At 71.7% G+C, this 109,417-nt stretch carries 111 protein-coding genes, 1 tRNA gene and 3 pseudogenes (1 of these 115 cut by a window edge); 59 read left to right on the top strand and 56 right to left on the bottom strand.

Annotated elements, in window-relative coordinates; translation table 11 throughout:
* Positions 1 to 240: 240 nt before the first annotated feature.
* Positions 241 to 420 carry a hypothetical protein gene (locus ACH4UK_RS31695; protein ID WP_398361876.1) on the bottom strand — a complete coding sequence of 60 codons (180 nt, stop codon included), beginning with the start codon at positions 418 to 420 and terminating at the stop codon, positions 241 to 243.
* Positions 421 to 599: 179 nt separating this feature from the next.
* Between ACH4UK_RS31695 and ACH4UK_RS31700 the strand changes: the two genes are divergently transcribed.
* The 3 genes from ACH4UK_RS31700 to ACH4UK_RS31710 all read left to right on the top strand — a co-directional run bounded on the left by ACH4UK_RS31700 (position 600) and on the right by ACH4UK_RS31710 (position 2,762).
* Positions 600 to 1,127, top strand: coding sequence for a helix-turn-helix domain-containing protein (locus tag ACH4UK_RS31700; RefSeq protein ID WP_398361877.1), 528 nt, complete (start codon positions 600 to 602; stop codon positions 1,125 to 1,127).
* Positions 1,120 to 1,518, top strand: coding sequence for a DUF4180 domain-containing protein (locus tag ACH4UK_RS31705; RefSeq protein ID WP_398361879.1), 399 nt, complete (start codon positions 1,120 to 1,122; stop codon positions 1,516 to 1,518). The genes ACH4UK_RS31700 and ACH4UK_RS31705 overlap by 8 nt, the downstream gene beginning before the upstream one ends.
* 263 nt (positions 1,519 to 1,781) lie before the next feature.
* Positions 1,782 to 2,762, top strand: coding sequence for a CehA/McbA family metallohydrolase (locus ACH4UK_RS31710; protein WP_398362293.1), 981 nt, complete (start codon positions 1,782 to 1,784; stop codon positions 2,760 to 2,762).
* 9 nt (positions 2,763 to 2,771) lie between these two features.
* On the opposite strand, the pseudogene ACH4UK_RS31715 reads toward ACH4UK_RS31710, so the two are convergent.
* Positions 2,772 to 2,951, bottom strand: a pseudogene (locus ACH4UK_RS31715) (transposase); the annotation flags it as partial.
* A 158-nt stretch (positions 2,952 to 3,109) separates the two neighbouring features.
* The gene (locus ACH4UK_RS31720; RefSeq protein ID WP_398361881.1) at positions 3,110 to 4,090 is read right to left on the bottom strand and encodes a sporulation protein; all 981 of its coding nucleotides are present in this window, start codon (positions 4,088 to 4,090) and stop codon (positions 3,110 to 3,112) included.
* Positions 4,091 to 4,473: 383 nt separating this feature from the next.
* Here ACH4UK_RS31720 and ACH4UK_RS31725 point away from each other — a divergent pair, with 383 nt between their 5' ends.
* From ACH4UK_RS31725 to ACH4UK_RS31745, 5 genes are all read left to right on the top strand, one after another.
* Positions 4,474 to 5,811, top strand: a complete 1,338-nt coding sequence (locus tag ACH4UK_RS31725) for a hemolysin family protein (RefSeq protein ID WP_398361883.1) — start codon at positions 4,474 to 4,476, stop codon at positions 5,809 to 5,811.
* Entirely contained in the window at positions 5,808 to 6,824 is a 1,017-nt protein-coding gene (locus ACH4UK_RS31730; protein ID WP_398361885.1) for a hemolysin family protein, read from the top strand. Before ACH4UK_RS31725 ends, ACH4UK_RS31730 begins: the two co-directional genes overlap by 4 nt.
* Positions 6,825 to 6,949: 125 nt before the next feature.
* Positions 6,950 to 7,570 (top strand): L-threonylcarbamoyladenylate synthase, encoded by a 621-nt coding sequence (locus ACH4UK_RS31735; RefSeq protein WP_398361887.1) that lies wholly within the window; start codon positions 6,950 to 6,952, stop codon positions 7,568 to 7,570.
* Positions 7,571 to 7,635: 65 nt separating this feature from the next.
* Complete coding sequence (locus ACH4UK_RS31740) at positions 7,636 to 8,256, top strand: hypothetical protein (protein WP_398361889.1); 621 nt, start codon at positions 7,636 to 7,638, stop codon at positions 8,254 to 8,256.
* A 115-nt stretch (positions 8,257 to 8,371) separates the two neighbouring features.
* Positions 8,372 to 8,596 carry a hypothetical protein gene (locus tag ACH4UK_RS31745; RefSeq protein ID WP_018512798.1) on the top strand — a complete coding sequence of 75 codons (225 nt, stop codon included), beginning with the start codon at positions 8,372 to 8,374 and terminating at the stop codon, positions 8,594 to 8,596.
* Here ACH4UK_RS31745 and ACH4UK_RS31750 read toward each other — a convergent pair.
* From ACH4UK_RS31750 to ACH4UK_RS31775, 6 genes and pseudogenes are all read right to left on the bottom strand, one after another.
* Positions 8,581 to 9,141: an AAA family ATPase gene (locus ACH4UK_RS31750; protein ID WP_398362295.1), complete on the bottom strand. Its 561-nt coding sequence runs from the start codon at positions 9,139 to 9,141 to the stop codon at positions 8,581 to 8,583. The genes ACH4UK_RS31745 and ACH4UK_RS31750 overlap by 16 nt on opposite strands.
* A 42-nt stretch (positions 9,142 to 9,183) precedes the next feature.
* Positions 9,184 to 10,125: an ATP-binding cassette domain-containing protein gene (locus ACH4UK_RS31755; protein WP_398362297.1), complete on the bottom strand. Its 942-nt coding sequence runs from the start codon at positions 10,123 to 10,125 to the stop codon at positions 9,184 to 9,186.
* A 135-nt stretch (positions 10,126 to 10,260) separates the two neighbouring features.
* A pseudogene (locus tag ACH4UK_RS31760) lies at positions 10,261 to 11,025 on the bottom strand (ATP-binding cassette domain-containing protein); the annotation flags it as partial.
* A 161-nt stretch (positions 11,026 to 11,186) separates the two neighbouring features.
* Positions 11,187 to 12,692: a polyprenol phosphomannose-dependent alpha 1,6 mannosyltransferase MptB gene (gene mptB, locus ACH4UK_RS31765; protein ID WP_398361891.1), complete on the bottom strand. Its 1,506-nt coding sequence runs from the start codon at positions 12,690 to 12,692 to the stop codon at positions 11,187 to 11,189.
* A 90-nt stretch (positions 12,693 to 12,782) separates the two neighbouring features.
* The gene (locus ACH4UK_RS31770) at positions 12,783 to 13,199 is read right to left on the bottom strand and encodes an SRPBCC family protein (protein WP_398361893.1); all 417 of its coding nucleotides are present in this window, start codon (positions 13,197 to 13,199) and stop codon (positions 12,783 to 12,785) included.
* 57 nt (positions 13,200 to 13,256) lie between these two features.
* Positions 13,257 to 14,267 carry an aldo/keto reductase gene (locus ACH4UK_RS31775; RefSeq protein WP_398361895.1) on the bottom strand — a complete coding sequence of 337 codons (1,011 nt, stop codon included), beginning with the start codon at positions 14,265 to 14,267 and terminating at the stop codon, positions 13,257 to 13,259.
* 173 nt (positions 14,268 to 14,440) lie between these two features.
* Here ACH4UK_RS31775 and ACH4UK_RS31780 point away from each other — a divergent pair, with 173 nt between their 5' ends.
* The gene (locus ACH4UK_RS31780) at positions 14,441 to 15,337 is read left to right on the top strand and encodes a LysR substrate-binding domain-containing protein (protein ID WP_398361897.1); all 897 of its coding nucleotides are present in this window, start codon (positions 14,441 to 14,443) and stop codon (positions 15,335 to 15,337) included.
* 47 nt (positions 15,338 to 15,384) lie between these two features.
* Positions 15,385 to 15,460, top strand: a tRNA-Trp gene (locus tag ACH4UK_RS31785).
* An 18-nt stretch (positions 15,461 to 15,478) separates the two neighbouring features.
* On the opposite strand, the gene ACH4UK_RS31790 is transcribed toward ACH4UK_RS31785, so the two are convergent.
* The gene (locus ACH4UK_RS31790; protein WP_398361899.1) at positions 15,479 to 15,748 is read right to left on the bottom strand and encodes a hypothetical protein; all 270 of its coding nucleotides are present in this window, start codon (positions 15,746 to 15,748) and stop codon (positions 15,479 to 15,481) included.
* 149 nt (positions 15,749 to 15,897) lie between these two features.
* On the opposite strand from ACH4UK_RS31790, the gene ACH4UK_RS31795 reads away from it, so the two are divergent.
* From ACH4UK_RS31795 to ACH4UK_RS31825, 7 genes are all read left to right on the top strand, one after another.
* The gene (locus ACH4UK_RS31795; RefSeq protein ID WP_398361900.1) at positions 15,898 to 16,518 is read left to right on the top strand and encodes a DinB family protein; all 621 of its coding nucleotides are present in this window, start codon (positions 15,898 to 15,900) and stop codon (positions 16,516 to 16,518) included.
* A gap of 100 nt (positions 16,519 to 16,618) precedes the next feature.
* Positions 16,619 to 17,452, top strand: a complete 834-nt coding sequence (locus tag ACH4UK_RS31800) for a PP2C family protein-serine/threonine phosphatase (protein WP_398361902.1) — start codon at positions 16,619 to 16,621, stop codon at positions 17,450 to 17,452.
* Positions 17,453 to 17,515: 63 nt separating this feature from the next.
* Positions 17,516 to 18,541 carry an MASE1 domain-containing protein gene (locus tag ACH4UK_RS31805; RefSeq protein ID WP_398362299.1) on the top strand — a complete coding sequence of 342 codons (1,026 nt, stop codon included), beginning with the start codon at positions 17,516 to 17,518 and terminating at the stop codon, positions 18,539 to 18,541.
* 316 nt (positions 18,542 to 18,857) lie between these two features.
* Positions 18,858 to 19,055, top strand: a complete 198-nt coding sequence (locus ACH4UK_RS31810) for an antitoxin (RefSeq protein WP_398361903.1) — start codon at positions 18,858 to 18,860, stop codon at positions 19,053 to 19,055.
* 268 nt (positions 19,056 to 19,323) lie between these two features.
* The gene (locus ACH4UK_RS31815) at positions 19,324 to 20,928 is read left to right on the top strand and encodes a sigma-70 family RNA polymerase sigma factor (protein WP_398361905.1); all 1,605 of its coding nucleotides are present in this window, start codon (positions 19,324 to 19,326) and stop codon (positions 20,926 to 20,928) included.
* Between the two features lie 290 nt (positions 20,929 to 21,218).
* Positions 21,219 to 23,000 carry an FUSC family protein gene (locus tag ACH4UK_RS31820; RefSeq protein ID WP_398362301.1) on the top strand — a complete coding sequence of 594 codons (1,782 nt, stop codon included), beginning with the start codon at positions 21,219 to 21,221 and terminating at the stop codon, positions 22,998 to 23,000.
* A gap of 9 nt (positions 23,001 to 23,009) precedes the next feature.
* On the top strand, positions 23,010 to 23,387 hold the full coding sequence (locus tag ACH4UK_RS31825) for a VOC family protein (RefSeq protein ID WP_398361906.1): 378 nt from the start codon (positions 23,010 to 23,012) through the stop codon (positions 23,385 to 23,387).
* A 72-nt stretch (positions 23,388 to 23,459) separates the two neighbouring features.
* Here the strand turns inward: ACH4UK_RS31825 and ACH4UK_RS31830 are convergent, their stop codons facing one another.
* Positions 23,460 to 23,801, bottom strand: coding sequence for a hypothetical protein (locus tag ACH4UK_RS31830; RefSeq protein ID WP_398361908.1), 342 nt, complete (start codon positions 23,799 to 23,801; stop codon positions 23,460 to 23,462).
* A 42-nt stretch (positions 23,802 to 23,843) separates the two neighbouring features.
* Positions 23,844 to 25,517, bottom strand: a complete 1,674-nt coding sequence (gene ctaD, locus ACH4UK_RS31835) for a cytochrome c oxidase subunit I (RefSeq protein ID WP_398362303.1) — start codon at positions 25,515 to 25,517, stop codon at positions 23,844 to 23,846.
* Between the two features lie 356 nt (positions 25,518 to 25,873).
* On the opposite strand from ctaD, the pseudogene ACH4UK_RS31840 reads away from it, so the two are divergent.
* Positions 25,874 to 26,536: pseudogene (locus tag ACH4UK_RS31840) on the top strand (NADPH-dependent F420 reductase); the annotation flags it as partial.
* A 90-nt stretch (positions 26,537 to 26,626) separates the two neighbouring features.
* Here the strand turns inward: ACH4UK_RS31840 and ACH4UK_RS31845 are convergent.
* From ACH4UK_RS31845 to ACH4UK_RS31855, 3 genes are read right to left on the bottom strand one after another with little or no spacing between them, the layout of a single operon-like run.
* Complete coding sequence (locus ACH4UK_RS31845; protein WP_398361909.1) at positions 26,627 to 26,965, bottom strand: Asp23/Gls24 family envelope stress response protein; 339 nt, start codon at positions 26,963 to 26,965, stop codon at positions 26,627 to 26,629.
* Positions 26,962 to 27,687, bottom strand: a complete 726-nt coding sequence (locus ACH4UK_RS31850) for a hypothetical protein (protein ID WP_398361911.1) — start codon at positions 27,685 to 27,687, stop codon at positions 26,962 to 26,964. The genes ACH4UK_RS31845 and ACH4UK_RS31850 overlap by 4 nt, the downstream gene beginning before the upstream one ends.
* Complete coding sequence (locus tag ACH4UK_RS31855; RefSeq protein WP_398361912.1) at positions 27,678 to 28,265, bottom strand: RNA polymerase sigma factor; 588 nt, start codon at positions 28,263 to 28,265, stop codon at positions 27,678 to 27,680. Before ACH4UK_RS31855 ends, ACH4UK_RS31850 begins: the two co-directional genes overlap by 10 nt.
* 292 nt (positions 28,266 to 28,557) lie before the next feature.
* Here ACH4UK_RS31855 and ACH4UK_RS31860 point away from each other — a divergent pair, with 292 nt between their 5' ends.
* From ACH4UK_RS31860 to ACH4UK_RS31880, 5 genes are all read left to right on the top strand, one after another.
* Positions 28,558 to 29,088, top strand: coding sequence for an Asp23/Gls24 family envelope stress response protein (locus tag ACH4UK_RS31860; RefSeq protein WP_398361913.1), 531 nt, complete (start codon positions 28,558 to 28,560; stop codon positions 29,086 to 29,088).
* Between the two features lies 1 nt (position 29,089).
* On the top strand, positions 29,090 to 29,317 hold the full coding sequence (locus ACH4UK_RS31865; protein ID WP_398361915.1) for a hypothetical protein: 228 nt from the start codon (positions 29,090 to 29,092) through the stop codon (positions 29,315 to 29,317).
* Positions 29,314 to 30,384, top strand: coding sequence for a DUF6286 domain-containing protein (locus ACH4UK_RS31870; protein WP_398361917.1), 1,071 nt, complete (start codon positions 29,314 to 29,316; stop codon positions 30,382 to 30,384). The genes ACH4UK_RS31865 and ACH4UK_RS31870 overlap by 4 nt, the downstream gene beginning before the upstream one ends.
* 4 nt (positions 30,385 to 30,388) lie before the next feature.
* The gene (locus ACH4UK_RS31875; RefSeq protein WP_398361919.1) at positions 30,389 to 30,979 is read left to right on the top strand and encodes a hypothetical protein; all 591 of its coding nucleotides are present in this window, start codon (positions 30,389 to 30,391) and stop codon (positions 30,977 to 30,979) included.
* 212 nt (positions 30,980 to 31,191) lie between these two features.
* Entirely contained in the window at positions 31,192 to 31,731 is a 540-nt protein-coding gene (locus ACH4UK_RS31880) for an SRPBCC family protein (protein WP_398361921.1), read from the top strand.
* 486 nt (positions 31,732 to 32,217) lie between these two features.
* Here the strand turns inward: ACH4UK_RS31880 and ACH4UK_RS31885 are convergent, their stop codons facing one another.
* Entirely contained in the window at positions 32,218 to 33,060 is an 843-nt protein-coding gene (locus ACH4UK_RS31885) for a pentapeptide repeat-containing protein (protein WP_398361923.1), read from the bottom strand.
* 175 nt (positions 33,061 to 33,235) lie between these two features.
* Between ACH4UK_RS31885 and ACH4UK_RS31890 the strand changes: the two genes are divergently transcribed.
* Together ACH4UK_RS31890 and ACH4UK_RS31895 are read left to right on the top strand one after the other, a co-directional pair.
* Entirely contained in the window at positions 33,236 to 33,730 is a 495-nt protein-coding gene (locus ACH4UK_RS31890) for a hypothetical protein (RefSeq protein ID WP_398361925.1), read from the top strand.
* 65 nt (positions 33,731 to 33,795) lie between these two features.
* Positions 33,796 to 34,023 (top strand): hypothetical protein, encoded by a 228-nt coding sequence (locus ACH4UK_RS31895; RefSeq protein WP_398361927.1) that lies wholly within the window; start codon positions 33,796 to 33,798, stop codon positions 34,021 to 34,023.
* A 123-nt stretch (positions 34,024 to 34,146) separates the two neighbouring features.
* Here the strand turns inward: ACH4UK_RS31895 and ACH4UK_RS31900 are convergent, their stop codons facing one another.
* The gene (locus ACH4UK_RS31900) at positions 34,147 to 35,286 is read right to left on the bottom strand and encodes an enoyl-CoA hydratase/isomerase family protein (protein WP_398361928.1); all 1,140 of its coding nucleotides are present in this window, start codon (positions 35,284 to 35,286) and stop codon (positions 34,147 to 34,149) included.
* Between the two features lie 278 nt (positions 35,287 to 35,564).
* On the opposite strand from ACH4UK_RS31900, the gene ACH4UK_RS31905 reads away from it, so the two are divergent.
* Entirely contained in the window at positions 35,565 to 37,694 is a 2,130-nt protein-coding gene (locus tag ACH4UK_RS31905) for a SpoIIE family protein phosphatase (RefSeq protein WP_398361930.1), read from the top strand.
* A gap of 169 nt (positions 37,695 to 37,863) precedes the next feature.
* Here ACH4UK_RS31905 and ACH4UK_RS31910 read toward each other — a convergent pair whose 3' ends face one another.
* A complete protein-coding gene (locus ACH4UK_RS31910) occupies positions 37,864 to 38,499 on the bottom strand; it encodes an LAETG motif-containing sortase-dependent surface protein (RefSeq protein WP_398361932.1) in 636 nt (211 codons plus the stop codon).
* A 270-nt stretch (positions 38,500 to 38,769) separates the two neighbouring features.
* Between ACH4UK_RS31910 and ACH4UK_RS31915 the strand changes: the two genes are divergently transcribed.
* Positions 38,770 to 39,492, top strand: a complete 723-nt coding sequence (locus ACH4UK_RS31915) for a histidine phosphatase family protein (RefSeq protein WP_398361934.1) — start codon at positions 38,770 to 38,772, stop codon at positions 39,490 to 39,492.
* A gap of 57 nt (positions 39,493 to 39,549) precedes the next feature.
* On the opposite strand, the gene ACH4UK_RS31920 is transcribed toward ACH4UK_RS31915, so the two are convergent.
* The 3 genes from ACH4UK_RS31920 to ACH4UK_RS31930 all read right to left on the bottom strand — a co-directional run bounded on the left by ACH4UK_RS31920 (position 39,550) and on the right by ACH4UK_RS31930 (position 41,659).
* Complete coding sequence (locus ACH4UK_RS31920; RefSeq protein WP_398361935.1) at positions 39,550 to 40,038, bottom strand: GNAT family N-acetyltransferase; 489 nt, start codon at positions 40,036 to 40,038, stop codon at positions 39,550 to 39,552.
* Positions 40,039 to 40,077: 39 nt separating this feature from the next.
* Positions 40,078 to 41,136, bottom strand: a complete 1,059-nt coding sequence (locus ACH4UK_RS31925; protein ID WP_398361937.1) for a DUF6397 family protein — start codon at positions 41,134 to 41,136, stop codon at positions 40,078 to 40,080.
* Positions 41,137 to 41,245: 109 nt separating this feature from the next.
* Positions 41,246 to 41,659, bottom strand: a complete 414-nt coding sequence (locus tag ACH4UK_RS31930; RefSeq protein WP_398361939.1) for a roadblock/LC7 domain-containing protein — start codon at positions 41,657 to 41,659, stop codon at positions 41,246 to 41,248.
* A 138-nt stretch (positions 41,660 to 41,797) separates the two neighbouring features.
* Here ACH4UK_RS31930 and ACH4UK_RS31935 point away from each other — a divergent pair, with 138 nt between their 5' ends.
* Positions 41,798 to 42,226, top strand: coding sequence for a PPOX class F420-dependent oxidoreductase (locus tag ACH4UK_RS31935; RefSeq protein ID WP_398361940.1), 429 nt, complete (start codon positions 41,798 to 41,800; stop codon positions 42,224 to 42,226).
* Between the two features lie 24 nt (positions 42,227 to 42,250).
* Here the strand turns inward: ACH4UK_RS31935 and ACH4UK_RS31940 are convergent, their stop codons facing one another.
* Positions 42,251 to 42,925 carry a GTP-binding protein gene (locus tag ACH4UK_RS31940; RefSeq protein ID WP_398361942.1) on the bottom strand — a complete coding sequence of 225 codons (675 nt, stop codon included), beginning with the start codon at positions 42,923 to 42,925 and terminating at the stop codon, positions 42,251 to 42,253.
* A 325-nt stretch (positions 42,926 to 43,250) separates the two neighbouring features.
* Here ACH4UK_RS31940 and ACH4UK_RS31945 point away from each other — a divergent pair, with 325 nt between their 5' ends.
* The 5 genes from ACH4UK_RS31945 to ACH4UK_RS31965 all read left to right on the top strand — a co-directional run bounded on the left by ACH4UK_RS31945 (position 43,251) and on the right by ACH4UK_RS31965 (position 48,345).
* Entirely contained in the window at positions 43,251 to 43,616 is a 366-nt protein-coding gene (locus ACH4UK_RS31945; RefSeq protein ID WP_398361944.1) for an ArsR/SmtB family transcription factor, read from the top strand.
* Positions 43,609 to 46,470 carry a magnesium-translocating P-type ATPase gene (gene mgtA / locus ACH4UK_RS31950; RefSeq protein ID WP_398361946.1) on the top strand — a complete coding sequence of 954 codons (2,862 nt, stop codon included), beginning with the start codon at positions 43,609 to 43,611 and terminating at the stop codon, positions 46,468 to 46,470. The genes ACH4UK_RS31945 and mgtA overlap by 8 nt, the downstream gene beginning before the upstream one ends.
* Positions 46,471 to 46,531: 61 nt before the next feature.
* Entirely contained in the window at positions 46,532 to 46,696 is a 165-nt protein-coding gene (gene tatA, locus ACH4UK_RS31955; RefSeq protein WP_398361947.1) for a Sec-independent protein translocase subunit TatA, read from the top strand.
* Positions 46,697 to 46,909: 213 nt separating this feature from the next.
* Positions 46,910 to 47,485: a TerD family protein gene (locus ACH4UK_RS31960; protein ID WP_398361949.1), complete on the top strand. Its 576-nt coding sequence runs from the start codon at positions 46,910 to 46,912 to the stop codon at positions 47,483 to 47,485.
* Between the two features lie 239 nt (positions 47,486 to 47,724).
* Entirely contained in the window at positions 47,725 to 48,345 is a 621-nt protein-coding gene (locus ACH4UK_RS31965; RefSeq protein ID WP_398361951.1) for a class I SAM-dependent methyltransferase, read from the top strand.
* Between the two features lie 85 nt (positions 48,346 to 48,430).
* Here ACH4UK_RS31965 and ACH4UK_RS31970 read toward each other — a convergent pair whose 3' ends face one another.
* Positions 48,431 to 49,336: an oxygenase MpaB family protein gene (locus ACH4UK_RS31970; protein ID WP_398361953.1), complete on the bottom strand. Its 906-nt coding sequence runs from the start codon at positions 49,334 to 49,336 to the stop codon at positions 48,431 to 48,433.
* A gap of 192 nt (positions 49,337 to 49,528) precedes the next feature.
* Here ACH4UK_RS31970 and ACH4UK_RS31975 point away from each other — a divergent pair, with 192 nt between their 5' ends.
* Positions 49,529 to 50,365 (top strand): hypothetical protein, encoded by an 837-nt coding sequence (locus ACH4UK_RS31975; protein ID WP_398361955.1) that lies wholly within the window; start codon positions 49,529 to 49,531, stop codon positions 50,363 to 50,365.
* Positions 50,366 to 50,473: 108 nt separating this feature from the next.
* Here the strand turns inward: ACH4UK_RS31975 and ACH4UK_RS31980 are convergent, their stop codons facing one another.
* Positions 50,474 to 50,656: a hypothetical protein gene (locus ACH4UK_RS31980; protein WP_398361957.1), complete on the bottom strand. Its 183-nt coding sequence runs from the start codon at positions 50,654 to 50,656 to the stop codon at positions 50,474 to 50,476.
* A gap of 83 nt (positions 50,657 to 50,739) precedes the next feature.
* Positions 50,740 to 51,813 (bottom strand): fatty acid desaturase family protein, encoded by a 1,074-nt coding sequence (locus ACH4UK_RS31985; RefSeq protein WP_398361958.1) that lies wholly within the window; start codon positions 51,811 to 51,813, stop codon positions 50,740 to 50,742.
* 257 nt (positions 51,814 to 52,070) lie between these two features.
* Here ACH4UK_RS31985 and ACH4UK_RS31990 point away from each other — a divergent pair, with 257 nt between their 5' ends.
* The 5 genes from ACH4UK_RS31990 to ACH4UK_RS32010 all read left to right on the top strand — a co-directional run bounded on the left by ACH4UK_RS31990 (position 52,071) and on the right by ACH4UK_RS32010 (position 60,578).
* Entirely contained in the window at positions 52,071 to 55,037 is a 2,967-nt protein-coding gene (locus ACH4UK_RS31990) for a DEAD/DEAH box helicase (RefSeq protein WP_398361960.1), read from the top strand.
* The gene (locus ACH4UK_RS31995) at positions 55,034 to 56,467 is read left to right on the top strand and encodes an SWF or SNF family helicase (protein ID WP_398361962.1); all 1,434 of its coding nucleotides are present in this window, start codon (positions 55,034 to 55,036) and stop codon (positions 56,465 to 56,467) included. Before ACH4UK_RS31990 ends, ACH4UK_RS31995 begins: the two co-directional genes overlap by 4 nt.
* Positions 56,468 to 56,914: 447 nt before the next feature.
* Positions 56,915 to 57,499: an N-acetylmuramoyl-L-alanine amidase gene (locus tag ACH4UK_RS32000; RefSeq protein WP_398361963.1), complete on the top strand. Its 585-nt coding sequence runs from the start codon at positions 56,915 to 56,917 to the stop codon at positions 57,497 to 57,499.
* Between the two features lie 140 nt (positions 57,500 to 57,639).
* Positions 57,640 to 58,893, top strand: coding sequence for a GAF domain-containing protein (locus ACH4UK_RS32005; protein ID WP_398361965.1), 1,254 nt, complete (start codon positions 57,640 to 57,642; stop codon positions 58,891 to 58,893).
* 161 nt (positions 58,894 to 59,054) lie between these two features.
* Positions 59,055 to 60,578: an aldehyde dehydrogenase family protein gene (locus ACH4UK_RS32010; protein WP_398361967.1), complete on the top strand. Its 1,524-nt coding sequence runs from the start codon at positions 59,055 to 59,057 to the stop codon at positions 60,576 to 60,578.
* A 140-nt stretch (positions 60,579 to 60,718) separates the two neighbouring features.
* Here the strand turns inward: ACH4UK_RS32010 and ACH4UK_RS32015 are convergent, their stop codons facing one another.
* A complete protein-coding gene (locus tag ACH4UK_RS32015; RefSeq protein WP_398361969.1) occupies positions 60,719 to 61,609 on the bottom strand; it encodes a S1 family peptidase in 891 nt (296 codons plus the stop codon).
* Between the two features lie 507 nt (positions 61,610 to 62,116).
* Between ACH4UK_RS32015 and ACH4UK_RS32020 the strand changes: the two genes are divergently transcribed.
* Positions 62,117 to 62,908: a class I SAM-dependent methyltransferase gene (locus ACH4UK_RS32020; protein WP_398362305.1), complete on the top strand. Its 792-nt coding sequence runs from the start codon at positions 62,117 to 62,119 to the stop codon at positions 62,906 to 62,908.
* 189 nt (positions 62,909 to 63,097) lie between these two features.
* Here ACH4UK_RS32020 and ACH4UK_RS32025 read toward each other — a convergent pair whose 3' ends face one another.
* The 3 genes from ACH4UK_RS32025 to ACH4UK_RS32035 form a co-directional block, all read right to left on the bottom strand.
* Entirely contained in the window at positions 63,098 to 63,616 is a 519-nt protein-coding gene (locus tag ACH4UK_RS32025) for a pyridoxamine 5'-phosphate oxidase family protein (RefSeq protein WP_398361970.1), read from the bottom strand.
* Positions 63,617 to 63,759: 143 nt separating this feature from the next.
* Complete coding sequence (locus tag ACH4UK_RS32030) at positions 63,760 to 64,218, bottom strand: SRPBCC family protein (RefSeq protein WP_398361972.1); 459 nt, start codon at positions 64,216 to 64,218, stop codon at positions 63,760 to 63,762.
* Entirely contained in the window at positions 64,218 to 64,568 is a 351-nt protein-coding gene (locus ACH4UK_RS32035) for an ArsR/SmtB family transcription factor (protein WP_398361974.1), read from the bottom strand. Before ACH4UK_RS32035 ends, ACH4UK_RS32030 begins: the two co-directional genes overlap by 1 nt.
* A 470-nt stretch (positions 64,569 to 65,038) precedes the next feature.
* Here ACH4UK_RS32035 and ACH4UK_RS32040 point away from each other — a divergent pair, with 470 nt between their 5' ends.
* The gene (locus tag ACH4UK_RS32040) at positions 65,039 to 68,008 is read left to right on the top strand and encodes a family 16 glycoside hydrolase (protein WP_398361976.1); all 2,970 of its coding nucleotides are present in this window, start codon (positions 65,039 to 65,041) and stop codon (positions 68,006 to 68,008) included.
* 111 nt (positions 68,009 to 68,119) lie between these two features.
* Here the strand turns inward: ACH4UK_RS32040 and ACH4UK_RS32045 are convergent, their stop codons facing one another.
* The gene (locus ACH4UK_RS32045; protein ID WP_398361977.1) at positions 68,120 to 68,467 is read right to left on the bottom strand and encodes a PRC-barrel domain containing protein; all 348 of its coding nucleotides are present in this window, start codon (positions 68,465 to 68,467) and stop codon (positions 68,120 to 68,122) included.
* Between the two features lie 288 nt (positions 68,468 to 68,755).
* On the opposite strand from ACH4UK_RS32045, the gene recA reads away from it, so the two are divergent.
* Entirely contained in the window at positions 68,756 to 69,832 is a 1,077-nt protein-coding gene (gene recA / locus ACH4UK_RS32050; protein ID WP_398361978.1) for a recombinase RecA, read from the top strand.
* A 167-nt stretch (positions 69,833 to 69,999) separates the two neighbouring features.
* On the opposite strand, the gene ACH4UK_RS32055 is transcribed toward recA, so the two are convergent.
* Positions 70,000 to 71,250 carry a pyroglutamyl peptidase gene (locus tag ACH4UK_RS32055; RefSeq protein ID WP_398361979.1) on the bottom strand — a complete coding sequence of 417 codons (1,251 nt, stop codon included), beginning with the start codon at positions 71,248 to 71,250 and terminating at the stop codon, positions 70,000 to 70,002.
* 182 nt (positions 71,251 to 71,432) lie between these two features.
* Entirely contained in the window at positions 71,433 to 72,377 is a 945-nt protein-coding gene (locus ACH4UK_RS32060) for an oxygenase MpaB family protein (protein ID WP_398361980.1), read from the bottom strand.
* A gap of 179 nt (positions 72,378 to 72,556) precedes the next feature.
* Between ACH4UK_RS32060 and ACH4UK_RS32065 the strand changes: the two genes are divergently transcribed.
* From ACH4UK_RS32065 to ACH4UK_RS32090, 6 genes are all read left to right on the top strand, one after another.
* Positions 72,557 to 73,162, top strand: coding sequence for a TetR/AcrR family transcriptional regulator (locus ACH4UK_RS32065; protein WP_398361981.1), 606 nt, complete (start codon positions 72,557 to 72,559; stop codon positions 73,160 to 73,162).
* A 464-nt stretch (positions 73,163 to 73,626) separates the two neighbouring features.
* Positions 73,627 to 75,108, top strand: a complete 1,482-nt coding sequence (locus ACH4UK_RS32070) for an NCS1 family nucleobase:cation symporter-1 (RefSeq protein WP_398361982.1) — start codon at positions 73,627 to 73,629, stop codon at positions 75,106 to 75,108.
* Between the two features lie 23 nt (positions 75,109 to 75,131).
* Positions 75,132 to 75,857: an aspartate/glutamate racemase family protein gene (locus tag ACH4UK_RS32075; RefSeq protein WP_398361984.1), complete on the top strand. Its 726-nt coding sequence runs from the start codon at positions 75,132 to 75,134 to the stop codon at positions 75,855 to 75,857.
* Positions 75,858 to 75,925: 68 nt separating this feature from the next.
* Positions 75,926 to 77,263, top strand: a complete 1,338-nt coding sequence (allB, locus tag ACH4UK_RS32080) for an allantoinase AllB (protein WP_398361985.1) — start codon at positions 75,926 to 75,928, stop codon at positions 77,261 to 77,263.
* A gap of 81 nt (positions 77,264 to 77,344) precedes the next feature.
* The gene (locus ACH4UK_RS32085; protein ID WP_398361987.1) at positions 77,345 to 78,691 is read left to right on the top strand and encodes an OFA family MFS transporter; all 1,347 of its coding nucleotides are present in this window, start codon (positions 77,345 to 77,347) and stop codon (positions 78,689 to 78,691) included.
* Positions 78,660 to 78,803 carry a hypothetical protein gene (locus ACH4UK_RS32090; protein ID WP_398361989.1) on the top strand — a complete coding sequence of 48 codons (144 nt, stop codon included), beginning with the start codon at positions 78,660 to 78,662 and terminating at the stop codon, positions 78,801 to 78,803. The genes ACH4UK_RS32085 and ACH4UK_RS32090 overlap by 32 nt, the downstream gene beginning before the upstream one ends.
* Here ACH4UK_RS32090 and ACH4UK_RS32095 read toward each other — a convergent pair.
* From ACH4UK_RS32095 to ACH4UK_RS32105, 3 genes are all read right to left on the bottom strand, one after another.
* A complete protein-coding gene (locus ACH4UK_RS32095) occupies positions 78,800 to 79,468 on the bottom strand; it encodes a 2-phosphosulfolactate phosphatase (RefSeq protein WP_398361991.1) in 669 nt (222 codons plus the stop codon). The two genes, ACH4UK_RS32090 and ACH4UK_RS32095, sit on opposite strands and share 4 nt — an antisense overlap.
* 129 nt (positions 79,469 to 79,597) lie before the next feature.
* Positions 79,598 to 82,207, bottom strand: a complete 2,610-nt coding sequence (gene rph / locus ACH4UK_RS32100) for a rifamycin-inactivating phosphotransferase (protein WP_398361993.1) — start codon at positions 82,205 to 82,207, stop codon at positions 79,598 to 79,600.
* A gap of 281 nt (positions 82,208 to 82,488) precedes the next feature.
* On the bottom strand, positions 82,489 to 83,232 hold the full coding sequence (locus ACH4UK_RS32105; RefSeq protein WP_398361995.1) for a TioE family transcriptional regulator: 744 nt from the start codon (positions 83,230 to 83,232) through the stop codon (positions 82,489 to 82,491).
* 58 nt (positions 83,233 to 83,290) lie between these two features.
* On the opposite strand from ACH4UK_RS32105, the gene ACH4UK_RS32110 reads away from it, so the two are divergent.
* The 9 genes from ACH4UK_RS32110 (at position 83,291) to ACH4UK_RS32150 (ending at position 93,106) form a co-directional block, all read left to right on the top strand.
* Positions 83,291 to 84,568 (top strand): erythromycin esterase family protein, encoded by a 1,278-nt coding sequence (locus ACH4UK_RS32110; RefSeq protein ID WP_398361997.1) that lies wholly within the window; start codon positions 83,291 to 83,293, stop codon positions 84,566 to 84,568.
* Positions 84,569 to 84,595: 27 nt separating this feature from the next.
* Positions 84,596 to 85,495 carry a TIGR03620 family F420-dependent LLM class oxidoreductase gene (locus ACH4UK_RS32115; RefSeq protein WP_398361999.1) on the top strand — a complete coding sequence of 300 codons (900 nt, stop codon included), beginning with the start codon at positions 84,596 to 84,598 and terminating at the stop codon, positions 85,493 to 85,495.
* A gap of 173 nt (positions 85,496 to 85,668) precedes the next feature.
* On the top strand, positions 85,669 to 86,763 hold the full coding sequence (locus tag ACH4UK_RS32120) for a Rieske 2Fe-2S domain-containing protein (RefSeq protein ID WP_398362001.1): 1,095 nt from the start codon (positions 85,669 to 85,671) through the stop codon (positions 86,761 to 86,763).
* 314 nt (positions 86,764 to 87,077) lie between these two features.
* A complete protein-coding gene (locus tag ACH4UK_RS32125) occupies positions 87,078 to 87,839 on the top strand; it encodes a DeoR/GlpR family DNA-binding transcription regulator (protein ID WP_398362003.1) in 762 nt (253 codons plus the stop codon).
* 138 nt (positions 87,840 to 87,977) lie between these two features.
* Positions 87,978 to 89,345 (top strand): ABC transporter substrate-binding protein, encoded by a 1,368-nt coding sequence (locus ACH4UK_RS32130; protein ID WP_398362005.1) that lies wholly within the window; start codon positions 87,978 to 87,980, stop codon positions 89,343 to 89,345.
* A complete protein-coding gene (locus tag ACH4UK_RS32135; protein WP_398362007.1) occupies positions 89,342 to 90,304 on the top strand; it encodes a carbohydrate ABC transporter permease in 963 nt (320 codons plus the stop codon). The genes ACH4UK_RS32130 and ACH4UK_RS32135 overlap by 4 nt, the downstream gene beginning before the upstream one ends.
* Positions 90,301 to 91,185, top strand: coding sequence for a carbohydrate ABC transporter permease (locus ACH4UK_RS32140; RefSeq protein WP_398362009.1), 885 nt, complete (start codon positions 90,301 to 90,303; stop codon positions 91,183 to 91,185). The genes ACH4UK_RS32135 and ACH4UK_RS32140 overlap by 4 nt, the downstream gene beginning before the upstream one ends.
* Positions 91,182 to 92,171: a zinc-dependent alcohol dehydrogenase family protein gene (locus tag ACH4UK_RS32145; protein WP_398362011.1), complete on the top strand. Its 990-nt coding sequence runs from the start codon at positions 91,182 to 91,184 to the stop codon at positions 92,169 to 92,171. The genes ACH4UK_RS32140 and ACH4UK_RS32145 overlap by 4 nt, the downstream gene beginning before the upstream one ends.
* Positions 92,168 to 93,106, top strand: a complete 939-nt coding sequence (locus ACH4UK_RS32150; RefSeq protein WP_398362013.1) for a PfkB family carbohydrate kinase — start codon at positions 92,168 to 92,170, stop codon at positions 93,104 to 93,106. Before ACH4UK_RS32145 ends, ACH4UK_RS32150 begins: the two co-directional genes overlap by 4 nt.
* Before the next feature lie 362 nt (positions 93,107 to 93,468).
* Here the strand turns inward: ACH4UK_RS32150 and ACH4UK_RS32155 are convergent, their stop codons facing one another.
* A complete protein-coding gene (locus tag ACH4UK_RS32155; protein ID WP_398362015.1) occupies positions 93,469 to 94,062 on the bottom strand; it encodes a TetR family transcriptional regulator in 594 nt (197 codons plus the stop codon).
* 91 nt (positions 94,063 to 94,153) lie between these two features.
* Between ACH4UK_RS32155 and ACH4UK_RS32160 the strand changes: the two genes are divergently transcribed.
* Positions 94,154 to 95,086 carry an NmrA family NAD(P)-binding protein gene (locus ACH4UK_RS32160; protein ID WP_398362016.1) on the top strand — a complete coding sequence of 311 codons (933 nt, stop codon included), beginning with the start codon at positions 94,154 to 94,156 and terminating at the stop codon, positions 95,084 to 95,086.
* Here the strand turns inward: ACH4UK_RS32160 and ACH4UK_RS32165 are convergent.
* The 8 genes from ACH4UK_RS32165 to ACH4UK_RS32200 all read right to left on the bottom strand — a co-directional run bounded on the left by ACH4UK_RS32165 (position 95,074) and on the right by ACH4UK_RS32200 (position 100,586).
* Positions 95,074 to 95,460, bottom strand: a complete 387-nt coding sequence (locus tag ACH4UK_RS32165) for a VOC family protein (RefSeq protein WP_398362018.1) — start codon at positions 95,458 to 95,460, stop codon at positions 95,074 to 95,076. The two genes, ACH4UK_RS32160 and ACH4UK_RS32165, sit on opposite strands and share 13 nt — an antisense overlap.
* Positions 95,461 to 95,509: 49 nt before the next feature.
* Positions 95,510 to 95,941 carry a DUF4190 domain-containing protein gene (locus ACH4UK_RS32170; protein WP_398362020.1) on the bottom strand — a complete coding sequence of 144 codons (432 nt, stop codon included), beginning with the start codon at positions 95,939 to 95,941 and terminating at the stop codon, positions 95,510 to 95,512.
* A gap of 86 nt (positions 95,942 to 96,027) precedes the next feature.
* Positions 96,028 to 96,582, bottom strand: a complete 555-nt coding sequence (locus ACH4UK_RS32175) for an FABP family protein (protein WP_398362022.1) — start codon at positions 96,580 to 96,582, stop codon at positions 96,028 to 96,030.
* Between the two features lie 543 nt (positions 96,583 to 97,125).
* Positions 97,126 to 97,344 (bottom strand): MbtH family protein, encoded by a 219-nt coding sequence (locus ACH4UK_RS32180; protein WP_398362307.1) that lies wholly within the window; start codon positions 97,342 to 97,344, stop codon positions 97,126 to 97,128.
* Between the two features lie 232 nt (positions 97,345 to 97,576).
* A complete protein-coding gene (locus ACH4UK_RS32185; protein WP_398362024.1) occupies positions 97,577 to 98,470 on the bottom strand; it encodes a siderophore-interacting protein in 894 nt (297 codons plus the stop codon).
* Between the two features lie 170 nt (positions 98,471 to 98,640).
* On the bottom strand, positions 98,641 to 99,204 hold the full coding sequence (locus ACH4UK_RS32190) for a DJ-1/PfpI/YhbO family deglycase/protease (protein WP_398362026.1): 564 nt from the start codon (positions 99,202 to 99,204) through the stop codon (positions 98,641 to 98,643).
* A gap of 89 nt (positions 99,205 to 99,293) precedes the next feature.
* Positions 99,294 to 100,385: a glutamate--cysteine ligase gene (locus ACH4UK_RS32195; RefSeq protein WP_398362028.1), complete on the bottom strand. Its 1,092-nt coding sequence runs from the start codon at positions 100,383 to 100,385 to the stop codon at positions 99,294 to 99,296.
* 30 nt (positions 100,386 to 100,415) lie between these two features.
* A complete protein-coding gene (locus ACH4UK_RS32200) occupies positions 100,416 to 100,586 on the bottom strand; it encodes a DUF5133 domain-containing protein (RefSeq protein WP_398362030.1) in 171 nt (56 codons plus the stop codon).
* A 330-nt stretch (positions 100,587 to 100,916) separates the two neighbouring features.
* On the opposite strand from ACH4UK_RS32200, the gene ACH4UK_RS32205 reads away from it, so the two are divergent.
* On the top strand, positions 100,917 to 101,165 hold the full coding sequence (locus ACH4UK_RS32205) for a hypothetical protein (RefSeq protein ID WP_398362032.1): 249 nt from the start codon (positions 100,917 to 100,919) through the stop codon (positions 101,163 to 101,165).
* Positions 101,166 to 101,278: 113 nt separating this feature from the next.
* On the opposite strand, the gene ACH4UK_RS32210 is transcribed toward ACH4UK_RS32205, so the two are convergent.
* The 12 genes from ACH4UK_RS32210 to ACH4UK_RS32265 all read right to left on the bottom strand — a co-directional run.
* A complete protein-coding gene (locus tag ACH4UK_RS32210) occupies positions 101,279 to 101,407 on the bottom strand; it encodes an LPFR motif small protein (RefSeq protein WP_398362034.1) in 129 nt (42 codons plus the stop codon).
* A gap of 172 nt (positions 101,408 to 101,579) precedes the next feature.
* Entirely contained in the window at positions 101,580 to 101,783 is a 204-nt protein-coding gene (locus tag ACH4UK_RS32215; RefSeq protein ID WP_032791721.1) for a cold-shock protein, read from the bottom strand.
* A 233-nt stretch (positions 101,784 to 102,016) separates the two neighbouring features.
* On the bottom strand, positions 102,017 to 102,382 hold the full coding sequence (locus tag ACH4UK_RS32220) for a hypothetical protein (RefSeq protein WP_398362035.1): 366 nt from the start codon (positions 102,380 to 102,382) through the stop codon (positions 102,017 to 102,019).
* Between the two features lie 66 nt (positions 102,383 to 102,448).
* Positions 102,449 to 102,766, bottom strand: coding sequence for a hypothetical protein (locus tag ACH4UK_RS32225; RefSeq protein ID WP_398362037.1), 318 nt, complete (start codon positions 102,764 to 102,766; stop codon positions 102,449 to 102,451).
* A complete protein-coding gene (locus tag ACH4UK_RS32230; RefSeq protein WP_398362039.1) occupies positions 102,763 to 103,203 on the bottom strand; it encodes a hypothetical protein in 441 nt (146 codons plus the stop codon). Before ACH4UK_RS32230 ends, ACH4UK_RS32225 begins: the two co-directional genes overlap by 4 nt.
* Before the next feature lies 1 nt (position 103,204).
* Complete coding sequence (locus ACH4UK_RS32235) at positions 103,205 to 104,071, bottom strand: hypothetical protein (RefSeq protein ID WP_398362040.1); 867 nt, start codon at positions 104,069 to 104,071, stop codon at positions 103,205 to 103,207.
* A 103-nt stretch (positions 104,072 to 104,174) separates the two neighbouring features.
* A complete protein-coding gene (locus ACH4UK_RS32240; RefSeq protein WP_398362042.1) occupies positions 104,175 to 104,573 on the bottom strand; it encodes a DUF6221 family protein in 399 nt (132 codons plus the stop codon).
* Positions 104,574 to 104,667: 94 nt separating this feature from the next.
* Positions 104,668 to 105,123 carry a VOC family protein gene (locus tag ACH4UK_RS32245; protein WP_398362044.1) on the bottom strand — a complete coding sequence of 152 codons (456 nt, stop codon included), beginning with the start codon at positions 105,121 to 105,123 and terminating at the stop codon, positions 104,668 to 104,670.
* A gap of 41 nt (positions 105,124 to 105,164) precedes the next feature.
* Complete coding sequence (locus tag ACH4UK_RS32250) at positions 105,165 to 106,844, bottom strand: MFS transporter (protein WP_398362046.1); 1,680 nt, start codon at positions 106,842 to 106,844, stop codon at positions 105,165 to 105,167.
* Positions 106,845 to 107,000: 156 nt separating this feature from the next.
* Complete coding sequence (locus tag ACH4UK_RS32255) at positions 107,001 to 108,017, bottom strand: NAD(P)/FAD-dependent oxidoreductase (protein ID WP_398362048.1); 1,017 nt, start codon at positions 108,015 to 108,017, stop codon at positions 107,001 to 107,003.
* Positions 108,014 to 108,541 carry an isoprenylcysteine carboxyl methyltransferase family protein gene (locus ACH4UK_RS32260; protein WP_398362050.1) on the bottom strand — a complete coding sequence of 176 codons (528 nt, stop codon included), beginning with the start codon at positions 108,539 to 108,541 and terminating at the stop codon, positions 108,014 to 108,016. Before ACH4UK_RS32260 ends, ACH4UK_RS32255 begins: the two co-directional genes overlap by 4 nt.
* Before the next feature lie 55 nt (positions 108,542 to 108,596).
* Positions 108,597 to 109,417, bottom strand: the 3' portion of a protein-coding gene (locus tag ACH4UK_RS32265; protein WP_398362052.1) for a type III polyketide synthase. Its footprint extends 232 nt past the window's final position; the window shows 821 of its 1,053 coding nt (coding positions 233-1,053); its start codon lies off the right edge, out of view — the gene reads right to left on this strand; the stop codon is at positions 108,597 to 108,599.

Here is a 109,417-nt window from a genome sequence, read left to right on the forward strand (position 1 = left end):
GTGTTGTTTTTTTTTTTTTTTTTTTTTTTTTTTTTTTTTTTTTTTTTTTTGTGGGGGGGGGGGGGGGGGGGGGGGGGTGGGGGGGGGGGGGGGGGGGGGGGGTTGGTTGTGGGGGGGGGGGGGGGGGGGGGGGGGGGGGGGCCCCCCGGGGGGGGGGGGGGGGGGGGGGGGGGGGGGGGGGGGGCCCCCCCCCCCCCCCCCCGGCCCGTGCGGCGGGCCGACGGGGCCGTGCGGCGTGCGTCAGCGCCTGCGCGAGCCGCCGATCCGGCTGCCGGCGCCCACGCCCGCGACCTGCAGGGCGAGGAGCATGAGGCCGAGCAGCATCACGTTGCCGGACGCGAAGACGTCGTTGGTGGAGATGTCGGCTGCGTTGATGAGGAATGCGATGAAGAACAGAACTGCGGCGGCTATACCGAGCATGGGAGGTGCTCCTTCCGAGCGATGGCCTCCGTGTGCCCGTGATCGGGCGAGGTAGGCCCCTGCCCGCTGTCGGCCGGGGATGACGATGAGGGGCCCTGGGGTTGATGAGACTCCTCATTCTTCCCTATCCTTCCTTTCCATAGAGAAGCTCAGCGCATTTTTGAGTAGGATACGTAACCATGGGGAACGACGAGCGTGAGCTGTACTCGATCGGCGAGGTGGCCGAACGCCTGGGCCTGCATGTGCGGACCGTCCGGAACTACGTCCGCGACGGCCGGCTCAAGGCCGTCCGGATCGGCAAGCAGTACCGGATCAGCAGGGAGGACTTCGAAGCCCTGACCGGCCGGCCCGCCGATGACACGGTCCCGGAGCCACCGCCGGTCGCTCCGGGACACGCCGAGGTGTCCAGCATCGTGCAGATCGACGGCGTCGATCCGGCCGCCGCGGACCGGCTGAGCACGTTCATCACGGCGGGCGCGCAGTCCGCGCGGGACACCCCGGACCCCCTGCGTATCCAGACGGTCTACGACAAGGAGCGAACCCGGATGAAGATCGTCATTCTCGGCGGCACTGCCGCCACCGCCGATCTGCTGCACATGATCGACGGTCTACTGGGCCCGGACAGCGGCCTGTTCACCTCCTCGGCCACCGCCACGTCCGTCTCCGCGCCCTCGACGACGGGTGAGCAGGGGGCCGACCGTGCCTGACGTCGTCGAGCGCCACGGCGTTCCGGTCCTGGTGTGCGACGCCGACGGAGCGACCATCACCACGGTCCAGGACGCCCTCGACCATCTGATCGGCGCCGCCTTCCAGGGCGCGGAGATCGTTGCGGTGCCGTCCACGCGGCTGGACGACCGCTTCTTCGATCTGAGCACCGGCGTGGCCGGAGACATCCTGCAGAAGTTCGCGAACTACCGGCTGCGCCTGGTCGTCGTCGGAGACATCGACCGCCACCTGGCGGCCAGTTCGGCCCTGCCCGACCTCGTCCGCGAGGCCAACCGGGGCCGGGACATCTGGTTCCTCCCGGACCTGGACGCCCTCTTCGACCGCCTGGCACCCGCCGGATCACCATCGACTGCGTCCTCGCCGCGGGAGTGACGACCAACCTGTCCGCCACGGCTGACGACCAGGTCCGGTGCGAGCTGCCCCTGGCGGGTCTGTCGCATGCAAGCTCCGCACCGGGGTGCGGTTGAACGTACGCTCCCTGGTCCGCCGCGACCCGTGGGCCCCCTTACTGATCGTTTCAGAGGGAGATCTTGGCCGGACGTCTCGACCGAGATCGTGCTCAGCGGGCGATGGAACGGGTTGCCCCGGTTGGCACGTTGGCTCAACAGGGCTCTGGGAGGAGAACCTTGTCGATTTTGAGCTTCCCGTCGGCACGGGCGGTCGGACGCGGGGCGGCCTGGTACCGCGGGGACTGCCACGTCCACTCCGTCCACTCGGACGGGGAACTCACCCCCGAAGAGTTGGCCGTCCGGGCGCGGGTGGCCAGGCTCGACTTCATCGCGACGACAGAGCACAACTCAGCCGCGGCCCCGGGGGTGTGGGGGCATCTGGCCGCCGATGACTTCTTGATCCTTCTCGGTGAAGAGGTGACCACGAAGACCGGGCACTGGCTCGCGCTCGGCCTCGATCCCGGCGAGGCCGTCGACTGGAACCACCAGGTCAGGGACGGAATGGTGGACAAGTGCCTGGAACAGGTCCACCGAGCAGGGGGCCTGTGCGTGGCCGCACACCCGCATGCGCTCTACCCCTCGGGCGACTTCATGTTCCCCTTCCCCGGCTTCGACGTAGTGGAGGTATGGAACGGACTGTGGACTTCGGACCGGCCCTGGAATGCCGACAACGAGGCAGCCCTGGCCGAATGGGGGCGGAGCCTCGCGGCGGACCTCCACACGGGCTCGTGGCGGCCGGCGATGGGCAACAGCGACACCCACTTGGAAGGGCAGATCGGGACCCCTCACACCGTGGTCTTCGCCGAGCAGCTGAGCACAGAGGCAGTCCTGGCCGGGATCAGTGCCGGCCGCAGCTGGATCGCCGAGTCGGCGGATGTGGACGTGTCGTTCACCGCCCATACGGCCGGCCGCGTCGCCGGGGTGGGCGAGCGGCTCGCGACTCATGGTGGGCAGGTGGAAGTGCGTGCGGCAGTACGAGGTGTGCCGGCGGGGACTGTCAGCTTCCACACCGGTCGAGGAAAGGCGCACCGGGCCACCCTCCCCGATGACGGGGCGGGAGCGGTGCAGTGGGACACGACAGCGGAGCAATCAGCATTCGTCCGCATCGAGGTCCGCCATCGCAGCGGGCACGTCGCCGCACTCACCAATCCGATCATTCTCAACTGACCGCTCGTTTCATCGTGCGGTCCGCAGGCGGCGAAGGCACATGAGGCTGCATGCCAGTTCGAGCAGGCCCTGATGAAGGTCGGCGCGTCTTTCGTAGCGAATTCGGAGTCGTTTGAACTGGTGCAGCCAGACGAAGGCCCGTTCCACCACCCAACGAACTTTGCCGAGCCCTGAGCCGTGGCGACGCCGCGTCGAGCAGCGGCAGCAGGTGGGTAACGTCGTGGTGGTTGCCGCCGGTGAGCGTGACTTGACGACCACCGCAGCACACGGTGAGGCCGGGCGCGCCCTGGCACCCCCGGCGGACCGCCGGCGTCGGTGCGCCCGCCGGTCCGCCCGGGGCTCACCGCTCAGCCCTCGTCGCCGCCCGCGTCCTCGTCGCCCTCCTCGTCCTCGAAGGCGTCGCCGATCTCGTCGACGACTTCGGCGGCGACCATGCCACCGACGACACCGACGGCCACTCCGGCCGCGACCCCGGCCACCACCGCGCCCGCCCCGGGGCCCGAACGGTGATCGTCACCGTGGTGTCCGCAGTACGAGGGCGGCGCGGCGTGGGCCTCGTGGCCGGCGATGACCTCCTTCAGCCAGGCGTCGACCCGGGCGTTCCAGTCGGTCTGCGGGACGGCGTGGTGGGAGGCGGTGAAGCGGTGGACCGTGTCGTGTCCCTCGGAGAGGAGTCCGGCGCGCTTGTCCGCCTCGATCACGACCTCCAGACCGCCCGGTGCGGCGAGGAAGGTCACCTCGATCTCGTTCACGGCGTGCGCGTGGCCGGGCGGCGGGAGAATCTCGATCTCCTGGTAACAGGGCAACTGCTGGCCGGTCCCCCGGATGTGGCCGAGCTCCAGGTCGGCGGACCTGAACACGTAGCCGAGCTGCCCGAAGGCCTCCAGGATCGCTTCCTGCGCGGGCAGCGGGCCCACCGGGAGCTCGTCGAGGTCGCCCTTGTCCCGGGCGCCCGCGATCTCCAGCTCCGTCCGGATGCCGAGCACCGGGCCCAGCGGCTGGCCGTGGAGTTCGGTGATCGGCGTCTCCCACGGCAGGGTGACGGAGAACGGCACGGTGTGCTCGGCCTCCTCCGCCAGCCGGAACCCACCGCCGACGGTGAACCGTTCGAGGACGACCGTGCCCTCGTGCTCCTCCTCCTGGTCCTCCCTCTCGACCCGAGCGACGAGGAGAAGGGCGATCCGGTCGACAGACACGTCCGTCCCGCCGCCACGCAGACGGACCTCTCCGGAGAGGAGGCCGCCGGGCAGGGCAGGGCCGGGCTCCAGAGCAGTGTCGACGGAGGGGCCGCCGACCCCCAGGGCTCCGAGTAGCTTCTTGAACACCATGTGCGGCGTCCGCTCCTTCTGTGGATGGGCGATCGAGGGTGCACGGGCCACCTCGCCGGGCAGAACGTCCCGGGAGGTAAAGGGTTTCCCAAGCCGGCGGCCGCTACGCACAGTTCCGGCCATCAAGATCACAGGGAACCGCCCCGCGTCCGCACTCCGTCGGCGCCGCCGGGCACTTCTCCCGGGGGCCCGCTGCGTGTGACACTCGCCACTCCCGTTTGCTTTGCGTTCCCTTTACTATCTATGGGGCGGGTTCGCACCCGTCCCCACCGTCGATCCCGACGACCCGAACAGAGAAGGAGCTGCGGCACCGCAATGGGTGAGCCTCCCAGTACGAACCGTGTCATCCCCGACCCCGCGCACCAGGGGACGGAGGTGACACGGTGAGCGAAGTGGTCCTGCTCCTCCTCGCCCTCGCGCTGACACTGGCCTGTGCGGTGTTCGTCGCGGCCGAGTTCTCGCTGACGACCATCGAGCGCAGCGAACTCGAACGCGCCGCGCGGGCCGGTGAACGCGGCGCGGAGAGCGCGCTCAAGGCCGCCAAGCGGCTCACGTTCCAGCTCTCCGGCGCACAGCTCGGCATCACCGTGACCTCCCTGGTCATCGGCATGCTGGCCGAGCCGTCCCTCGCGGTGCTGCTGCGCGGCCCGCTGGAGACCGTCGGGATTCCCGCCGGCGTCGTGTCCACGGTCGCCACCCTCCTCGGCGTGGCCGCCTCCACCGTGGTCCTCATGGTCGTCGGCGAGCTGGTCCCGAAGAACTGGGCGATCTCCAGTCCGCTCACGGTCGCCAAGGTCGTCGCGACCCCGCAGCGCGCGTTCACGGCCGCTTTCGCCCCGTTGATCCGGCACCTCAACAACACCGCGAACCGTGCCGTGCGACGGCTGGGCCTGGAGCCGGCCGAGGAGCTGGCCTCCGCCCGTACGCCGCAGGAACTGATCGCGCTCGCCCAGCACTCCGCCCGTGAGGGCGCCATCGAGCAGGACTCGGCCGAGCTGTTCGTCCGCACCCTGCACCTGGCGGAGCTGTCCGCCGAGAACGTGATGACGCCGCGCGTCGACGTCCGGGCGCTGGAAGCACACGCCACCGCCGCCGACGCCGCCAATCTCACGCTGGCCACCGGCCTGTCCCGCTTCCCTGTCTACCGCGACAGCCTGGACGAGGTGATCGGCACGGTCCACATCCGTGACGTCCTCGCCCTGGAGGAGTCCGAGCGGGACCGGACCCCGGTCACGACGCTGGCCACCGAGCCGCTCCTCGTCCCCGACTCGCTGCCCGTGGACCGGCTGCTCGCGCAGTTGCGCAAGCACCGGACGATGGCGGTGGTGATCGACGAGTACGGCGGTACGGCGGGGGTCGCCACCGTCGAGGACATCGTCGAGGAGGTCGTCGGCGAGGTCCGCGACGAGCACGACCCCCATGAGCGCCCCGACCTGGCACCGGCGGAGCCGCTCGGCGACGGGCGCCCGGTCTGGGAGGCCGAGGGCAGCATCCGGCTGGACCAGCTCGACCGGATCGGCTTCCGCGCGCCGGAGGGACCGTACGAGACGCTCGCCGGGCTGCTCGCCAACCAGCTGGCCCGCATCCCCGTCCGTGCGGACCGGGTGGAGGTCGACGGCTGGCAGTTCGACGTGCTGGACATCGAGCACCACCGGGCCGACCGGGTCCGGATCACCGCGCCCCTGCCGGCGCTGGCCCTCGTGGAGGAGGACGCCCGATGACCGCCATTCAGCTCGCCATCGGCGTGCTCACGCTCTTCACCAACGCGTTCTTCGTGGGCGCGGAGTTCGCCCTGATCTCGGTCCGCCGCAGCCAGATCGAGCCGGAGGCCATGCGGGGCAGCCGACGCGCCAAGAGCGCGCTGTGGGGCCTCGAGCACCTGTCGGCCGCCATGGCCACCGCGCAGCTCGGCATCACCATCTCCTCCCTGGTCCTGGGCGCCGTCGCGGAACCGGCCATCGCCCATCTGCTGGAGCCGCCGTTCGACGCGGTCGGTGTGCCGGAGGCGCTGGTCCACCCGATCGCGTTCGTGATCGCGCTGACCCTGGCGACGTATCTGCACATGCTCATCGGCGAGATGATCCCGAAGAACATCGCGCTGGCCGCTCCCGTCGCCACCGCGCTGGCGCTGGGCCCGTCCCTGGTGGGCCTGACCCGGGCGCTGCGGCCGGTCATCTTCGGCATCAACGCCTTCGCCAACATGCTGCTGCGGCTACTCAAGGTCGAACCCAAGGACGAGGTCGCCTCGGTGTTCACCGATGACGAGCTCGTGCGGCTGGTGAAGGACTCCAGCGACGCCGGGCTGCTCGCCCCGGCCGACGGGGAGCGGCTGCAGGACGCGCTGGAGCTCGGGACCCGTCCGGTCGGCGAGGTGATGGTCCCGCTGAACCGGACCGTCACCGTCGATCTGGGTATCACTCCGCAGGGCCTGGAGCGGGCCGCGGTCGCCTCGGGCTTCTCCCGGCTGCCGGTCACCGGACCCGACGACGGGCTGCTGGGCTACTTCCACATCAAGGACGCCCTCGGCGTCGCGGAGCGCACCGAGGCGCTGCCCACGAGCGCCCTCCACCCCGTCATCCGGGTCGAGATCGACACCCCGCTCGACGACACGCTCACCGCGATGCGCGCCGCCGGCACCCATCTCGCGGCGGTCGCCGGGGACAAGGGCACGGTCATCGGGTTCGTGACGATGGAGGACGTACTGGATGAGCTGGTGGGGGCCGCCGCGGTCTGACCGGCCCGGCGTTCGACGCCACCGCACGAAGCGGAAGGAGAGGCGGCCCGTCGCACGACGGGCCGCCTCTCACGCATCCCGGCGGACGGCCCTGCGCGCCGGGCCCGAACGCGTAAGCTCGGCGGATGGCCAAGTACTTCGACGTGCACCCCGAGAATCCCCAGCCCCGCACCATCAGCACGGTGGTCGACAGCATCCGGTCCGGTGCGCTCGTCGCGTACCCGACCGACTCGTGCTACGCACTGGGCTGCCAGTTGGGCAACCGTGACGCCATCGGCAGGATCCGCTCGATCCGGAACCTCGACGACCGCCACCACTTCACGCTGGTGTGCCACGACTTCGCGCAGCTGGCGCAGTTCGTCCGCGTGGACAACGACGTGTTCCGGGCGGTCAAGGCGGCGACACCCGGCAGCTACACCTTCATCCTCCCGGCGACGAAGGAGGTCCCCCGCCAGTTGCTGCACCCGAAGAAGAAGACCGTCGGTGTGCGCATCCCCGACCACGTCGTGACCCAGGCGCTGGTCGCCGAACTCGGCGAGCCGTTGCTCTCCAGCACGCTGCTGCTGCCGGACGAGGAGGAGCCTCTGACGCAGGGCTGGGAGATCAAGGAGCGGCTCGACCACGAGGTGGACGCCGTCATCGACTCGGGCGACTGCGGCACCGAGCCGACCACGGTCATCGACTTCTCCGGCGACGAGCCCGAGATCGTCCGCCGCGGAGCCGGCGACACGTCCCGCTTCGAGTAGCCCGTACGACAGGGGCGTCAGCCGTCGCCTCTCCCCCGCCGCCATCGGCGGGGGAGACTGGCGGCATGACAGGTGAGCGACTACGGTTCGACGGCTGGATCGCCGGTGTGGGGACCTCTTCGGGCACCCGGCTGGTGGTCGGGCACTGGCCGCGTTCGCCGTTCGGGTCGTTCAGCGACGTCATGGTCGAGCATCCCGACGGCGAACGGGTCCTGCTGGCCCCGTCCCGGCAGATCGCGGACTTCGTGGCCGCCACCTACCGCTTCGACCGGATCGAGGTGGTCCCCGTGGCGGTCACGGTCACCGGCGACGCCTGGCTCGTCGAGGCGGGGCCGCTGCGCCTGCGGCTGCGGACCGGCCGCCGGACCGCCCTGGGTCTGCTGCTGTCCGCCGTACCGGCCCGGCTCGCCCGCAGCCCGCTCTGGGCCGCGCTGTGCGACGTGCCGGCCCGGTTGCTGATGCCCGGCGTACGCACCCTGGGCCGCGCGGGTCCACGGCGGCGGGAGTGGTACGGGGCACGGGGGCTACGGCCGGTCGTGGCCGCCGACGCCGTGCTGGACGGGGTGGGGCTGGGGCGGCTCGCCCCGCTCGATCCGCCCGTCGCCTTCGGGTTCGGCTCCGCTCCGCGCAGGCCCTCCCTGGTGCGTGTCACCACAACGGTGGAACTCGCGGCCGCCGGGCGATGAGGGCGTCCGCGGCCCCCGGGAGCGCGCGGGAGCCTTTCGCGGACCGGCCGCGGCCCGCTCGCGGCGGGGGCGGGCCGGGGATGCGCGGGGGCGGGGCGCGCCGCAGGGTGGAGCCATGGCAAATCCCCCGATCGTCATCCACCGTCCGACCCCCTCGGGCGGCCGCCGGGTGACCGTGCACTACGAAGGCCGGGACGAGATACTCGGGCTGGCCCACAGCGACCACGACGTGATCGTGTTCCTGAGCGAGGCCGGCCTCGAGGAAGCGGACCGGATCCTCGACAACCCGGTCTGGGTGGAATGGCGGGGCGGACGGGCCCACCGCTACGAGGCGGCCTGAGAGGCCTCACCCCCCGCACCGCGCAGACCGTCGAGGATGGCCGAAACCGTCTCCTCGGGCGTCTGACCGGACGTGTCCAGCCACAGGCCGATGCGAGGCGTCCCGCTCCGCAGATAGGCGTCGAACGCCTCGACCGTCCACTCCCCGTACCCCGTCTTCCCCCGCGCTTCCTCCCTCGCGCGTACGGCCTTCGGCGAGGGGGCGAGCACGACGACGTGGAGGGGGCGGGTGCGCACTCGGCCGATGTAGCGGGGCAGGTCATCGCCGAGGACGATGTCCTGGACGACGGCCGTCCATCCGTCGTCCGCGTAGGCGTCGGCCACCTGCGCGGAGATCCGCTGGCGCAGGTCGAGCTGGCTCCGCGCCTCGGCCTCCTCGTCGGGTGTCATCTCCGCGCGACCGGAGACGATCATGCGTCGGAAGACGTCGCCGCGCACATGGACCGCCCGTGGCAGGCTCTCCGCCAGGAGCTGGGCGACGGTGGACTTCCCCGCGGCCATCACCCCGGTGATCAGTACGACGCAGGGGCCGAGGTCAGCACCCATCCGGATCTCCTCCTTCTTCTTCTCCGACACGGCCGGTCCGCCTCACGCGGTGACCGCCGGCGTGGGGCCCTGGCTCCCGAACATTTCGCGGACCTCCTCGGCGTCGGTCTCCCGCAGTTCGTCGTCCAGCAGGATCCAGCGGGTGATGCCCACGGATTCCAGGAACGGCAGGTCGTGGCTGGCGATGAGGAGGGCGCCCTCGTAGGACTCCAGGGCGCTCGTCAACTGCCGCACGCTGGCCAGGTCGAGGTTGTTCGTCGGCTCGTCCAGCAGGAGCAGCTGCGGGGCGGGCGCGGCGAGCATCGTCGCCGCGAGCGCGGCCCGGAAGCGTTCGCCGCCCGAGAGGGTGCCCGCCGGCTGCTCCGCGCGGGCCCCCTTGAAGAGGAACCGGGCGAGCTGGGAGCGGATCTGGTTGTCGGTGGTGCCCGGGGCGGTGCGGGCGACGTTGTCGGCGATGCTCAACGCGTCGTCGAGGACGTCCAGCCGCTGCGGCAGGAACCTCAGCGGCACCGCCGCCTTCGCCTCTCCGGCGCTCGGCGCGAGCTCCCCGGTGAGCGTGCGCAGCAGGGTCGTCTTGCCGGCCCCGTTGCGGCCGACCAGGGCGATGCGTTCGGGGCCCTTCACCTGGAGGCTTCCCTCGCGCAGCCGCCCGTAGGGCAGGCTCACGTCCCGTACGGTCAGGACGGTGCGGCCCGCCGGTACGGCGGTGTGGGGCAGGCTCACCTTGATCTCGGCGTCCCGGCGGACGGCTTCGGCGGCTTCCTCCCGGCGCTCGCGGGCCTCGTCGAGGCGGTCCTCGTGCAGCCCGCGCAGTCGGTCCCCGGACTCCTGGGCCGAGCGCTTGCGTTCCCCGGCGACGATGCGCGGGGCGCGCCGCTGGGCGTCCAGCTTCTTGTCGTGGCGCTGGCGGCGGGCGACCTTGATCCGGGTCTCCTCCAGCTCGCGCTGCTGTCGGCGTACGTCGGCGTCGGCGGCGCGCAGCATCCGCCCGGCGGCCTCCTGCTGGGTGGCGAGGGCTTCGGTGTAGGCGGACCAGCCGCCTCCGTACCAGCTCACCGAGCCCGATCGCAGTTCGGCGATGCGGTCGACCCGCTCCAGCAGGTCCCGGTCGTGGCTGACGACGATCAGGATCCCGGTGCGCCAGGCGTCGACGGCGTCGTAGAGGCGGCGGCGGGCGAACAGGTCCAGGTTGTTGGTCGGTTCGTCGAGGAGGAGGACGTCCGGGCGTTCCAGGAGCAGCGCGGCCAGGCGGAGCAGAACGGTCTCGCCGCCGGACAACTGCCCGACGGTGCGGTCCAGTTCGACGGCTCCGAGCCCGAGGGAGCCGAGGGTGGCCAGGGCGCGTTCCTCGACGTCCCAGTCGTCGCCGACCGTCTCGAAGTGCTCCTCCCGTACGTCTCCGGACTCGATGGCGCGCAGGGCGGCCCGCCGCTCGTCGATGCCGAGGGCCGCGTCGACGCGCAGGCCGGTGTCCAGGGTGATGTTCTGCGGCAGGTAGGCGAGGTTTCCGCCGACGGTGACGGAGCCCGCCGAGGGGCGCAGCTGCCCGGCGAACAGGCGCAGCAGGGTCGACTTGCCGGCCCCGTTGGCGCCGGCCAGACCGGTGCGGCCCCGGGGGACGGTGAGGGAGAGCCCGTCGAAGAGGTTCGTGCCGTCGGGCCACCGGAAGGTGAGGTGGGAGGCGGCCACGGAGGCGCTGGGCGCGGTGGGATGGCTCATGGGGTTCTCGCAGTCGGAAGCGTCGGGACGAGGGGGCTTCGTATGCGAACAGCACGCGGCGACCCGGCCGGGGGCCGGTAGAGGGTGGGGAGAACAGTCCTGCGAAGGTGAGGGACGGCTCAGCACCGAGGTCGCATCCACGCGGAAGTCACGGACGGCGGACATGCCGACAACGTCGTGACCGTGTACGGGCCAGGGCCGTACCGCGCGATGATCGCGGACCTCAGATGCGCAACGTCCACCTCTATCGGAGACAACAGGACCCGCTCAGCGTAGCGGAGGATCTTGCCGGGCGTCGAGGAGATTCGATCGTCGAGGGGATTCGTTTACGGAGCGTTCTGCGGGGCCGGGGCCGTGGGAGCGGTGGTCGCGGTGGTGTCCTGGTGCTGCGCCGGGTCCGACGGGCTGCGCCGGCCCGGCAGAAGGACGCCGGGCGGCACGACGGGGGTCCGGCGGATGGCGAGGGTGCCGAGGACGACGGCGAGGCCGGCGAGGGCGAATCCGTAGGGCGGGGTGGCGCCCATGGGGTGGGTCTCGTACACGAGCGCCGCCGAGAGCACGATCAGGACGGCGGAGAGGCGGCCGTACTGTTCGGTCGCGGCGACGACGGCCATGCCCCACAGCAGGTACCAGGGCTGGACCATGGGTGAGAGGGCGACCAGGGCGAGCAGCGCGAGGCCCAGGGCGTGGGCGGGCGTCATGCTGCCCCGCATCGCGCGCCGGGCCAGCACGAGGATCAGCCCGAGCGCGACCGCCAGGCCCAGCGTCTGGACGGCGGACTTGACCGGCTCGGCGTCGGTGCCGAGAACCAGGTGGGCCAGCTCTCCCAGTCCGAGGCCGAGGTCGCTGGTGACGGAGAGCGCGGTGTGGATGTTGGCGGCCACGCCCTGGGTGTGGAGCCAGCCGAATCCGGTGCCGCTGATCAGCGTCGCGCCTCCGGCGACCGCACCGGCGATCAGGCCGGGTGCGAGCAGCCCCTTGGCCCAGCGGCGCAGGTGGGGGCCGGTCGCGGACGCGTGCACGAGGACCCCGATGAACAGGAGCGCCACGGCGGCCGGCGACTTCACCATGATGGCGAGGCCGACCAGGGCGCTGCCCGCGACCCATCTGCCGCGCAGGGCGAGTACCAGGCCGGCGAGCATCAGGCCGATCATCAGCCCGTCGTTGTGCACGCCGCCGACCACGTGGATCAGCAGCAGCGGGTTGAGGGCTCCCAGCCACAGGGCGCGGCTCTCGCTGTGGCCGTGCTCGCGGGCCAGGCGGCGCAGGGCCCAGACGATCAGGGCCAGGGAGACGAGCGCGATGAGCCGCATCGCCAGGACGGCGGGCACGATCGTGCCGCCGGTGGTCCAGGCGACGGCGGCCGAGAGCAGCAGGAAGAGAGGGCCGTAGGGGGCCGGGGTGTCGCGCCAGTGGTTGCCGACGCTCGCGGCGGCGTCGCCGCCGATTCCGCCGGGGTCCAGGGCGGAGGGGCCGACGGTGTAGACGTCGTGCCCTTCGACGACCATCGAGCCCTGGGCGATGTAGCTGTAGACGTCGGCGCTGTAGAGCGGCGGCGCGAGCAGGAACGGGGCCGTCCACCAGGCGAGGGTGACGAGGGTGTCGCGGGCGGTGGCGGCGGTCTTGCCGTACTGCCACCAGGCCACGACGAGCACGGTCAGTCCGACGTAGGCGAGGGCGGCCGCTGCCGCCTTCGCGGCGGATCCGTGGTCGGTCCACAGGCCCCAGGGGTCGTGGACCGGCAGTTTTCCGGCGAACCAGCCGCCGGCGACGACCGCCAGGGATCCTGCCGCACCCAGTCGACGGTGTCCGACCGCACTCAAAGCCCACATGACCGGCCAACCTATCGGACGGACGGGTCCGCCCGACCACCGCTCCCCCGCTCGCCGGACGCCCGGAGGGAGTTCGGGCGTCCGCGGCGTTCAGCGGGCGAGCGTCTGCGCGAGGGCGGCGAGGCCGTCGGCGTAGATGCCGTGGAAGAGGGCGGCGGCCTCGTCGTCGTCGATCCCGTCCGGGGTGAAGGCGCCGGACCACTCGACGCGCGCCCGGTCCGGCGCGGAGCCCTCGCGCACGGCGATGGTGGAGAGGTAGCCCGTGACCGGGAACGGGGCCCGGAGGATGGAGTAGCTGTAGCTGCGCGCCGCGTTGTCGAAGGCTTCGAGGCGCTCGACGATGACGCCTCCCTCCTCGTTGACGAGGGTGCGGACGCGGCCGCCCTCGCTCAGTTCGCTGGTCGGGATGTACGGGAGCCAGTCGGGGAGGGAGTCGAAGCCGCCGATGAGCTGCCAGACGCGGTCGGCGGGTACGGGGAGTTCGGTGGAGGCGGTGGTGCTGGTCATGAGAGGGCGTCCTTCGCGTGGCCGGCACCCGGTGCGGTGCCGGAGGAGGTGGGTGGTTCAGGCGGTGGGGACGGGGGCGTCGGCGGAGATCAGCTTCTCCTCGCGCAGGGACTCCCAGAAGGCCGCGGGGATCGTCTCGTCGAGGGCGGCGAGGTCCTCGGCGATGCGGCTGGGCCGGGTGGCGCCGGGGATCGCCGCCGCCGTGGCCGGGTGGGCCAGGGCGAACTGGAGCGCGGCGGACTTGATGCCGATGCCGTGCTGCCCGGCGAGGGCCTTGACGCGCTCCACCTTGGCGACGATGTGCGCGGGCGCCTTCTGGTATTCGAAGTGCGCGCCGCCCGCGAGGATGCCGGAGCTGTACGGTCCGCCGACGACGAGGTCGACGTCGTGCTCGGCGGCGGCCGGCAGGAGCCGTTGCAGGGCGCGGTCGTGGTCCAGGAGGGTGTAGCGCCCGGCGAGGAGGAACGCGTCGGGGCGCGGTTCGTCGAGGTCGAGGGTGAGTTCGAGCGGCTCGACCTTGTTGACGCCGAGGCCCCAGGCCTTGATGACGCCTTCCTCGCGCAGCCGGGTCAGGACCCGGAAGGCTCCGGTACGGGCGGTTTCGTAGGCCGCGAGCCACGCGTCACCGTAGAAGTCCTGGGCGACGTCGTGGACCCAGACGATGTCCAGGCGGTCGGTGCGCAGTCGCTTCAGGCTGTCCTCGATGGAGCGGAGGGTGGCGTCCGCGCTGTAGTCGTTGATCATCTTGTTGGGGCGGCCGTGCTCGAAGAGCCCGCCCTTCTCGCCGAGGTCGCGAGCGGCGGGGTCCTCGGTCTCGTCCAGGATGACCCGGCCGATCTTCGTGCTGAGGACGTAGGCGTCGCGCGGGTGGCCGGCGAGGACGTCGCCGAGCCGGATCTCGGAGAGGCCTGCGCCGTAGAAGGGGGCGGTGTCGAAGTAGCGGATGCCCTGGTCCCAGGCGGCCTGCACGGTGGCGGCGGCCTCGTCGTCGGGGATCGCCCGGAACATGTTGCCGAGCGGTGCGGTGCCGAAGCCGAGGCGGCCGGGGAGGAGGTCGGTGATGCTCACGTGTGCGTCCTTTTGCTGCGAAGGAGCCGACCCTTGGCGCGTCTTTGATCAGGATATATCCGGTTTCATACGCTCTGTCGGCCTTACTCGTTCGAGGTTAGGATCGAGTGTTGAGACTGTCCAAGACTTGTTTGGGCTGACTTGAGTCTCCGAAGGTCTTATAAGGACGTGACATGCTCGACCTCCGCCAGCTCCGCTATTTCGTCGCCGTCGCCGAGACAGAACACGTCGGCCGCGCCGCCGAACAGCTCCACATCTCCCAGTCGCCGCTCAGCCGGCAGATCGCCCAGCTGGAGAAGGAGCTCGGTCTGGTCCTGTTCGAGCGGGACCGGCAGCGGATCCGCCTGACCTCCGACGGCCGCGTCTTCCTGACCGAGACCCGGGCCCTGCTGACCCACGCCGGCCGGCTGGAGAACCTGGGCCGCCGGCTCGGGCGGGGCGAAGAGGGCGGACTCTGCGTCGGCTACGTGCCGGACGCCATGCACACGGGGCTTCTGCCCGCCGCCCTGCGTGCGCTGCGCCTGGAACGGCCGGGGATCCATGTGGCGCTGTACGGGCAGCAGAGCGCCGAGCAGTTCGAGGGGTTGCGGCAGCGCAGCCTGGACATCGCCCTGGTCCAGGAACCCCCGGACGAGGAGGACCCGGATCTGCGCTCGGCGCTGCTGCTGGAGGACCCGCTGCTGCTCGTGCTGCCCGCCGGTCATCCACTGGCGGACACGGCGGACCTCCTGCCGGAGGACCTGGACGGACAGCCGTGGATCGCGGTGGAGAGCAGCCGCGAGTCCGGTCGGCGCGACGCGTTCGTCGCCTCGTGCGTGGCGGCGGGCTTCACCCCGGACATCACGCTGGACGCCGCCGAGCCGCTCACCGCGCTGGGGCTCGTCGCCTCCGGGTTCGGCCTGGCGCTGGTGCAGCGGAGCATGGTGCGGGCCACGGCTTCCGGTGTGGCCGTACGCGAACTGCCCTGGCACAGCGGGTCCGCACGGCTGTGGGCGGCCTGGCACCGCGTCGATCTGCGGCCGGTGGTGGGGGCCTTCCGCGCCACGGTGCTCAACGCCGCGCCCGGGTAAACCTGTTGGCGGGAGCCCCGGGCCGTGTCAGTCTTCACCCGTAACCAAGGGGCGTAGCTCAGCGGCCAGAGCGGCGGTCTCCAAAACCGTATGTCGCAGGTTCGATTCCTGCCGCCCTTGCCATCACCGGCCGGCCTTCGGTCACCGCACGTCGCCGCGCCAGTCCCACTGGTGCCCGTCCGGCGACCGGGGCCCGTACTCGGCACGTCCGCCGGGCCCGTAGGCGCCGATCTCCGTGACCAGGCCGACGCCGTCGCGCAGGTCCGCGTCGCCCCAGCCGGTGACGTCCAGCAGGAGCCCGTCGAGCGGGCCGCCGACCAGTTCACGGTAGTCGTGACCCGGCCTCGGCCCCGGGTGGGGGTCGTCGTGATCGGTGCCGTACACCCGTCGCAGCCTCATCAGCTCGTCCATGCGGGCAGCATCCCACCGGGCACTGACAACGGCTCGGCACGAGGGTCCATCCGGCCACCGTACCCCGGTCCCCGCCGCCCGTCCGGACCGGCGGCGGGGACCGGGGAAATCGGCGCGCGCCCGCCCGCCGACTGTGGCACGCTCCCCCGATGACCCTCCCACCGCGCCTGATCCCCCTGCTGGAGCAGTTCGACTTCGCCTGTGAGCGGCTCCTCGGCCGTCTGGCCGGTCCCGTCATGGACAGCGGCAACGGCGTCGACGTCGGCGTCACCCCGCTCGGCGACGACGAGTACCTCTGGGAACCCGTGCCCGACTGCTGGTCCGTACGCCGTCGCGGCGACGGCCCGGGGGCGCGGGCCACCGATCTGGTGGGAGCCGGGGACTGGGGGCGGGACTCTGCGGACTCCCCGCATCCGTTTCCCCCGCCGTTCACCACCATCGCGTGGCGACTGAGCCATCTGACGGAGATGCTCGCCCTGCGCGCCGCGTACACAGGCGGCGGCAGCGCGCTCACGCGTGACGACCACCGCACCCCGGGGGACGCCGGCGGGGCCGTGGCCGCCTTCGAGACCGCGTCCGCCGCCTGGCGCGAGGCCCTGATCGGCGCGGACGACACGGCCCTGGACACCATCGGCTACAGCACCTACCCGAACGGCAGCGACGCCGAGGACCCGTTCGTCGACATCGTCTGGTGGGTCAACCAGGAGGTCCTGCACCACGGCGCCGAAATCGCCCTGATCCGGGATCTGTACCGCGCCCGGCCGTCCTGAGCGACGCCCCCGCGGCCAGGGGTCCGCGGGCGGCCCCGCAGTCGCCGCCCGGGGGCGCCCGCCATATGATTCAGGGACATAACGCACCGCGGAGCGGCACATGAACCGGCGTCGGAGTTCCCGCTCAGCCAGCTCCGAAGACCTGCTCACCACCTTGCAGAACCTCACGGCCCGCGCCCGGCGCGAAGTGGAGTTCCACCAGGCCAGGGTGGAACTCGCGCAGGCGCTGCAACGCGACATGCTGCCGGCCACCCTGCCCACGCTCCCCGGCCTCCAGGCCGCGGCGCGCTACGCGCCCGCCCGCCACGGTCTGGACATCGGCGGCGACTGGTACGACGGTTTCCCGCTCGCCGACGGTGCCCTCGGCTTCGCGATCGGCGATGTACAGGGTCATGACGTCGAGGCCGCCGCCTTCATGGGGCAGGTCCGTATCGCGATGCGGGCCATCGCGGGCACCGCGTCCGATCCGGGCGAGGTCCTGGGCCGGACGAACGATCTGCTGCTGTCCGTGGACTCGGGTCTCTTCGCCACCTGCACCTTCATGCGGCTGGACCCGGCGACCTGGGAGCTGCACAGTGCGCGGGCCGGACACGTGGCGTGCGTGTGGGCCACCACCGAGGGCCGGTCCGGCATCACGGAGGACCCCGGCGGCCTCCCGCTGGGCATCGAGCCCGGCGAGGGTTACCCCGTCACCCGGCGCACCCTGGACTCCGACGGGGCGATCGTGCTGCTCACCGACGGGGTCGTCGAAGGACCGTCGCTGCTGATCGAGGACGGTCTCGAGCGGGTCCGGCAGCTGGTCGCCGCGCACGCCGGGGCGAGCGCGGCGCTCCTGGCCGACGAGGTCCTGGGTGCGGCCGAGGTGACGGGGCACGAGGACGACGCCGCCGTACTGGTCCTGCGGCACGCCGCCGCCCGGCGCGGACCGCGGTGACGCAGGAGCGTACCGCGCGTGTCACCTGCCGACTCCCGCCACGGTCGGTGTCTGATGAGCGGTGTGATCCGCAGCAAGGAAGCCAGACGTCGGGCCGTGTACGTGGCGCAGGTCCTGGGCGTGGCCGGCGCCTACTACCTGTCGGGACGACTCGGACTGATCCGCCAGGTGGTCGTGGACGGCGCGGTCGTCACACCGCTGTGGCCGCCGACCGGCATCGCCGTGGCCGCGCTGCTGTGCCTGGGCGTCCGGGTCTGGCCGGGCATCGCGCTGGGGACGCTGGTCACGGTCTCCGAGATCGGCGACGCGTTCACCCTGAGCCGTCTGGTCATCACGTTCGGCAACACGATCGCGCCGCTCGCCTCGTACGCCCTGCTGCGGCGGGTGGGTTTCCGCAGTGACCTGGCCCGGCTGCGGGACGGGATCTGTCTGGTCTTCCTCGGCGCGTTCGCGGGGATGCTGATCAGCGCCACCATCGGCAGTTGCGCGCTGCTGCTCGACGACAAGATTCCGCCGGGACGGTTCTGGCTGGTCTGGTCGTCCTGGTGGGCGGGGGACGCGATGGGGGTCCTGGTGGTCACCCCCGTGCTGCTGGTCCTGCGCCGGGTGCGGCTGCCCCGGCCCGGCGACCGGTGGCTGGAGGCCGCGGTCCTCACGGTCGTCGTGGTGGTGTCCTCACTGATCGCGACACGCAGCTCGCTGTCGATGATCTATCTGGTGTTCCCGGTGATCATCTGGGCGGCTCTGCGCTTCCAGCTGCCCGGCAGCGCGCCGTGCGCCCTGGTCGTGTCGGTGCTCGCCATCCTCGCGGGTACGGATTCCCTGGGGCCGTTCGCGGGACACAGCCTGATGGAGATCATGGCCAACCTCTCGGTCCTCAACGGTTGCGTCGCGCTCACCGCGCTGCTGCTCGGGGCCATCGTCGCGGAGCACAGGAACATCCGCCGCGAGACGGAACACGCCGTCGAGGAGCTGGAGGTCCTGGTGGAGCAGCTCGCCCCGCTGTCGGGGCCGGCCGAGGCGCGGTACAAGGACAGACCGCGGCGGCACGGCCCGCTCGACGGCGGTCTCCACCCGGATCACCCGTAACGCCCAAGGGTGCACCGGCGCCAGGCACGGGCCGGGGCGGAGGCGGTCAGTACGGCAGGGGGCGGCCGGACGGGGTGCGCAGATCGAGCGGCGGCGGCCCCGAGGGGGGCGGGGGACGACGGACGACGACTCGGATGCGGCCCATTGCCACCACCTCCTCCTGGTCAACCGGTATGTGCCCAGCCAGCGCGGCTTCACACCTCCCGCCCGCCCCGGGGCGGCCCTTGCCCCGTCCTCGCCGCCTCCCGGCGCGGATGCGGGCCGGGCCCTCTGCGGTGACCCTTGGTGTGTGGGGGCGCAGAACCAAGGAGGCCGCATGTCCGCACTGGACAAGATCAAGAAGATGCTCAAGGGCCACGAGGACCAGGCCGGCAAGGGCATCGACAAGGTCGGCGACATGGTCGACGACCGTACTCAGGGCAAGTACAAGAAGCACGTCGACACCGCCCAGGACAAGCTCAAGCAGCAGCTCGGGACGGACCGCCGCGACCAGGACGGACCGCCCCGCACCTGAACCGCCCCGGAGACCGGGCGGCCGCCCGTCGGCCGCCACCCCGCACACCGGTCCGTGCCACGGATCACATCCCGTGGCACGGACCGGTGTGCGGGTGCGCCGGGGCCCCTGTGGAGAGCGCCGCGTCCGGTCCGGCGGGGGCACGGCGGCCGGGGCCGGGGCGAAGGTTTCCGGGGTTGCCCGCCCGATTCTTGTTATTGTCCCGCCCGCACCCCATCTCCCGAGTGTGGGAAGTGACAGCACCGGACCCCGGAAGAGTGAGCACAGCATGGGCAAGGATCACCCGACGGTCTTGATCGCGGCGGCTCAAAACGGCGACCAGCAGGCCAAGGACCGGCTCGTGTCGGCGTACCTGCCGCTGCTGTACAACGTCGTGGGACGTGCGCTGGACGGTCATGCGGACGTCGACGACGTGGTGCAGGAGACGGTGCTGCGCATGCTCCGCGGCCTGCCCGAGCTGCGTGATCCGGAGCGTTTCCGTTCCTGGCTGGTGGCGATAGCCATGAACGAGATACGCACGCACTGGCGCGAGAGGCAGTCGGGTGCGATCCCGGCGGACCGGCTGGACGCCGCGTACGACCTGCCGGATCCGCGCGCGGACTTCGTCGAGGTGACGATCCTGGAACTCGGCCTGACCGGCCAGCGGCGGCAGGTGGCGGAGGCGACGCGCTGGCTGGACGAGGACGACCGCACCCTGCTGTCGCTGTGGTGGCTGGAGACCGCCGGGCATCTGTCCCGGACCGAGGTCGCCGCCGCTCTCGAACTCTCCCCGCAGCACACCGCCGTACGGGTGCAGCGGATGAAGGCCCAGCTGGAGGCGGCGAGGGTCGTGGTGGGCGCGCTGGCCGCCGACCCGCCGTGCGTGCTCCTGGAGGACATCGTCGCCGGCTGGGACGGCGTGCCGTCCGCCCTGTGGCGCAAGCGGCTGGCCCGCCACGCCCGTGAGTGCACGGTGTGCTCGGGGCACGGCTCGGGGCTTGTGCCCGCCGAGGGGCTGCTCGTGGGTCTGGCGCTCGTTCCGGTGGCAGCGGCGGCGGGGGTATCGGCGGCTCCCGAACTGCTCACCACCGCGGCGCTTCTCCAGGTGCCCGGTCCCGGCACGGACAGCGCGGGGGCGGGACGCGCCGAGCGCAGACGGGTGCAGGCCCGCCGCCGCCGTCGCAACTCGGCCGTCGCCGCCGTCGTCGCGGTCGCGGCGCTGGGCACGGGCGGTGCGGCGGTGCATCTCTACACCGACGGCGACGAGCGGGACGCGACGACCGTCACGGCCGACGCTCCAGCCCCCCGTACGGAGGGCCCCGCATCGGCCTCACCGACGTCGTCCCCGTCTCCTTCGGCGTCCGCGTCGGCGTCGCCCACCGCGTCCCCGTCGGCGAGTCCCTCGCGCAAGCCCAAGCCGAAGCCGAAGAAGAGCACTCCCCCGCCGCCCGCGCCCAGCTCCGCCGCCCCTGTCCCGAAGCCGGCCCCGCCCGCGCCCGCGCCGCCCGCCCCGGCGGGGACCGCCGGGCAGGTCACCGAGCTGGTCAACGCGGAACGGGCCAAGGAGGGCTGCGGTCCGGTGACCGTCAACGACCAGCTCAACACGGCAGCGCAGCGGCACTCCGCCGACATGGAGGCCAACGACTACTTCTCGCACACCTCGCAGGACGGCCGGGATCCGGGCGCCCGGATCACCGCTGCCGGATACCGCTGGTCCACCTACGGCGAGAACATCGCCAAGGGCCAGCGGACGCCGGCCGATGTGATGCGGTCCTGGATGGACAGCCCGGGGCACCGCGCGAACATCCTCAACTGCTCCTTCAAGGAGATCGGGGTGGGGAAGCAGGATTCCGGCGGCGGTCCGGTGTGGACGCAGGTGTTCGGGGCCCGCTGAGGTCGCGCGGGGCGTCCGCCCGGCGGCGAGGTGTCATCCGGTGGAAGGCTGAGGTGTCATCCGGTGGAAATACGCCGGAAGCACCTCATCCACCTCGGTGGTCCAGGCTGAGGGCAGCGCCAGGCCGATGGAGTCCCCCGGCGGATTTCCCTTCCCCTCGAGGACCGGAGCCTGGTGTGCCGCCCGCCCTTCCCGTCGCTGCCCACCCCCTGCCCCTCTGGCTGCGTCATGTCCTGCGGACGCAGCGCGGGCCGGTCGACGCCGGAGCGGTGCTGCGCGGCGCGCTCGCCATGGCCCCGCTGTTCGCCGCCGTGCTCGCCGACCGGCCGACCGCCGCCGTGCCGGCCGCCCTGGGGGCGATGTTCGCCGGGATCAACGACCGTCCCGGCGGGCGGCGGGCCTCGCTCTCGCGGATGGGGATTCCGGCGCTGGCCGGCGCGTCGGGGCTGGTCATCGGATCCCTGCTGACGGCCGGGGGCACACCGGGCGGGGCGGTGTTCGTACTGCCGCTCGTGCTCGGCGTCCTCGGCCTGGTCGCCGGGGCGGTCAGCTCGATGGGAACGGTCGCCTCCGCATGCGGTACGCAGTTTCTGGTCGCGGTCGTCATCGGGGCCGGGATGCCGTTGCCGGAACCCGGCTGGCAGCGGAGCCTGTTGTTCCTGGCCGGTGCGGGCTGGGCGCTGTGCCTGCGACTGACCCTGCGCGCGCCGAGGCTCGGCGGCAGGGGGCGGCCCCGGTCGGGCCCCGGCCTCCACGACGGCGAACGCGCGGCGGTTGCCGGGGTGTACGCGGCGGTGGCCGACCTGCTGGACGCCGCGGGCAGCACGCGGGCCCCGGCCCGGCGGGCGGCGCTGACGGCCGCCCTCGACCATGCCCAGGACGCGCTGTCCGGCTTCCGGCTGCGACGACACGCGAGCTCCACGGCGGAACGGCGACTGCACGCCAGGTACGCGGCGGCACTGCCCCTGGCGGAGGCGGCGACGGCCCTGGCATGGGCGTCCGAGCCGCTGCCCGCCCGGGTCGCGGAGGGCCCCCGGCGCCTGGCCCGTGCCGTGCGGACGGATGAGCCCTGCGGTCCACTGCCCGCGCCGGTGCGCTCGGACGCGGGGCTGCGGGCCCTGGACGGCGCGCTGTTGGCGGCGGCGGGCGCCTTCGACAGCCGGGACGGGCAGCCGTTGCGCACCCGGCGGGGCCGGCCGAACCTCGTCCCGGTGCCGCGGAGGCTCTTCGGGCCCGCCGGGCGGGAGTACGGGACCCGGGTGGCGCTGTGCTGCGCGGTGAGTACGGCGGTGGCCCTCGGCCTGGATCACGAGCACTGGTACTGGATGCCCGCCACCGCGGTGTTCCTGGTGAAGCCGGATCTCGGACCGCTCGCCTCCCGGGTGCTGTGCCGGGCGGCGGGGACCGTGGTGGGCGCAGCCGTGTTCGCCGGGTGCTTCGCGGTGGTGGCCGGACCGTGGGCCGCCGTCGTGGCGGTCTCGCTGTGCGGGGCACTGATCCCGGTCGCCACCCGCCACTTCGCGGCCCAGACCGCCGTGGTCACCGTGCTCGTCCTGTCCCTCGTGCTGCTGGCCGGGGAGCCGCACGCGGCGTGGGGCCGGATCGTGGAGTCCCTGCTGGCGTGCGCGGTGGTGCTCCTGGTGGGGCACCTGCCGCTGTCGGGCCGGCGGGAGCACCGGGTGCGGTGTGCGCTGGACACGGCGGTGGCCGCGGCGCACCGGTATCTGCGACATGTGCTGGCGCGGCCCGGGGACGGTGCGGAACGCGGTGCGCTGCGGCGTGACGCCTACCGGTCGCTCGCCGTGGCACGGGCGGCTCTGGAACTGTCGGCGGCCGAGCTTCCGCCGCTCGCCCGGCGGACGGCCGCCTCGCAGGAGGTGGCCGGTGCGCTGGAACGTCTGGTGGACACGACGACGGCCTGCGCGGTGCAGTTGCACGACCGGTCGACGTCCCTCCCGCCGTCCCACGCCGAGCGGTTGGCGACGCAGCTCGCGGCACTCGATGAGGCGCGCCGTTCGTCCGAGCGGCCCGGGACCCCGGTGCGAGGGACCGCCGCTCCGGCGAGATCCTAGGATGCGGTCATGATCGCTGAAGTGGAGTGCGTGGTACTGGACTGCCGCGACCCGAGGGAACTGGCCGGCTTCTACGCGTCGCTGCTCGGGGGCGAGGTCGACCGCCCCGACCGGCGGTGGGGGTGCGACACGGACTGGTCCACGCTGCACACGCCCGGTGGGCTCGTCCTCGCCTTTCAGCGGGTGGCCGACCATCGGCCGCCGCGCTGGCCCGACCAGGACCCGCCCCAGCAGTTCCATCTGGACTTCGCCGTCGCCGACCAGGAGCGGGCGCATGATGAGGTCCTGGCGATCGGGGCGTCCCTGCTCGACGCCGGGAGCGGGGGGCGGAGCTGGCGGGTGTACGCCGATCCCGCCGGACACCCCTTCTGCCTGGTACGGCACTGACCGTCCCGGCTCCGCTCCCGCGCCCGGGTTCTTCGCGTGCGGCCGGTGGGTGGCCGCACCGGAGGCCCCGGGTCAGCGCAGGAGCAGCGTCAGTGCCGTGCCGAGGCAGGTCGCCGCACCCACTGCGCCGGCCGAGACGGCGACGCAGCGGGCCCGGAGCCGGGCGTAGCGCCCGGTGTACTCCTCGCGCAGTTCGTCCGCGCGGTCGCGGATGCGGGTGAGCGACTCGCGGGAGGCCGCGACGCGTTCGGTGATGAACACCCGCTCCACGTCCTCACGCTGTGCCGTGGTCAGCCAGGGCAACTGGTCGGTGAAGCGGCGCGCCTGCCGTCGCGCCCGTTCGACCTCGGCGTTCCACAGCAGAAAGCCCTCCAGTTGGGCCAGGCCCCGGGCGCTGTCCTTGTCGGGTTTCACCCGTCCTCCTCTCCGTCGGGTCGTCCGGGCCGGGGCCCGCCTTCACTTCTGCTTGTCCCCCGGAGCGACGATGGTGGAGTTCCCCGGACGGTTGGTGACTTCCTCCAGGGAGCGGACCGTCGGGTGGTGCAGGTCGAACGCCGGGGATTCGGAGCGGATCCGCGGCAGGGTGACGAAGTTGTGCCGGGGCGGCGGGCAGGAGGTGGCCCACTCCAGCGAACGGCCGTAGCCCCACGGGTCGTCGACCTCGACCTTCTTGCCGTACTTCGCGGTCTTCCAGATGTTGTAGAAGAACGGCAGCAGCGACAGGCCGAGCAGGAAGGAGGCGATGGTGGAGATGGTGTTGAGCGCGGTGAAGCCGTCGGCGTCGAGATAGTCCGCATAACGGCGCGGCATGCCCTCGGCGCCGAGCCAGTGCTGCACCAGGAACGTCCCGTGGAAGCCCACGAACAGCGTCCAGAACGTCATCTTCCCGAGCCGCTCGTCCAGCATTTTCCCGGTGAACTTCGGCCACCAGAAATGGAATCCGGCGAACATCGCGAACACCACGGTGCCGAACACCACGTAATGGAAGTGGGCGACGACGAAGTACGAGTCGGAGACATGGAAGTCCATGGGCGGTGAGGCGAGGATGATCCCGGTCAGACCGCCGAACAGGAAGGTGACCAGAAATCCGACCGCCCACAGCATCGGGGTCTCCAGGGAGAGGGACCCCTTCCACATCGTGCCGATCCAGTTGAAGAACTTCACCCCTGTCGGCACGGCGATGAGGAACGTCATGAACGAGAAGAACGGCAGCAGCACACCGCCCGTGACGAACATGTGGTGCGCCCATACGGTCGCGGACAGTCCCGCGATGGCGATGGTGGCCGCGACCAGACCGATGTATCCGAAGACGGGTTTGCGGCTGAACACCGGGAAGATCTCGGTGACGATGCCGAAGAACGGCAGGGCGATGATGTAGACCTCGGGGTGGCCGAAGAACCAGAAGAGGTGCTGCCACAGCAGTGCGCCACCATTGGACGCGTCGAAGATGTGCGCGCCGAATTTACGGTCGGCCTCCAGCGCCAGCAGGGCCGCGGCGAGGACCGGGAAGGCCAGCAGGACCAGGACACCGGTCAGCAGGACGTTCCAGACGAAGATCGGCATGCGGAACATCGTCATGCCGGGTGCCCGCATGCAGATGATCGTGGTGATGAAGTTGACCGAGCCGAGGATCGTGCCGAAGCCGGAGAACGCGAGGCCCATGATCCACATGTCGGCGCCGATGCCCGGCGAGCGGACCGCGTCGTTGAGCGGGGCGTAGGCGAACCAGCCGAAGTCCGCGGCGCCCTGCGGGGTGAGGAATCCGGCCACCGCGATGAGCGAGCCGAAGAGGTACAGCCAGTACGCGAACATGTTCAGCCGCGGGAACGCCACGTCGGGCGCGCCGATCTGGAGCGGCATGATCCAGTTCGCGAATCCGGCGAACAGCGGCGTCGCGAACATCAGCAGCATGATCGTGCCGTGCATCGTGAACGCCTGGTTGAACTGCTCGTTCGAGAGCAACTGAATACCGGGCCGGGCCAGTTCGGCGCGCATCACCAGGGCCATGAGCCCTCCCACGCAGAAGAACGCGAAGGAGGTGACGAGGTAGAGCGTGCCGATCGTCTTGTGGTCCGTCGTGGTCATCCACTTGATGATGACGTTGCCGGGCTCGCCGCGCCGTACCGGCATTTCGTTCTCTTCGGCGGTATCGGTCGCCACCGGTTTCGAGATGCCCCTCGTCGTCACTACGACGCTCCTTCGATCGACGGCCCGTGTGGACTCGGCGACCAGAATGGACCCACGGCGAACGGTGCGGTGGGACATCCTTCCCCGTCCGGCGCGAGCAGCCGACAAGGACACTCAAATGGCCTACGGCGAACGCTCCATCCTCGCTCCGCGGCCATCGAAAGCGCATGTCAACGTCCGGAAGCCGATCGGATATTCCCTCGCGGCGAACGGAATAGCGCCCCCGTCGCCGGAGTTGGTGAAGCGACAGAACCACTGCTCTTCGCTCCTCTCCACTCGGCAAGCTTCGGAAGGTCGGATCCATGAAGATCGGCATCATCGGCGCGGGCAACATCGGCGGCAATCTGACACGACGTCTGACCGCCCTCGGACACGAGGTCTCGGTCGCCAACTCCCGCGGCCCCCACACGCTGACCGCCCTCGCCGAAGAGACCGGGGCGAAGCCGGTGACCGCTGCGGAGGCCGCGAAGGACGCTCAGGTCGTCGTGGTGACGGTCCCGCTCAAGGCCGTGCCCGACCTGCCCGCCGGATTCCTCGACGGAGCGGCGGAGGGCGCGGCGGTCATCGACACGGGCAACTACTACCCGCAGCAGCGCGACGGCCGCATCGCCGCCATCGAGGACGGGCTGCCCGAGAGCCGGTGGACGGAGCAGCGGATCGGCCACCCCGTGATCAAGGCGTTCAACGGCACCTACGCCCAGGACATCCTGGACCGGGGTCGGCCGCAGGGCACGCCGGACCGGCAGGCGCTCCCGGTGGCCGGCGACGACCCGACGGCCAAGCAGGCGGTGCGCGACCTCATCGACGAGCTGGGCTTCGACACGGTCGACAGCGGCGGCCTGGACGAATCGTGGCGTCAGCAGCCCGGCACGCCGGTGTACGGCCACCGGGGCGACGTCGACGCCATCGTGAAGGCGCTCGCGGAAGCATCGCCGGAGCGCACGGCGGAGTGGCGCGCCTGACCCCGGACGCCACGCGGGTGGGACGGCCGGGCGACGACCCCGGCCGGGCGGGAAACGGGGGTACCCGCCCGGTCGGATCGTCGACCGTCCTCAGACCACGCCCGTCACGGTGATCCGCACCGAGAGGGCCCGCTCGTCGGGCAGCGCGGCGAGGACCGCGGTCCGCACGGCCCTGGTCACGTCGAGCGGCCGGTGACCACGGTGCAGGACGAGCCGGATGTCGAGGTGCCAGCCGTCGTCCTCGTCCCGGCCGACCCGCACGCCGGGCGCCCTGTTGCCGGCGGGCAGGGCGATGAGCGGGGTGCGCTCGGCGATCCGGATGCGCAGCAGGTCCGCCACGCCGGGGCGCAGCAGGGCGACGCCCGGCACGCCCCGAGCGGCCTCGGCGGCCGCCCCGGCCATCCGGTCCCGGCGTGTGTCCGCGGTCATCGCGCTGCTCCCTTCCCGTGTCCGTCGGCCCGGCCGTCCGTGTGATCGCCGGTGGCCGCACCGACACCGTCGTCCTCGTCCCCGTGCTCACCGCCGTGTCCGATGTCCTCGTAGAAGATGTCGAGGGTGTCGAGCACGTCGACGACGAAGACGTCGGTGGTGGCGAGGCGGATGCCGATGTCGCGGTCGGCGACCTCGGCGATGTGTTCGCGCACGTCGTCGGCCAGATCCTGCAGGGGTAGGCCGAGGCTCGCCGTGACCTCGACCCGGACGTGCAGCTCTCCGGTGGGATCCGTCGGGTCGAGGGGGGCGATGCGGCAGCTCCCCGCCTGCACCCCGGGCAGCCTGTCGACCGCCGCCCGCAGCATCCGCGCGACCGCTGCCTCGACCATCCAGTGGTCCTCCCCCGGTTCCCCGAGCGGCAGTGGGCGTCCCGGGCGCAGCTCCAGTCGCACGAGGTCCATGACCCGGGCCGTGACGGCCGAGGCGTCCGGTGTTCCCGGCTCCTGTGCGCAGGTGCGGCGTACCGCGTCGCCAAGGCCGGTGAGGTCGGCCAGGGCGGCCGAGCAGAAGGGGCAGTCGGTGAAGTGGGGGTCGTCCGCCGAGCGGCCGGTGTCCCAGGCCTCCCAGACGTCGGTGAGCAGCCGCCCGCAGGCGAGCCGCTCGTCCTCCTCCTCGTACCGGCTCTCCTCCGGCCGGTCCGGATTGGCGCTCATCGCCATGCGCTCATCGCCTCCGTCAGGTAGCGGCGGGCCCGGAAGACCCGGCCACGGACCGCCTGCAGACTGATTCCGACCGTCTCCGCGATGCTCTCGTACGACAGTCCCTGCATCTCGCGCAGCACCCAGCACACGCGTTGTTCGGGTGAGAGGCCCGCCATCGCCTCGGCCAGCGCGTCGACGGCGGCCCTCGACTCCACGGCACGGGCCGGGGAGGCCTGGTACTCGGGGGCGGCCTGCTCGGGAACCGAGTCGAGATCCGCAGCCGGTCTGCGGGCTCTGAGCCGGTTGAGGCAGCGGTTGGTGACGATGCGGTAGAGCCACGTGTGAAACGAGGCGTCCCGGCGGAACTCGGGGAGTTTGCGCCAGGCGTTCACGAAGGCGTCCTGCACGGCGTCCTCGGCGTCCGCCCGTTCGCCGAGAAGCCGTGTCGCCAGTTGCAGCATCGCGGGGCCGTGCCTGCGCACCAGCACCTCGAAGGCCTCCTCGTCGCCCTCCCCGGCCCGCACGACGAGCAGCGCCTCGTCGGACGGCACGACGTCCGGCGCGCGCTCCGTCAGCTGATTCCCGTCGCCGGGCACGGACCAACTCCTTCCCTGCTCGATTCCACGACGCTCGCTCCTGTTCTGTACACGTCCCATACGTGTCACTCCACGCGCTTCTCCACACGTCCTCATGACCGCTTCTCGTTGTTGGACACACCCCGGGCCCGAACGTCACGCACCCGCGCACTTGTCTGCCCGGCGCGGCGTGTCGTGGCCTCCCGCCGTCCGGCTCCCAGGAAATTTTCGCGAACCCGCGTGACTAATCGGCGGACAGCGTGTCCAACGAAATGTCAGGCAGAACGAGCCGAGCGAGACGCGAGGAGTTTCCATGACCACCACCCAGGCAGCAGCAACCGTTCCCGCCGCGGGCGCCGCATCACGGACGGACGGGCCGAAGCCGAAGCAGAGCGGTTCCGCGGGCGGGACGACCACGGTCGGCAGCGGAGCCACCGGGGCGGCAGAGCCCGCGGCCACGCGGGGCCGCACCTCCATCGCGGACACCGTCGTCGTGAAGATCGCGGGGATGGCGGCCCGGGAGATCCCGGGCGTCCACGACATGGGCGGCGGCCTCTCCCGCACCCTCGGAGCGGTCCGCGACCGGGTGCCCGGCGGTCGGCCGAACGTCGGACGGGGCGTCAAGGTCGAGGTGGGCGAGCGCCAGACCGCCATCGACCTCGATCTCGTCGTCGAGTACGGGGTCGCGATCACCGATGTCGCCCACGACGTCCGCGAGAACGTCATCGCGGCGGTGGAACGCACCACGGGTCTCGAGGTCGTCGAGGTCAATGTGACGGTCAACGACGTGCACCTGCCCGAGGACGACGACGAGGCCGCCCCGTCCGAGACCCGCGTGGCGTGACGTGACACGGAATGTGGACGAATCCGGCCCGGCGGGCGGTGCGCCGGGCCGGGGCGTGATCGGAGCGGCGGCGGGCATGGCGCTGGGATTCGCGGGCTGGTTCGGCGGGTTCGGGGCATTCCTCGTGGTCGCGGCACTCGGCGCGGTGGGCTGGTTCGCCGGACACCTCGTCGACCGGGGCACCGGCCTACGGGAGTTCCTGGACGCGGTGGCGGGGCGGCGGCCGTGAAGGTCCCCGCCACCGGGCGTGGCACGACGACGGTGGCCCCTCGCGCCGTCCGGCGGATCGCCGAACGGGCGGCAGCCGAGGCGCTGCCCGACGGCGGCGCGGTGACACGCGGTTCGGCGTCGGTGCGCGGCGCCTCCGCGCAGGTCACGGTCGGCGTGCGACTGCCCTATCCGGTACGGGCCGATGAGGCGGCGCAGCGGATCCGGGAACGTGCGGAGACCCGGACGGCAGCCCTGACGGGCCTGTCCGTTCCGCACGCCGATGTTCGGATCGACGCGCTCACGGTGCGACCGGTGCCGTCGGTCCGGGGCCCCTCGGACGGCGAACCCCCTCCGTCGGCCGACGACACGGCGCTCGGGGCGGAACACACCGCCCCGAGCGGTGGCCGGGGCGGCCGGATCCGGGCGCAGCGCCGGATCCCCGCGGCGGTGACGGCGGCCGTGGGAGCCGCCGGCTGCACGCTGTTCCTGGTGGACCTCGTCGCGGTCCGGCTCGGCAGCGCGCCCGCCGCCTGGCGGACCTGGCTGGTCGACTGGGCGGCGACGCACGGCCCGGCGGACACCGCGGTCCGGGCGGGCGGGGTGCTGGCCGCGCTGATCGGCGTCTGGCTGCTGGGATGTGCCCTGCTGCCGGGACTGCGGCGCGGGCTGAATATGACCGTGCCCGCACCCCGCCTGCGGGCCGCTCTCGACCGTACGGCCGCTGCCCGGGTCGTCCAGGACCGGACCACTGCCGTGGCCGGGGTGGTTCGGGCCCGGGTGCGCGTTCGGCGGCGGCGCGTGAGGGTGCTGGCGGAGGTGGGGTTCGGCGACCTGGAGGAGGTGCGGGCCGAGGTGGCCCGGGTGGTCGGCGCGACGCTGCCCGAGCTGGGCCTGACGCGGACGCCCGCGCTGCGGGTCCGGGTGCGGAGCAGGGTCCGGAGCGAACCGCACGACCAGCCGCCGTGGGGCGAGGAGCAGGCGCCTGACACGGCTGCTCCCCCAGCGGCTTCGGCTTCGGCTTCGGCTTCGGCTTCGGCTTCGGCTTCGGCTTCGGCTTCGGCTTCGGCTGAACGGAAAGAGGTGTGAAGGGATGTCGGTGATCAGGCGTGGTGTGGTCAACCGGTCGCTGCTCGGCACCGCCGGTCTGGTGCTGCTGGCCGGGGGCGGCTGGCTGGCCCTGGGCGACGGTTCGGCGTGGGGCCCGGTGGGAGACCGGGTGCCGCACTGGTGGCCGGCGCCTGCGGCGGACGGGGTGCTGCTGGATCGCGGGCTGCTGGGACGGCTCCGGGAGAACGGCTGGTGGAGTCCTGCGGTGATCGCCGGGTTCGCCGTCGTACTGGCTCTGCTGGTGTGGTGGCTGGCCCGTCAGGCGCTGTCGGGCGGACCCCGGTGGGCGGTGCTGCCGCGGACCGGGCCGGTGCTGTCCAGGCGTGCCTGGGAGCGGGCGATGACAGCGCAGGTGGCGGCGTTCGACGACGTGGCGCGAGCCCGGGTGCGTCTGGTCGGCAGGCCGCTGCGGGCGGTGGTGACGGTGGTCGTGGAGCCCGGGGCCCGGCCTGCGGAGGTCGTGCGGTGGGTGACCGCGGTCATCGCGGAAGCCCGCGCCAGCGGTGGCGTACGGGGTCTGCCGGCCGATGTTCGGGTGCGGGTCGCGAATCGCCGGGAGCGGCGGACCCGTTGACCTGGCGCTTCCCGTGCCGGATCGCGTGATGCGGTCCGGGAGCCTCCCACGCGGGCGCGTACGCGATCTCCGGCCGCTGCTCCATCCATTCCTCCACCCGCCACCCCACGCAATCTACTCGCGAGTAAGGTGTGGGCTCCGGGATGTCGGCTCCACGGCCTGTACGGCACCCGGGCGTGGTCCGTCGACGGCCGTGGACAAGGAGTCGCGCCATGCCCCGCACCATGTCCGTTGCGGACAGCATCGTCATCGATGCCACCCCGGCGCAGGTCTACGAACAGCTCAGCGACCCGACGGCGATGGGGCGTTGGAGCCCCGAGAACCAGGGAGCGACCGTGCGCGGCGATCGGCGCGACGCCTACGTCGGCATGGTCTTCGAGGGCCGGAACAAGCGCGGCGCCGCGCGCTGGACGACCCGGTGCACGGTGACGGCCGCCGACCCCGGCGAGCGGTTCGCCTTCCGGGTGCACGCGATCGGTCTGCGGCGCCCTCGGCTCCCGGGGCCGATCGCCACCTGGGAATACCGTTTCGAAGCGGTGGACGGTGCGACTCGGGTCACCGAGACCTGGACCGACGACCGCCGGCGCTGGCCGGACTTCCTCGCCAACGCCTTCGACCGCGTCGCGACGGGCGGGAAGACCTTCGCGCAGTTCCAGGGCGGGAACATCCGCACGACGCTGAAGCGTCTCAAGGCGGCGCTGGAGGCAGACGTCCGGGGACCCGGAAGCCAGGGCGTGTCCGACGGTTCGTGACTGGGTCCAGGACGTCTGGAACGGCCCCGCGGGGGGGCTGACCACCAAGATCGATCTCGCTGCGGACAGCCGCTGCCGCCCGCTTGCGTTCGCGCTGACTCGAAGCCGCACTGGGTGCAGAATGATCGCGTGCTTCCTCCTCGACTGCTGTGGTGCGATCCTCGGCCCATCCCCCGGTTCAACCGCCAAGAACCGGTGACGCTGATCGTCCGGGACCCCGGTTTCCACGAGCCGGCGGACGAGGACGACTGCACGACGTTCTCGTACTTCTGTCAGACGCATGACCGCTTCTACGAGCGCGAGACTTGCGGGGAGGGGCCGCATCTCGTAGCTCTGCACTGTGAGGAGCATGGGCCCGAAGGCATGTGGCCGCAGCCGCTCACACTCATGTTCCCCCAAGGCTTTGAGCCTCCGCTCAGCACGGCGCAACTCAGCTGGCTGCAAGCAGAGTGGGAGGCTGCCTGAGCATGATCCGGAAGAGACGGCCTAGACGTCCCAGTGCGGGGGGCGGCTGAGGGACGCGGGGAGTGCGGTCTTCGCGTTGCCCTTGGCGGCGTTGAGCTGGGCCTGGGTGAGGAACAGGCTTCCGGTGAGGTCGGCGTCCGAGAGGTCGGTGTCGCGGAAGTCCGCACCGATGAGGTCGGCCAGGCGGAGGTCGGCGCCGGTGAGATCGGCGGCGATCAGGTAGGCCCCGCGGAGGTCCGCTCCGCGCAGGTCGGCGCCGCGCAGCCGGGCCCCGATGAGGTCGGCGCCGCGGTGGTTGCGCTTCTTGCGGCGGGGCGCGGTGGCCCGGACGAGCTCGCTGGTGCGCAGGAGCAGCCCGGCGACCCGGTCGCGATGACCGGCGACGTCCAGTTCCGCGAAGTCGACGGCGGGGCGCTCGGTGTGCCGTTCCGTCGCTTCCAGGGCCCGGCGGATCTCGGCGTGCAGGGGGCGTGCGGCCGGCAGCGTGAGGGCCTCGGTGAGGTACCACAGCAGTTCGTGGAGCTGGCGCATGACCGGGAACACCTGGAACATCTGCGCGGCGAGGTCGGGGGACGACCGCCAGTCTCGGCCTCCGTAGGTCACCTGGGAGACCTTCTGCCCGGCGCCGAAGCAGTCGTACACGGTGCAGCCGGAGAAACCCTTCGGGCGCAGCCGGGTGTGGATTCCGCAGCGGAAGTCGTCCTGGAGGTTGGGGCAGGGCCGTCCGGCGTCCTTGTCGATGGCGAAGTCCGACGAGGCCGTCAGCGTGAGCGCGACGCAGCAGAGGGCGAAACAGTTCGTGCAGTCCGCGCGCAGAGCCTCCCGCCCGTTGTCGGGCACGGCGGTCGGATCGGTGTCAGGCACGGGTGACGGGTCCTCGCGTGGGTGGTACTGCGGAAAGGGTGGAGAGCACACGAGTCTACCGAGGCGCCGCAGCGACGCTGCCCCGGTCCGCGTTCAGTGCAGGGCCGCAACCAGCGCCCTTCTGCGAATGTCGGCCGGTGCACACTGGGCGCGTACGCATCACGAGGGGGACCGTATGGGCACCGAGGAGAGCACCGGGTTCGAGCCGGCGACCGGGGACGGCCCACCGGCTGTCGGGCCTGCGGCGGTACGGGCCGCTTCGGTGCGGACCGCGTTCGAGGGACTGCTGCAGATCCGTCGCCTCACCGGCGCCGGACAGCCCGACCCCGAGGCCGTGCCGGCGCTGTGGGAACGCAACCGCCCGGTGCGAGCCATCGCGTTGGCGCTGGAGAACTCGGGGGCGACGCCTTCGGCCGTCGCCCCTGCGGGGCACCGGGTCTCGGCCGGATACCGGGTGAGCGACGGGGAGTCTGCGGGTTCGGTGCGAGTCGAGTGGGCCGGGCCGCCCGGCAGCGGCGCCGCTCATGACGAGGAGGATGCGCTGGCCGCCTGTGCTTCGGCCTTGCGGGAGCTGGGGTGGACCGTGCTGCTTTATCGGGGGCCCCGCAGACGGCTCTATCTGGAGGTGGAGCCGCCGAGCGGATTGTCCGGCGGGCACGGGCGGGCGTGAGGCGGCGTTGTCGGACCCGTGGGAGATGCTTGACGGTCCGACAGCCCTGAGGAGGAGATGCTGAGATGGACAAGGACGAGCTGGCCGCGGCGCAGGCGTACATCCGCCTGTTGGAGGCCACCCGAGCAGCGCTCGCGGACCCCGACGACGCACCGGTCTTCCTGCCGCTGCTCACCTCTCCGATGCGGGAGGCCGACCATGCGCTGCGCAGCGCGGGGCTGACGGGCAACGAGGATCGGCTGTTCGCTCTCGTCCGGGCACTGCAGCCGAGCCTTTCCGGTAGCGACAGATAGGTGCGTCGGGCGGGCCCGCGGCGTGCGGCGTCCAGCGGCCGACGGGAGGGGCAGGGCTCCGCTGGTCCCCCGGCCCCGCCCGGCCTGTCTGGTCAGCCGCGCCTGTGCCCGTGCGGGTCCGTCCTACCGCGCCTGTCCGTTCGGCCCCATCTGTCCGTCCGGCGTGAGAGTGCCCGTGGGCCGGGGCGCGTCCGTGGGCACCGGTGCGAGACCGAGCTCCTGCTCTCCGGGGCCCAGAAGTGCGAAGAACCGGTCGACTTCCTGGTCGTCGACCTCGGCGAGGGAGGCCGGCTTCCACTGCGGGTCGTTGTCCTTGTCGATGATCCGGGCGCGCACGCCTTCCACGAAGTCGGGGTGTTCGAACGCCCGGCTGGAGACACGAAACTCCTGGTCGAGGACGGCTTCCAGGCTGTCGAGGCGGGCCGCCCTGCGGACTGCGGCCAGCGTGACCTTGAGCGCGAGGGGAGACTTGGTCAGGAGTTCGTCCGCTGCCGCCTCCGCTGCGGGAACACCGCTGCCACGCAGCCGTCGAACGATCTCCTCCACGGTGTCCGCCGCGTAGCAGGCGTCGATCCAGTCGCGCTGCGCGGCAAGCTCGCCGGCGGACGGCTCCGTCGCGAACCGCTGGACGATGTCCGCGACGGAGGTGTCCGGGCCGGTCTGCTCTCCCAGGGCTTCGGTCAGTGCCGGCAGGAGACGGGCGGGGATGTGGTGATCGGCCAGACCGCAGAGCACCGCGTCGGCCGCCCCGACGGAACGGCCGGTGAGCGCCAGATGGGTGCCCAGTTCGCCGGGGGCGGCGGCCAGCAGCCGCGTGCCCCCGACATCGGGCACGAAGCCGATGGCGGTCTCGGGCATGGCGACGCGTGAGCGCTCGGTGACGACACGGATTCCGGCGTGGGCGGACACCCCGACTCCGCCGCCCATCACGATGCCGTCCATCAGGGCGACGTACGGCTTGGGGAATCGGGCGATGCGGGCGTTGAGGCGGTACTCGTCACGCCAGAACTCCAGGGACGCACGTCCCGATGCCCGTGCGTCGTCGTGCAGGGCCCGGATGTCGCCACCGGCGCACAGGCCCCGGTCGCCCGCCCCGGACAGCAGCACCGACTCGATCGACTCGTCCTGCTCGGCGCGGGCCAGGGCCTCGTCGAGAAGCCGCACCATGGTGTGGCTGAGGGCGTTGAGGGCCCGGGGGCGATTCAGTGTGAGGTGCAGGCATGGGCCCCGCGTCTCCAGCAGGACGGGCCGGTCATCGTTCATGCGTGCGCTCCGCTCGCTGGGCTCATGGACACCTCGGACACCGTCCATGGTCGCGGACGGCCCCCGGCCGCCGTTCCGCGCCCCCCGGATCGGGCGCTGGGGCGGGAGGGGGCCGTGCGGGGCGGTGGTACGGGGATGGCCGACGCGTGGTCTTCCGGGGCACGGGCGTACGGGCAGGCGCGGCGGGCCGCTGTGGCAGTCCGGCGGATGCGGCTCGACAATTGAGATCTACGGGGTGCGCCGACGCACGGCCCCGCCGGACGACCTCCGGAGCAGGAATGACCGACGACGAACGGCGGCAGGACGCCGAAGCCTCTCCGCTCCGCCGGATCGACCGGAAGACCAACGGTGAGATCCGGCCGACGGAACGCCTCGCCATGAACCGGACCGGCAGCTTCGACTGGGATCTGGACACCCGGACCCTGGACATCGACGAGGCCGGGCTCATGGTGTTCGGCGTGGACCCGGCGACGTTCGACGCACGCCCGGCCGCCCTGCTGGAGCATCTGGAACCGGCGGAACGTGCTCGGCTCGATGTCACGATCGACGAGGCCATCACCGGAGGCAGCAGTTCCTACAGCGTCCACTTCCGCGTTCCGCTGGACGACGGGACCACGCAGTGGACCCATGTCCAGGCTCGCATCCTGCGATCGAAGGACGGCAGAGCCCATCGGATCGTGGGGGTCGTCCGGGACGCGACGGCGGAGGTCACCCATTCGGCCTTCGTCCTCGATCTGGAAAAGCGGCGGCAACGCCAGACCAATATCGTTGAACGCACAACGAGTGCCATGTCCCGCGCGGTGACCGTGGACGATGTGACGGCCGCCCTCACCGGACCCGGCGGGCTGGCCCGGCTCGGCGCGGACGGACTCGCCCTGGGCCTCGTGGAGAACTCCGCCCTGAACATCGTCGCACTGAGTGGCGAGTCGCTCGAGGTGCTCGACGGGCTCGGCTCCGGTGACCTCGACCGCAATCTCCCCCTCGCGGACACCATCCGCAGCGGACGCCCCCGGTTCATCACCTCCCTCGCCGCCCTGGCCCGGCGCTACCCGGAACTGGAACCGCATCTGGGGAGACTCAAGTTCCGGGCGGCGGCGTATCTCCCGCTGGTGGCCCAGGCCCGGTCGCTCGGCGGTCTGGCTCTCTTCTACCGCGAGCGCACGGTCTTCAACGCGGACGAGCGCATCCTGTGCCTGGGCCTGGCGGCGATCGTGGCCCAGTCGCTGCAGCGGGCGATGCTCTTCGACGAGGAGCGGGAGTTCGCCACCCAGCTCCAGTCCGCGATGCTCCCGCCCCGGATACAGGACGTCGAAGGCGGCGAGATCGCGGTCCGCTACCACGCCGCGTGGAGCGGCCGACAGGTCGGCGGCGACTGGTACGACGTGATCACCCTGCCCAAGAAGCGTTACGGGCTGGTCGTGGGGGACGTGCAGGGGCACGACACCCACGCGGCCGCGATCATGGGCCAGTTGCGCATCGCCCTGCGCGCCTACGCAGCCGAGGGCCACCCGCCGGCCACCGTACTGGCACGGGCTTCCCGCTTCCTCTCCGAACTGGACACCGAGCGCTTCGCCACCTGCACGTACGCCCAGGTCGACCTGGCCTCCGGAGCGGTGCAGGTGGTGCGGGCCGGGCACCTCGGCCCGTTGATCCGCCACGTCGACGGGCGGGTCGGCAGCCCGCAGGTGCGTGGCGGGCTGCCGCTGGGCACCTCCACCGATCTCCAGGACGAGGAGTACCCGGAGACCCGGCTCGACCTGGTGCCCGGGGAGACGTTCGTGCTGTACACGGACGGGCTGGTGGAGGAGCCCGGGGCCGACCTCGACACCGGGATCGACGCGCTGCGCAACGAGGTGAGCGCGGGGCCCGCCGGGGCCGAGGCGCTGGCCGATCATCTGTCGGAACGGCTGTGGGAACGGTGGGGGTCGGGGGACGATGTGGCGCTCCTGGTCCTGCGCCGGAGCCCGGACGTGGGGTCGTCGCACGCGCCACGGATCCACCAGTACATCCACCAGGCGGACCCGGAAGGGCTCTCGGACGCCCGCGCGATCGTGCGCCAGGCCCTCGCCGACTGGGACATGGCCGAGTTCGCGGACGATGCGGAGCTCGTCACGGGCGAGTTGTTGGTGAACGTGCTCCTGCACACCGAGGGCGGGGCCGTCCTGACATTGGAAGTGCTGCCCGAACCGGTGCGGCGGATCCGGCTGTCGGTCCAGGACCGCTCCAGCGCCTGGCCCCGTCGGCGTACACCGGGCGAGACCTCCACCTCCGGGCGGGGGCTGCTCCTGCTGGACGCGGTCGCCACCCGCTGGGGAATCGAACCCCGCGGCGAGGGCAAAGCCGTCTGGTGCGAGGTCGGCCCCGCTCCCCCGCCGGCCACCGCGCCGCCGACGGTCGCGGAGCGGTGAGGAACGTCGAGGGGTGTGGCGCAGCACCGTGGTGCTGCGCCACACCCCTCGACCACCGGCCCATACGGTCCGGACCGGTGGTCGGACGGCCTCGGCCGCTTCCTGCGCTCCTACCGCCCGAGGGCCTGCTGCCGCGTACCGCCGGCGCGGGCCGCTGAACGCGGGAGCGTCAGCTCTGGGCGGTACGCCGCTTGCGGACGGCCCACAGGATGCCGCCACCGGCCAGCAGCACCGCGACAGCGGCGCCACCGATGACCGGAGTCGTCGACGACGAGCCGGTCTCGGCCAGGTCCGGCGAGCTCGGGCTCGGGGCGGGCACGGCGGGCGCGGACTCCGAAGGCGTCTCGCTCGGCGTGGCGCTCGGCTCGGGGGTCTCGGTGCCCGGCGTCTCCGACGGGGCCGGCTCGCTCGGGGTCGGCTCGGGCGGCGTGGGGCTGGGCTCCTCGTCGCACACCTCGGCCGTCTCCGTCTTGTCGATGGAGTGCCGGCCGTCGCCGTCGGCGTCCTTGACGACCAGTCGGACGGTCACCGCCTTGTCGTGCTCGGGCAGCGTCAGCTTCTTGTGGAACTCACGGCCGAACGTCTCGGTGGGGAGCAGGTCCTTGCCGTCCACCGTGACGGTCACCGTGTTGGGGACGTCGCTCGTGTAGTTGGTGAGGTCGACAGTCACCTCGGAGCAGGTCACGGCCCAGGTGGGGGTGTGAGCCGCGGCCGGACCGGCGGAGATGACGCCTCCGGTCAGACCGACGACCGCAGCGGCCACGAGTGCTCCCGCGCCACGCCACGATCTCCTGGGTATGGTCATGGATTCTTCCTCCAGATACATCTCATCGCCCGAATGGCGGTGGGGCGCACAGTACTGCCATCGCCCAGGAGCGACGTAGTCGCCCCGTGCGTGGCCCCTCGCACCAACTCCGGGCATATCCCCGCTACTTCCGGCAAGGCGGACAGGCCTCCCGCCGTCCCGTTCTCCAGCGGTGGCCGAACTGTTCCCCGACGGTGGCCGAATGAGAGGGTGGACTGTGCATCTATCTGCCGCCGCCTGTGCGCCCGAGCCTGGAGCATGACCCGTTCTATGCGATTGCTGCTGATCCGTCACGGCCAGACACCGTCCAACCTCGGCCACTTCCTGGACACCGCGCGGCCCGGCCCCGGGCTGACCGACCTGGGTCTGCGGCAGGCGGCGGCCCTGCCCGGGGCGCTCGCCGCGGAGGACATCGCGACGTTGTACGCCTCCACCCTGACGCGTACGCAGCTCACGGCCGCGCCCCTTGCCCAGGAGCGGGGCATCGAGGTCCGGATCCGTGACGGGATCCGGGAACTGTCGGCCGGCGACCCGGAGATGCGGGCCGATGACGAGGCCGTCCGGCAGTACCTGACGACCGCCTTCTCCTGGCCCGCCGGGGACCTCGCCCGCCGGATGCCCGGGGGCGAGAACGGGACGGAGGCCCTGGCCCGCTTCGACGCGGTGGTGGCCGAGGCAGCGCAGTCCGGGCAGGCCAGGACCGCGGCGCTCGTCAGTCATGGCGCCGCCATCCGTGTGTGGGCAGCCGCCCGCGCACGGAACGTCTCGGTCGAGTTCGCCGCCGAACACGGCCTGGACAACACGGGCGTGGTGGTGGTCGAGGGCTCCCCAGACGAGGGATGGACGGCCCTCTCCTGGGCCGGGGCGGTCGTCCCCGCGGTCACTGCGAGCGGCGCGGCGGACGGCGGCCCGGCAGGCCGCACGCTGCCGGGCCCGGAGCTGCGACCGGAACCCGGGACCGGAGCTGGGACCGCCGCTGGGACCGACAGCTGATCACCCCACCGCCTGATCGCCGCACGCGCTCAGCCCGGTCGACACATCGTCAAGTCGTCACAGCGCCTTGTGCATGATGTGAAGCCCCACATAGCCCTGGGTCGGATGGTTGAAGCCTTCCGGAAGGGTGCCGATCACGTCGAAGCCGATCGACCGGTACAGCTTGACGGCGTGGGTGTTGGTCTCGACCACCGCGTTGAACTGCATGGCCCGATACCCTTCGGCGCGAGCCCAGTCGACCGAGTAGGCGCACAGCGCGCGCCCCACTCCCCGGCCGGAGTGATCGGGGTCGACCATATAGGTGGCGCTGGCTATGTGGGAGCCGTTGCCCATGTGGTTGCGATTCATCTTCGCCGTGCCGAGCACCGTCCCGGCGTCGCCCACGGCGACGACCACTCGGCTCGGCGCAGCAACGAACCACCATCCTTCGGCCTCCTTCTCGCCGAGCTCGAGCGGGTAGGTCAGCGTCTCGCCCGCGGAGACGATCGAGTGGAAGAACGGCCAGATGGCAGGCCAGTCCTCGGCGACGGCTTCTCTGATCAACATAGGGACAGAATGGCCGATACGAGCGGGAGGTGCGAAGCCTTATCCGGCACCCCGACCACGCCACCCGAGCCTGGCGAGCAACCCCTTCCCCGCCGGCGCGCGCACCGCAACCGAGCGTGACGCCTCGGGGCGGGCGTCCGGCGCCGCCCGGATCGCCCCGTCGTCCCCGGGGCGAGGCGCCGGCCGGTCCTCGCGTGCCCGGTCCAGCTCCAGGGCCAGATTGACCCGCCGCCAGAGAATCTCGTCCGGATCGTCGGCCAGCATCAACTCCCCCATGGCCTCCCTCGCCGCCATGGATCCCGGGCGTCCGAAGACCGGCTCGGGTCGGACCCGTACGAGATAGGCGCGTTCATAGGGGTCGTCCACCACTTCCGCCAGTTGCACCGGGTCCAGTGCCGACGCCTGGACCGCCGCCCGTTCCCAGGGGTCCTGCGTGCGGTTCAGCAACCGGTCGATGCGCTGCGAGCGCCAGTTGCGCGCCCGCCAGTCGGCGCCCGACTCCAGCATCGTGCGCATCCCCAGAGGTGTCCGTCCGGCGAGCAGCTCGGGCTCCCGGGAGGCCAGCGCGGCAAGCTCGTCGGTGAGGTAGAGCCAGACCACCGCGCGATACCGGTTCAGATAGAACGTGACCGGCGAGACGCAGCCCGCGCGTGCCAGCCGGGTGAGCCGTGCCGGAGCGATGTCCAGCAGAGCCGCCCCTTCCGCTGTTCCGACGGTGCGGACCCGCTCCGCCAGTCCGTCGGGGAAACCCGGCTGCTCCCGCAGACGCGCGATCTCCTCCTCGTGCACCCGTGGCCGCCCTACGCCGGGTGCGCCGACGACGGCGATTAGCCCGAGGTGCACGGCCAGCTCGAACTCCGCACGCCGGATCCCCAGTTCCTGGGCGGCGCGACCGGCCGCGACCGTCGTCCCCGGGGCGGCAGGCGAAGCCTGCCTGCCCGCACCCACTGCCTGCGCGCCCACGCCCCCGGCATGCGCGTCGGCCCGCGCGCTCGTGTCATCGGCCGGCGCGCCTGCGACCTCGGTCCGCGCACCTGCGTCCTCGGCCCGCACGTCCTGGGCCCCGCCGCGCCCCCGCAGCACTTCCTTGACCGTCATGACTGTCCTCCCCCGTCGGCTCGAATACTCTCCGTGATCACCGTAGCTCGAGGGAGTCATCGCCCGTCAGCCCTGTGGATAACTCTCCACCGGCGACGAAAGGCACAGGTCAGAGGGGTCCGATGTCCTCGGGTCCGCCTTGGCGTACGGAGACTCCGAGGTGTTCTCCGACCCGGTTGACGAGCAGGGTCATCTCGTAGGCGACCTGGCCGACGTCGGCTTCGGCGGCGGTCAGCACGCACAGGCAACTGCCGTCACCGGCGGCCGTCACGAAAAGCAGCGCCTCGTCGAACTCAACCATCGTCTGGCGGGCCCTGCCCGCCCGGAAGTGACGCCCCGACCCGCGCGCCAGACTCTGCAGACCGGAGGAAACCGCCGCCAGGTGCTCCGCGTCCTCCCGGGCGAGTCCGGTGCTGGCCCCGGTGACCAGTCCGTCGTTCGACAGCACCAAGGCGTGTCGGATGAATTGCACCCTGCTGGTGAGATCGTCAAGGAGCCAGTCAAGTCCCCGGTCAAGCGGCATGTGCTCGTCCTCCCCGTACCTTCGTTCCCCGTACCCCACTACGCGTAAGCCTTGCGCAACGGCCCCGCAGGGGCAAGCGCCCCTCACAGCGCGGGGTGCCGCTTCGCGCCATGCGGGGATCGGGCTCAGGATGGGCCCATGGCACACCACATGACCGAAGAAGAATGGCGGGCCTTCCTGTCGGAGGGCACGCGCACGGCGAAGGTTTCGACGGTGCGGGCCGACGGCAGCCCGCACATCGCTCCCGTCTGGTTCCTTCTCGACGGCGACTCGGTGGTCTTCAACACCGGGAAGAAGAGCGTGAAGGGGCGCAATCTGGCACGCGACGGGCGGGTCGCTCTGTGCATCGACGACGACCGGCATCCGTACGCGTTCGCGGTGGTGCAGGGGCATGCCGAGCTGAGCGAGGACCCCAAGGAACTGCTGCGGTGGGCGACGCTGATCGCCGGCCGCTATGTGGGGGCGGACGCTGCCGAGGAGTTCGGCCGGCGCAACGGGGTCCCCGGCGAACTGATCGTGCGCGTGCGGATCGACAAGGTGGTCGCGATGGCCGACATGGCCGACTGACGGACGGGCCGCGACACCCTGCGGTCAGCCGACGGAGGCGAGGAGTCGGGCGGTGTGCATGCGCCCGGCATACTCGACCGTACGGATCAGGACTTCTTTCCCGGAGGCCCGGTCGCGCGCGTCACACAGCACGACCGGTGTGCCCGGGTCGAGGTCGAGCGCCTGCGCGACGTCGTGCTCCGTATGGTCGCGAGCGCCGGGGAAGCGGTTGACGGCGACGAGGAACGGTATCCGGCGGCGCTCGAAATAGTCGACGGCGGCGAAGCAGTCCTCGAGCCGCCGGGTGTCGGCGAGCACGATCGCCGCGAGGGCGCCCTCGCACAGCTCGTCCCACAGAAACCAGAAGCGGTCCTGGCCCGGCGTGCCGAACAGGTAGAGCGACAGGCCGGTGTGGACGGTGATGCGGCCGAAGTCCATCGCCACGGTCGTGGTGGTCTTTCGCTCGACCCCGTCGGTGTCGTCCCGGTCCCGCCCGCTCTCGCTCAGCGTCTCCTCCGAGTACAGCGGGCGGATCTCGCTGACCGAGCCGACCAGGGTGGTCTTCCCGGCCCCGAAGCCGCCCGCCACGACGATCTTCAGGGTGAGCGCGATGTCCTCTCCGATCATGCTCCTCCCGACGTTCCCGACGTTCCCGACGTTCCCGGCGGTGCGGCGGTCGGTGCGGAGGCTCTCGGCGCTGTCGACGTGCTCGGCGGGCATGCGTCCCTGCTCTCTCACGCGTGGCATTCGTTCGGAGATCGGTACGGGCCTTGCTTCAGCAATCGCTTGCGGGCCGACAGCATGGCAACCGGTCGGCTGCGCTCGCGCGGATTGATCGTTCTTGACCGATGTGGCTTCGCCCCGGTCGCTCCTTGCCTTATCCCGACCTCATCCCGACCTTCTTACGTCTCCCTTCGACGGGTCGCCTGTCCCTCGCGGGCCTCGGGCGCTTCCGCAGCGGCCTCTACACTGGCCTTTTCGGCCGGCGCAAACGGTCAGCGGTGTCGGGTCCGCGCAAACGGCCCGGGGACGAGGAGATACGAGCGTGTCGACAGGTTCCGACGGCGGTTTCCAGGATCCGCCCGCGGAGGTGCTGGCGGAGGCCGCGGCGGCGTTCGGCCTGCTGGCGACACCGGCACGGCTGCACATCGTGTGGGCACTGGCACAGGGCGAGAGCGATGTGACGGGACTTGCCGAGCGGGTGGGCGGCACCCTTCCCTCGATCAGCCAGCACCTGACGAAGCTGAAGCTGGCCGGTCTCGTCCGTTCGCGCCGTGAGGGTCGGCGGCAGGTCTATCTGGTCGACGATCCCGATGTGGTGACGGTCGTCCGGCTCATGGTCGGCCAACTGGCCGAACGCGCCGGGCACCCCTCCCAGCAGCCCGTCCGCCTGCGTGAGCTCGGTGCCTGAGAGCAGTTCAGCCGCGGGGCCCGGACACATCACCTCCGGCGCAGCGGCCTCCGTCACACCGTTTCCCGGCACCGGCACCGGCGCCGGCTCGGATCCAGCGGCAGGACCCGGCGGGGATCGCAGGAACACGGCTCCGGCCGCCGGCACCGGGCCCACCTCCCTACAGACGCTGCGCGCCCTCGGCAGCGGGCCCCGCGGACTGCTGGAGGCGGAGGCCGAGATCCGGCTCGGCCGGATCGGCGAGAACGTTCTGCCCGCTCGGCGGCCCGTGCCCTGGCCCCGGCGCTTCCTGCGCAGTCTCCGGGATCCCTTCACCTCCGTACTGCTCTGTCTGGGCCTGGTCTCGGCCCTCGTCGCCGCCTGGGGCACCGCCTGCGTCATCCTGGCCCTCGTCGGGGTGAGCTGCCTGCTGCGTTCGACCGAGGAGCATCGCGCCGACCGGTCCACCGCGGCGCTGCGCGAACTGGTGGCGACCACGGCGACCGTGGTGCGCCGCACCACGGAGGACGCCTCTCCCCGGGAACGGGAGGTGCCGATCGCCGACCTGGTGCCGGGGGATGTGATCCGGCTCCGGCCGGGCGATCTCGTACCCGCCGATGTCCATCTGCTGCGTACCGACGGCCTCACCGTGCATCAGTCGGCCCTGACCGGGGAATCGGCGCCGGTGGCCAAGCAGGCCCTCGACGTTCCTGACCCCGCGCTGTCCGGGGCCGGACCGTTCGCGCAGCCGCAGTGGTGTTTCCAGGGCAGCAGCGTCACCTCCGGCAGCGGTACGGCGGTGATCGTGGCCACCGGCGGGGAGACCCGGTTCGCCGCCGCCCACGACGGCCGGGCCCGGCAGCGGGGTGCGAGCGCCTTCGACCGGTCGGTCCAGGGGATCTCCTGGACCCTCATCCGCTTCATGCTCCTGACTCCGCCCCTGGTGCTGATGGCCAATGCGGCGCTGCGCGGCCGGGGTCTGGAGACGCTGCCGTTCGCCGTGGCCGTCGCCGTGGGGCTCACGCCGGAGATGCTGCCGGTCATCGTCACGACGACGCTCGCGCGGGGCGCCGCCCGGCTGGCGCGCACCAGCGGGGTGATCGTCAAACGGCTCCCGGCGCTGCACGACCTGGGGGCGGTCGACGTGCTGTGCCTGGACAAGACCGGCACGCTGACCGAGGACCGGCCCGTCGTCGCCGGGGCGACAGACTGTACGGACCGGGCCGATCCCGACGTACTGCGGTGGGCGGCGATCAGTGCGCTGTGGACGCTCCAGCTGGCGGAACTGCCCGCGGCCGACGCGCTCGACGAAGCGGTGCTGGACGCCGCCGAGGAGTGCGGTCCGTCCGCTGCCGGGGAGGTGGATCCGGACGTGTACGAGGGTGTCGCGGTCCTGCCCTTCGATCCGGTGCGCCGCGTCGCGACCGCCGTGGTCCGGCGGCCCGACCGGCTCGGTGTGCACACCCTGGTCACCAAGGGCGCCGTCGAGGCCGTGCTCGACCGGTGCGCCATCGAGCAGGACGAGCGCGACCGGCTGCTCGCCCTGGCGGACCGGAAGGCCGGGACCGGGCTGCGTCTGCTGGCCGTGGCCCGTGCCGACCGGACGTCCCGGCCGGGCGCGTACACCCCTGCGGACGAGCGGGGTCTGACCTTCCTGGGGCTGGTGGCGCTGCGGGACGTTCCGGCCCCGAGCGCCGCCCACGCGCTCGGCGTGCTCGCGCGGCGGGGCGTGAGCGTGAAGGTGCTCACCGGCGACCATCCGGGTACGGCCGCCCGGGTCTGCGCGGATCTCGGGCTGCGTCCGGAGGGCCGCGCCGGACCCGACGAGGTGGTGACGGCCGAGCTGGTGGACACCCTGTCGGACACGGAGCTGGTCGGGGTGGCGGACCGGGCCACGGTGTTCGCGCGCTGCACCCCCGAGCACAAGGCCCGGATCGTCTCGGCCCTGCGCGCCGGCGGTCACACGACCGGCTTCCTCGGGGACGGCGTCAACGACCTGCCCGCCCTGCGCGCCGCCGACGTGGGCATCTGCCCCCGCAACGCCGTGGACGTGGCCCGGGAGGCGGCCGATGTCGTCCTGGCGGAGAAGGACCTCACCGCGATCGACCATGCGGTGCTGGCGGGCCGGCGCAGCAGCGGGAACATCGCCACCTATCTGCGCATCACGCTCTCCTCGAACCTCGGCAATGTCATCGCGATGCTGACGGCCGGGCTGATGCTGCCCTTCCTTCCCATGCTCCCGGCGCAGGTGCTGGTGCAGAACCTCTGCTTCGACGCGGCGCAGCTGGCCTTCGCGTTCGACCGCCCGGCGGCTTCGGTCCTGCGCCGCCCCACCGTGCTGCGGCCGCGCGACTTCCTGCGCTTCATCACGGGGTTCGGCCTGCTCAACGCGGCCGCCGACCTCGCCACCTTCGGAGTGCTCGCGCTCGCCCTCCACAACGCGTCCGGGGACGACGGAGAGGCCGCGTTCCACGCCGGGTGGTTCACCGAGAACCTGCTCACCCAGGCTCTCGTGATGATCCTCCTGCGGACCGGTCGCAGGGGCGCCGAACGCCGGGCGGGCGGGCCGCTGCGGGCTGCCGCGGCGGGTCTCGCGGCGGTGGGCGTCGTGCTCCCGCTCACCCCGCTCGGGCCGGTGCTGGGCATGAGCGCCCTGCCGCCCCTCTACTACCTGTTGATCGGCTCGGTCCTGGGTCTGTACGCGCTCGGACTCACGGCGGCCCGCCGACGGTACGAGAGCCGCCACCGGCCCGACGCCGCGCCGGACCACGTACGCGAGCAGGTCAGGAAGGGCCGGAAGAGCGTGTCGAGCACTGAGGGGCGCTCCGTCAGCGCGTCGAGCCCTGAGGGTGCCCGCTCCGGACCGAAACGATAGTTGTACAGTTGCGCAATGTGGCAACTGTTGCCGCGCGAACGGAGAGAAGGGCGGGAGCAGAATGTTGCGCAACGGCCTGGCACCCTGGCACCTGTTGATCCTGGCGGCCATCGTGATCGCCGTCTTCGGCTCGAAGAAGCTGCCGGACACCGCCCGCGCACTGGGGAAGTCCATGCGCATCCTCAAGAGCGAGGCCAAGGCCATGAAGGACGAGAACGGCCCCTGACGCGCACGGGGCGGGGCCATGACCCGACGCCTCCCGCCGCCTCTCACTTCATGGCTTGCGCAATCCGGGAACCCTGTGTGCCGCGCCGAGCGTTCGTACAGGTAGCGGCCACAGGAGTGACAGCAGAACAGCATCGATCGCCGGACCCAGGACGCGGTGAAGCCGCAGGGCCCGGATCGTCGGTGCGGACCGACAGAACACAGGAGGAAATTCATGGGTGTGACCCTGGCGAAGGGCGGCAATGTCTCCCTGTCGAAGGAGGCCCCCGGCCTGACCGCCGTGACGGTCGGGCTCGGCTGGGACGTACGGACCACGACCGGGGCCGATCACGACCTGGATGCCAGTGCGCTGCTGTGCTCCGAGGCGGGCAAGGTCCTCTCCGACGGCCACTTCGTCTTCTACAACAACCTCAACAGCCCCGACGGTTCGGTCCGCCACACCGGTGACAACCTGACGGGTGAGGGCGAGGGCGACGACGAGTCGGTCGAGGTCGACCTGGCGTCGGTCCCCGCCGAGGTCGCGAAGATCGTGTTCCCCGTCTCGATCCATGACGCCCAGAGCCGGGGCCAGAGCTTCGGCCAGGTGCGCAACGCGTTCATCCGTGTGGTGAACCGGGCCAACGGCGTCGAGCTCGCCCGCTACGACCTGAGCGAGGACGCCTCCACCGAGACCGCGATGGTCTTCGGCGAGCTGTACCGGCACGGCGCCGAGTGGAAGTTCCGGGCCGTCGGCCAGGGGTACGCCTCGGGCCTGGCGGGCATCGCATCGGACTACGGCGTCAACGTCTGACAGGACACGTCGGCCTCCGGGCCTGACAGGACACTCGGCCTCCGGGTCTGACGGGACATGTCGGCCTCCGGCGATCGCACGCCGCGTCCCGGGGCCCGGACGCGACCGCGAGCGGAGGGCCGGTCATGGAGCAGAAGCCCATGCCCGGCCCTCCGCTCGCGGCGTTTCGGCCGCCTGCCCGGGGCCGCCTCCCACTGCACGGCGTCTCGCACGCACACGGGGTGCGCGATCATGTCCCCATGGCCAACGACCACACCCACGTCCTGGACTTCTTCACCCCGCGCGCGGCCGGCTGGGACAGCCGCTTCCCCGACGACGGTCCCGCCTACGCCGCCGCGGCCGATCTGCTCGGGCTGCGCCCCGGCGATGCCGTGCTCGACGCGGGCTGCGGGACGGGGCGCGCCCTGCCCGCGCTGCGGGCGGCGGTCGGGCCGGAGGGCACCGTGCTGGGTGCCGACCTGACCCCGGCCATGCTGGAGGCAGCCGTCCGGGCGGGACGAGGGGACAACGGGACGCTGCTGCGCGCCGATGTCGCACGGCTGCCGCTGCGCGCAGGGGCGTTGGACGCGGTGTTCGGTGCCGGGCTGATCTCGCATCTGGCCCACCCCGAGGCGGATACGGCGGAGCTCGCACGGGTGGTGCGACCGGGCGGGGTCCTGGCCCTGTTCCACCCGATCGGCCGGGCCGCCCTCGCCGCACGTCAGGGGCGCACCGTCACCGACGACGACCTCCGGGCCGAGCCCAGGCTGCGTGAACTGCTGGCCGGTTCGGGATGGCGCCTGGAGTCCTACGCGGACGAGGACGACCGCTTCCTGGCTCTCGCGGTCCGGCAGGACGAGGGCCTTTCCGGCGCCTCGTAGGACCCGCCGGCCGCCGCTCGGCACGACGAGGCGGGGGCGGGGCCCGGTCGGGGCGACCAGGGTGTGGCCCGGACGGGCGGTCGAGTCACTCGACGGGGGCCTGCGGGGGCCGGCGGCCCGGCACCGGGCAGCCGCGGACGCCCGGCACAGGGAACGTGCCGAGCCCCTCGATGTCGTACCCGTCCGGATAGCCCTTGATCTCGGGGTTCTGGCGCGCGTAGTGGGGCGTCTGCCGGGGCGGCAGGAGCCGGACGGCACGGGCCCGGAGCCGGAGCGCGCCCCTCGTCAGTCCGCGGGCCACCGGTCCCGGGCGGCGGTAGCGGAACGCCTTGAGCAGCGAGTCGTCCATGAGCGCCAGTCCGGCGCCGCGCACCACCGGGGCCAGCGGCGCTGGATACCAGGACGCCATCAGCGCCAGGGTGGCGTCGGAGACCCGGCGGGCTCCCTCGTCCCAGCCGAAATGCTCGTGCTCGTAGGCGTCCAGGGTGCGCTCGAAGTCCTCGTAGGTCTGCGGAACGTCCTTGATCCCCATGTGCGCGCCGAGCGTGCGGTAGTAGGCGGCGAAGGCCCCCAGCTCGTGGCAGCAGAGGCGTCGCCAGCCGAATTGGTCCAGCCAGCGCTTCGGGGTGACGACGAAGGTGCACAGGACGTAGCGCATGTCGTCGTCGCTGATGGCGTAGCTGCGGTGCATCCGGTTGATCCGGCGGACGGCAGTGCGGCCTTCGTCGGTGTCGAACCCGTGCTCCACCACCGTGTCGAGCAGCAGGGCGGTGTCGTCGTAGCGTTTCTGGGATCGCCCCGTCAACTCCCCTGTCTCGTCGAGGAGTCGTCCGATGCTGGGCACGGCATAGGTACGGTAGAGGGCCAGTTCGAGGGCGCGGGTGATGTCCCAGGGGAACTCGTAGGTGACGGAGAGACGGTAGATCTCCAGGAAGTCCCGCTCGGGGTCGCGTCGCTGAATGTCCTTCAGCCGGTCGTACCGCTTCACCATGCTGTCCCCCTCGCTCGGCCGGATGTCCGACCTTACGTGGAGGCTGCCCGCGCACCCGGGCCTTCAGCCGCCCCACACCCGGACGGGTGGGCACGCCCCCTGCTCGCCAGGGCCTCGACGAGGGGGTTACCGAGTAGTTAGGGTGCGCCGACGGACCAAGGGACGCAGGACCGAGCCAGGGGCAGGTGGGCGATGAGCGATGGGGAGGACACCGTGGCCAGTGCGGACGATGCGGTCGCCGACGACGCGCTGTTGGTGCTGACCGCGATGCTGCTGACGCCCGCCCGGTTCCCGAGCGTGCTGGGGGACGACTACGTGGCCGCGTGCGGCGCGCTCGCGCTCGAACCGTACGACCAGGGCTACGGCCTCGTCCTCGGGCAGGACGGCGAGGGGGCCCGGTGGACCGTCGTCGTCGACGACGCCTCCCAGGTGGCTGTCGCCATCGCCGCGTGGGACTGCGGCATGGAGCACGACCTCTCCCCCGACGAGCGCTCCATGGTGTGCGCCCTGCCGGGCTGGCCGATGAATCTGGCCGTCTCGGCTCCCGGTGTCCCCGATCCGCACGATCCGGAGCCGGACGGGGAGGGCCTCGCACCGCTGTCCCCTCCCGATCCGGACGCCTGGGGTCCGGCGCAGCGGCGGCTCGGCGCGGACGAGATCGCCGCGCAGTGGCCGGTGTGGCGCGAGCAGCTCGACGACGCGCAGTTCTTGCAGCCGGGTGGCGGGGGAGAGCCGGAGGACGGGGCCTCTCCGTCCCCCCGGCACCCCGGTGCACGCAGGGCCCTCTCCGAGGCGAACGCCTATACGAAGGATCCGCCGCCGCCCGGCCGGATCCGCTCTTCCTACGCCTCCGCCGACGCACGCACCCTGCGCGTCGACGGCCCGGGGTGGTCGATGGTGGCCCGGACCGACGACATCGCCCTGATCCTGTTGGACGAGGAGCCGGGCACCGTCATCCCCGTCGGCCGTGGAGCCGCGCTGCCCGGCCTGCTCAGCGCCCTCGACGGGCTGGCCGTCCACCCCGCGTGACACCGTCGCGGGCGGCTCGGGACGACCCGCACCGCCCGCGCGAGGGCCGGGCGCACGGGCGATCGCGAGCGGGCCGGAACCCCTCGCGGGGCCGGCCCGTCTCCGGTCTCAGCGGCCGATCTGCTTGCGGTTGATCCTGCGGAGCCTGCTCCGCTGGGACGGGTCCAGCAGCAGATAGCCCGCCACGGGGACGCCGATCACGACCAGCAGCGCCCACCAGAATCCGATCAGGGGCCACAGGATGGCTGCCGCGAGCACTCCCCCGACAGCGACCTTCGCACCATTCGTCATGGTCCACGCCTCCTTCGCGGCCGGCGCCGCTCCTGTTGTGTGAACGCGTCCGCGCGCCCTTCCGTTCCCCATCATCGGTCGCGCTATCGCAGCGGCTCACCGACGTCGTGCATGTGCGACAGCGCCTGCCGGTAGGACTCGACCAGTCCGGTCTCCGCGTACGGCATGCCGATGCCGGAGCAGTGCGCCTTGACCAGGGGCTGGGCGAGGCGCAGGTTGGGGCGGGGCATGCTCGGGAAGAGGTGGTGCTCGATCTGGTAGTTCAGCCCCCCGAGGAACCAGTCCGTCAGGATGGAGCCCCGTACGTTGCGCGAGGTCAGGACCTGCCGCTGGAGGTGGCCCCAGCGCTCTCCGTCGGGGTCGGGCATCTCCATGCCCTTGTGGTTCGGGGCGAAGGCCATGCCCAGGTGGAGGCCGAACAGCGCGTGCAGCACCAGCGCGAAGACGATCGCCTTGCCCGGGGACAGCGTGCTCAGCAGCAGCGTCACGTACAGGGCGAAGTGCGCGGTCAGCAGCAGCGCCGAGACGGCCCGCTCCCGCAGGGGCTGACGGCGCAGGTACTGGAATCCGTAGATCTTGAGGGCGATGCCCTCGAGCAACAGCATCGGGAAGAACAGCCGAGCCTGGTTCCTGGTCAGCCAGCGGGCGAATCCCTCACGCTGCGCCGCCTGCTTCTGGGTCCAGACCAGGGCGCCGACCCCGACATCGGGGTCCTTGTCTATGTGGTTGGGATTGGCGTGGTGGCGTACGTGCTTGTCGTTCCACCACGCCTCGTTCATGCCGAGGAGCAGATTGGCGTGCACGAGACCGATAAACCTGCTCGTCCTGCGGTCGCCGGATATCTGCGCATGCCCCGCGTCATGGGCGACGAAGGCCGTACGGGTCCACAGGACCGCCATCGGCAGCGTGAGGAGCAGGCTCCACCAGGTGTCGCCCAGCAGAACGAAGCCGGTGATCACCGCGCCCAAGGCCGCCAGGTTCACGGCGATGCCGAGCGCATACCGGTCCGTGCGGCGCTCCAGCAGTCCCTGGTCCCGCACCGCACGCAGCAGCGGGGCGAAATCGCTCCCGGCCGCCGCGCCGCCCGGTGATCCAACAGGGCGGTCCGGACTGCTTTCGTCGGCGGGATCCGCAACGGTGGCTGGCGCCTGGGGCATGACGTCTCCGGTCTCTGGAACAAATGCGCTGACCCCATGGAACGTACGGGCCGGGGGCCGGGGGCAGCCATGACGCCACCACCCTGGTTCCCCGGGGGCAGACCCCCGTGCCGGGTGGTGGGGCTGACTGCACCATGGAGACCGAAGAAAGCATAGAAGTGACGCACGCCACACACCTGAACGGCCTGCCGTCGCACGGAGTGGAGTACCCTCGGCGACTCCGCCCACTAGTCAAATTTGAGGAATCTGACATCGCTGTGCACAGGCACCCTGCGGCAACGCCCTCCGAGATCGCCGAACTGTCCCGCTGCTCCGCGCTCTTCGTCCCCGCGGATCCGGCCCGTACCGGCAGGATCGCGTTCTGGAACCCGGACGGTAGCACCCCTTCCGACCATCACGGGACTTCGTCGGAGCTGACCGTGGTCGAAGCCGACCTGCGGCCCCGTACGGTTTCGGCGCTGCACCTCCCCGTGCGGGACGCTCTGCCGGTGCTGACCCGGGCACGCGCCGTCGCTGACGCCTCCCCCGCCACCGCCTTCTGGGGCGCCGCCGCGCTCCTCGCTCTCCAGTTCGTCGCCCGCGGCCTCCTGCTGCCGGGGCTGAGCGCCACCGACCACGACGCCTGGCGCATCGGACCGTTGAACGCCGAGGACCTCGAACGGATCCGGGAACTGGCGGCGTCGATGCCGCCGACCGCACACGCGACTCCGGTTCCGGACCCGACGACGAACGCCGACGCCGACGCCGACGCCGACGCCGACAGCGACGGTGCGGACGCCGATTCCGACGCCGGACCGCTGCTGCCCGAACCGGAGCACCTGCTGCGTGCGTTCCTCGACGCCGTGGCCGACGCGATGCCCCGTACCCCGGCTGCCGGGTTCGCCGCCGCCGGTCCCGCGTTCGCCGCCCAGCAGCCGCAGCACCTGCCCCAGGGGCGGGCCTGGGCGGCCGATGTGGCGGCCGGTCACGACGCGGGCGTACGGCTCTCGTTGCGTATCGAGGTCACCGGCGTGACCGGTGTCGACGTGGGCACGCCGTCGTTCCGTGCCGTGCTGCAGATCCACAGTGTCAGCGATCCCTCCCTGGTCGCCGATGCGGCCGAGGTGTGGGCGGGCGGCTCGCGGACCGCCGCGGCGTTCGGATCGCGGGCTCGGATGGACGCCCTCCTCACCCTGCGGCGCGCCGCCCGCGCCTGGCCCCCGCTGGCCCCGTTGCTCTCCGCCGCGGTGCCGGACTCGGTGGAACCGGCCGACGAGGAGATCGCCGAGCTGCTGGGGTCCGCCTCGCGCGCCCTGGCCGCCGCCGGTGTCCAGGTGCACTGGCCCAGGGAACTGGCCAGGAAGCTCACCGCGCGCGCCGTGATCGGTCCGGACGACCGGGAGACCACGGAGCGGGACTTCGCGGACGAGGAAGGCGGCGGGCCGGCAAGCGGGCCACGGGGACGTACCGCGGCGGACACGCCCTCGTTCCTCTCGGCGGACGCCCTGCTGTCCTTCGACTGGCGGTTCGCGCTGGGCGACCAGCGGCTGACCCGCGAGGAGCTGGACCGGCTCGCCGAGTCCAGCAGGCCCATCGTGCGACTGCGCGACCAGTGGGTGCTCATCGACCCCGAGGAGGCGCGCCGGGCCCGGGAGACCCAGGACCGCAAGGTCACCCCGATCGATGCCCTCGGCGCGGTGCTGACCGGTTCCACGGAAGTGGACGGCCGGCGCGTCGAGGTGGCGGCGACCGGCTGGCTCCAGCAGCTGCGGGACCGGCTGGCCGATCCGGAGGCCGCCGCCCAGCAGGCGATCGGACAGCCGGAGACGCTCGCCGCGACCCTGCGTGACTACCAGCTGCGCGGGCTGAACTGGCTGAACACCATGACCTCACTCGGCCTCGGGGCCTGCCTCGCCGACGACATGGGGCTCGGCAAGACGATCACGCTCATCGCCCTGCATCTGCACCGGCAGGGTGACCGCGACGCGGCCGGTCCGACGCTGGTGGTGTGCCCGACCTCGTTGATGGGCAACTGGCAGCGGGAGATCGAGAGGTTCGCGCCGGGCACCCCCGTCCGCCGCTTCCACGGGGCGTCGCGTTCCCTGGAAGGCCTGGTGGACGGCGAGTTCGTTCTGACGACGTACGGCACGATGCGCCTCGACACGTCCCGGCTCGCCGCCGTGTCCTGGGGCATGGTCGTCATCGACGAGGCGCAGCACGTCAAGAACCCGCACTCGGCGACGGCCAAGCAGTTGCGCACCCTCGGCGCCCGTGCCCGCGTCGCGCTCACCGGCACCCCCGTCGAGAACAACCTCTCCGAGCTGTGGGCGATCCTGGACTGGACGACGCCCGGTCTGCTCGGCCGGCTCGGCACCTTCCGTACGCGGTACGCCGCCGCGGTCGAGGGCGGCAACGACCCGGGCGCGGCCGAGCGGCTCGCGGCGCTGGTGCGGCCGTTCCTGCTGCGCCGCCGGAAGTCCGATCCGGGGATCGCACCGGAGCTGCCGCCGAAGACCGAGACCGACCGGGCCGTGTCGCTGACGCCGGAACAGACCGGCCTGTACGAGGCGGTGGTCCGCGAGACCCTGGCGGACATCTCCGCCGCCGACGGCTTCGAGCGGCGGGGGCTCGTGATGAAGCTGCTCACGGCGCTGAAGCAGATCTGCAACCACCCGGCGCAGTACCTCAAGGAGGAGCAGCCGCGCATCGCGGACCGGTCGGGGAAGGTCGAGCTGCTGGACGAACTCCTGGACACGATCCTCGCCGAGCAGGGTTCGGTGCTGGTCTTCACGCAGTACGTGCAGATGGCCCGGCTGCTGGAGGAACATCTCGCCGCGCGCGGAGTGGCCACGCAGTTCCTGCACGGCGGTACGCCGGTGGCCCGCCGCGAGGAGATGGTGGCGCGGTTCCAGGCGGGCGAGTCACCGGTGTTCCTGCTGTCGCTCAAGGCGGCGGGGACCGGGCTCAACCTCACCCGGGCCGGTCATGTCGTGCACTTCGACCGCTGGTGGAATCCGGCGGTCGAGGCGCAGGCGACGGACCGGGCGTACCGGATCGGCCAGACGCAGCCGGTGCAGGTGCACCGGCTGATCGCCGAGGGCACGATCGAGGACCGGATCGCCGAGATGCTGGCCCGCAAGCAGGGCCTGGCGGACGCGGTGCTGGGCTCCGGCGAGGCGGCACTGACCGAACTGACCGATGCGGAACTGGCCGACCTGGTCGAGCTGCGAGGGGGCGCACGATGAGCGACGCGTACGCGGACGGATACGAGGACGGCGAGGCGTACGGGGGCGAGTCCGGGGCGGGCCATGGGGATGCCTCGGACGCCTCGGAGGAGGGAGCCGACGAGGCGTCGCGGGACGGCCGGCGCGGACCGGAGCGTACGTTCGCGGCGTTCCCCCCGGCGCAGGGCCGGGGTTTCGCCACGTCCTGGTGGGGCCGGGCGTGGCTCAAGGCGCTGGAGGACACGGCGCTGGACGGCCAGCAGCTCAAGAAGGGGCGGCGGCTGGCCAGGGAGGGCCGGGTCGGGGCGGTCTCCGTACGGCCGGGGCGGATCACGGCCGTGGTGCGGGACAGCGACGGCACGGCCTACCGCAGCGACGTCCTGCTCCAGCAGCTCGGCGCGGGCGCCTGGGACCGGTTCCTGGACATGGCCGTGGACCGGGCCGGGCACATCGCGGCGCTGCTGGACCGGGAGATGCCGCCGCATCTGGTCGAGGACGCGGCGGGCGCGGGGGTCGAGCTGCTGCCCGGCATCGGCGATCTGGAGCCGGAGTGCACCTGCGACGCCTGGGACCACTGCCCGCATTCGGGTGCGCTCTGCTACCAGGTGGCGCGCCTGTTGGACGAGGACCCGTTCGTCCTGCTGCTGATGCGGGGGCGCGACGAGCGGCGGCTGCTGGACGAGCTCCAGGTGCGCAGTGCCGCCCGCGCGGTCCGGGCTGGGGACGGCGCGCCGGAGAGCGCCGACGACGCGGAGCGGGAGGTCCGCGGGGTCCCGGCGCAGGAGGCGTTCGCGGCCGCCGGGATCCTGCCCCCGCTCCCCGCTCCCCCGCCGGCCCCGGACGAGCCGGGGCGCGGGCCGTCGCTGGACACGGAGACCGATCCGGTGCCCGGGATCGACCCCGCCGCGCTGGAGGTGCTGGCGGCCGACAGCGCGGTGCGGGCCCGCCGGATGCTGTTGGACGCCCTGGCCCCGGGGCACGAAGGGCAGCCTCTTCCCGTGGAGCTGACCCCGCAGCAGGACGCGGTGCGGCTGGCCGCGGGCGCCCGGCCGGAGGCCTGGATCGCATCCCGCCTGGCCAAGGGGTCCGGCCGCCCGCCCGCGGAACTGGACGCGGCGGTCCGGGCCTGGAGGTACGGCGGGGTCGCGGGGCTCGCCGTGCTGGACGAGGAGTGGACGCCGGATCCGGAGCATCTGGGGCGGGCCCGCGCCCAGCTCGGCGAGGCGTGGGAGGCGGGCGAGCGGCCGGCCCTGCGGGCGAGCGGCCGGGCTCGCTGGACCGTGGCGGGCGCCGATGTCCAGCTCCGGTTCGACCGGACCGGGCGGTGGTGGCCCTACCGCAAGGAGCGCGGCCGTTGGGTGCCCGCCGGACCGGCGGACGACGACCCGGCGGGAGCGCTGGCGGGAGCGGACGGCGAGGCGGAGGCGGCGGGGGCCGGCGCGGGAGTCTGAAGCCTGTGGACGCGCGTGGAGGCGTATCGACGCGCGCGTGGGGGCTTGGGCCGGAACCGGGGTTCCTGTGAGCCGGGGTGCCGGGGGTGTGCGCGTCTGCCTGCCAGCCGGGGTGCCGGGGTGCCGGCGTGACCGGCGAGCCCGGCGCTCCGACCGGAAGCCGCGATCCGGACGCGCGGGAGCCGATCACCGCGCGAGCCGGACGCGCGGTAGCCGGTCACCACGCGAGCCGGACGCGCGGTAGCCGGTCAGCACTCGAGCCAAACGCGCGATCCGGCAGGCAGGCGCGGGGAACCGGATGCCCGTCGGGCTCGTCATCTGGTTCGACGGGGAGGGCGCTGTACGAGCCCGCGGGGCCTCACCGGCTCTACTCCGTGCGCCCCGCCCCGGGCCCGGTCATCGCCCCGCACCCCGGCCCCGGCCGCGACCCCAGCTCCAGGAGGGCTGTTGCACCGCAGAAGCATCGTTCAGGGCGCCGCCGCGGCCATGGCGGCGGCCGTCCTGCCGTCGTCGGCACGGGCCGTGGCGGCGCCGAAGGGCCCCACCGACTACGCGACGGCCCGCTGGGCTCCGGCCGCCCCCGCCAACTACACCGTCCCCTCCCGCCCTTCCGAGCGCAGGGTCGACCGCGTCGTCATCCATGTCGCCCAGCAGTTGTTCACGCCGACCACGGGGATCTTCCGGAACCCCGCCAAGCAGGTGTCCGCCCACTACGTGGTGCGCTCCGGGGACGGCCATGTCGCCCAGTGCGTACCCGAAAAGGACATCGCCTGGCACGCGGGCGACTGGGGCTGGAACACCCGGAGCATCGGCATCGAGCACGAGGGATGGGTGGACCGCCCGGAGTTCTTCACGGACGTCATGTACCTGCGGTCGGCCAGGCTCACCGCGGACATCTGCGCGCGACACGGCATCCCCAAGGACCGCGAGCACATCGTCGGCCACCACCAGGTGCCGGGCAGCGACCACACCGACCCGGGCGTCCACTGGGACTGGGAGCGCTACCTCCGGCTCGTCGGCGACGTCACCTGAGTCCCGGGCCCCTCCCCTGCCACTGAGCCCCGGGCCCCTACCCTGCCACCCGTAGTGATGACTCTGCGCACCGAGGTTGTCGCGGCGGCCGACGGCGACGACGATGGGAGCGCACGACGGCCCTTGGACGGGAGGGTGAGTTGACGGATCCCTGGGTGGCCCTGGCCGCGGACACCGACCCCGGCGAACGGAGCGGTGCGCTGCGCCGCGCCCACGACGTGTTCACCTCGGCGGGGCGGCTGGAGCGGCCGGTCCGGGCGGTGGTCGGCGCGTCCTGGCGCCGCTCGGCACGGGCACGGGTCAGCCCGGACGGCGCTCCGGCGGTGGAGCTGGGACCGGACGAGCTGGGCTCCTACCGGGCGGCGCATCCCCTGGCCCGTGCGATGCCCGTGATCCGCGAGCTGATGGGCGCGTACGCCGCGGACGGGGAGCATCTGCTGGCCGTCTGCGACGCCCACGGCCGCCTCCTGTGGGTCGAGGGCCACGCGACGGCGCGACGGCGGGCCGGCCGGATGAACTTCGTGGAGGGCGCCCGCTGGGCGGAGTCCGTGGCGGGGACGAACGCGCCGGGAACGGCCATCGCGGTGGATCGCCCGGTCCAGGTCTTCGCGGCCGAGCACTTCCTGCGGCCGGTCCAGCAGTGGACCTGTGCGGCGGCGCCGTTGCACGACCCGCACACGGGCCGGGTGCTGGGAGCCGTGGACATCACGGGCGGCGACCGGCTCGCCCACCCGCACAGTCTGGCGTTCGTCCAGGCGGTGGCACGGGCCGCCGAGTCGCAGCTCGCGCTGCTGGCCCCGTCGCCGGACGCCGAGTCGGTGCGGCTGGACGCGCTGGGCCGGGACGAGGCGTTGCTGGTGGCGCGCGGGCGGCGGCTGCGGCTCAGTCGGCGGCACAGCGAGATCCTGGTGGCGCTGGCCCGCCGGCCGGAGGGCCTGAGCGGTGACGAGCTGCTGGTCGAGCTGTACGAGGACGAGTCGGTGACTCCGGTGACGCTGCGGGCCGAACTGTCCCGGCTCCGGCGGCTGCTGGGGCCCGACCTGCTGGACTCGCGTCCGTACCGGCTGGCCGTCCCGGTGGACGCCGATTTCGACACGGTGACACGGCGGCTGGGTTCGGGCGCGGTGGCGGCGGCCCTGGACGCGTACGCGGGCCCGCTGCTGCCGGGTTCCCAGGCCCCGGCCGTCGTACGGCTGCGGCGGCGGATCACCGAGCAGTTGCGGGCCGCGCTGATCGCCCGGGGCGATCCGGGGCTGCTCGCCGACTGGGCCTACAGCCCGTGGGGCGAGGAGGATCTGCCGGTGTGGCGCGCGCTGGCCGAGGCGGTCCCGGCGGACCAGCGGGCCGCGTCGCTGGCCGGGGTCCGGGGCCTCGACGCCGAGCAGCGCGGCTAGAAGTCCGCTGCTCCTGGCGGGCCGTCTCCCCCCCCCTGGCCCCACACCACACAGCCCACACCCCGCGACGCCGTTGCAACGCCCTTGCAACGTCCCCGTCCCTAGCCTCGCACCGAGGGCCGTCCAACGGCGGGCGGCACCGGATCCGGGAGGCCACAGAGATGACCCGTTACGCTGCGCCGGGCACCGACGGCGCGATCGTCACCTACGCGTCCCGCTACGACCACTGGATCGGCGGGGAGTACGTCCCGCCGGCCAGGGGGCAGTACTTCGAGAACCCGAGCCCCGTCAACGGCCGCCCGTTCACCGAGATCGCGCGCGGGACGTCCGAGGACGTCGAACTGGCCCTGGACGCCGCCCATGCGGCGGCTCCGGCCTGGGGCGCCACGTCCGCCGGGGACCGGGCCTCGGTGCTGAACCGGATCGCCGACCGGATGGAGGCCCGGCTGGAGGAGCTGGCGGTCGCCGAGAGCTGGGAGAACGGCAAGCCCGTGCGGGAGACGCTGGCGGCCGACATCCCGCTGGCCATCGACCACTTCCGCTACTTCGCGGGGGCCCTGCGCGCCCAGGAGGGCTCGCTCAGCGAGATCGACGACGACACGGTCGCCTACCACTTCCACGAGCCCCTGGGCGTGGTCGGCCAGATCATCCCGTGGAACTTCCCCATCCTGATGGCCACCTGGAAGCTGGCCCCGGCGCTCGCCGCGGGCAACGCGGTGGTCCTCAAGCCGGCCGAGCAGACGCCCGCCTCGATCCACTACTGGCTGAGCCTGGTGGCGGACCTGCTCCCGCCGGGCGTCCTCAACATCGTCAACGGCTTCGGAGCGGAGGCGGGCAAGCCGCTGGCCTCCAGCCCGCGCGTCGCGAAGATCGCCTTCACCGGTGAGACCACGACGGGGCGGCTGATCATGCAGTACGCCTCCGAGAACATCAAGCCGGTGACGTTGGAACTGGGCGGCAAGTCGCCGAACATCTTCTTCGACGACGTCTCGCGCGACGACGACGACTTCCTCGACAAGGCTCTCGAGGGATTCACCATGTTCGCCCTCAACCAGGGCGAGGTGTGTACGTGCCCGTCGCGTGCTCTCATCCAGCGCGGCCACTACAACGCGTTCCTGGAGGCGGGCATCGCCCGGACGGAACAGATCGTGCCGGGCCATCCGCTGGACACCGACACGATGATCGGCGCCCAGGCCTCCAACGACCAGTTGCAGAAGATCCTCTCGTATCTGGACATCGGTCAGCAGGAGGGCGCGAAGATCCTGACGGGCGGTCAGCGCATCGAGCACGGGGGCGAGCTGGAGGGCGGCTACTACGTCCAGCCGACGGTCTTCGAGGGCGACAACCGGATGCGGGTCTTCCAGGAGGAGATCTTCGGCCCGGTCGTGGCCGTCACCTCGTTCACGGACTTCGACGACGCGATCAGCACGGCGAACGACACCCTGTACGGGCTGGGGGCCGGGGTCTGGACCCGTGACGGCAATACGGCCTACCGGGCGGGGCGCGGGATCAAGGCGGGCAGGGTCTGGACGAACTGCTACCACGCCTACCCGGCGCACGCGGCGTTCGGCGGCTACAAGCAGTCGGGCATCGGCAGGGAGAACCACAAGATGATGCTGGAGCACTACCAGCAGACGAAGAACCTTCTGGTGTCGTACTCGCCGAAGAAGCTGGGCTTCTTCTAGACGCCTGCGGGCCACCAGAACACCGAAGTGGACTGGACCGCGGCCTCGCGCGCTTCTCCCGAACGAGCACTGTCCCCGCCGACGCGCCGGCGGGGACAGTGCTCAGGGCCGATGGAACATGACCCTGGTCGGTGCGGGAATCAGATGATGCTCACACCGTAGGCGCTGAGTGCCTCGGTGACGGGCTGGAAGAACGTGGTGCCGCCGGAGGAGCAGTTGCCACTGCCGCCGGAGGTGAGGCCGAGCGCGGTGCTCCCGGAGAAGAGCGCACCGCCGCTGTCGCCGGGCTCGGCGCAGACGTTGGTCTGGATCAGACCGGAGACGATGCCGTCGGCACCGTAGTTGACGGTGGCGTTGAGGCCGGTGACCGAGCCGCCGTGCAGGCCGGTGGTGCTGCCGCTGCGCTGGACGGACTGGCCGACCGAGGGGTCGCCGGCGCCGGTGATCTCCTGGTAGCCGCCGTTGTAGAGGTAGACACGACCGTCGGCCGCGCCGGGGTCGGAGTGCCGGATGATGCCGTAGTCGTTGCCGGGGAAGCTGGATCCGGCGGTGGTGCCGATCGACCACGAGCTGCCGATGTTGGTGCAATGGCCGGCGGTCAGAGCGAACTTAGTGCCCGCGCCGTCCTGCACGTTGAAGCCCAGGGAGCACCGGGCTCCGCCGGTGGTGATGGCCTCGCCACCCGCGATGAGCTTGGAGAACTTACCGGGAGTGTGCTTGACCACGAGAGCGTCGGCGTTCGCGCCGGCCTCGTTCTCGATCTTGGCGATCTCGGCCTTGCTGACCGTGCTGTCGACGCTGACGACGACCTTGCCCGACTCGGCATCGACATACCAAGCGGTCCCGCCGATGTCGGCGGTGCGCACGGAGTCGGCCGCCCGGCTGAGCTCGTTGACGCTGAACGTCTTCGGGGCCGGCTGAGCGGACGCGGTGGCGGCGGGGACGGCAAACGCCGCGACGGCGGCGAGGCCGGTTGCGCCGGCGATGAGTCGTGCTCGTCTCGAAAGGCTGTGGGGGTGAGAGAGTCGCACTGTAAGTCCTCCAGATCGTGGGGGGAACTCGGGGCGTTGGGTGGACGCCCATGGCGCGCCATCAGGGACATGACCAAGTCGACGTGTCCCTGACAACGTTGTTAATGCTGGGTAGACCGGCACATCCACACAAGACCCCCGCGACGGGGCTGGCTGAAAAGCAGCTACCAAGCGAGATCCAGACACCATCAAATCGGTGGATTGGCGACTGCGAGAGGGAGGGGGATGACGGAAATCGAGTGGCGGTGCCCGGGGCGGAGAAGGAACTCCGACCACGGGACCGGAACGAAGCCGGACTCCGGCAGCGCCTCCACGAGGCGTCGGCGGCCGAACCGGACACGGCCGCCAGGCCCGTAAGCCGGTCCCGCGGACGGAATCAAAGCGTTTGCTTCTCATGACACGGATGGGCGCCTATTCCGTTGAGCCCGCACCCGGCAATCGTGTTGGCTGGCGGCACCGAGCTGTCCGTACCGAGGGCGCCCGCTTGGCCATAGCAGGGAGTTGAACGTGCAGGACAGTGCAGCCGACCCCGTTGCCCACAATCGGGCAGCCTGGGACAAGTGCGTCCAGGAGGGCAACGAGTGGTCGAGGCCGGTGAGTTCCGAGGATGTCGGGCGCGCCCGCTCGGGCGACTGGTCGATCGTTCTCATCGGGCATGAGCCGGTCGACCGCTCCTGGCTGCCGACGGACCTGACCGGAAAGGATGTGTTGTGCCTGGCCTCCGGCGGTGGCCAGCAGGGTCCGATCCTCGCCGCCGCAGGGGCGCGGGTCACCGTGTTCGACAACTCACCCCGCCAGCTCGGCCAGGACCGGATGGTGGCGGCACGCGACGGACTCGAGCTGCGCACCGTCCTGGGCGACATGCGCGACCTCAGCGCCTTCGGCGACGCAACATTCGACGTCGTATTCCATCCGGTCTCCAACCTCTTCGTGCCCGACCTGGCACCGGTGTGGCGTGAGTGCTTCCGCGTCCTGCGGCCGGGCGGAACGCTGCTCGTGGGCTTCCTCAACCCTGATGCGTACCTGTTCGACCACGAGGCGCTCGACGAGCGCGGCGAGCTGGTCGTCGTGCACCAACTGCCCTACAGCGATGTCACGCACTACTCCGCCGAGGAACGCGCCACGAAGTTCGGCGCGGACGCCCCTCTTGAATACAGCCACACCCTCACCGGCCAGATCGGCGGGCAACTCGCCGCGGGGTTCGTCCTCACCGGCTTCACGGAAGCGCCGCACCAATCCAACGCATCCGCCCCCTACATGTCGAACTACTTCGCGACGCGGGCGGTAAAGCCGGGCTGATTCAGCCGTGGGCCGATGCCGGCGGGGGCACCGGCCCGGGGAGGACGGTCGCCCCGTAGCGGACGGCGAGCTTGTCGTATCGCGGGGAGGCATGGTTCTGCCGTCCCGCCGCCACCGGCGGGAACAGGTCCCGGAGGCCGAGTGCCCTCTCCGCAAGCAGGAGTCGGCGCATCAGCGCCGTTCGGAAGGTCAGTGCCGGAAGCGGTACCGGGTCTGGCTGTACGTCTCGCCCTTCCCGAAGGCGAATCCGACCTCCGGGTCGATGCGGTACAGCAGGACCTTGCCGGAGCGGATGGTGTCACCGAGGCCGTGCCAGGTGCCGTCCGGGCTCGTCAGCAGGTCGCCGTACTTGCCCTCGTAGGCGGCGGCGGTGGTACTGCGTTCAGCCGGATCACGCACCACCTCGGCACGTCCCTCGATGGTGATGTCGAGACCGTCCAGGACGTTCGTGCCGGTCGTCATCACGCAGTGCTGGTTGCCGTGGAGGTTGCGCGCCTTGCGCTCCTGGTCTCCGGTGGCGAAGTACAGGGCACCGCGGGTCCAGACGGCCAGCAACGGTGTCACGTGGGGCCGGCCGTCGGGTCGGACGGTGGACAGCCAGAACAGTCGCGCCTGCTGAAGCTCACGCCATGCGGTCGGCCAGGGGGTCACGTCGGCCCCGGAGTCGCTGAAGGGGCCGAGTTCGGCGAGCGGGTCACGGTCGGACATGGAAGCTCCTCAAGGGGTCGGGGGAATGCGGTCGGCCACGATCCGGTCAACGGGAATCGCCGCGAGGACCAGTACCACTGCCCCGGCCAGGACGTTGATCCAGACGACCGGCACCCGCCGCTTCGCAAGGGACGGCCGCAAGATCACGCTTGCCCTCCCCCACCCAGCTCGACGCCCAACGCGTCGAGCCAGCCGCCGGTGCCGGACTCCCGCCAGGAGGGCTCCTCCCGGCCGTCGAGGAAGGTCCCCTGCTCAGTGAGGACCAGCCGGGTGCCCTCATCGGCCGGGCAGAACGCCACGGTCGTCAGCGAAGCCGTCGCGAGGTCCTCCCCCACGTACAGCACAGAGGTGTAGACGATGCGCTCGCCCGGGACGATGTCGCGGTACAGCGACTCGAACGTCAACGACGGGCCGCTGTCCGGGCGGCTGCGGTTGACCTCCCGGCCCCCGACCCGGAAGTCCAGCTCATGGGCGGCGTCGGGCGTGGAGAACCAGCGGGCCTTCGTCTTCGGGTCGGCCCATGCGCCGAACACCCGGGCCGCCGTGGCCGGGTAGAGGCGTTCGAGGGTGAACGTGGCGTGCGTGACAGAACGGTCGATCATCACAAACCTCCTTGCTCCGGTGTCCCGGGTTCATCCAGCAGATGGTCGCCGAGTCGGTCCAGACGCCGTTCCCAGGACGTGCGCTGCCCGGCGAGCCAGCCCTCGGCCATCCGCAGTACGTCCGGCTCGATGCGGCAGGTGCGGACGCGGCCGATCTTCTCGGAGGTGACCAGCCCGCAGGCCTCCAGCACCTGGATGTGCTGCATGACCGCCGGTAGCGACATCTCCAGCGGCCTGGCCAGTTCGCCGACCGACGCCGGTCCGCGGATCAGGCGCTCCACCATCGCCCGGCGCGTTCCGTCCGCCAGTGCCTGGAATACCCGGTCCAGCGGTTCGCCATAGTTAGGCATGCTCTTAACTATGGGCCGACGCGCCTCTCCGGTCAAGCACCACCACAGCCGCTCCCCCGTGAATGCCACGCGGCTCATCAGACGTTCGACCGTCGACTCGGGCCGGGCAGCGCGCATGCCGCGATCGGGCCGCCGGTTGCACGACCCGACCAGAGGGCGCGCGACCTCGACCGAAGGCCGCAAACAGACAGCGCTTCCTGCTCACACCCCCCCTCGGCGCGACCCCGGCCCCGGCTCGCAGCAGACACGCCGTGCCCGCTGCGAGCACCCACGATGACAACGACACCCTCCCCCGGCGCGACAGGAGCCGGAGCTCGACTCCGGCGGTCGACCGCACACCAATTTTTGCAACGATAAAAGAAAGCGCTTACCGACCTGTTGCCTTTCCGGCGGCGGCTGCCCTTCACTGTGAACGGCAGCCCGTCGGCCACCGGACCGCCGGCTGCCTCGGCCCTCAAGGAGGAAGGCCCATGCAGCCGTTGGCCGCATTTGTCTCAGCCCTGTTCCTGGTATCTCTCGTCCCGGGACAGGCCGCCGCCCAGCCCCCCGACATACCGCCCCAGGAACCGGGCGTGACCATGCGGGTGTTCGACGTACAGATGCCTCTCGACGACTTCTGCGAGCTCAAACCGGGCCAGACGCCCAACGTCGACGAGTTGAAGCCGACGATCGACTGGACCACCGCCGAGGACTTCGGGCTGAGCGGGAAGTTCGTCACCGAGGTGACCGCGTATCTCGACGTCCAGGCACCCGGAGACCATGACTTCCGCATCACCAGCGACGACGGATCCCGGCTGATCATCGATGGCACGGAGGTCATCGACAACGGGGGCGTACACGGCGCCCAGGCCAAGGAAGGCTCGATCGAGCTGACCGAGGGCCACCATCCGCTGCGCATCGACCACTGGGACGGCGAGTACGACCAGCGCCTCCTGCTGGAGTGGCGGCCACCCGGAGCAGACGGGTTCTCCGTCGTGCCCACCTCGGTGCTGAGCACGGACGCCGACGTCACCCGGGTCACCTCGCCGGGCCGCAAGCTGTGCGAGGGCGTCGACGAGTCACCGGGCGACGGCCTGCCGCTGGGCGGTGTCCACCCCGACTACACGCTGACGGATCTGCGCCCCGACGGTTTCGAACCGCAGGTCACCGGCATGGACTGGCTGCCGGACGGCCGACTGGCCGTCAGCACCTGGGGCGGCAGCAGGGAGAGCGAGCTCGGGCAGGTGTATCTGCTCGACAACGTCACCGGCGCCACCGACCCGTCGAAGGTGACCAAGAAGCTGGTCGCCGAGAACCTTCTCGAGCCGATGGGCCTCAAGTACGTCGACGGCACCCTCTACGTGTCCGAGAAGGACGGTCTGACCGCGCTGGTCGACGAGGACGGTGACGAGGTCGCCGACGAGCACCGCACGATCGCGACCTGGCCGTTCGGCGGGAACTACCACGAGTTCGCGTTCGGATTGCTGTACGAGAAGGGGCACTTCTACGTCAGCACGGGTATCGCCATGGTCCCCGGGGGCGCGACCCAGGACCCGCAGAACGTGCCCAACCGCGGAAGCACCCTGAAGATCAACAAGGACACGGGCAAGGTGTCCTACGTGGCCGGAGGGCTGCGCACGCCGAACGGCCTCGGCTGGGGCCCGGAGGGCGAGATCTTCGCCACCGACAACCAGGGCGCGTACGTGCCGACGTCGAAGCTGGTGCGGATCAAGCAGGGCGCCTTCTACAACCACCACACGAACCCGGACGGCCTGTACGACAGCCAGCCGGTGACCGAGCCCGTGCTCTGGCTGCCGCACGGTGAGATCTCCAACTCGCCGAGCAACCCCCTCCTCCTGCCCGACGGGCCCTTCGCCGGGCAGATGGTGTTCGGCGATGTGACCTACGGCGGCCTTCAGCGGGCGTTCCTGGAGAAGGTCGGCGGCGAGTACCAGGGCGCGGTGTTCCGGATGACGCAGGGCCTGGAGGCCGGGGTCAACCGGATCAGCCTCGGCCCGGACGGGGCGATCTACACCGGCGGCATCGGCGACTCGGGGAACTGGGGCCAGGAGGGCAAGTTCAAGTTCGGCCTGCAGAAGCTCTCGCTCAGCGGCGACGACGCCTTCGACATGCGCGCCATGCGCGCGATCGACGGCGGTTTCGAGATCGAGTACACGCAGCCGTTGTCCGAGGAGACCGCCGATGACCTGGCGGCCAAGTACACCGCCCAGCAGTGGCGTTACGTGGCGACTCCGAAGTACGGCGGCCCGAAGGTCGACGAGGAGACCCTCGACGTCACCTCGGCGACGCTGTCCGAGGACCGCACGACCGTGACGCTGAAGATGGACGACCTGCGCCCCGGCCGGGTGGTGCACGTGCAGTCCCCCCGCCCGTTCGCCGCGGAGTCCGGAGCGGAGCTGTGGAGCACCGAGGCGTGGTACAGCCTCAACACGCTGCCCGACGGCGCGAAGGCGCCTCCGGTGTACGAGGCGGAGTCCGCCTCGCTGGACGGCGGCACCAAGTTCAACGACAACCACTCCGGCTTCTCCGGCACGGGCTTCATCGACAACAACTGGGAACCGGGCGCCAGCACCACCTTCGCCGTGCGCGCCGACAAGAAGGGCCGGCACGACCTCGCCCTGCGGTACGCGAACGGGCAGAACTCCGACCCGGAACCCACCCCCAGGTCGATGACCGTGTACGTCAACGGCGAGCGGTGGAAGCAGATCTGGCTGGACTCCACCGTCACCTGGAACACCTGGGCGACCCACGTCGAGTCGGTGCCCCTGCGGAAGGGCGCGAACACGATCGCCTACGTCTACGAGCCCGAGGACGACGGCCATGTGAACCTCGACAACCTCACCGTCACTCCGACGCAACGCACCACCCTCTTTGACGGGTCGAACCTCGACGCCTGGGAGTCCAAGGACGGCGGTCCGGCGAAGTGGCCGGTGGCGGACGGGACCATGGAGTCGCTGGGGGGAGACATCCGTACGAAGGAGAAGTTCGGCGACTTCCGGATGCACGCCGAGTGGTACCAGCCCGACTATCCGCCGGAGGTCACCGGGCAGGCCCGGGGCAACAGCGGGGTCTACATCCAGGAGCGTTACGAGCTGCAGGTGCTGGAGTCCTTCGGGGTCGACACACCCGCCAAGAACGACGCCGGGTCGATCTACCTGCAGAAGCCGCCCGACGTCAACGCGGCGACGCCGCCCGGCACCTGGCAGAAATACGACATCGAGTTCCGGGCGGCTCGCTTCGACAGTGAAGGCAAGAAGGTGGAGGACGCACGGGTGAGCCTGCGGTGGAACGGCAAGCTGGTGCACGACGACGTGGCCATCACCGGCCCCACCGGGGCCGGCCGGCCGGAGGGTCCCGCACCGGGCCACATCCGGTTGCAGGACCACGGAGACCCCGGTGACAACCCGAGGTTCCGCAACATCTGGATCGAACGACTCTGACAGCCGCGTCCACCGCGCGACGACAGCGGTGCTGCCTCCCCCGGCGTTCGGGGGAGGCAGCACCGCTGCGTGCTCTCCTGGCCCGTCGTCGATCCGCCCTTGGCTTGGGGCTCAGGCCTGCAGGGAGAGGTAGTACGCGCCGACCTCGGCCAGGTACCCGTGGTCGGTCGTCTCACTGTCGGTGGTGAACCGGGGGGCCGATTTGATCTCTTCCCGGGACGGCGCGACCTTCACCGTCTGCGCGCCGGTGTCGACGGCGGTCACCGCACCGGCCGGGATCAACACGCTCCTGCCGAACTTCCACACACCGGTGTCGACCACCAGGTGCTGCATACCGGGCTCGTCCTCCTGACGTTCCGCATGTCCGATGACACCGTCCGCGGCCTCCACGCTGAAACCCGCCAGCGACTGCCCCGCGGCGTAGCCGCTGTCCCGTCCGAACGCCCATACATCGCCCACAGGCCCGTCTCCTCAGTCCCGCCCGGCTGCGATGCCGGACGCCTTTGCGATCTCGTCATCCGCTGATGCCCCGATACGTGCCGGGCAAGCACCATCAGCCCGCCACGAAGGGGGGAACACGGTCCCGGCGCGCTCCCCGTCCCGCTTCCGTCGGTTTGGTACCTTTCACTGGACACGAAAATCGATCGAATGTTCGCTTTCGGGATCTTCGACACGTCCGTTGTCGGCAGTAGACGCCCCCGTTCTCCGACGTGCGGCGTGCCACTCAATCGGACCGGGTGACAGCTCATGGCAGGAACCGACCACGAGAAGGCGCTGGACACCGCGCTCGCGCAGATCGAGCGGAAATTCGGCAAGGGCGCGGTGATGCGCCTCGGTGAGCGGCCGAACGAGCCCATCGAGGTCATCCCCACGGGGTCGACCGCGCTGGATGTGGCGCTCGGCGTCGGCGGTCTGCCGCGTGGCCGTGTGGTGGAGGTGTACGGGCCGGAGTCCTCCGGCAAGACGACGCTGACGCTGCACGCCGTGGCGAACGCGCAGAAGCTCGGCGGCTCGGTGGCGTTCATCGACGCCGAGCACGCGCTGGACCCGGAGTACGCGAAGAAGCTCGGCGTCGACATCGACAACCTCATCCTGTCCCAGCCGGACAACGGTGAGCAGGCGCTGGAGATCGTCGACATCCTGATCCGCTCCGGCGCGATCGACCTGATCGTCATCGACTCCGTCGCGGCCCTGGTGCCCCGCGCCGAGATCGAGGGCCAGATGGGCGACTCCCACATGGGTCTGCAGGCCCGTCTGATGAGCCAGGCGCTCCGCAAGATCACCAGCGCGCTCAGTCAGACGAGGACGACGGCGATCTTCATCAACCAGCTGCGCGAGAAGATCGGCGTGATGTTCGGCTCCCCGGAGACCACGACCGGTGGCCGGGCGCTGAAGTTCTACGCGTCGGTGCGCCTGGACATCCGGCGTATCGAGACGCTGAAGGACGGGACCGACGCGGTCGGCAACCGCACCCGCGTCAAGGTCGTCAAGAACAAGGTCGCGCCGCCGTTCAAGCAGGCGGAGTTCGACATCCTCTACGGCCAGGGCATCAGCCGCGAGGGCGGCCTGATCGACATGGGCGTGGACCACGGCTTCGTCCGCAAGGCCGGCGCCTGGTACACGTACGAGGGCGACCAGCTCGGCCAGGGCAAGGAGAACGCCCGCAACTTCCTCAAGGACAACCCCGACCTCGCCAACGAGATCGAGCGGAAGATCCTCGAGAAGCTCGGCATCGGGGCGTCGGCGAAGGCCGTGGTCACCGAGGACCCGGGGGCCGTTCCGGTCCCCGATGCCGCCCGGCCCCAGGCCGCGAGCGCCGCCTGACGGGCAGGCGCGCGCCGACCGCCCCGGGCCGGTGACCGGCGGGAACGGCCGCAGCTGTTCCCAACCGGCACCCGCCCCGTCGGCGACCCGGACACGGCGCGGTGGCAGGACCGGCCGGACACGGCCCGCACGCCGGGCCGCGCCAGCTCTCCTCGTCCCCGCGGTCCTCAGTCGGCCGCGGTGATCGCCGTCTCCACCAGCGCCCGTACCTGGTTCACGATGTCCGCGCGGTTGTGCTCGAAGTCCGGGTCCGTGACGCGGCCCGTCTCCGGGTTCGCGTTGTCCGCGCCGAACTCCATGATCGGGGTGTGCAGATGGCCTCCCGACAGCTTCGACAGTCCCAGCCGGTCGCGCAGCAGGGTGGCCCGGTAGGCGATCTCGTTGGACAGGTAGTCGCCGCCGCCACCGGCCCGCGCCACCGAGCCGGGGGTGGGGCCGTCCGGCCTGACCACCGGCTGGGTCCCGCCCGCCGGGATCTCGGTGACCTCGGTGCGGTCGTAGACGGGGAAGCGGCCGGTGTCCGCCTCGGTGAGCCGGCGGTACGGGAGGGTGATGGAGGTCCACTGCGGTTGCGAGCCGGGGTCGGCGACGGGGACGGTCTCGGTGCGCGCCAGGTTCTCGTTGTCGGGGAAGCCGCCGCGCCAGGCGCCGTTGGTGCGTTCGACGTCGAAGCGGCCCTGCCGGCCCTGGCTGATGGTGGTGAACAGGTCCAGATGCGGCAGATGCCGGGCCAGGGCCCGCTCGACGGTGCCCTCGGTGAAGTCCGTCCAGCGCACCGGGAAGACGGTGGTCTCGATCCGCGCGAGGCCGTCGGCGGTCCGTACCAGCGTGCCGTCCAGCGCGAGCGCGCTCGCGCCCGAGGGATTGCCGATCCGCGTGTCCCTGTCCAGCGTGAACGGGTCGAATCCGGTGACCAGGATCCGCTTGACCTGGCGCCCGGGGTAGCGGATGTCCTCCTGCCCGCGGGACGCGGTCTCCAGGGAGGTGCGCAGTGCTTCGCGCTGCTCGTCGTCGAGTCCGAACGGGGGCGTCCACTCGCGCAGTGCGCGGTTGAGCGCGAGCCGGGCCCAGTAGAGCGGGCGGTCGTCGCTCCGGTCCAGGTCGCCCGCGGCGGGGCCGCGGCCCTGGGCGCGGTCCACGGCCCGCTGCCACAGCGCGGCGGCGTGGCGGGTCACGGTCCGCTCCGCCTGCGCAGGGTCGCGGGAGCCCGCCAGGGCCTGGGCGAAGCGCGGGGCGAGGACGTCGAATCCGCTGCGCCGCAGGATCTCCTGCGGAGCGGCCCGGTCCAGACGTCGCTCCTCGACGGTGGGCTCCGCGGTGGTGCGGGCCGTGTCGGCCGACGACGCGGCGGCGGGCAGGGCGGGACCTCCCAGGGTCAGCAGGAGTGCCACCGCGCCGAGGCCGAACTTCGTGCTCATGGGGATCGGGTGCGTCACGCGCGTCCTTTCGGTGGAAGGGGTGGTCGCAGTATCTCGGTTCCACCGGGCTGCTCAGGGGCAGAAGCTGTGAGGACCTGTCGGGGAGGCGGCGGTGGCTGCTCCGGCGGCGACGTGAGGCCGCTGTGAACGGCCCGCGGCCGCGTGCTGTCGGTGACCCGGCTTCAGCGCTTCGGCGCGTAGTGCTGAGGGAGCTCGCGCCGGTCTTCGGGCGGCAGGTTCCGGGCCGGTGTCTCCACCAGCCCTGTCGCCCACCGCTCGCGGTCCCATCCGGCACGGGCGCGCGGATGGAAGCGGCGCCGCTCGGGCAGGCATTGCCAGGCGTGGTGCACCAGTTGGCCGACCATGCGCAGCAGCCGTTCGTCGTGGGGCGTCCAGCGAAGCCCGAGGCGTTCGCGTACGACCTGTGGATACAGGCCGACCGTTATCCAGAGCGTGATCCGGACGATGGGAATGCGGGCGAGGGCCCACAGCGGCGAGGGCAGGAGCCGCAGGAGGGGCGGTTTGGAGATGCGGCGCATGTTCAGGACGTCCCGGGTCGGGCGGTTGTCCTCCAGGACGTCGGCGCACATGTGGTCCCAGTACCGCTGGAACTCCTCCCAGCTGCGGGGAACGGGCTTCATCGACAGGCCGTACAGGGCGTACCAGCGGACGTGCTCCTCGAAGAGCGTACGGCGCTGCGCTTCGGTGAGGCCGCCGCCGAAGTGCTCGGCCACCTGCACGGTCAGCATGAAGAACGTGGCGTGCGCCCAGTAGAACGTGCCCGGGTTCAGTGCGTGATACGGGCGACCGTGCTCGTCCACCCCGCTGATGGAGGCGTGATAGCCCCGCACTTCGCGGGCCGTCCGGGCGGCGAGCGGGCCGTCGTAGACCACCCCGCCGATCGGGTAGAGCGAGCGGAAGAGGCGCTCCCAGCGCTCCTCGAAGAAGCGGGAGTGCTCGGCGACGCCCGCGCCCAGCTCGGGGTGCATGTTCTGCATCGATCCGGCCCAGGGGGCGAGGAGGAGGCCCCTCCAGTCGCCGAACCAGCGCCAGGTGAGGGAGTCGGGGCCGAGCGGCTCGACGGCTCTCGGGTCGGTGGGGTTCGGTTCTTGAGCTGACGCTGTCACGTGTGCCTCCGCTGAAGGATGACGTTCCGGGGCCGCGCTGTACGTGGTTGTTCGCGCCGATGCCAAGGCCGCCCGTCCCGAGCAGGTGCGTCGAGGGCCATCTGAGGACACCTGTCATCAGGATAGAATCTGAAGACGACTGTCGTCAATTGCGCCAACGGATACCGGAGGAACCGGAGTTGACGGAACGGAGCTGGGGCGGAAGCACCCTCGCCGATCGCCGGGCGGCCCGCCGACAGATCCTGCTGGACGTCGCCGAGCGCCTCGCCGGCGAGGAGGGGTGCGCGGCCGTCACGGTCCGGTCCGTCTGCCGGGAGGCGCGCCTGACGGACCGCTACTTCTACGAGAGCTTCACCGGGCGCGGCGACCTGCTCCTCGCCGCCTTCGAGCGGGTCGCGGACGAGGCCCGAAGGGCTCTGGAGGCCGCCGTCGCGATCAGTGACCCGCGCCTCGAGACCCGGGCCCGAGCCGCCGTCTCCGCCTTCGTCAGCCTCGTCCTGGACGCGCCGCACAAAGGCCGCCTGCTGCTCCTGGAACCCTTCGCCGACCCGGCCCTCGGGGCCCACAGCCACCGGGTCATGCCGGTGTTCACGGACCTCGTCGGCGGCCAGCTCGCCCGGACCGGGGACGACCTGGACCGCCGAATGGCCGCGCAGGCCCTCGTCGGCGGCCTGGCGAACCTCTTCGCGGGGTGGCTGCACGGCACGCTCGACGTGCCGCGCGAGCGACTGGAGGCGCACTGCGTGGAACTGGTGCTCGCGGCACTGACCGCCTCACGGGAGTAGCGGCGAAGGCGCGCAGGCGCCGCCGCCCCGCCACCGCACCGCACGGACGACCACCACGCCACGCCGGGCCCGGCCACGGCGACGCACCCACCCGGGTCCCCGACCCGGCGTCACAGCCGGCCGCGGGCCCGGCCCCTCCGCCGCGCCCGCAGACCGCCGCCGCCCGGACCTCCGGGCCGCGCCGGACATCCACGGCCGGACTCCCGCGGCCGGATCCAGGACGTCGGCGGCAGCCGCCCCGTCACGGGCGGCGCACCCCCTCAGAACCACCAGGCGGAAGTCGTCCGTCCGGAACTCTTGACGTTGCCCTTTGGCGAAAACTACGTTTCCTCTCGCGGAAAACAACTTTCACTTTGTGGAAACACCCAAACTCTCGGTCGCCGGGAGCACGTCGCGCGCCTCCCTCGAGGCGCAGCGCCGACGGGCTCCGTCGCGACCCCTGACGAGGACTCGAGGGCCGATCGATGACAACAGTGGAGGAGCGCCCGTCCGAGACGGGCACCGGAGCGACCAGCTCCGCTCTCTACACCTACGATCTCGCCCCGACCAAGCGTGCGGGGCGCCGCTGGGGGGCGTACAACGTCTTCACCCTCTGGGCCAACGACGTGCACAGCCTCGGAAACTACGCATTCGCCCTCGGGCTCTTCGCGCTCGGGCTCAACGTGTGGGGGATCCTCGCGGCCTTCCTGCTCGCGTCCGTGCTGCTCTTCCTCCTGCTGACGCTCTCCGGGTTCATGGGCCACAAGACGGGCGTCCCGTTCCCGGTCATGAGCCGCATCGCCTTCGGGATCAAGGGCGCGAAGATACCGGCCATGGTCCGCGGCGTCGTGGCCATCGCCTGGTTCGGCATCCAGACCTACCTGGCGTCCGCCGTCCTGAGCGCCCTGCTCATCGCGATGTTCCCCGGGCTGCGTGATCTCGACACGAACTCCGTGCTCGGCCAGTCGACGCTCGGCTGGATCACCTTCCTCGCCCTGTGGGCCCTCCAACTGCTCATCGTGAGCTACGGCATGCAGATGATCCGGCGGTACATGGCCTTCGCGGCCCCCACGACCCTCATCACCATGTGCGCGCTGGCGGTCTGGATGTTCGTACGGGCGGACGCGTCGCTCTCCGTCTCCATCGACGCCCCGCTGGTGGGCGGGGAGATGTGGCTCCAGATCCTGCAGGCCGCCGCCCTGTGGGTGGTGATCTACGGGACGTTCGTGCTGAACTTCTGCGACTTCACCCGGTCCGCCAAGAGCCGCGGTTCCATCGTGCGCGGCAACGTGATCGGCATTCCGGTCAACATGATCTTCTTCGCGGTCATCGTCGTGGTCCTGAGCGGGGCGCAGTTCAAGCTCGACGGGCATGTCATCACGAGCCCCACGGACATCGTCCGGACCATTCCGAACATGTTCCTGCTCGCGACGGCGTCCCTCGCCCTGATCGCCCTGACGATCGCGGTGAACCTGCTGGCCAACTTCGTGGCGCCGATCTACGCGCTCATCGACCTCTTCCCGCGCCGGCTGAACTTCCGCCGGGCGGGCGTCGTGAGCGCCATCGCCGGCCTGATCATCCTGCCGTGGAACCTCTACAACAGCCCGGTCGTCGTGAACTACTTCCTCGGCGGACTCGGCGCCCTGCTCGGCCCGCTGTTCGGCGTGATCATGGCGGACTACTGGCTGCTGCGCAGGTCCCGGGTGAACGTGCCGGCGCTCTACACCGAGGACCCCGCAGCCGAGTACCACTACCGTCGCGGATTCAACCCCCGCGCCGTCGCGGCCTTCGTCCCCAGCGCGGCCGTCGCCGTCGTGGTCGCCCTGGTGCCCTTCTTCCACGCGGCGGCCGGCTTCTCCTGGTTCGTCGGCGCGATCCTCGCCGCCGCGCTCTACGCCCTCATCGCCGACCGCACCGCGCGGATGAGCGACGTGGACGGCGAGGCCATCGCCGTCGCAGCCGAATGAACCAACAAGCAGAAGGCCGGGCCATGCGCATCCTCGTCGTCAACGTCAACACCACGCGATCGATCACCGCGTCGATCGGCGAGCAGGCGGCCGCCGCCGCCTCCCCCGGCACCGAGATCATCCCGCTCACCCCGCTCTTCGGAGCGGAGTCCGTCGAGGGGAACTACGAGAGCTACCTCGCCGCCATCGCGGTGATGGAGACGGTCCGCGCCTATCCCGAACCGTTCGACGCCGTGATCCAGGCGGGATACGGGGAGCACGGCCGCGAAGGGCTCCAGGAACTGCTCGACGTCCCGGTCGTCGACATCACCGAGGCGGCCGCGAGCACGGCCCAGTTCCTCGGCCGCACCTACTCCGTGGTCACCAGCCTCGACCGCACCGTCCCGCTGATCGAGGAGCGGCTCCACGCCGCCGGGCTGAGTGCGCGCTGCGCCTCCGTGCGCGCCAGCGGTCTCGCCGTACTGGATCTGGAGCGGGACGAGGAGGCTGCCGTCGAGGCCATCGTCGAAGAGGCCGCCCGCGCGGTGGAGACCGACCGGGCGGAAGTGATCTGCCTGGGATGCGGGGGCATGTCCGGGCTCGCCGACCGGGTCGCCGAGCGTACGGGAGCGCCCGTCGTCGACGGCGTGAGCGCCGCGGTGACCATCGCCGAGTCCCTCGTACGCCTGGGTCTGTCCACCTCGAAGGTGCGCACCTACGCGCCGCCGCGGCCCAAGGCCTTCGTCAACTGGCCGCCGTCGGCCCGCTGAAGCGCCTCGCACGTCCCGGATCCCCGGCAGCGAAAGCCGGAACAACCCCGAAAGAGGAGGAGCCTGCGTTGTCCGACGTACAGCTCGTACTGCGCTCGACCCGTGTCATCACCCCCGACGGCACCCGCCCCGCGTCGATCTCCGTCTCCGGAGGGATCATCGCGGCGGTCCTGCCGTACGACGCCGAGGTGCCGGCCGGCGCTCGCCTGGAGGACGTCGGCGACGACGTGGTGCTCCCGGGTCTGGTCGACACCCATGTCCATGTGAACGACCCCGGGCGCACCGAGTGGGAGGGCTTCTGGACCGCCACCCGGGCCGCCGCCGCCGGTGGCATCACGACGCTCGTCGACATGCCGCTCAACTCGCTCCCGCCGACCACGACGGTTGCGCATCTGCGGGTCAAGCAGGAGGTCGCCCGCACGAAGGCCCATGTGGATGTCGGCTTCTGGGGCGGCGCGCTGCCCGACAACGTCCAGGACCTGCGCCCCCTGCACGACGCGGGCGTCTTCGGCTTCAAGTGCTTCCTGTCGCCCTCCGGCGTGGAGGAGTTCCCCGAGCTCGATCAGGAGCAGCTCGCGAACTCTCTCGGGGAGATCGCCGGATTCGGCGGCCTGCTGATCGTGCACGCCGAGGATCCGCACCATCTGACCGCAGCCCCGCAGAAGGGCGGGGGAAAGTACGCCGATTTCCTCGCCTCCCGGCCGCGCGACGCCGAGAACACGGCGATCGAGAACCTCATCCAGCAGGCCCGGCGGCTCGAGGCCCGTGTGCACGTGCTGCATCTGTCGTCCTCGGACGCGCTGCCGCTGATCGCCGCCGCCAAGGCCGAGGGCATCGCGATCACCGTCGAATCCTGTCCGCACTTCCTCACCCTGACGGCGGAGGAGGTCCCCGACGGCGCGACCGAGTTCAAGTGCTGCCCGCCGATCCGCGAGTCCGCCAACCAGGACGCGCTGTGGGAAGGACTCGCCGAGGGCACCATCGACTGCGTCGTCTCCGACCACTCCCCCTCGACCGCCGATCTCAAGAGCGCCGATTTCGCCACCGCCTGGGGCGGCATCTCGTCCCTCCAACTGGGCCTGCCCGCCATCTGGACCGAGGCCCGGCGTCGCGGCCACCGCCTGGAGGACGTCGTCCGCTGGATGTCGACCGCTCCCGCCCGACTCGCCGGACTGACCGGGAAGGGCGCGATCGAGGCCGGCCGTGACGCGGACTTCGCGGTGCTCGACCCCGATGCCACGTTCACCGTCGACCCGGCCGAGCTGGAACACCGCAACCGGGTCACCGCCTACGCGGGCAGGACGTTGCGGGGAGTCGTCACCTCGACCTGGCTGCGCGGGGAGCGCATCGTCGACCACGGCAGGATCGGTGAGCCGACCGGACGACTGCTCAACAGGAACGGTTGAGTCCGGAATCGAAACGAACGTGATCACAGATTTGTCAACGACCTTTTCAATCAGATTCCCACTCACTACGGTGAGGGACTCATGAGTCCCCCCATCGCCCCCGTGGGCTGGAGCCGGTGGCTGGTGCCGCCCGCCGCCCTCTCGATCCACCTCTCCATCGGCCAGGCCTACGCCTGGTCCGTGTTCAAGCCACCGCTGGAGAGCGCGCTCGATCTGAGCGGCACCCAGAGCGCCCTGCCCTTCCAGCTCGGCATCGTCATGCTCGGCCTCTCCGCCGCCTTCGGCGGCACCCTCGTGGAGCGCCGGGGGCCGCGCTGGGCCATGACCGTGGCCCTCGTCTGCTTCTCCTCCGGCTTCCTGATCTCCGCACTCGGCGCCGCGACCCAGCAGTTCTGGCTGATCGTCCTCGGCTACGGATTCGTCGGCGGCATCGGCCTCGGCATCGGCTACATCTCGCCCGTCTCGACGCTCATCAAGTGGTTCCCCGACCGCCCCGGCATGGCCACCGGGATCGCCATCATGGGATTCGGCGGCGGCGCGCTGATCGCCTCGCCCTGGTCGGCGCAGATGCTGGATTCGTTCGGCAGCGACAGCTCCGGCATCGCCCTGGCCTTCCTCGTCCACGGGCTGGCCTATGCCGTCTTCATGTTGCTCGGCGTCCTGCTCGTACGGGTCCCGCGACCACGCGTCCAGGAGCAGACCGACGGTGCCGCCGCACCGGCCCAGGGCCCACAGGTATCGGCGCGCCAGGCCCTGCGCACCCCGCAGTTCTGGCTGCTGTGGGTCGTGCTCTGCATGAACGTGACCGCCGGCATCGGCATCCTGGAGAAGGCCGCGCCGATGATCACGGACTTCTTCGCGGACACCTCCACCCCCGTCTCGGCGACGGCCGCCGCGGGATTCGTCGCCCTGCTGTCGGCGGCCAACATGGCCGGCCGTATCGGCTGGTCCTCGACCTCCGACGTGATCGGGCGCAAGAACATCTACCGCGTCTACCTCGGCGTGGGCGTGCTCATGTACGCGCTCATCGCCCTGGTGGGATCGACCTCCAAGCCGCTGTTCGTGCTCTGCGCGCTGGTGATCCTGTCCTTCTACGGCGGCGGCTTCGCCACGATTCCCGCCTACCTCAAGGACCTCTTCGGCACCTATCAGGTCGGTGCGATCCACGGCCGTCTGCTCACCGCGTGGTCGACGGCCGGTGTCCTGGGGCCGCTCATCGTGAACTGGATCGCCGACCGGCAGGAGGACGCCGGAGAACACGGCGCCGATCTGTACGGGACGTCGCTCCTCATCATGATGACCCTGCTCGTCATCGGCTTCGTGGCCAATGAACTGGTCCGCCCGGTGCACCCGTCCCACCACATCGAAGCCGTACGGTCCGAGAAAGGAGCGCCCGATGTCCGACGACCGCAGTCAGAGTCCGCCTGAGGTGCACGACCGGCGGCCGCTGATCGTCTTCGCCTGGCTGTGGGTGGGCACCCCGCTCGCCTACGGGCTGTACGAACTGTTCCGCAAGGCGACTCAGCTGTTCACCGACTAAAGCGGACGGAGGACCATGAGCGAGTCCTCCGCCGTCGCGGCCATGGCGAAGGGGAACCGGTCGAGCTCCAGGCAGAGTTCGACGTCATCAGGGTGAACTCCCTGACGCACTCCCCGCGCCAGCTCGCCCGCGGCGCGCGAGGCGGCGGCGCGGCGGAGGAACGATGCCGCGTCCGTCTCCGCCCCGGCGGCCCTCCGCGCGATGTACTGGGCGCACGCCAGGTCCTCATCGGCGCGGCCGTCCTCGCCGGTGACCACGAACGTGACGCTGTCGCACGCGCGTGTCCGCAGGAGCCGAGCCGTCGCCTCCGCCACCACGAAGCCGGCGCACAGCACCAACGACGCCTCCTTCACCGCGAGCGCACCGACCGTCCCTGCCGTGGTCTTCTGCACCACGGTCCGGCCGCCGAGGTCGACGGAGCGCAGCAGACCCGGCGAGTTGACGGCGTCGAACCCCGGCGCGGGTGGACCGTCCTTGAGCGCCAGCCACTCCGGATGGCGCGCCTTGAGCGCCAGGGCCTCGTCCGGCGACTCGGCGAGAACGATGCGCTCAGCCCCCTGCTCGAAGGCCCAGGCGGCCACCGTGTAGGCGCGCATGACATCGACCACGACCGCCACCGACGGGGCCTCGACCAGCTCGGCGATGCCGAGGAAACGAGCGTCCATCGCGTCATGATCGCGTACGGGCGGCCCGGTCGGCCCGGACCGCCCGAACCGTGAGACATATCAAGGCGACGGTCCCGGGCGGCAGGGCCCGCCACCACGGCCCTGCACACCTCGGTCATCGGTCATCGGTCACGGCAGGATTTCGACGTACCCGTCGATTCCGTGCACGCGGATACGCTGCCCGTCCCGGATCCGCCGCGTGGCCTGCTCCACTCCCACGACGGCCGGCAGACCGTACTCCCGGGCGATCACCGCGCCATGGGTCATCAGGCCGCCCACCTCGGTCACCAGTCCCGCGATGCCGACGAACAGGGGCGTCCAGCTGGGGTCCGTGAAACGCGTGACCAGGATGTCGCCCGCCTCGAGGTCCGCATCCGCCATGTCCAGAATGACCCGAGCCCTCCCCTCGACCGTCCCGGCCGCGACCGGCAGGCCGATCAGCGCGCCGGCCGGAGCGTCCTCGCGGCGGTACGCACCCGTGACGGCCTCGCCGTCCGACGTGAGCACCCGAGGCGGGGTGAGCGCGCCGTAGGAACGGAACGCGTCCTTGCGCTGCTGGACCAGCCGGCTGTCCACCCGGCCCGATCCGGCGGCGTCCTCGAACTCCTGGAACGTGAGGTAGAAGACGTCTTCCCGCTCGGGAATCACCTGGGCCCGCACGAGACGATCGGCCTCCTCCAGGAGGGCCTGCTTGTAGACGAAGTAGCGGCTGACGATGCCGTACTTCGGATACTCGCGGTACCCGATGAAGGTCCGCAGACGGTCGATCATCCGCTTCGTCTCGTCGGCTTTGCGCTCCCCGTCCGGCAGGGCCCGCAGCCGGGACAGGACGTCCTGTTCCATCCGCTCCGCCTTCAGCCGTCCCTGTTCGAAGCGGCGCTCGGCGGCGCCCGGTTCGAAGGCCCGGACGTTGTCGAGGATCACGGACACGAGCGTGGTGGGACGCTCGCGCCACCGCGGCCTCGTGATGTCGATCTCGCCGACGCAGCGCATCCCGTACCGGTCCAGGTAGGCCTGGATGGCGTCGCGCGCCTCGGCCCCGCCCGCGAGGCCTTCCAGCCGGTCGAGGAAGTCGCCGTCCCCGACGCCCCGCAGGAACGTCACCACCTCGGGATGCGGGCGGATGACGTCCGCGACGTCGAGCAGGGCCAGTCCCATCTCCGAGGTGATGTTGTCCGGTGCGGACAGCGTGAGCGTGTCGGCCGCGTTCTTCTCTCCCAGCCACTCCTGCAGGTGGTCGGTGAGCCACCAGGTGGCCTCCATGCCGGCCATGATCGCCTGGATGCTCAGCGGATCGGACAGCACCCGCTTGTGTTCCTCGAAGGCCTCCCGCAGGAAGGCGAACAGGGCCGGTCCGCTCTTCGCACGGATGTCGCGGGCCAGCGCGGCGACGGAGGCCTCACTGCGCTCGATCAGCTCGGTGACGATGCCCGGGTCGGTCTCGATCGGAGTGGGTGGACCGCCGGCCGGCGGTCCACCCGGGCTCGCCTCCGGGCTCGTTTCCGGCAGCGTCGGGATGAAGTCATCGCGCTCCAGGACGGTCTCCAGAGCGTCCCTGACCAGCGGATCCCCCTTCTCCATGATGTCCAGGAGGGCGGCGCGGCTCGTGGGCGTGGCCAGTCGCCGGGTGACGTCGACGAACAGCCTGCCGCCCGCTTCGTGCATCGGCACCATGGCCGTCAGCTGCCACATGGAGAATCCCAGCGGCTTCATGGGGTCGGTCATCATCTGCTGATGACCGACGGAGACGTAGACGTGGGGGTCCTCGTCACCGGATACGGGAACGGGGAACAGGGTGGTGATCGGCCTGCTCTGGACGATCTGGAAACCGTCGTCGCCCAGACACCACTCGATGTCCTGCGGGCTGCCGAAGTGCGCTTCGATCCGACGCCCCTGCCGCACGAGCCGCACCGCCTGCTCGTCCGTCAGCGTCGGCTGCGACTGCCGCCGCGGGTCGAGCGCCACCTGTCGGGTACCGCCGGCCGGCCGTGCGTGGACGGCGAGCTCCTTGGCGGCGATGGTCCTGGCGACGACTTCGCCGTCCCGCACGGTGAACACGTCCGGGTTCACCAGGCCGGAGACCAGGGCCTCGCCGAGGCCGAAACCGGCGTCCACGGTGGCGACCTTCCGGTTTCCCGTGACGGGGTCGGCCGTGAACAGGATGCCGGAGACCTGCGGCTGGACCATCTCCTGCACGACCACCGCGAGGTGGACCGTACGGTGGTCGATCCCGTTCCGGTTGCGGTAGGTCACGGCCCGCTCGGTGAACAGCGAGGCCCAGCACCGGCGGATGTGCTCAAGGACCGCCGTCGGTCCGACGACGTTCAGATACGTGTCCTGCTGCCCGGCGGCGGAGGCGGTCGGCAGGTCCTCCGCCGTGGCGCTGGACCGCACCGCGTAGGCGGTCTGCTCGCCGTGCCGGGCGAGCTCGCGGGTGATCGCCGCCGCGGTCCCCTCCGGGACGGCGGTCTCCTCGATCGTCCGGCGGATCTCCGCGCTGAGCGTGCGGGTGGCCTCCCGGTCGTCCGGGCTCAGGCGCGACAGCCGGTCGAGCAGATCGTCGATCGAGGGCGCCTCGGCCATGATCCGCCGGAAGGCGTCGGTCGTGACGCAGAAGCCGGCCGGCACCCGGACGCCTTCGATCCGAGCCAGTTCACCCAGGTTCGCGCCCTTGCCGCCGACGGCCGCCACCTGGCGCGCGTCGACCTCGCGGAGATTCACCACATGCCGCTCGGTCATCGCGTCACCTCCACGGCTGCCGCGTTCCCTCGCACCGCACCGGCTCGCCGCTCCTCTCTTCCGACGTCACCGCATCCCTCGTACGTCGACAACATCAAAGGCACGTCGTGCTCCCGTTTCCGCAGGTGGTGGGGGGTAGGCCGACCATTCTGCGCCAGGACCGGGGCCTTGCCGCAAGCCCCCCTGTGCGCTATAAATTAAGAGTGGCGAGGAGAGGATTCTCCTCGCCTTTCGCATGTCCCTCTCGCCGCCCCGCTCGGCCCGGCCGACTTTTTCCCGCCTCACGCACGGTCTCCTTCGCCGTCCCGGAGGTAGGCGTCCAGCGCGGCGGCCCCGGCGAGCATGGCGCGCCCACGGGCGGACAGGCGGGCGTGCCAGTCGCGCAGGGCGGCCTCCAGCGGGTCCAGCCCGCCGGCCGCCCGCAGCTGGGCGATCAACGGGGCGATCTGGTCCAGCCGGTAGCCGCCGCGCCTGAGCTGGTGGGCCAGTCCGACGTCCCGTACGTCGTCCACGGCGTACGTCCGATAGCCGGTTCGCGGGTCACGGCGCGGGGTCACCAGGCCGGCGCGCTCCCATGTGCGGAGTGTGGCGGGCCTGATCCCGAGCTTGGCCGCCAGCGGTCCGATGAACACGCCGCCGGGGCTCGACGCGCCGTCGGGGGCGGGCACGGCGCCGGGCTCCAGGTCGCGGAGGGCTCGCTCGACGGCTCGCAGCGTGCGCCGGTCCTCCAGGAGTTGGGCGTGGCTCTCGTCGATGAGGCGCAGCGCCTCCTGCGCGTCGTCCCCGTTCACCGCCCGCATGATCGATGTCGCGGTCCCGTGTCCATGTCCCGGGATCAGGGCGAGGAACGCCTTCAGGGCGTGCGCGTGCCGCGGTGCGTAGGTGCGGTAGCCGTGGGGGGTGCGCCCGGCGGGCGGCAGGATCCCGGCGGCCTCGTAGTTCCGGACGGCCTGGGTCGACAATCCGTGCGGACGGGCCAGGTCGACGGGCCGGAGACGCAGGGTCGTTTGAGGGTTTTGCCTCATGCACCGGACGATAGCGCGGAAAAGTTTCAACCGATGGTTCAACGATACGGTTGAAGCCATGGCAGACGACATCAAGGACATCGCCCACGCCGTCGACGCGGCCTCCGTGATGAGGTTGTTCCCCTCCGCGCCCCGGATGCTGACGCTGGGCGAGCCCACCCACGGGGTGGACGCCCCTCTCCGGCTGCGCAACGCGCTCTTCCGGCAGCTCGTCGAACGGGAGGGCTACCGGACGATCACCATCGAGAGCGACTGCGTGGCGGGACTCCTGGTGGACGACTTCGTGACGGGAGGTGCGGGCACGCTCGACGAGGTCATGGAGCAGGGCTTCAGCCACGGGCTCGGGGCGTCCGCCGCCCAGCGTGAACTGGTGTGCTGGATGCGCACGTTCAACGACGGCAGGCCCGCGTCCGACCTGCTCCGCTTCGCCGGATTCGACGGCCCGCTGGAGATGGCCGCCGCCGCGAGCCCCCGTCGGGCTCTCACCGCGCTCCACGGCTATCTCGCGGACCACGTGGACACGGGGCTGCTCCCCTGCACAGCCGAGACGCTCGACCGTCTCCTGGGCGTCGAGGACCGTTGGACCGACACCGCGGCGATGCTGGATCCGTCCGCGTCCTTCGGGCAGTCGGCCGAGGCCGGGGAACTGCGGCTGCTCGCCGACGATCTGGGGGCACTGCTCGACGCGTGGCGGCCGCATCTGGTCGCGACGACCCCGAGGGAGGAGTGGGATCGGGCGCGCCTGTACGGGCGGACCGCCGTGGGGCTGCTGCGCTACCACTTCTGGATGGCCGACACGTCACCGAGCCGGCTGGCACGGCTGGTGGGCCTGCGCGATCAGATGATGGCCGGCAATCTCCTCGCACTGGCCGAACGGGGGCCCGTGCTGGTGCACGCCCACAACAGTCATCTCCAGCGGGACATGAGCTCGATGAGGATGGGCGGTCAGCCGCTGGAGTGGTGGAGTGCGGGCGCCATCGCCGCAACCCACCTGGGCGAGGAGTACGGCTTCCTGGCAACCGCGTTCGGCACATTGCGGCACAAGGACGTCGACGTTCCGCCGCCGGGCACCCTCGAAGGAGAGCTCTACGCACTCGGGGAGGATCACTGCCTGGTGGACGCCTCCGAGCTGGCCGCCGCCCTCGGGCCCGCGGGCCCCGTCCGGCGTACGTCCCCGTACTTCGGCTACGCGCCGCTCGACCCGGCGCATCTGGGCCGCATCGACGGAGTCGTGTTCATGAAGGACGTCCCGGAGGACCAGCAGCCCTTCCAGGGGACCCCCGAGCCGAGCCCTCCGCACGCCCGGACGGGTGACCGCCCTGCCGCCCAGGAATAGTCGGCACGGTCCGTTGTTGACCCGACCATGACTTCTGAGATTTCCGGGACGGGCAGAACATTCGGGCGTGTGGGTATCTGGAGCGGCGCCCTGCACGCGTCGCGGGTGGACGACGCGGGCAAGGAAGCGATCGCGGAGGCGCTCGCCGAGCTCGAGGAGCTGGGGTACGGCACCGTCTGGATCGGGGGCAGTCCGACGCCCGGGGACGCCGCCGCCGTCGTGGCCGCCACCCGTACGCTCACCGTGGCCACCGGCATCCTGAGTATCTGGGATCACACGGCCGAGGAGGTGGCGGCCGGGGTCGCGGCGATCGATCCGGGGGCGCGCCGTCGGCTGGTGCTCGGCCTGGGGGTCAGCCACGGCCCGATGGTGCCGCAGTACGCCAAGCCGTACAGCGCGATGGTGGCCTATCTCGACGCACTCGACGCCGCCGAACCGTCGGTGGGCTCCGGGCACCGGGTCCTGGCGGCACTGGGGCCCAAGATGATCGAGCTCGCGGCCGGGCGGGCGCTGGGGGCCCATCCCTACCTCGTCACCACCGAGCACACCGCGGAGGCCCGCGAGTCGCTCGGCCCCGACGCCCTGCTCGCCCCGGAGCTGACCGTGGTGCTGGACACCGACACCGACCGGGCCCGCACCACCGCGCGGACGATGCTCGGGATGTATCTCCAACTGCCCAACTACACCGACAATCTGTTGCGCCTGGGGTTCACCGAAGGCGACTTCGAGGGCGGCGGCAGTGTCCGTCTGCTCGACGCCCTGTTCGCGCTGGGCGACGCCGAGCGGGTGAAGCGCCGGACCCAGGAGTACCTCGACGCCGGCGCGGACCATGTCGCGTTGCAGGTGCTCACCGCCGACGAGGGCGGGGCCGGTCTGCCCCGGGCCGAGTGGCGTGAACTGGCCGAGGCCTTCGGCGACGAGCTCTGACGGACCGGACGCGTTCCACCGCGCGTCCACGGCCCCCGACCGCCCCTCCCCCTCTTCGCCCGGTCTGTCAACACGTCGCACCTCTCCTCCCGTTCGGGTGGTGTGCGGCGTGTCGGGAGGATCCCGGGGCGGCTCTGGGCAGCCTCCGTGCGACCGATCATGGAGGGGGAGTCGTGGGAGTGTCACGCGAGTTCGGGCGCGCCATCACCGAGGGGCCGACACCGGCCGACGCGGCGGGAGCGCCCGGACTGCCTTATCCGAGCGGCTGGTCCGCGCTGGCCTTCTCCCACGAGTTACGGCCGGGCACTGTGCTGACCCGGCCCCTCGCGGGGCACGACGTCGTCCTCTACCGCACCGGCACGGGAGCGCTTCGCGCCGTCCGTCCGTACTGCCCGCACCTGGGGGCCCATCTCGGTCTGGCGAAGGTCGAGGGGGAGGATCTCACGTGCCCCTTCCACTTCTTCTCCTTCGGCCCCGACGGGGCGTGCGTGCGCACCGGGTACGGCACACCGCCGCCGCGGTCCCCGCTGACCCACCTGCCCGTCCACGAGGTGAACGGGGGCGTCTTCGTCTGGCGTCACCATGACGGCCGGGATCCGGACTGGTTCATCCCGCCGTGGCACGAGATCGGGCACCGGCCCGCTCGTACGGCCGCCTGGGAGTTGGCCGGCCATGCCCAGGAAGTCATCGAGAACTCGGTCGACCTCGGCCACTTCGCCACCCTGCACGGCTGGGCGAAGGCCGAGATCGAGGGACCTGTGGCATACGACGGCGCCGGGTTCCACGTCTCCATGCGGGCCCATGAGTCGGCGCCGCTCATCGGCGACTTCACCGTCGATGTGCGGGTGGACGGCTATGGACTCGGGTGCCTGCACGCCGACGTGCACACACCCCGCTTCGGGCTGCGGATGTGCACGATGGTGATGCCGACGGCCATCGGACCCAACCGGATGCAGTTCCGGCAGCTGAACCGCATCGCCTTCGACGAGCCGGGCCGGCTGCCGCCCCGGCTGGCCCGCCTCGTCAGCCGGACCGCGGCCCGGCTCCTGGACGGCCCCGTCTTCCGGTCCAGTTGCGAGTTCACCGCCGCCGATTTCCCGATCTGGCATCACAAGCAGTACCAGCAGCCGCCCCGGCTGGCTTCCGGTGACGGGCCGATCGGCCCGTTCCGGCGCTGGGCCAGGCGGTTCTATCCGGAGGCGCCCGGCCGGAGCGCTGTGCCCCGCTCCCACCCCGGTGGGGGCGAGGACGGCGCCGCGCCCTCCTGACCTCTCCGGTCCGCCGCGCCGTCCGCCCCGGCCTTCCCGCGCCTCCGGTCGGCACAGCGGACGCCGGGACTCCGCAATACGGGCACCATGCGGGCAGTGATCACGCGAAAGCGGGCAGTACGCTCTGCCGGAACAATGGTCGTTCCGGGTCTGACCAGCATCGTCACCCCCGGGAAAGCGGGCACGAACGGGCCGAGCGGATCCGGTGAAGCAGCTGGTCGTAGCCTGGGGAGGCTTGTACAAACGACACATGAGCCCGAACGGACAACGGGTTCCGCCCGTAACGGGCCCAGCAGCGACCAGGGAAGTGCGCCGTGGACACCGAGGAACGCCGTCGGGGAATTCTGGACACGGCCCGACGGGAGGGCTCGGTCGGTGTGAACGCCCTCGCGGACCTGTTCAAGGTGGCCAAGGAGACCGTCCGCCGCGATCTGCATGTGCTGGAGGAGCACGGACTCGTCCGCCGGACCCACGGCGGCGCCTACCCGGTGGAGTCGGCCGGCTTCGAGACCACGCTCGCCGTCCGCACCACCCGTAACGTGCCACAGAAGTCGCGGATAGCGGCCGCCGCCGCCGATCTGCTCGGCGACGCCGAGACGGTCTTCGTCGACGAGGGCTTCACCCCGCAGCTCGTCGCCGAGGCGCTCCCCAAGGACCGGCCGCTGACCGTGGTCACCGCTTCCCTGGCCGTCGCCACCTCCCTCGCCGGGGCGGACAAGACCTCGGTCCTCCTGCTGGGCGGCCGGGTGCGCGGATCGACGATGGCGACCGTCGACCACTGGGCCTCCCGGATGCTCTCGGAGTTCGTCATCGACCTCGCGTATGTCGGGGCCAACGGCATCTCCCGCGAGTACGGCCTCACCACGCCGGACCCCGCCGTCGCCGAGGTGAAGGCGCAGGCGCTGCGCAGCTCCCGGCGCAGGATCTTCGCCGGGATCCACAGCAAGTTCGGCGCGGTGAGCTTCTGCCGGTTCGCCGGGGTCGGCGACTTCGAAGCCATCGTCACCGACGCCGGGCTGCCCTCGGCCGAGGCGCAGCGCTACTCCCTCCAGGGCCCTCAGGTCATCCGCGTCTGACCGGCCCCACCGCCCGTACTCCCCCACCCGCACGGCTCCCGCACCCGCACCACCCGTTCCATCCTCGCCGCCGGGGCCTGGCTCGCCATGCCCGCAACGACCCGATCACCGAGCCGCTACGACTGATCAGGAGCCCCCATGCCCCATCCACGACAGCGCCGTCGACCACGTCTGCGGGGTCGGGCCTGCGCCGCGACCGCCGCACTGGCCCTGCTCGCCACCGGCTGCGCCGGAGCGGGCGGGACCGCCTTCGGGGGCGGCGACGCGTTGAACGTCCTGATGGTGAACAACCCGCAGATGGTCGAACTGCAGAAACTGACCGCGAAGCACTTCACGAAGGAGACCGGCATCAAGGTCCACTTCACGGTGCTGCCCGAGAACGACGTGCGCGACAAGATCAGCCAGGACTTCTCCAACCAGGCCGGCCAGTACGACATCGCCACCATCAGCAACTTCGAACTGCCCTTCTTCGCCAAGAACGGCTGGCTGCACCCCCTCGACGACTACGCCGAGGCCGACACCGCCTTCGACCAGAAGGACATCCTGCAGCCGCTGCGGGAATCGCTGACCGCCGAGGACGGCAAGCTCTACGCCCAGCCCTTCTACGGCGAGTCGTCCTTCCTGATGTACCGCAAGGACGTCTTCGAGGAGCAGGGCCTCACGATGCCCGCGAAGCCGACCTGGGATCAGGTGGCGAAGCTCGCCGAGCAGACGGACGGGGCGGAGCGCGGGATGAAGGGCATCTGCCTGCGCGGGCTGCCGGGCTGGGGCGAGGTCATCGCCCCGCTCACCACGGTCGTCAACACGATGGGCGGCACCTGGTTCACCGAGGACTGGGAGCCCCGGCTGACGGCGCCGGAGTTCAAGAAGGCGACGAAGTTCTATGTCGACCTGGTGCGCAAGCACGGTGAACTCGGCGCGCCGCAGTCCGGGTACGCCGAGTGCCTGAACAACATGACCCAGGGCAAGACCGCCATGTGGTACGACGCCACGGCCGGCGCCGGGTCCCTGGAGGCGAAGGGCTCCCCCGTGAAGGGGAAGATCGGGTACGTCCCCGCCCCCGTCGAGCGGACCGAGAGCTCCGGCTGGCTCTACACCTGGGCCTGGGGTCTGCAGAAGGCGTCCAAGAAGTCCGACGACGCCTGGAAGTTCGTGTCCTGGGCGTCGGGCAAGGAGTACGAGGAGCTCGTCGGGGCCACCAGCGGCTGGTCCAACGTGCCCGCCGGCAAACGGGCTTCCACCTACGCCAACCCCGACTACCGGGCGGAGGCGGGAGCGTTCGCCGATGTCACGGAGCGGGCCATCTCCCAGGCCAACCCGACGAATCCCGGCACCCAGCCCCGTCCGACGGCCGGCATCCAGTTCGTGGGCGTACCGGAGTTCACCGATCTGGGCACCAAGGTGGCGCAGGAGATCAGCGCCGCCATCGCGGGCCGCCAGTCGGTGGACGACGCGCTGGCCGCCTCCCAGAAGCTGGCCGAGAAGGTTGCGGAGGAGTACCGATGACCGTCACCGCGACGCGAGAGACCACCTCACCTCCGGTGCCGGTGAAGAAGCCGGGCGGCGGCAGCAGACGGCGCGCCTGGGCGACCCGCGCTCCCCTGCTGCCCGCGCTGATCTTCCTGATAGCCGTCACCCAACTGCCCTTCGTGGCGACCCTGGTGATCTCGCTCTTCGACTGGAACTCCCTCAAACCGGAGAAGCGCCACTTCACCGGTCTCTCCAACTACGCGTCCGTCTTCACCGACGAGGCGTTGCGCGAGTCCGTGGTGACGACCGTGGTCCTGACCGCGTCGGTCGTGATCGTCAGCGTGGTGCTGGGACTCGCCTTCGCGCTGCTGCTCGACCGCACCTTCTTCGGCCGGGGGTTCGTGCGCACGCTGCTGATCACCCCGTTCTTGTTGGTGCCGGTCTCGGCGGCGCTGCTGTGGAAGCACGCGCTCTACAACCCCGAGTACGGGCTGTTCAACGGGGCGCTCACCTGGTTCGGCGAGCTGTTCGGCATCGAGAGCATCGCGCAGCCCGAGTGGACGTCCGAGATGCCGCTGATCGCCATCGAGGCATCCCTCGTGTGGCAGTGGACACCGTTCATGATGCTGATCCTGCTGGCCGGACTGCAGAGCCGGCCGGCCGAGATCATGGAGGCCGCCCGGCTGGACGGGGCCGGTCCCTGGCAGATCTTCCGCTATCTGACCCTGCCGCATCTGCGCCGCTACCTCGAACTCGGCATCCTGCTCGGGTCGGTGTACATCGTGCAGAACTTCGACGCGGTGTTCACGATCACCTCCGGCGGTCTCGGCACCGCCAACCTCCCGTACACCGTCTACGAGACCTTCTACCGGGCCCATGAGTACGGGCTGGCATCGGCCGCGGGCGTGGTCGTGGTGATCGGCACGATCATCATCGCCACCTTCGCGCTCCGTGTGGTCTCGTCTCTCTTCCGTGAGGAGGCGGGCCGCTCATGAGCGCCTCGACCGCGACTTCTCCCTCCGTTTCCGCATCGGTCAACGGCCCCGAGCGCAAGGCCCGGCGGCGCTCCGCCGCCCTCGGCGTGGTCGCCTGGACCGTGGGGATCGTCTTCTGTCTGCCCGCGCTGTGGATGCTGCTGACGTCCTTCCACGCGGAGGCGGACGCGGCGACCAACCCGCCTTCCCTCGCCGCCTCGTTGACGCTCGACGGCTACCGCACCTTCTTCGGCGGCGGTGGCGGCCCGACGCCGTGGCCCCCGCTGGTCAACTCGCTGGCGGCCTCGCTCTTCTCGACCGTGCTGGTGCTCCTGCTCGCGCTGCCGGCCGCCTACGCGCTGTCCATCCGGCCGGTGCGCAAGTGGACGGACGTGATGTTCTTCTTCCTGTCCACCAAGATGCTGCCGGTCGTCGCCGGGCTGCTGCCGGTGTACCTGTTCGCGAAGAACACCGGTCTGCTGGACAACATCTGGCTGCTGGTCCTGCTCTACACCTCGATGAACCTGCCCATCGCGGTGTGGATGATGCAGTCCTTCCTCGCCGACGTCCCCGTCTCGATCATCGAGGCGGCGCAGGTCGACGGAGCCCGGCTGCCGACGGTCCTGCGCCGGATCATCGCGCCGATCGCCGGTCCCGGCATCGCCGCGACCGCCCTGATCTGCTTCATCTTCAGCTGGAACGAGCTGTTGTTCGCCCGGGTGCTGACCGGCGTGGTCGCCGGTACCGCACCCGTCCATCTGACCACCTTCGTCACCAGCCAGGGCCTCTTCCTCGCCCAGCTGTGCGCGGCCTCGGTGGTCGTGTCCCTGCCGGTGCTCGTCGCCGGCTACGCCGCCCAGGACAAACTCGTCCAGGGCCTCTCTCTGGGAGCAGTCAAATGAGGGCAGCCATCGTCGAAGCCCCCGGCAAGGTCTCCGTGACCACCGTCCCGGATCCCACGCCCGGCCGTCGCGACGTGGTCGTCAAGGTGGCGTCGTGCGGGCTGTGCGGTACCGATCTCCACATCCTCCAGGGCGAGTTCGCGCCGACCCTGCCGATCGTGCCCGGTCATGAGTTCGCCGGGGAGGTCGTCGGCATCGGCGCGGACGTCACCGAGCTGTCCGTAGGCGACAAGGTCGCCGTCGACCCCTCGCTGCACTGTCACGAGTGCCGCTACTGCCGTTCGGGCCGGGGGAACCTCTGCGACAACTGGGCGGCGATCGGCGTCACCGTTCCCGGGGGCGCGGCCGAGTACGCGGTGGCGCCCGTCGCCAACTGCGTACGCCTGCCGGAGCACATCGACGTCCGGGACGCGGCGCTCATCGAGCCGCTGTCCTGCGCGGTGCGGGGGTACGACGTCCTCAACGGGAATCTCGGGGCCCAGGTGCTGATCTACGGGTCGGGGACCATGGGGCTGATGATGCTGGAGCTGGCCAAGCGCACCGGCGCGGCGTCGGTGGACATGCTGGACATCAACGCCCAGCGGCTGGCCACCGCGACGACCCTGGGCTGCACGGGCGCGGCCGCCCGCGCCGAGGAGCTGGACCGTCCGGGCGGGTGGGACGTGGTCATCGACGCCACGGGCAACGCCGGGGCCATCCAGGACGGTCTGGGGCGGGTGGCCAAGGGCGGCACGTTCCTCCAGTTCGGGGTCTCCGACTACGCCACCACGGCGGTGATCGAGCCGTACCGGATCTACAACCAGGAGATCACCATCACCGGCTCGATGGCAGTGCTGCACAGTTACGAGCGGGCCGCGGCGCTCTTCGCGAGTGGGGTGCTGGACGCTTCGGTGTTCATCAGCGACCGGCTGCCGCTGGAGCAGTACCCGCAGGCGATCGAGCGTTTCCAGGCGGGGATCGGCCGCAAGATCGTGGTGGAGCCGTGACGGAGTCCGTGGTCCCGGGTGCGGCTGGGGACCCCGGCGCGGTCCTGGTGCTCGGCGAGGCGCTGGTGGATCTGGTCCCGGCCGGGGGTGACGCCGGGACTCTGGCGGCCCAGCCGGGCGGGGCGCCCGCGAACGTCGCGGTGGGTCTGGCCCGGCTCGGCGGGCGGCCGTCCTTCGTCGGCGGGCTCGGTGACGACGCCTTCGCGGCCCGCGTCGAGGCGTGGCTGACCGGTGCGGGCGTCGATCTCTCGCTGAGTGCCCGGTCCTCGCTGCCCACGGCGCTCGCGGTGGCCGACCCGGGCAGCCGCGGGAACACCTACCACTTCCACCTGCGGGACACGGCGACCTTCGAGCTGCCCGACCGCACGGCGGAGGCGGGGCGCTTCGGCGCGGTGTACGTGGGCGGGCTCGCCGCGGTCGTGGAGCCGGCGGCCCGTGCGGTGGCCGCCACCGCGCGGGCGGCCGCCCGCGACGGGCTGCTCGCGGTGGACCCCAATGTGCGCGAGGACCGCACGCTGGATCCCGTGCGGGGCCTGGACCGGCTGCGGGAGCTGTGCGCCCTCGCGCGGGTCGTGAAGGCGAGCGACGAGGATCTGGTGCGCCTGTGGCCGGACGCGGAGCCGGAGGCGAGCTGCCGCAGGCTCGCCCGGCAGGGGCGGCTGGTGGTGCTGACGCGGGGCTCGCGGGGCGCGACCGCGTACGTCCAGGACGCCCCCGCGGTCTCCGTTCCCGCCCTGCCCGTGCGGGTGGTGAACACCATCGGCGCGGGCGACGCGTTCATGGCGGGGATGCTGACCTGGCTCGGCCGGGAGGCCGACTGGGATCCGGCGCTCTCCCCGGAGCAGACGAAGGCGATGCTGGAGTACGCGGCGGGAACGGCCGCGTCGGTCTGCGCCCGAGCCGGAACGGAACCCACGGCGCCGCTTGGGGTGTGAACCCGGCGTCCATCGGGCATCACCATCGGGACCCGAGTTCCGCACGGCCCTCCCCCGGCCCACGGAAACCACCGCGGCCCCACCGGGCTTCCCGCCCGGTGGGGCCGCGGTGTCGTGTCAGCTCTGCGGGCGCCTGCCGTGGTTCGCGGCGTTCTTGCGGCGGGCCTTCTTCTTACGACGTCGCTTCGAGGACATCGAACCCTCCTTCTCTGCTCTGTGCTCCATTGCGGACGGTCCACCGGGCGGTGCGACCCGGCGATCACCGGGCCGCCTACCCAGGGACACCGTGGCAAACACGCGGTGCGGGTGCAACCGGCGGTGGCCCGTCGGGCGGGGGTGGACAGATGTGCGGAGCCCGCCGGTCAGCCTTGCGGCCCGCCGGACCCGATGACCTGGGCGGTGTACCGCGCCAGATCAGCGCGGAGCTCCTCGCGCGCCAGGCCCTGCCGGGTGACCAGGTGCTCGACGAGATCGGCGCGCGTGGCTGCCAGCAGGGCGTGGGCGGCGAACGCGCTGCCGGTGAAGCCCTCGATCCGGTCCAGCACGGCACTCAGGGTGCGGTGCCAGCGTTCGTAGTGCTCGGCCCGGTAGGGGCTGTCGTCGCCGGTGTCCTCCAGCGCGAGGGCCAGGTGGCGGTTGTCGAGCTTGAAGCACAGGACGGCGTCCAGCAGGGCGGGGACGCGCTGGTGCGGTGGGGCCGCGGGGCCCAGCGGCGGGGGGCCGTCCTCGACGGCGGCCCGGATCGGTTCGAGTCGCGCCGCGAACAGCGCCTGGATCAGCCCGGTGCGGTCGCCGAAGCCGCGGAAGAGGGTCGCCTTGCCGACGCCGGCGGCCGCCGCGACATCGGCCATCGTGATGGCCGCGGGGCTCTCGCTGCGGGCGAAGAGAGCGTCGGCCGCCGCAAGGACGGCCGCACGGTTGCGGACGGCGTCCTTGCGGGGCGTGCGGGCGGTCATGGGATCTCCTCCGATTGCAAAACGGACCCTCGGTCCGTATCGTCACCAGCGAAACGGACCCAGGGTCCACATTCTAGGTGACGGAGCCGCCATGAACCCCGACACACCGCCGGCCGCCCCCGAACGGCACGGCGCGCACGGAGCCCGGGGCGGAAGCGTCCCCGCCGTCCTGGTCATCGGCGCGACCGGCACCACCGGCAGCCGCGTCGTCGCCCGGCTCGCCGCCGCCGGCCACCGGGTGCGGGCCGCATCCCGGTCCGCCCGCCTGGTCCCCGGCGCCGAGGAGGTCCGCTTCGACTGGGGGGACCCGGCGAGCCACGGCCCGGCGCTGACCGGGGTGGACCGGGTCTATCTGGTGCCCCCGGTCGGCGACCCCGACCCGGCCGAGGTGATGCTGCCCTTCCTGGAGCGGGCCCGCGAGACCGGTGTGGGCCGTGCGGTGCTGCTCAGCTCCTCCGCGATTCCCCCGGGCGGGCCCGCGACCGGCCTCGTCCACCAGGCCCTGCCGGGCCTCTTCGACGCATGGGCGGTGCTGCGGCCCTCCTGGTTCATGCAGAATTTCGCCGGGGCCCATCCGCACGCGGTGAGCATCCGCGAGGCCGGGGCCATCAGGACCGCCGCGGGCGACGGGCGGGTCGGGTTCGTGGACGCCGAGGACATCGCCGCCGTCGCCGTGCACGCCCTGACCGACGCGCGATCCCCCGACACCGATCTGGTCCTCACCGGTCCCCGGGCGCTGAGCTACGACGAGGTCGCGGCGGTCGTCGGCCGGACCACCGGACGCCCGGTGGTCCATGAGCGCCTGCGGCACGAGGAGATGCGCGACCATCTCGCCGCGACCGGGATGCCCGTGCCGTTCGCGGAGCTGCTCGCCGGATTGGACCGGGCCATCGCCCAGGGGGCCGAGGACCGGGTCACCGACACGGTGCGGCGCCTCACGGGGCGGCCGCCGGGCAACTTCGACACGTTCGTGGCCCGGGAGCTGCGGCCGTTGACGCGCGGGCCCGCAGTTCAGGGCCGGTAGCGCAGCGGATGGTCGTCCGGCACCTCGACGACGGCGATCCGCACCCCGTCGGGGTCCTCGATCCACATCTCGACCAGTCCCCAGGGTTCGCGCTTCGGCGGTCGCAGGACGGTCACGTCCTTGGACCGCAGCTCCTGGTGGGCGGCCTCGGCGTCGTCGACCTGGAGCCAGATCCGCACGGCCGACGACGGCGGCTCCCCGCCCCGGCCGGAGACCTCCAGGAACCCGCCGCCGAGGAAGTACACCGTGCCGCGCTCGGGGCCGGTGCCGAACTCGCGGTAGACGGCGAGGCCCAGGGCCTCGCCGTAGAAGGCGCGCGAACGCTCGGGGTCGGTGGGGTGCAGCAGAATCCTGCTGCCCAGTACGTGCACCATGGGCCGAGCGTACGCCTGCCACCCTGCGGGGCGGCTCCCCCGCGGTCCGTCAGTTGGTCAGCTCGTCGATGAAGTCGTCGGCGCACCGGTCCTCCGCCGCCTGGCCGTTGGCCCGGTTCACACAGTCCTCGAAGTCCGTGAACTCCTGGGAGTCGAACACGGCGATGGCCGCCACGAGGACGACCACGGAACCGATCAGCCCGAGCGCCCCGAGCACGGCGCCGACTATCGCCATCACCCGGCGCGGCGCGCGGCCCTGCCGGGTGCGGAGCGCGGCGATGACACCGAAGACGAGGGCGAGCAGGCCGAGGAGCAGCCCGCCCACCACGGTCCAGAAGAACAGGCAGGCGAGGAGGCCGAGAACGAGGGCGGCGACCGCGAAGCCGTTCGTCTGTGCGGGCGCCTGGCCACCGTAGGGGGCGGCGTGGTCGGCTCCGGGCTGCCCCGGGTAGGGGGAATCCGGGTATGAGGGAAGGGACATCGGGTGCGTGCTCCTGTTCTCCTGGCTTCCCGTGCACCTGCCCCGTGGTCCGGCCTCCATGCGCCGCTTCGGTCACGCTCCGGCAACTAAATACGCTGGCCAGGGGCTCGGTGGAGCTCCGCGGACAGGTGGTGTTGCAGGGGCTGGCCGACCGCGGCGAGATCGTGGACGAAGGCGAGCGTGTCCGGGTCCAACAGGGTGTAGCGGCGGCGGGTGGCGTCGACCTCCTTGGCGGTGGGGGCGAGGGCCACCCGCTCGGTGGCGAGGTCGACGACGCCGTCGCGGGCGTGGCCGGCCGAGATCTCCGCGATGCCGGTGGGCTGGGCGATCAGGGCCTCCACCCGCCCGTCCGGCTGCAGGCGCCACCAGCCGGTCTCCCGGCCGGACGGCCGCACGGGGCGCCCGTCCGCGTCGAGCAGCCAGGCCCGCGCCTCGTACGCGAGGAAGGGCCGGCCGTCGTGGCTGAACGTGACCTCCTGCCCGTACGCGAAGTCCGCCTCCAGCGTCGGATACCCGCCGCGGCCCGTGCCCCGCCAGGTGCCGAGGTAGCCGGCCACCGGGGCGAGCAGGGGATGCGGGGCGGGCGACTCGTCGAGGCGCAGGGCGTCGGGGAAGGGGAGTTGACGGGCGGGATCGTGCATGGGTGGGTGCGCTCCTGGGTCGGGCCGAGTCGGAGTCGCAGCCTAAGGGCTGTGCCGTAGTCGGTGCTGGATGGTCCGCCCGACCGGACGCCGGCGGCGAAGGCCGGGTCGGCGGTCTTGTGAAGAGCCGCAGGACGCCGACGACGGCGGGGACGAGCACGAGGGCCAAGGCGGGAGCCAGCAGCGGCGAAGAGGTGCGCAGCAGCACGGTCGTGAAGAGGAGGCACGCGGCAGGGCGGGTGGGAGAGGTGCCCGATCAAGGGCCCCCAGGTCCGCGGCCATGGCCTCCAGGGTGACGCCGCCGGACGGTTGAGGCGTTCAGCGCGATACCGCGGTTGTACGGGGAGATGACCCGGTAGCCCGCGGCGAGCGGGGCCCGGGGGCCGGGAGGCGGTCAGGCGGATGCCGCCGGGGCCCGGCCCTCCGGGCTTCGCGGACGGCGTCGAGCGGGGTTTCGAGGGCCTCCCCCGCGCCCGCCGCGCCGACTGACTCCGACGAGGAACCCCCGGCGGGCGACCAGGCCCGACCGCTCGGAGGGGGTACTCATCCGGGATCGGCCGCCATGCTCTCCATGAGGCTCTTGGGCCGCAGGTCGGTCCAGTTCTGCTCGACGTAGTCCAGGCAGGCCTGACGGCTGTCCTCCGGGTGGGCCACAGTCCATCCGGCGGGCACCTCGGCGAACGCGGGCCACAGGGAGTGCTGCCCCTCGTCGTTGACGAGCACCAGGTAGGCGCCGTCCTCGTCCTCGAACGGATTGGCCACAGAATCCTCCATCCACTTAGGCAAGGCTAGCTTTATTTGATCGCTGGCGACTTTACCCATCCATCGCGCAGTTGACGCCCGACATTCCACAACTCACTTACGTCCCGGCGGTTCTATTGGCATGACCTGAGCACCTCGGACGCCTCGGCGTGCGGGACGCCTTCTCACGCGGCCCCCGTCCCGGTGGCGCGCCGTTCGAACAGCACCCGGCCCAAGCGCCTCCGGGGCCCGGTCAGAGCCCGAGGTCGCTCAGGCGGGCCTCGTAGCGGATGGTGAGGTCCTCCGAGTCGCCGGCCGGGTTGTCCCAGAGCGCTTCCAGCTCGGACCGCACCACGTCGGGCAGCGCCTCGTACCGCTCGGACCAGGTGTCGGAGTTCGGTATCCAGTAGCCGACGACCTTGAAGCGCTCCGCCGGGAGCCCCAGCTCGCGCCGAAGGTAACGACGCACCGTGCGCAGGGCGTTGGTCTGCCCAGCCACCCAGACGTACCCGCCCGCGAGGTCCGTGCCGGGAGGCACCGCGGCGGTCACCAGATCGGCAAGACGGCTGGGGCCGTGGCCGTTTCCGCCGTAGGTCCAGGTCACCTTGGAGTCGGACAGCTCCCGCAGCGGCAGCACGGCCGAGGGGTCGGGCGCCTCCAGGACCACGCGGGTCCTGACGTGGTCCGGCGTGTTCTCCAGCAGGCGGGCGGCGGCGGGCAGACCGGTCTGGTCGGCGACCAGCACCTGCCAGGTGAGATCGGCCGGGGGGTTGTAGAGCCCGGTGGGGTCGTTGACGCCCACCACGTCCCCGGGCCGCGCCTCGGCGGCCCAGCCGGACGCCACCCCGCCCTCGTGCAGCACGAAGTCGATGTCGATCTCGCCCGCCTCCGGGCGCACCTCGCGGATCGTATAGGTGCGCATCGGCGCGACGGGCCGCCCCTCGGGGGTCTCCCAGCCGCCCTGCTCGGTCGTCCGGGGCAGCGAGACGTCGGTGCGGTCCGGGCCGTGCGGAAGGAAGATCCGCACGTACTCGTCTCCGACCCCGGTGGTCCGGAAACCCGTCAGACCGTCCCCGTGGAGGGTGACGCGGGTCATGGTCGCGGTGAGCGGCTGCACTCGGGCGACGACGGCTCGATGGATCGTCATGGACACTGCCCCTTCGTACGCGTGGTCGGCCTGAGCGCCTCGCCCGCCGGGACGAGAGAACCGAATTGACTTAGGTCAGCCTAACCTTCCATGAGCCTCAGTTCGAGAGGGCATCGGTTCGCCGCCGGCCCGAGCGGGCGGGTCACCGCCCAGGGCCGGTCCCGGGCCGCTCAGTCCTCCGCGAGCACGGCGTCGATCTCGCCGATGAAGTCGTCCAGGTCGCCGGGGTCGCGTGAGGTGATCAGCGACCAGCCCTCGGCGTCGTCGCGGACCACCGGCTTGTCGACCCAGGTGCCGCCCGCGTTGGTGATGTCGGTCCGCAGCGAGGCGTACGAGGTCAGCGTCTTGCCCCGGACATAGCCGCCCTCGATCAGCGCCCACGGCCCGTGGCAGATGGCGGCCACCGGGCGGCCGGACGCGGCGAACGAGCTGACGATCCGGGTGGTGGCGTCCGCCAGGCGCAGCGAGTCGGCGTTCAGCGTGCCGCCGGGCACCAGCAGAAGGTCGTACGCGGCGGGGTCGACGTCGTCGAGCGTGAGGTCGGGCTGCACGGTTTCGCCGGGGTCCCGGTCGCCGACGAGGGTGCGGATCCCGTCGGTGGAGACCGCGGCCACGCTGACCTGCGCCCCGTGTCCGCGCAGGTGGTTCACGGGGACGACCAGTTCGTCCTGCTCGACCCCGTAGTTGGTGACGATGGCCAGGATCCGGCGGTCGTCGAGAGCGGTGGTGGACATGGACTGCTCCTTACCTGTGGTGTCGTTCATCCGGTGCCGTTCATCCGGTCGCGGCGCCGGAAGGGGGGCGGCGGGGTGCCGGCGGCTCCTCATCCGGCCGTGACGCGGACGCATTCCGCGACGGTGTCGCGCAGGCTCCCGGTCCGCGCCAGGATGTCGCGCTGCACCCGCGCCCCGTTGCCGCGCCGTTCCACGGCGGCCAGGGCCCGCTCCGCGGCTTCCAGGTCGCCGTTGTCCTCCAGGGCGTCCCGCACATGGTCCAGCAGGGTCCGCAGGACGTCGGGCGCGGGCTCCGGCCGCAGGGTGCGAGGGTGGACCAGCCGGTCCTCCAGTCCCCGGCGGCCCGCCTGCCAGGTGGCCACGCGCAGCAGGGCCGTGCCCACATCCGGGGGTGGCTCGCCGGCCCGCCATTCCCGCGCGGCCGTGTCCACCAGGCCCCGTACCAGCGTGGCCAGCAGCACGGTGTCGGCCGGGTCCAGGCAGACGTCCGCGATCCTGACCTCCACGGTGGGGTAGCGGTGCGAGAGGCGCGCGTCGAAGTAGACCATCCCCTCGTCCCGGAGCGCGCCGGTGCCCACCAGGGACCGCACCCGGTCGTGGTACGCCTCGGCCGAGCCGAAGACGTCCACCGGTCCTGCCGACGGCCACCGGCCCCACACCTGGCTGCGATAGCTGCTGTACTGGCTGTCCTGGCCCTGCCAGAACGGGGAATTGGCGCTCAGGGCGAGCAGCACCGGCAGCCAGCAGCGCATCCGGTCGAGCACGGCGACGCCCTCCTCCTCCGAGGCCACCGCGACATGGACGTGACAGCCGCAGGTCAGTTGCTCCTGTGCGGTCAGTCCGTAGTGCTCCGCGATCCACCGGTACCGCTCGCCCGTGCCGATCGTCGGGCTGACCGGCAGCGGCGAGGTCGCCATGGCCACGACCGACGTCCCGGCGTCGGAGGCGTGCCGTACGGCCTCGGCTCGCCACCGGTGGACCGCGTCGGCGAGTTCGCCCATGTCCGCACACGGATGCGTGGCGAATTCCAACTGCTGACGGTGCAGTTCCGGTTCGAAGGCCGACTCCCCGGCCGCGTCCTTCTCGGCGAGCGCCAGCACCGCCGAGGACAGGGCCCGTGCCTCTCCGCTCGCCGCGTCGACCAGCAGCAGTTCTTCCTCGACACCCACGGTGCGGGCCACAGCGCCCTCCCCTTCGACGATCGGCGGCGGTCAGGCGGAGACGACGGCGTCGCCCTCGGGCCGGACGCCGGGCAGCCGGTGGCGGGCGGCGGTCGGCGCGCTGCCGGCATCGCCCGCACCGCCGCCCTCCGCGTGCAGCGCACGCAGTACCTCGTCCTGCTCGATCGAACGGAGCAGTACCGTGGGATGGGCCATCAGCATGCGGAGCAGCCTTTCGCCGGATTCGTCGGGTGACGTCTCGCGCCCGGGTGGGGCAACGCCCCGGGTACCCAGGCGCGGGAAAGCCACACACCCCGGGTGACGCGTCCGCCGCTCCGTACCGCGCGACGCGCTCCCGGCCGGTGGCCCGGAGCTCCCAATATGGCCGGGCGCCGCGGGCCCCGCATCTTCTCCCGGAGCGCGGCGCGGGAGGCCGGGCACGTGTCGGGGGCCTCACCCGGCCCGGGGACTGCTTCGCCCGGCAGTGGGTACCCACCAGAGCGCATCACCTGTCCCCCCGGTCGCACCGGGGCCGTACGGAAGGAAGCTCTCATGACCGACCGCAGGCCGGAAGGCACCGCCTACACCGGGGCTTCCGGCAGCCCGCCCCCCGTGCCGGCGGACCTGCCTGATCAGCAGACCCAGGAGGGCGAGGACGCTCTCGACATTCCGATCCCGGACCGGGTGGCCCGCGCCGGCGGGCACCCCGAGCCGGACGAGGCCGGGGCCGGCCGGGACGCGCCGCGCAACGCGGGAGCCCATCCCGACCGGCATCCGACCCCGGAGGAGTCGACGGACTGACCGACCGGTGCGGCCGACCGGGCCGCCCCGCGCCCCCGGCCCCTGCCGGGACACCACTGAGCGCGTAGGCAGGTGCCCCGACCCTTCTTGGGTCGGGGCACCTGCCTACGCGCTCAGTGGTGTCCGCGCGCACTGCTCGACGCACCCCCGAACAGCCTGGCCAGGGCCCGGAAGGGCAGCGTGACCACGGTGGCAATGGCTGCCCCGATGGAGCGGAGTACATCTGCGATGGCCTTGAGCATGGGTCGCCCTCCATTCCCGCCCGGACCTTCCGGAAGTTCCGAAACGATCGGTGCGAGAGTGCACGCGTACCCGGCGCACTGCACCTCAACCAGGAAGCCGCCCGACGGTCCGGAACGCCCTGAAGCCCCGGAGCGCGATGCGCTCCGGGGCTTCAGGGTCGGTCAACCCGGATCAGGCGGTGGTGATGTTCTCCGCCTGGGGGCCCTTCTGGCCCTGGGTGATGTCGAAGGTCACCGCCTGGCCTTCCTGAAGCTCACGGAAGCCGGAGGAGTTGATGTTGGAGTAGTGCGCGAAGACGTCGGGACCGCCGCCGTCCTGCGCGATGAAGCCGAAGCCCTTTTCCGAGTTGAACCACTTGACGGTTCCGCTGGCCATGCCCGTACCTCTCAGCAGTAAACGGATCCGCACCGCGCGGACCCGGAGGTGATCGCCCTGGTTCTCAGGCACTGCACAGCAAAACGCCCGCGCCAGGCGCGGGCAGGTACTGCGAACCACGACATCTTCCGGCGACGCTACACGGCGGGATCACTCCTCACCAGAGAGCAACGCCATTTTGCTGTGGATCACCTTCATGATCTCCGGTCCGTATCCCACCGACTACGGTCCGTTCAGGGCCTGTCGGCACCCCGGGCGACGCTCCGCGCCCACAGGACCAGCGGCACCTGGAGCGGCAGCCGGACGCCGGCCGCGAGCCGCTGCGGCCGGGGCCGGTGACGCCAGTCGAGGGCCATCTGCACATTGGCCGGAAACACCCCGACAAAGAAGGCCGCGGTCATCCGGGCGGCGGGCGCCCGGGTCCCGGGGTGCGCGAGACCCGCGGCCAGGGCGAGTTCGACCACTCCGCTGGCGTACGTCCAGGTACGGGGCTTTCCGGGCAGGATCCTGGGCACGGTGCCGTCGAAGGCTCGAGGCACGGCGAAGTGGAGCACCGCCGCCCCGCCCATGAGCCCGGCGGAACGCGTCTGGCGGGACATGCTTCTCCTTCGGCGACGGGACTTACTTGCCGGTAAGCTACGGGTTCCCGGCGCGTCGCGCACCCTTCAGGGCGCCAGCAGCCGCCACAGCAGCAGCAAGCCCACACCGCAGACGAGGAGTCCGGCCAGCAGCGCCAGCGTGCCCCGGCGCACGTTGTCGGGCTGGAAGCCGCCGAGCACGCTGAAGCACAGCCGGGCGCCGTAGGCCACGGCCAGCACCCCGCACAAGGTGACGGCGACCCCGGCCGCGATGGCGTCCCACTGGTCCTCGAACGCCCGTTGGTAGGGCCCCGGCTTCCGGGTGGCCAGTACGTATCCGGCCGAAGTGAACAGGGCGGCGGGGAAGGCAACGAGGCCGAAGAAGACCGTCAGGCGTCGGATCACCGGAAGGACCCCGCTTCCACGGGGAAGCGGGAGAGGCGTTCACGGACCGACCGCTTCAGCCGTTCCTCCCACCGGTCGCGCTCGGCGACATGGGTGAACAGCTCCCGCATCCGGTTCACCTCTTCGATCATGGCGTGCTCCTCCTCCGCGAACCGGCGGTTCAGCGGCCGTTCGATCAGCAGCAGGAGGGCGACGCACGCCCCGAGCGAGAGCACCGCCACGGCCAGACCGACCACCAGGAGCACGCCCCCGGGGCCGTCACCCGTGGCGGCGGCGAGCGCCAGCACCGCCGGGATCAGCACCGCGAGGGCGACCGAGGCGATCCGGGGCCGGCGGACCCGCCGCTGCCGTGCGCTCAGGGCCTGCACCCCGGCCAGCCGCCGTTCCGCGGCCGCCAGCATCCGCAGGAACGCCGCTCCACCGTCGATCGCGGCCATGTCAGTCCCCGTTCCGCTGCGAGATGAGCTCCTGGAGTTCCTGACCGAAATGGGTGCGCAGCGCGCCGATCTGCGCGTCGTCCAGCTGGGAGGTCCGCGCGGGCAGCCCGGGAAGGAACTGGTGGCGGATGAGCCGGGAGGCCATCGGGAGGACGGACAGGCGCAGCGACGTCTCGTTCTCCAGGTCCCGCAGGAGGGCCGCGAACGGGGACTCGCGGCGGGCCCGGCCGGGGATGTAGTGGTCGCGCGCCTCGTCGAGCCGCTCCCAGTACAGGTCGCTCTTGGACACCGCGATGATCAGCCAGCGCAGCCGCGTGGCCAGTTGCCCGTCGATGATCGCGTCGACCAGGAGACGGAAGTCGGCCGCCTCCTTGCGCAGGTGCCAGTTCCGTACGGCTTCCTGGTCGACGACGCCGTCGGCGGCGAGCGCGTCGTGGACGTCGCGCTGCGAACCGCGCTGCCAGATCCTGTTGTGCCCCCAGCAGACGACGTGCACGATGCCGTGCGGCGAGGCCTCGCCCCGCATCGTGTCGTGCAGGGCCCGTTCGCGCTGGGTGGACAGCTGCCCCGGAATGACGGTGACGGCGGCCCGGGTGCGGCGGTTGCCGGAGCGCAGGACCGTGGCGTGCTTCTCGATGTCGGGGCTGCGGGAGCTGTCGCTGTCGCCGGTGCGGATCGACTGCGTCAGCGCGTCGTACAGAACGCTCTTGCCCGCCCCCGCCTCGCCGGTGACGGCGATGGGGTTGACCGAGAGGCCGAGCCGCCCGTGCAGCGTGGCCGCGGCCGCCCCCACTCCGGGGCCGCCGCCGTCGACGGCGTGCCGGACGCTCTCCCATCGCGATCGGGTGTTCTCCCAGACGTCGGGCACGCGCGCAACTCCCCCGGGTAGGCCGATGGGGAGATGCTATCGATCAACTGGACCCGACGCACCGGCACTTGTCGGATTCATGGGCGGCCGGGGGAACGGGGTGCTATTGGATGAACCGGGGCAGCCAGCGCGCCTGGTAGTGGGGGTGGCCCGCGTACTCGGCGGCGAGCTGCCGGACGGCGAAGCCGAGACCCACCGCACGGCCGGAGCGGAAGTCGTCGGCCGGCCGGTCGGTGTCCAGGTCGGCCACCTCGACGTACTCGCCGACCATGACACGGTTCGTCTCGATGCGCTCCAAAGTGCGCGCGGGGTCCTGCAGGGCGATGTGCTGGTCGAAGCCCCGGCCCCGCACCGTGAACGCCACCCCGCCGGTGCGGTCGTGGACCTCGCCCGGCACATCGGCCGGGCACCGCCATCGGTCCCCGCCGGCGGCCAGTGCGACGTGTTCCTCGTCGGCGAGCCGCGCCCGGACGAAGGCCACCATGTCTGCGTTGCCGCCCATTGAATGCCGCTCCCTTGCGCTGATGGATCTCTGCACTCGATACGGGGAGCATTCTGATGGACCGGACGCGGCACGATCCACCTCCGCATCCGGTTCACCCCACCGTGTCCCCCGCTCCGCCCGCGGCCCGGTCGGCGAGGAGCCGGTGCAGGGGTTCGGTCTCCCGGCGGCGGTACTCCTGCACCGCCCAGCCGTTGCCGTCCGGGTCGGTGAAGTACATGAAGGTCGCCCCGTCCTCGGGGGCGAACCGCTGCGGCTCGGAGACCTCGACGCCCCGGCCCACCAGCTCGGCGTGCGCGGCCTCGATGTCGGTGACGCAGAGCTGGAGGCCGTGGTACGTGCCCGGCTGCGGGGTTCCCGTCGGGTTGGGCAGTCCGTCGGTGAGGGCGATCGAACAGCCGGAGCCGGGTGGCGTCAGCTGGACGACGCGGGCGCCCGGCATCACCTCTCCGTCGAGGTCGACGGCGAAGCCGAGCTTGTCCCGGTAGAAGTCCCGGGCCCGGTCGACGTCGGTCACCGGGAGCACGATCACTTCGAGGGTCCAGTCCATGACACAGCGCCCTTTCTCGGGTCGGGAGGGATTGTCCGCGGTCAGTGTCCGCCGCCCGGCGGGCCCTTGTCGGGGTCCGTCGCCGGGGCCTCGTCGCCGTCCCCGGCCTCCCCGGCCGCCGCTCCGACCATGCCGGTCCGCCCGCCGTCCCCGGCTGCTCCGCCGTCCGCTCCCTCGTCGGCGATCGGCGTCGAGCCGCCGCGGAGGCGGGCCAGGTCGGAGGGCCGGACCTGGATGATGAACAGGGCGACCAGGGCGGCGAAGACGGCGAAACAGGCCGCGACGACGAAGGCGCTGGAGACGCCCGAGGTGAGCACCTCGTCGCCCCAGGGCGGTGGCAGCTCGCCGGTCCTGCGGAACTCCAGAAGCTGCGCGGGCGTGCCCTCCTGGAGGAATCGCGGCACCTGGTCGTCCGCCGCGTTGCGGCTGGCCGTGCCGAACGTCGTGACCAGGATCGACAGCCCCAGGGACCCACCGACCTGCTGGGTGGCGTTGAGGATGCCGGAGGCAGCGCCCGCCTCCTTCGGGGCGACGCCCGACACCGCCATCAGGGTCAGCGACACGAACTGCATGCCCATGCCGAAGCCGAACACGAGCATCGGACCGAGGATCGAGCCGAGGTAGGAGCTGTGGACATCGGTCAGCGTCAGCCAGCCGAGCCCGACGGCGGCCAGGAGCGCGCCCACCACCATGAAGGGTTTGGGTCCCCACCGGGGCAGCAGTTGGGAGGCCAGCCCGGCGCTGACCGCGATGACGGCGCTCACCGGCAGGAAGGCGAGGCCGGCCCGCAGGGGGCTGAAGTCGAGGACGTTCTGCACGAAGAGGGTCAGGAAGAAGAACATCCCGAACATCGCCGCGGCGAGGCTGAGCATCATCGCGTAGGTCCCGGCGCGGTTGCGGTCGCGGAACATCCACAGCGGGGTGATGGGCTGTCTGGAGCCGCTCTCGACGGCGATGAACACGCCGAGGAACACCACGGCCGCGGCGAACGAGCCGAGCGCGACCGGGTCGGACCAGCCCTCCTCGGAGGCGCGGATGAAGCCGTAGACCAGCAACACCATGCCGAGCGTCGAGGTGAGGGCGCCCGCGATGTCGAAGTGGCCCGGATGGCGTTCGGACTCGCGGATGTAGCGGGGGGTCGCGAAGGCGATCAGCAGACCGATGGGGACGTTGACGAACAGCACCCAGCGCCAGTCGAGCCACTCCACCAGCACTCCGCCCGCCAGCAGTCCGATCGCGCTGCCGCCCGCCGAGACGGCGGCGAACACCCCGAACGCGCGGTTGCGTTCGGGGCCCTCGCGGAAGGTGGTGGTGATCAGCGACAGGGCGGTGGGCGAGGCGATGGCCCCGCCGACGCCCTGGAGGGAGCGGGCGGCCAGCAGCTGCCAGCCCTCCTGGGAGAGCCCGCCGAGCAGCGAGGCGAAGACGAAGAGGAGCACCCCGAAGATGAAGACCCGGCGGCGGCCGAGGATGTCGCCGAGACGTCCGCCGAGCAGCAGCAGGCCGCCGAAGGTCAGGGTGTAGGCGTTGATCACCCAGGAGAGGTTCTCGGTGGAGAACCCCAGGTCCTTCTGCATGTGCGGAAGCGCGATGTTGACGATGGTGACGTCGAGCACCACCATCAGCTGGCACGAGGCGATGACCAGCAGTGCCAGTCCGCTGCCCCGCTGCCGTTCAGGGGTCTTCGCCGGATGCGCGGGTGTCGCGTGGGAGCCCGTCATAGTGGGGTTCGTCTCTCGTGCCGAGGGCAGTGCGCCCCGTGGGGGCGGCCGGTCTCTCCGTCGGTCGGGTGAACGCGGGCGTTCACCCGACCGACGTTATGCCGGAACCGGGGGCCCCGCCAATCGAGCGCCGAGCGGCCCGCGCGGGCCCCTCGTTCACTGGAGCGCGTGGACCGCGGCGCGGAAGACGGCGGGGGCCCGGTGGGCCGCGGCGACGATCAGCCGGCCCGAGGACGGGTGGCCCGCGGCGCCCAGCAGCGCCGCCGTGAGCAGGCGGTAGCGCCGGGTGGCCCGCGCCCATCGGCGGGGGTAGTCCTCGGGCCGCCCGGCGGTCAGGCAGTCGACCGCGGCCGTCGCGGTGGCCACCGCGAGGGCGATGCCCTCGCCGGTCAGGGCGTCCACATAGCCCGCGGCGTCGCCGACCAGCAGGACGCGTCCGGCCCGGAGGCCGAGCGCCCGTTGACGCAGTGGACCGGCCCCGCGTACGGGGGTGGCCTCGGGACCGCCCGTGAGCCGGGCCGCGAGGGCGGGGAAGGCGGCCAGGTGCCGGTCGTAGGGGCGGCGGTCGCGGCTCAGGACGGCCACCCCCACCAGACGCTCGCCGACCGGGGTCACGTACGCCTCACCGTGCCGGGACCAGTGCACCTCGACGTGGTCGGTCCACGGGGCGAGCGCGTAGTGGCGGCGCAGCCCGTAGCGTCCGGGCCCGGGGACGGGCCGGTCGAGGCCCAGGGTGCGGCGCAGCGGCGAGTGGAGGCCGTCGGCCGCGATGAGCCAGCGCGCCCGGATGCCGGCGGCCGTGACGGTGCGCTCGTCCTGCCGGACCTCACCCACCTTCCCGGTGACGACGCGTACGCCGAGGGCGGCGGCCCGCTCGTGCAGGGCGGCGTGGAGCTCGGTGCGGCGGACGCCCGCGCCGGGGCCGCCCCGGAACGCCGCCTCGGCGGTGCGCCGGCCGTCGGTGTACCGGATGCCGCGCAGTTCGTGGCCGGCCACCCGGATGCCGAGGTCGCGCAGGGCCGCGACGCCGCCGGGCATGATGCCCTCGCCGCACGCCTTGTCGACGGGGGCGGTGCGCGGTTCGACGACCACCGCCTCCAGGCCCCCGGTCGCGGCCGCGATCGCGGCGGCCAGTCCGGCCGGTCCGCCGCCGGCGACCAGGACGTCGATCACGCCGGTGCGTCGACGGCCGGGAGCCGGGCCAACGCCCGGTCCTCGCAGCGGATCCGTACGGCCATGAGCGCGGCGTTGAGGGCGGTGAACACCAGGGCGGTCACCCACGCCCCGTGGACCAGGGGCAGGGCGAGGCCCTCGGCGGCGACGGCGACGTAGTTGGGGTGGCTCAGCCACCGGTAGGGGCCGCCGGTGACGCGGGGCAGGCCGGGGACGATGATGACGCGGGTGTTCCAGCGGGGGCCGAGCGCACGGATGCACCACCAGCGCAGCGCCTGGGCGGCCACCACGACGAGGACCATCGTCCAGCCGAGGACGGGCGGGAAGGGCCGGTCGGCGAACCCGACCTCGGCCAGGCAGCCGACCAGCAGCGCGGTGTGCAGGGCGACCATCGCCGGATAGTGCCCGCGGCCCGATTCGACGCCGTCGCGGGCCAGGCTCCAGCGGGTGTTGCGGCGGGCCACGACGAGTTCGGCGAGGCGCTCGGCGGCGACGGCCAGTACCAGGAGGGTGTACCAGGTCATATAGGGCTTCCGTTCACGGGCGGGCGCGGGTGTCGGGTCATCGGGTCTCTCCGTCCTACCAGCGCAGCAGCACCAGTTCGCAGCAGAATCCCGGGCCCATGGCCAGCAGCAGCCCGGGGGTGCCCGGCTCCGGCCGGCGCTGTTCGATGGTGTCGCGCAGGACGTGCAGGACCGAGGCCGAGGACAGGTTGCCGACGTCGGCCAGCGAGCGCCAGGTGACGTCGAGCGCGCCGTCGGGCAGGTCGAGGACCTCGGTGACGGTCTCCAGTACCTTGGGGCCGCCCGGGTGGCACACCCAGTGGGCGACGTCCTTCGGTTTGAGACCGTGTTCGCCGAGGAACTCCCGTACGTCGTCGGCGAGATAGCGGCGGACGACGTCGGGCACCGCCGGGTCGAGGACCACGGTGAAGCCGGTGGAGCCGATGTCCCAGCCCATGACGTGCTCGGTGTCCGGGTACATCCGGCTGCGGGTGGCCACGATCTCGGGCCCGGCGACGGCCCGGCGGCCGCCGAGGGCGACCAGGGCGGCCGCGCCGTCGCCGAACAGCGCGGTCGCCACCAGGTTGGCGGGCGAGGTGTCGTGGCGTTGGAAGGTGAGGGAGCAGAGCTCGACCGACAGGAGCACGGCGACGTCGTCGGGGCGGCCGAGGAGGTAGTCGTGGAGCCGGGCCGTGCCGGCGGCTCCGGCGACGCAGCCGAGGCCGAAGACGGGCAGTCGTTTGACGTCGGACCGCAGTCCGAGGCGGGTCACGAGCCGGGCGTCGACGGAGGGGGCGGCGATGCCGGTGACGGAGGTGAACAGCAACAGGTCCACGTCGGTGGGCCGCAGCCCCGCCGCCCGCAGTGCGCCGCGGACGGCCTGGGCGCCGAGGTCGA

Origin of the sequence: Streptomyces sp. NPDC020884 (genome assembly GCF_044333935.1) — a bacterium.
Lineage (GTDB): Bacteria > Actinomycetota > Actinomycetes > Streptomycetales > Streptomycetaceae > Streptomyces.

What these genes read in the sequence shown, in the direction of transcription:
- ACH4UK_RS31745 (WP_018512798.1), top strand. Translation starts at nt 8,372, where the DNA reads ATGGCAAATCCCCCGATCGTCATCCACCGTCCGACCCCCTCGGGCGGC.
- ACH4UK_RS31905 (WP_398361930.1), top strand. Translation starts at nt 35,565, where the DNA reads ATGACCGACGACGAACGGCGGCAGGACGCCGAAGCCTCTCCGCTCCGC.
- ACH4UK_RS32245 (WP_398362044.1), bottom strand. Translation starts at nt 105,123, where the DNA reads ATGGACTGGACCCTCGAAGTGATCGTGCTCCCGGTGACCGACGTCGAC.
- ACH4UK_RS31790 (WP_398361899.1), bottom strand. Translation starts at nt 15,748, where the DNA reads ATGGACGAGCTGATGAGGCTGCGACGGGTGTACGGCACCGATCACGAC.
- ACH4UK_RS32155 (WP_398362015.1), bottom strand. Translation starts at nt 94,062, where the DNA reads ATGACCGCCCGCACGCCCCGCAAGGACGCCGTCCGCAACCGTGCGGCC.
- ACH4UK_RS31915 (WP_398361934.1), top strand. Translation starts at nt 38,770, where the DNA reads ATGCGATTGCTGCTGATCCGTCACGGCCAGACACCGTCCAACCTCGGC.
- ACH4UK_RS31895 (WP_398361927.1), top strand. Translation starts at nt 33,796, where the DNA reads ATGGACAAGGACGAGCTGGCCGCGGCGCAGGCGTACATCCGCCTGTTG.
- ACH4UK_RS32250 (WP_398362046.1), bottom strand. Translation starts at nt 106,844, where the DNA reads ATGACGGGCTCCCACGCGACACCCGCGCATCCGGCGAAGACCCCTGAA.
- ACH4UK_RS32085 (WP_398361987.1), top strand. Translation starts at nt 77,345, where the DNA reads ATGAGTCCCCCCATCGCCCCCGTGGGCTGGAGCCGGTGGCTGGTGCCG.
- ACH4UK_RS32185 (WP_398362024.1), bottom strand. Translation starts at nt 98,470, where the DNA reads ATGACGATCCATCGAGCCGTCGTCGCCCGAGTGCAGCCGCTCACCGCG.
- ACH4UK_RS31935 (WP_398361940.1), top strand. Translation starts at nt 41,798, where the DNA reads ATGGCACACCACATGACCGAAGAAGAATGGCGGGCCTTCCTGTCGGAG.
- ACH4UK_RS32105 (WP_398361995.1), bottom strand. Translation starts at nt 83,232, where the DNA reads ATGAGGCAAAACCCTCAAACGACCCTGCGTCTCCGGCCCGTCGACCTG.
- ACH4UK_RS32240 (WP_398362042.1), bottom strand. Translation starts at nt 104,573, where the DNA reads ATGGGCGGCAACGCAGACATGGTGGCCTTCGTCCGGGCGCGGCTCGCC.
- ACH4UK_RS32090 (WP_398361989.1), top strand. Translation starts at nt 78,660, where the DNA reads ATGTCCGACGACCGCAGTCAGAGTCCGCCTGAGGTGCACGACCGGCGG.
- ACH4UK_RS32135 (WP_398362007.1), top strand. Translation starts at nt 89,342, where the DNA reads ATGACCGTCACCGCGACGCGAGAGACCACCTCACCTCCGGTGCCGGTG.
- ACH4UK_RS31985 (WP_398361958.1), bottom strand. Translation starts at nt 51,813, where the DNA reads ATGCCCCAGGCGCCAGCCACCGTTGCGGATCCCGCCGACGAAAGCAGT.
- ACH4UK_RS32040 (WP_398361976.1), top strand. Translation starts at nt 65,039, where the DNA reads ATGCAGCCGTTGGCCGCATTTGTCTCAGCCCTGTTCCTGGTATCTCTC.
- ACH4UK_RS31740 (WP_398361889.1), top strand. Translation starts at nt 7,636, where the DNA reads ATGACAGGTGAGCGACTACGGTTCGACGGCTGGATCGCCGGTGTGGGG.
- ACH4UK_RS31965 (WP_398361951.1), top strand. Translation starts at nt 47,725, where the DNA reads ATGGCCAACGACCACACCCACGTCCTGGACTTCTTCACCCCGCGCGCG.
- ACH4UK_RS32010 (WP_398361967.1), top strand. Translation starts at nt 59,055, where the DNA reads ATGACCCGTTACGCTGCGCCGGGCACCGACGGCGCGATCGTCACCTAC.
- ACH4UK_RS31810 (WP_398361903.1), top strand. Translation starts at nt 18,858, where the DNA reads ATGTCCGCACTGGACAAGATCAAGAAGATGCTCAAGGGCCACGAGGAC.
- ACH4UK_RS31800 (WP_398361902.1), top strand. Translation starts at nt 16,619, where the DNA reads ATGAACCGGCGTCGGAGTTCCCGCTCAGCCAGCTCCGAAGACCTGCTC.
- ACH4UK_RS32030 (WP_398361972.1), bottom strand. Translation starts at nt 64,218, where the DNA reads ATGATCGACCGTTCTGTCACGCACGCCACGTTCACCCTCGAACGCCTC.
- ACH4UK_RS31975 (WP_398361955.1), top strand. Translation starts at nt 49,529, where the DNA reads ATGAGCGATGGGGAGGACACCGTGGCCAGTGCGGACGATGCGGTCGCC.
- ACH4UK_RS31925 (WP_398361937.1), bottom strand. Translation starts at nt 41,136, where the DNA reads ATGACGGTCAAGGAAGTGCTGCGGGGGCGCGGCGGGGCCCAGGACGTG.
- ACH4UK_RS32025 (WP_398361970.1), bottom strand. Translation starts at nt 63,616, where the DNA reads ATGTCCGACCGTGACCCGCTCGCCGAACTCGGCCCCTTCAGCGACTCC.
- rph (WP_398361993.1), bottom strand. Translation starts at nt 82,207, where the DNA reads ATGACCGAGCGGCATGTGGTGAATCTCCGCGAGGTCGACGCGCGCCAG.
- ACH4UK_RS32035 (WP_398361974.1), bottom strand. Translation starts at nt 64,568, where the DNA reads ATGCCTAACTATGGCGAACCGCTGGACCGGGTATTCCAGGCACTGGCG.
- ACH4UK_RS32165 (WP_398362018.1), bottom strand. Translation starts at nt 95,460, where the DNA reads ATGGTGCACGTACTGGGCAGCAGGATTCTGCTGCACCCCACCGACCCC.
- ACH4UK_RS32130 (WP_398362005.1), top strand. Translation starts at nt 87,978, where the DNA reads ATGCCCCATCCACGACAGCGCCGTCGACCACGTCTGCGGGGTCGGGCC.
- mptB (WP_398361891.1), bottom strand. Translation starts at nt 12,692, where the DNA reads ATGTGGGCTTTGAGTGCGGTCGGACACCGTCGACTGGGTGCGGCAGGA.
- ACH4UK_RS32190 (WP_398362026.1), bottom strand. Translation starts at nt 99,204, where the DNA reads ATGTCCACCACCGCTCTCGACGACCGCCGGATCCTGGCCATCGTCACC.
- ACH4UK_RS31860 (WP_398361913.1), top strand. Translation starts at nt 28,558, where the DNA reads ATGACCACCACCCAGGCAGCAGCAACCGTTCCCGCCGCGGGCGCCGCA.
- ACH4UK_RS31850 (WP_398361911.1), bottom strand. Translation starts at nt 27,687, where the DNA reads ATGGCGATGAGCGCCAATCCGGACCGGCCGGAGGAGAGCCGGTACGAG.
- ACH4UK_RS31920 (WP_398361935.1), bottom strand. Translation starts at nt 40,038, where the DNA reads ATGTTGATCAGAGAAGCCGTCGCCGAGGACTGGCCTGCCATCTGGCCG.
- ACH4UK_RS32160 (WP_398362016.1), top strand. Translation starts at nt 94,154, where the DNA reads ATGAACCCCGACACACCGCCGGCCGCCCCCGAACGGCACGGCGCGCAC.
- ACH4UK_RS32170 (WP_398362020.1), bottom strand. Translation starts at nt 95,941, where the DNA reads ATGTCCCTTCCCTCATACCCGGATTCCCCCTACCCGGGGCAGCCCGGA.
- ACH4UK_RS32230 (WP_398362039.1), bottom strand. Translation starts at nt 103,203, where the DNA reads ATGGCCGCGATCGACGGTGGAGCGGCGTTCCTGCGGATGCTGGCGGCC.
- ACH4UK_RS31960 (WP_398361949.1), top strand. Translation starts at nt 46,910, where the DNA reads ATGGGTGTGACCCTGGCGAAGGGCGGCAATGTCTCCCTGTCGAAGGAG.
- ACH4UK_RS32260 (WP_398362050.1), bottom strand. Translation starts at nt 108,541, where the DNA reads ATGACCTGGTACACCCTCCTGGTACTGGCCGTCGCCGCCGAGCGCCTC.
- ctaD (WP_398362303.1), bottom strand. Translation starts at nt 25,517, where the DNA reads ATGCCGGTACGGCGCGGCGAGCCCGGCAACGTCATCATCAAGTGGATG.
- ACH4UK_RS32070 (WP_398361982.1), top strand. Translation starts at nt 73,627, where the DNA reads ATGACAACAGTGGAGGAGCGCCCGTCCGAGACGGGCACCGGAGCGACC.
- ACH4UK_RS32215 (WP_032791721.1), bottom strand. Translation starts at nt 101,783, where the DNA reads ATGGCCAGCGGAACCGTCAAGTGGTTCAACTCGGAAAAGGGCTTCGGC.
- ACH4UK_RS31700 (WP_398361877.1), top strand. Translation starts at nt 600, where the DNA reads ATGGGGAACGACGAGCGTGAGCTGTACTCGATCGGCGAGGTGGCCGAA.
- ACH4UK_RS31730 (WP_398361885.1), top strand. Translation starts at nt 5,808, where the DNA reads ATGACCGCCATTCAGCTCGCCATCGGCGTGCTCACGCTCTTCACCAAC.
- ACH4UK_RS31995 (WP_398361962.1), top strand. Translation starts at nt 55,034, where the DNA reads ATGAGCGACGCGTACGCGGACGGATACGAGGACGGCGAGGCGTACGGG.
- ACH4UK_RS32095 (WP_398361991.1), bottom strand. Translation starts at nt 79,468, where the DNA reads ATGGACGCTCGTTTCCTCGGCATCGCCGAGCTGGTCGAGGCCCCGTCG.
- recA (WP_398361978.1), top strand. Translation starts at nt 68,756, where the DNA reads ATGGCAGGAACCGACCACGAGAAGGCGCTGGACACCGCGCTCGCGCAG.
- ACH4UK_RS31750 (WP_398362295.1), bottom strand. Translation starts at nt 9,141, where the DNA reads ATGGGTGCTGACCTCGGCCCCTGCGTCGTACTGATCACCGGGGTGATG.
- ACH4UK_RS32140 (WP_398362009.1), top strand. Translation starts at nt 90,301, where the DNA reads ATGAGCGCCTCGACCGCGACTTCTCCCTCCGTTTCCGCATCGGTCAAC.
- ACH4UK_RS31900 (WP_398361928.1), bottom strand. Translation starts at nt 35,286, where the DNA reads ATGAACGATGACCGGCCCGTCCTGCTGGAGACGCGGGGCCCATGCCTG.
- ACH4UK_RS31845 (WP_398361909.1), bottom strand. Translation starts at nt 26,965, where the DNA reads ATGACCGCGGACACACGCCGGGACCGGATGGCCGGGGCGGCCGCCGAG.
- ACH4UK_RS32110 (WP_398361997.1), top strand. Translation starts at nt 83,291, where the DNA reads ATGGCAGACGACATCAAGGACATCGCCCACGCCGTCGACGCGGCCTCC.
- ACH4UK_RS31795 (WP_398361900.1), top strand. Translation starts at nt 15,898, where the DNA reads ATGACCCTCCCACCGCGCCTGATCCCCCTGCTGGAGCAGTTCGACTTC.
- ACH4UK_RS31755 (WP_398362297.1), bottom strand. Translation starts at nt 10,125, where the DNA reads ATGCTGCGCGCCGCCGACGCCGACGTACGCCGACAGCAGCGCGAGCTG.
- ACH4UK_RS32220 (WP_398362035.1), bottom strand. Translation starts at nt 102,382, where the DNA reads ATGTCCCGCCAGACGCGTTCCGCCGGGCTCATGGGCGGGGCGGCGGTG.
- ACH4UK_RS31980 (WP_398361957.1), bottom strand. Translation starts at nt 50,656, where the DNA reads ATGACGAATGGTGCGAAGGTCGCTGTCGGGGGAGTGCTCGCGGCAGCC.
- ACH4UK_RS32200 (WP_398362030.1), bottom strand. Translation starts at nt 100,586, where the DNA reads ATGCTGATGGCCCATCCCACGGTACTGCTCCGTTCGATCGAGCAGGAC.
- ACH4UK_RS31930 (WP_398361939.1), bottom strand. Translation starts at nt 41,659, where the DNA reads ATGCCGCTTGACCGGGGACTTGACTGGCTCCTTGACGATCTCACCAGC.
- ACH4UK_RS31825 (WP_398361906.1), top strand. Translation starts at nt 23,010, where the DNA reads ATGATCGCTGAAGTGGAGTGCGTGGTACTGGACTGCCGCGACCCGAGG.
- ACH4UK_RS31770 (WP_398361893.1), bottom strand. Translation starts at nt 13,199, where the DNA reads ATGACCAGCACCACCGCCTCCACCGAACTCCCCGTACCCGCCGACCGC.
- ACH4UK_RS31880 (WP_398361921.1), top strand. Translation starts at nt 31,192, where the DNA reads ATGCCCCGCACCATGTCCGTTGCGGACAGCATCGTCATCGATGCCACC.
- ACH4UK_RS32055 (WP_398361979.1), bottom strand. Translation starts at nt 71,250, where the DNA reads ATGAGCACGAAGTTCGGCCTCGGCGCGGTGGCACTCCTGCTGACCCTG.
- ACH4UK_RS31890 (WP_398361925.1), top strand. Translation starts at nt 33,236, where the DNA reads ATGGGCACCGAGGAGAGCACCGGGTTCGAGCCGGCGACCGGGGACGGC.
- ACH4UK_RS31910 (WP_398361932.1), bottom strand. Translation starts at nt 38,499, where the DNA reads ATGACCATACCCAGGAGATCGTGGCGTGGCGCGGGAGCACTCGTGGCC.
- ACH4UK_RS31815 (WP_398361905.1), top strand. Translation starts at nt 19,324, where the DNA reads ATGGGCAAGGATCACCCGACGGTCTTGATCGCGGCGGCTCAAAACGGC.
- ACH4UK_RS31970 (WP_398361953.1), bottom strand. Translation starts at nt 49,336, where the DNA reads ATGGTGAAGCGGTACGACCGGCTGAAGGACATTCAGCGACGCGACCCC.
- tatA (WP_398361947.1), top strand. Translation starts at nt 46,532, where the DNA reads ATGTTGCGCAACGGCCTGGCACCCTGGCACCTGTTGATCCTGGCGGCC.
- ACH4UK_RS32075 (WP_398361984.1), top strand. Translation starts at nt 75,132, where the DNA reads ATGCGCATCCTCGTCGTCAACGTCAACACCACGCGATCGATCACCGCG.
- ACH4UK_RS31720 (WP_398361881.1), bottom strand. Translation starts at nt 4,090, where the DNA reads ATGGTGTTCAAGAAGCTACTCGGAGCCCTGGGGGTCGGCGGCCCCTCC.
- ACH4UK_RS31780 (WP_398361897.1), top strand. Translation starts at nt 14,441, where the DNA reads ATGCTCGACCTCCGCCAGCTCCGCTATTTCGTCGCCGTCGCCGAGACA.
- ACH4UK_RS31735 (WP_398361887.1), top strand. Translation starts at nt 6,950, where the DNA reads ATGGCCAAGTACTTCGACGTGCACCCCGAGAATCCCCAGCCCCGCACC.
- ACH4UK_RS31695 (WP_398361876.1), bottom strand. Translation starts at nt 420, where the DNA reads ATGCTCGGTATAGCCGCCGCAGTTCTGTTCTTCATCGCATTCCTCATC.
- ACH4UK_RS32175 (WP_398362022.1), bottom strand. Translation starts at nt 96,582, where the DNA reads ATGCACGATCCCGCCCGTCAACTCCCCTTCCCCGACGCCCTGCGCCTC.
- ACH4UK_RS31820 (WP_398362301.1), top strand. Translation starts at nt 21,219, where the DNA reads ATGGCCCCGCTGTTCGCCGCCGTGCTCGCCGACCGGCCGACCGCCGCC.
- ACH4UK_RS32145 (WP_398362011.1), top strand. Translation starts at nt 91,182, where the DNA reads ATGAGGGCAGCCATCGTCGAAGCCCCCGGCAAGGTCTCCGTGACCACC.
- ACH4UK_RS32205 (WP_398362032.1), top strand. Translation starts at nt 100,917, where the DNA reads ATGACCGACCGCAGGCCGGAAGGCACCGCCTACACCGGGGCTTCCGGC.
- ACH4UK_RS31875 (WP_398361919.1), top strand. Translation starts at nt 30,389, where the DNA reads ATGTCGGTGATCAGGCGTGGTGTGGTCAACCGGTCGCTGCTCGGCACC.
- ACH4UK_RS32210 (WP_398362034.1), bottom strand. Translation starts at nt 101,407, where the DNA reads ATGCTCAAGGCCATCGCAGATGTACTCCGCTCCATCGGGGCAGCCATT.
- ACH4UK_RS31940 (WP_398361942.1), bottom strand. Translation starts at nt 42,925, where the DNA reads ATGCCCGCCGAGCACGTCGACAGCGCCGAGAGCCTCCGCACCGACCGC.
- ACH4UK_RS32115 (WP_398361999.1), top strand. Translation starts at nt 84,596, where the DNA reads ATGACTTCTGAGATTTCCGGGACGGGCAGAACATTCGGGCGTGTGGGT.